The organism is Methylobacterium sp. Leaf93, assembly GCF_001422345.1.
Classification (GTDB): domain Bacteria; phylum Pseudomonadota; class Alphaproteobacteria; order Rhizobiales; family Beijerinckiaceae; genus Methylobacterium; species Methylobacterium bullatum.
Genome location: NZ_LMMS01000030.1, coordinates 1 through 110029, shown reverse-complemented (window position 1 = coordinate 110029; position 110029 = coordinate 1). Strand labels below are relative to the sequence as shown.

Sequence of the window (110029 nt, the reverse complement as noted above, 5' to 3'; positions counted from 1 at the left end):
GATGGGCGTGGTGTCGGCGGACGCCAGGTAAATTGCCTGCTGGGAGCCGTCCCGGAAGCTCTCCCAATCGCCAGGCCCGAGCGTCTTGCTGTGGGCGCTGTAGGCAACGGGCGGCTTGCCGTAGCCGATGAGCAGCGTGCCCGTCTGCCCGGTATGCGTGATCTCGCCGCCGTTGCGGAAGAGGTCGTTCGCCCACCAGAGCTTGGGCTCTGGACCAATGAGCGTGGGCTCTTGGTAGAACCGAAATCTCTTCTCCACGATTAGGTTCTCCACGTATTGGGCGAGCAGCAGGGGGGACAGCTTCTTGATGAGCTTGGCGCTGTCATCGAAGATGAAGAGGCGGTCTTCCGGCGCGATGGCGTCGGCCATCTCGGGCGCGCTGGTCAGGCTCTGGGTCGAGCGATCAATAGAGGTGATTTCAATGGCGCCATTGCCGGCACGCCCGCCGAACAGAGGGCTGAAGAAACACGTCCCGGCTGGCAGGGCGACCGAGCTCAGGGCAGCGACGAGAGACACCCGGTAAGTTGATTTGCGCAGGCCTTCCGCGACAAGAAGGTCCGGCCCGGAGTTAAAGGCAGCTGTTGTGATGAACGTCCCATCGGCGCGGTAGCAAGCCACTTCGTTAACGGCAGTATTGCTGCCAGTGGTGCTGTTGATCCGGCGAGCTTGGCGATAGGTGAGCTCGACAACCTCATCATCGTCTAGGTGGATCTTCGCGATGGTGGTGATGTAGCCTTCGCCCGTGATCCGGATCGCAGGCCCCTTGCCGGGGCCATCGGTCGTGACGCTGAAGGCACCCGTAACCGTGAGCGGCGGAGCCTCTTTTGCGCTCTTGCTGAGGTCAGCCGTCCAAGTCCTCATCGCTTCGCCGGGGCGCCCCCAATACCGCGTCGCGCGCACCGCTGTGCCGTCTGCCGCGAGGTCGGTGCCGGGCGAGATACCGGCCAGCCCTTCCAGAGTGGTCACGCGGCTGGCGATGCCCGTGATCTGGTTGGTGAAGCCCTCGGCTGTCGTGAGGCGGCCGGTGATGTTGGCAAGCAAAGCACCGACAGGGCTCGTCGAGCTCAGCAAGATCTCCTGCAGGCGCGCGAGGCCCATCCGCCCAGTCGTCGGCGGTCCATCTCCATTCAGCCGAAAATCGCCGATGAACTCATAGAGATCACCGACCGGCAGGTCCGTCGTCATCGGCATGCACAGGGTCTCCCGCGCGCCATCGCTCGCGGAAGCGAGGCGGCGTCAGGTGGTTCGGAGGGGTTGAGGTCGGGTCAGATGCGCGGGCGCGCTCAGGTCACCGGAGCGAGCGTGCATGCCCAGGCGAGCATGCCCTTGGTGGTGTCGCCGGTGTAGGAAAGGGCCTTGGTGTCGTCTGCGAAGTAGAGGCGGCTCTCGATAGCCATGGAGCCGGAAGTGCCCGTAGCGGCCGCCGTGGTGGCCGTGATCGCCACCAGGAAGTAGTCCGCCGAGACCTGGATGATGGTCGCCGCAAGGTTCGTGAACGTGCCGTTGGTGGTCGACACCGTTGCCGTCTTGGCGGTGAGATCGAACAGCACCCGGGCATAGTTCCCGGCGCCGGTGCCGGAGGTTACCAGAAGGTCGAGCCGGCCATTGGTGCGGCCGGCAGCCTTAAGACCGAAGATGCCGCGAACCCTGGCCCCGGACGTGAGCCCCGTCGCCTTGTAGCCGATGTAGTGAGCGCTGTTCGCTGTGGTCTCCGGAACGAAGGTCGCCTGAAGCCCGTCGGGTCCGGTGCCCTGCGCGACGGGATTACCCATCGCCACGCGCGCCCATGCGGTGTTCGTCAGGTCGTTCGGGTACTGGATGACGTTGCCGGCCTGATCGACCTTTAGGATACTCTTGGGGCCTGCCGCGGCGCTCGCAACGCCCGATCCGTTCAGCGCAGTCAGCCACCACTGCCAGAAACCGACATCGATGGTATCGGGCAGCGTGTCGGTCTGGTTCGGATCGACCGGCTTACTGACGCTGAGGGCGGCATCAGCGAACACCTTGCCGAAGCCGTTGGCGCGGGAAAGCTGGACGCTGCGGGCGTTGCCGCCGGACTGCTTGATCGCGTGGGTGACGGTCGTCCCGCTGAGCGTCGCGGAGGTGTAGGTCGGGGCGTTCGGTGCCGTGGGATCGGAGACGACGCGGATCGGCGAGCCGGTGGCCGCAACGAAATTGCTGATGTCCGCCCCGGAATCCGTCGAGAGCGCGCCCTGGACCTCGTAATCCGTGGCATCCGCCAGCGTGCCCGATGCGATCGACGTCCGGCTGGCCGTGTTGAGCGGGATCGCGGTCCATGCGGTCGAGCCGACCGGACGGTAGCGTCCGACCAGGGACAGGTCGGTCCGGGTCGGCGCCGAGCAGGTGAGCCGCAGGAAGGCGACGGATGTCCCGCCGTTGACCGTGGCGCGCTCGATCGCGACGACGAGGTTGGCCGGAGACGGCGCATCCGTGGCGCCGACGGTGTGAGTTGCCGCCGTCGTCAGATCGCCGGCCGTACCGCGCGTGGAGACACCGCGGGCCTGATACTCGATCACGTCGCCCTTCGCGTACCCGGCGAGAAGCACGCTGCCGGTGCCGGCCAGCGCCGAACTCGTGAGCCACGTCGTGGTGCCGACCTTGCGGCTGAGCACCTGGAAGGTGGCGAGCGGGGTCGTGCCGGACGGGTTCGGCCGCAGGTTGACCACGACCGGATAGGGGTTTTCGGTCGTCGCGAGGCTGGATGCGGACGTGCCGGAATCGACGCTGACGATGATCGGCGCGACGGGGATGCTGACGGGCTGGTCCACCACGGTGCCGGCGCGGCCGCTCCAGGCCGGAGGCACATCGTTGGCAACCAGCGTCTCGATCTCCGGTGCGTGCGGGATCAGGGTGAGCGCTGCAGTGAAGTCCTTCTGAGGCTGGATCCCCTTCACCGTGCATGCCTGAGAGATCCGGGTGGCCTTCCCGAACATGATGAGGTCGTCCATCGCCGGCAGTCGGCCGGGCCCGTCGAGGATGAGGACGTTCGAGGTTCCGGCCACCGTGCGGACGGGAAACACGTTCGAGGTGCCGTCGGAGTAGCGGACGCGCGCCGCATAAGCCTGCCCCGCCTCCATGGTCGGCATCTCATCCAGAATGAGGGCTGACAGGCTTTCCGGCTTCAGGATGATGCGGGCGGCGATCTGGTCGCGGTCGAGGACATCGTGCGAGAGCTCGACGCGGTCACCCCGGGTCGGCACCAGGCTCTCGAAGTCCTGGTTGACCGTGAAGGTGTCGAGCCGGAGCATGATCTCGTATTGGCGCTTCCGAGCCTCCTTCCAGACCTGGGCCGGGTTGGTGATGCCCGGCAGTTCGAGCTTCTCGATGACCTTCGGCTGGCCGACGAAGCCCGGCCACGGCACGATCCGATCGGCCTTGGTGAAGCTGTTGGTCTCGTCGAGGAAGCTGACGCGGAAGGCGTCGGGAAAGGTGAGGTATGACCGCTCACCCTTGAAGCCCCAGGAATTGCGCGGCGTGATGTGGGCCGCCACGGTGTCGAGGGCACGGTCGATGACGACGCCCCAGCGGTCGCCCTTGTCGTGCGGGCTGGCGCGACCGGCCGCGGCGATGTCGGACAGCACGTCGAGGACGGACGCCTGGTAATCGTGGATCCGGTTGTAGGTCAGGCCGTTCGCGACACAGAAGGCGTGCCAGTCGCCCAGCGCGTCCACCTCGTCGACCGTGAGCGGATAGGCGCCGGCCGGTCCCGTGAGGACGTGCCGGAACAGCGAGGCAGGGTTTTGCGTCTCGCGCTCGATCCAGGTCTTGGTCGCCGCATCCCAATCCGGGCAGATGCAGAAGGCATCGCAATTGTACTCGTCGAGCGTGCCGTTCAGCTGGCCCGTCGCGCGGATGCGGATGGCGGTCACCGCCAGCGGCTTGTCGAAGTTCAGCGGGTATTCGGGCCGGAACGAGCGCAGGGCCGACCATTGCGAGCGACCAGTCCGCTGGATCTCCTTGCGCGACAGATCCTGATCGGGGCGGTCGAAATCGCTGCTGGTGCGGGTGATCTCGACTTCGTAGAGACCGCGCTCGGTCACGTCGTACTGGAACGTGCGGGTGAACGCTTTGCCGGACAGCTTGGCGAAGACCGAAATCGGCTTTGAAGTCCATGCCTCGGTGCCGACTTTGCGGTAGCGCAGCGTGAAGGTAGCCTCGACGCCGACCTTTTTCCCGTCCTTGTCGACGCCGCCGAGCCCACCCGGAAAGCCGATGTCGACGGAGAACGAGGAGATGTCCGCCTTCGTGTACCGGGTTTGCGGGCCTGCCCCCGGGCCGCCGCTGAGAAGCTCGATCGACAGCGCGCGCTCGACAACCTGCTGCGGGGTCAGCGTCAGTGCCGCGTCGCCGACCCGGCCCTCCCGGTGCTCGGCCGTGACCTCCTGGTACTTCTCGATGGGCGTCTCACCGATGCGGTGGTTGCGCGTGGCGATCGGGCCGTAGCCGTGGATGAAGTTCGCGATGACGAAGCGGTCGTCGCCGACGGATTCCGTGTAGGGCAGCATGCCGTAGGGCGGCGTCGAACGATGGAAACCGAGGATGGCCGGCACCACGCCGTCGGGCTGCGCCTGGTTGCGCAGGCCCTGGATGCCGTAGACCGCCGCGTCCTTCTTGTCGCTGCGGACCGGGATCAGCGCGTTGATGAGCAGCGTGCCGGCGAGCAGCGTCGTCGCGGTGATGACGCCCGCCAGGGCCGTTCCGAGAGAGCCGGTCCCGATGCCGCCGAGGCCGCCAAACAGCAGCTCGCCCGCCAACATGGGGCCGTAGAATTGGCCGGCTGCCACAGCGGCGACGGTCAGCGCGATGAGGAGGACGTTCTTCAGGATATCGCCCTGCGGAACGACCCGGATCAGCACCTGCGTGCCCGGCTTCGGCTTCACCGCGTGCCAGAGCGCCTCAGCGATCGGCTGCCCGTTGAGGGTGACCCGAAAGTACGCGCCACCCAGCCTGCGCCCTGCCGGCATGGCCTCGGCGACCATCTGAGCGATGGTCTGGCCGGGCGCGACCGTGAACGCGACCCGGTCCCGGGTGGCGTCGAGCAGATGCGGCTGTGCGAGAACGCGGACCGGTGCGTCCATCAGGCGGCCATAACCGCATCAAGGATCCGCGCCTTGTGCGCGTAGACCCCAACCAGTCGCGAAGCCCACCGGCCGGCCGTGTAATCGACGAGGCAGCTATCCTGGCCCGTGTCGATGTGGAGCATGCGGCCGGCGCCAATCGCGATGCCGACATGGTGCGCGAGCCCGGCACGGCGGAAAACCAGGATGTCGAACTCGGCGGCATCTGCGGCACCGACCTCATGCCACGGTCCAGAGCTCGAAGTCGCCTCGGCGAAGATCCCTGCAATCTCGGCACGCTCCTCGAGCGACGGCACCGCGGCGGCATAGTCCGGCACGGGGATCCCGAGGCACTCGGCATAGACGAGGCGCGCAAGCCCCCAGCACGCGATACCGTCGCGCGTGAGACCGCCGACCTGCCAGGGCAGGCCGATATAGTCGGCAGACCAATGCATGGGGAGCCTACGGAAAGAGGCCAGGGAACCGGGCTGGCGAGAACCGGCCGGAGGGCCAGGGTTCGGAGGTGTAGGGCTCGCGCGAGATGTCGAGCGACACGGCGTCGGCGTCGTAGGACGCCTTCACGCCGCGCAGGTTGGTGTAGCGGGCCTCGACGACGTCCGGCGACAGGGCCATCACCACCGTTAGGTCGATGCGGGCCGGCGAGGAGATCGCGCGCAGCGGCGCGGCCATGTCCGGTGCCACGTTCTCGAACGCCAGCGTCGTCTTCGGCGGCGAGTCCTTCTCATCGTCGGGCATGATCGCGCCCATGATGACGAAGTCGTAGTCCTGCCCCTGGTGGCGGGTGCCATAGCGGAGCGGATCCATCGAGAACCGCATGGTCGGATCGCTCGACAGGTAGACCGGCGCCGGCAGGGTGGCATGCGTGATCTTGATCAGCATCACCGGCCCGTCGTCGGTCGCCGAGGCGTTCATCGCCTGCCGAGCGTTCAGCGAGATCAGGCGGCCCATGAGTACAGCACCGTCATGGGAACAGGGACCACGTAGGACATGCCGCGGGTGCGGGTGCCGGCGCTGGGAGCGGTGCCGCCGAACTGGACGAGCCACCACTTCGCGTTCAGCAGCGGCGCGCCGTAGGGCGTCAGGATCGGCTCGCCGGCGGTCGTCAGGATCGGGATGCCGCCGCGGGTCTGGTCGGGGAACCAGAACGGGCGGACACCGCCACCGGTATCGACCTCCCAGAAGCGTTCGAGGGTCGTGAACTGCTCGGCGTCGACCTTGATCGATTGCAGGATCGGCTTGCCGACGGCCGACGAGCCGCGGCGCAACTTCGGGACGCCCCGCTCGGGCGCGGTCTGCAACCGGCCTTCGCGGAATCCCTCGTTGAAGCCCTCGGCGAGGATGCGCTGAGGTAGGCTGGCGGGCCAGACGGGGATCATCGTGTGGCGACCCTCGGCTGATTCATGGCCTGCTGTCCCTGACGGGTGCTCGCGCCTTGGACGAAGGCTTCGCGGATGAGGATCTCCTCGCGCTTGCCGCCGCGGCCGTCGGGCACCTGGCGCTTCTCTACCCGGGCGTCCTCGAACTGATTGATGATCCGTAGGTCGACGGGCTGCGGACCGCTCGAGTTGGCCGGGCCATCGAACTTCGGCACGTAGCCGCCGGCGAATCGAGGAAGCCGGTTCTCGTTCATCGCCTTGATGACCGGACCGAAGCGCCGGGTGGCATCTGCGTTGACGATGGATTCTCCGTTCGAGATCATCGCTAGTATGCTGTCGGACGTGCCGGTGCCGGGCCCGTAGACCACCCCGGCCGGCGTCATGCCGGTGGCGTACTTCGGCAGGATGCTGCTGAGGAAGGTGCCGATCGAGCCGCCGTCCTTGCTCGATCCGGCGAACATCATCGAGACCGCGCTATCCAGCACCTTGTCCGATAAACGCGAGGCCAGACGGCCCAGCGCGTTCGACATGGCGGTGGTCAGCGACGCGCCCTGTGAGAGATCGTTCTTGAGATCCTTCAGGAACCCGCCCGTCGAGCTCTTGGTCTCCGACAGGCGCTGCAGGTCACGCAGCCGATCGCGATAGGTGTCGAACTCCTTGGTGCCCCCCTCCGCGTAGCCACGGGCGCCCATGTAGGCGGACTGCTCCTCGGAGGTCCGGCCAAGCGCGCTGTAGGCGTTCGCGGTATCTCGCTCGAACCGCGAAGACAGCGCGGTCGCCACGACTCTCTGTCGAGCCGTCGCCACCTCAATGAGCGCCGCCTTCTACGATTGTAGCTCGGTCGTCAGGTCCTTGGATTTGGACGCCAGCAACTCCTCGGCGGTCTTGAACCGGATGCCGATCTCTTCCCCGTTCTCACGAGCTGCGTTCAGCTGATCTTGGACTGCCCGGAGGTATTCCTGACGGGACGCGCTCTGGTCGTAGGCGGCCGTTTCGGCGCGGATGGCGACGACACGTTCATTCGAGGCTCGAGCCGGTGCACCATTCCCGGTCACGCGGGACTGGCCATAGTTCAGGATATCTTGGACCGTGGCGTTCCCGTTTTTGAACACGCGCTGGTTTGCGGCCGCAGCGGCTGGGTCAATGGAGGCTGCATTGGCCGAAGGGTCCGCGCGCAGCATGCGCTTCGCGCCCTCTGGGCCGAGGAAATAGCCGAGCTGCACGTTGCGCTGAGACGCATCGAGCCCCGACTTCATCAGCGAGTTGGTGATCTCCTGAAGGTAGATCGCCACGTACTTTTCATTGATGGCCTTGTCGGTCCGCAGCCGTGCGATCCGCTCGTCGGCTTCCTTTCGGTTCGCACTTGATGCGTCGATTTCGGCGGCGGCCTCGGAATCGTACTGCCGATACAGGTTGACGAAAGTGCTTTTAATGAACTGGCCGGCTCCGAGCGCCGACGAGTTGGGGTTCTTGGCGTTATTGTCGCCGCTGCTCTCCGCCATGATGGTGGTCGCGACAGCATCGTTCGGCACGGCCGTCGAGCGAAGGACCGCCTGCCGGTTTTGTGACGCGAGAGCAGCCAGGGCAGACGCGCGGGCCTCGTTCAGCGTCTCGACCGAAACCGTGCGCCGGCCGGCGTCGCCAGCCTTCCTCGCCTGCTCGACGAGCTGATCGTACTGGTGGTTTACCTGCGCGACCGCGAGCGAGTAGCCCTGCAGATCGGCCGTCGACTTGGCGAAGTCGGCCTGCTTCAGCGCCGATGCCGCCGCCTCGCCGCCTTTGCTCAGGTTCGCACGCAGTTCGACGACCTGCGCGTCGAGGGCCTTGTAGCTTTCTAGCGCTTCCTGAGCGCTGGCGTTGACCTTGGGGTCCGGGCTCAGCAGGACGGTGGACACACCCTTGCCGATCCGGTCCCGGACAGCCTCTAACGCCTCGATGCTGGCGAGCTCGGGGTTGACGAGCTTTGTCGCGCGGCTGGTCTGGTTCGCGATGTCGTCGGCCTGGGCCCGTGCTGGGGCGTTGCGGGCGGTCTCGGCCTGTGCCTGGAGATCGGAAACCACCTTGCGCTGCCGGGTTGCCTCGGCCTCGTAAAGGTAGGAGTTGGAGCGATTGCCGTACTTCGAGCGCGAGGCTTCGAGTTCAGCCAGGCGCGCCTGAGCGTCAGCGATCCGCTTCTCGAACGTATCGGTGCCTTCGCCGAACAGGGCCTTGCCGATGAAATTGATGTTGTCGGAGAAGCCCTGTTTCGTCCGCTCCCACTCGCGCGAGAGGCCGCCCATCTGGGTCGATGCCTTGTTCAGCGTCGCCGGCAGCGCGTCCAGGATGACCTTCACGGCACCGGTCTGGTCACCCGCCGCGGCGAGCTTCTTCGCCATGTCGCCCGCACCGCCCCCGAGCGGGCCGAGCTTCGCCTCCAGCGCATCGACACCGGTGGCGACATTGGCCAGTGCGCCGGCCAAATCGCGGGTCGCGTCGGGGATTTCCTGCTTCGTCGTGGCAGCGTAATCGCGCTGGATCTTGATGAGGTCGCCGAAGAACTGCGGTGCGATTCGGCCGGTCGAGGCGTAGACGCCCGCCATCTCACGTGCGGAAGCGACCGACACCTCACCCTGGCGCGCCGAAGCTTCGGCGGTCGCGTTCATCTGGGCCACGGTCGCGCCGCTGAGACGGCCGATGCCGTTCAGCGACATCTGCGCCTCGCGCTGGCCCGCCGAATAGGTGCTGTAGGCGTAGGCGAGCGTGCCACCGATCGTGCCGATGACGGCAGCCGTCGCGGTCAGCGGCGTGACCAGCTTTCCGACCGCCTCAGCCACGCCGGACAGGACGCCCGAGACGCCCCCCTGTCCCGGCCCGAAGGTCTGCATGACCTGTCCGCCCTGCTGGAGCAGGATCGTCAGCGGAGAGGCCCCACTGGCGGCAGAGGCGACCACGTCCGAGACTTGATAGGTCAGGTTCTGCAGCTGGTCCGGACGCAGCCCGCCGGTGCGCTGACGCTCGGTCGTCTTGGCGAACTCGTCGTAGGTCGTGCGAGCCTTCGCAACGGCAGCGGTATGCTCCGTGACCCTGATCGAGCCCTTTGCCAGCAGCTCGTCCGCGTTCGCAACGGCAGCGTTCATGCGCAGCTGCGCGGCGCCGAGCGGGTCGATGACCTCACGAAGGGCGCTGGCCCGCTTCTCCAGATCTTCCTGCGCACGAGCCGCCTCCTCGAAGACCTCCGCCGATGCGCGCGCGGACTTCACTGGAGCGGCGTTTACGCCATAGGCGGCCGAGACGTTGGCCTGGTTGGTAGCCGCCATCTGAGCTGCACGAGCATCACGAAGGGCGGCGGCGCGGCGCTCCTCTTCGTCGGCGGCGCGCGCGGCTTCCTCGAAGACCTCAGCCGACGCCCGGGCGGATTTCGATGGCGTGGACCCGATGCCGTAGATCGAAGAGAGGTTCGCCTGGGTCGTCGTCGCGAACTGCGCCGCCCGAGCCTCAGCGATGGCGGCGTTCCGACGCTCCGCTTCCTCAGCAGCCCGAAGCTGCTGCTCGAATACGCCCGCCGAACTACGCGCCGACACGCTGGGGGCCGTCTCAACGCCAAGCAGGGAGTTGATGCTGGTCTGCGCGCGGCCAGCGGCCTCGGCCTCTTTGGCGGCCTGCGCGAGACGCTGGAACCGCTGAACCTGCCGGTCGGATGCGGTCCCGGCCTTGTCCATGGACACGACCACGCCGTCGAACGCCTGCTTTCCAGCCGCTCCCGCATCGTCGAAGACGCGCTTGACCTCGGCTCCGCCCTCGACACCGAGGCGGATTGCGACAGATTGAGTCATCACGCCTCCCTTTTTGAGAGCCCAGAATGAAATTTACGCATTCGATCGTCGGCTTATTGCTGGTCGCAACTGCTTCCAGCGCCCATGCCGGCAGAAGGGGAATAACCGAAGCAGATCGCAAGATTGATCAGTTTTGCAAAATACAGTCAGCCGGTTCTTCGTCTAAATTTGATGAATGCAAGAAGGGTAGTGTAGTCGCTATGGTCGCGCTACAGATCATATCCGAGACGGCTGACGAGGCCGACAAAGAGAAAATAAACAGTTGTGTTGAAAGGCATTACTATAAACAGGGAATGGTCAATTGGGAGGACGCTTGGGAGTGCGCTAAGCGTCGCTAGTCCTCCCGCGCGGCTCTATCTCGATATGCGCCCATGATAATGACCTCGATGGAGGGGAGCGCTTCGGCCAGTAGGGCAGATTTCGCGCCCATCGCGTCGGCCATCATGAGCACCGAGGCGTAGTCGAGGCCGTAAGGGGCGGTCTTTCCGAACCGGACCTGAGCGCCGCAGGCTCTGATGACTGCCCAGGCGCTGACCCCGTCGGCCGTCTGGGGGGCATTCTCGTTGTAGGGGCACGCCTCGCACTGGACCTTACAGGCGGCGCAGTATTCCTGACCCTCGTCGGCAAAATGCCACTCGGCGAGGGCCTTCAGGCGTTTTTTTCCGCCCCTCGGTCCAGAGCGGGGCCGACATACAGGCGGTCGAGGGCGTCGTAAGCCCGCCATTCGTCGAGGAGCAGGTCGACGTTCTCGGGCGTGACCGGGGCGAGGTTTCCGTCGGCGTCTCCGACACCTTCCCACTCGACGATCCCGGCATGAGCCAGCGACCGGACGAGGGCGATACCGGCATGCGTCCCAACATTGGGGTTCCCGGCCTCGGCATCGGCTTCCGACGCCACCCGGTTCTGCGTGAACACCTTGCCCGCCTCGTCGCGGCCGATCAGCACCATGGCGACGCTGATCGGCTTCACGCGGACGCGCACGCCAGGGAGGAGATCGAGCCACGCGAGGTCGGTGGCGGCAGGTTTCAGCTTCAGCATGTGGGACTGACCGGAGGTGCGAGGGGAATCAGGCGAGGCAGCATCAGCCGGTGTACGCGGTGACGTTGTTGACCAGCGTCGCGGTGACGGATTTGCCGAGCGTCATGTCCTTGGCCGCCTGGAAGGCGAAGGTGGCCTGGACGCCACCGGGGCCGGTGACCGGGGTCTTGGCTCGCGGCAGGTAGACAGCATGGGCCTTGAAGATCAGCGAGCGGGATGCGTCCGTGACCCAGCCGAAGGTCAGTTCGATCGGCGTGCCGTTCGTTGCCTGGTCGAGGAGGGTCGTGTTCGCGAACCGGACGACGATCGAGCCGTCCATGCTGACCATGCCGGGGTCGGCATCCTCGATGCGGCCGTCGTTCCGGATGACCTCCACCTTGTCGAGGTTGTTCGAGTAGGTGAACTCGGCCGAGACCACGGACGCGAGCGCGGTCCCGCCGCGGGTGATGCTGCCCTGGAACGGGGAGAAGCGCTCGATTGAGGCTTCCAGCGGCGTGCCGGAGCCAGAGGCGCCCAGCTTGTTCTCACCCTGAGCCATGAGGCCGAGGGTCGCCGTGAGCAGGCCGGAGCGCTGCATCTGGACGCGCATGGTGTTGCCGCGAACACCGAAGTTCTGGCCATAGCTCGGGACTTCGGGGAGGCCGATCTCGACCGTCGCCGAGGGAAGATCGCGCTTGCCGGAGGAGAAGACGTGCGTGTTGACCGCGCCGGCCGCCGTCGTGACGGGCTCGCCCATGTAAAGGCGAAGCCAGTTGCCGAAATTGCGCAGGTCGATCGGTACGACCACGTCGCCGTCGTTGTTGATGACGTCGCGCGTCGGCGGCAGAGGCTCACGCCCATAGCCGAGCAACTCGGACGAGATGAGGCCCTGCTCCTCGCCCAGCGCCGACGAGACGAACGGCAGCTTGCGGTAGCCCGTGGTGGGCGGGGTTCCGTAGGTGGTCTCGAACGCAGCCGTCATGATGGCGTTCGCGCCGCGGGCTCTTGCCATGGTCGTCTCCTCGGGTCGGATCAGTTCAGGGGATCGGTGGTGCCGTAGACGGCGATGAGGCCGACGAGGGCGGACCGGGAGACGGGCGCACCGTCTGCGGTAAGGGGTTCAGTGACGGCCGCCTGGACCATCACGTAATCGCAGAGGCCGCCGAGCGTCCGGTCAGCGGCAACGGCGGCGCCGACCGCCTGCAGCATCTTGTCGAGGCGGACCTCGGCGGAGACGGTAGCGGTCTTGTTGGCCGCGAACTCCAGCGGGATCTCGTGCTCGTAGATCCAGGTGGTCGGGTTCAGCGTCACATCGGGCTCGCCCGGGTCGCCGTCGTCGACGTTGGCGTAGCCGCCGGCCGGAATCGTCTGCTGCTTGACCTCGTTGCGGTAGTGGGCCGCCTTCGGGAGAGCGGCCTTCACCAGCGCCGCAACGGCCTGGATCACCTGTTCGCGCTTGCTCGGCATGTGGCCCGCCTAGTTGCAGATGAGGCGGATGGTGACGGCGGTCGACGGCGCAGGCTCGAACGGACCGTCCGTCAGCAGCAGCGTGGGCTTGGATCGCTTCACCGCGACGGTGGCACCCGACAGGGTCTGAGCCGTCACGCCACCGACGATCATCTGATTGCCGGACCACGTGGGGATGATGTCGACGTCGGGCGCCGAACTGCATGCCGGCCACGTGAAGGTGGCGACGGGGGCCGTCAGGCTTGTGCTGGACGTAGCGGTGTAGCGCTCGACGCGCTTTGGGGCGCCGGCAGGGCCTACTGAGCCTTGCGGACCCGTCGCTCCCACCAATCCAGGCACGCCCGGCACGCCTTGAGGACCAGTCTGACCCTGAACCCCTGTGGGCCCTGCGATTCCTGGCGGGCCAGCCGGTCCCGGAACACCTGGATCTCCGCGAGGGCCTGTTTGTCCAACTCCGCCCGCCGCTCCGGCGTCACCTTTCGGACCAGCATCGCCCTTGTCTCCCTTGGTGCCGGGCTCGCCTTGAGGGCCGGTACGCTGGACGCCGTCGCCCATCATGGGGCTGGCGGAACGCAGATTGCTCTCGGCCGGAGAAATCGGGCCGATGGTGAGGCAGGCGAGGAGCCAGAGGACACGCATCTCACCGCTCCAAAGCATCGCGGAAGCAACGCCATGCCGATGCGGCCGCAGTGATGAGGGCCAAGAACCAGACGAAGGGCGAGGCGGGACGCCCATCCGCCCAGGCCGGTATCGTGACGAAGATCCAGAGCAGGATAACGACCCCGCCCATCAAGTTCAGGGCACGCATCAGCCACCTCGCCCATACTGGAGTTCAGGTGCGCACTCGCCGGTCGGCGCGGCGGTCGCGATCAGGGAGACGAACGTCGGCTGGCTCGTGCCCAGCGTCTCGGAGGAGCGAGCGAGGAACCGAGTACCGGTGCGGAGGGTCACGCTCTCCGACAGGCTCGAAACCTTCCGGATCCGGACATCGACGTTGCACGGGTTCACGAAGCGATAGGAGGTGGCGTCCGCCGGCTTCGTGATAGCGAACTGCTTCGCCGTGGTTGTGATGCCGTCGAAAATAATGGGATCGCCCGTCCCAGACCGGACGAACGGCGTAGAGAGGACCGTCATCGGGGATTCGGGTGAACCCGCGAGTTTCCCGTCCTTGTCGTAGACTGCCACGGGCTGAAGCGTGACGCTGACCGGGACGCCGGGCGCAATCGGCGGCGGAGCCTCCGCAGCCGCGCCGCCGAACAGGACGGCCAGGGCAAGGATCGACAGAGCGACACATCGCAACATCGCGGTCCCCTCCATGGATAAGCGGGCGTCAGGCCTGCCAGTTGGCGGCGATGGCGCTCGGGATCCGGTCGGCCCAGCGCTTGGCGGTGGCATCGATGTCGAAGCGTTTCCGGAGCTTCACCTGCTTGACCAGCACGAAGATCACGACGAACTGGCGCCCCTTGTCGGGCCCGGTCTCCCTGATGGGGCGGAAGGACTTGCGGCCCTGGTAGCGCCGCGCCTGGCGCCGGTAGAAGGCGTCGGCGACGAGCACGCCACCGGTGCGGGTCGGGATGAAGCGCAGCTTGACGCCCGTCTCCCGCTCCCATGATGCCGGGCTTAGGGTGTTGTCGGTCGAGCCCTTCGTGCGGCGCTTCGATATCTGCCGGACGCCGGCTTCGGGCGTCGGAATGGCGAGGTACTTCCGGCCGCTGGCGACGATGGTCACGCCGCGGTCGAAGGCGTCGATGAGCTTCGGTGCGTTCGTGCTGACGTAGGCGGCGGCGTCAACGCTCTCGCCAGCCTTCGGGAAGGTCTGACCGCGCCAGGTGTTTGCGAGGCGCTGGCCGAGGCCCGACGAGGTCACGTCGTCGCGCAGATCCTGCTTCAGGCCCTCAGTGACCTGCTTCATCGCCGTCGTGACCGACTTGGCGATCTGGACCTCCGCGCCGGACAGCGCCTGCCGGATGTCGGGGACGGTGGCCCGGTATCTCACGGCTCGTCCGGATCCTCGTCCGGGTCGTCGGGCTGAACGGCCGACACCTCGCAGGTGCGGACCAGCCGCCGGGTGTCGATCTTGCCCATGCCGATGACGAGCAGCGTCTCGGTGAGTTCTCCATCGTCGTCGAGGAGGTCGACCGCATCGCCCTTCGCCGGCACAGCGACCTCGGAGAGGCGGATGTCGATCAGCATGGCGTCGAGGTCGAACTGATTGCCGGCGAGACCGACGACGGCCTCGGGCGTCTTCCTGATCACGCGGACGGAGACCCCATCGGAGCCGCCGCCCGCGCGCCAGATCGCATCGATCGCAAGGTTCGGGTCGTCGAAGATGGCATCGACGCCCATTGCGAACGCATCCATCACGTCGCGCGCAGCGCCGTGATGATGTCGGCCTTGGTCCGGGCCGCCGAGATGTCGACGCCCTTCTCCTTGGCGAGAGCTTCGAGCTCGGCCTTCGACTTGCCGTCGAGGCCGTCCTCGTTGCCGTCCGGTTCGGGACCCTGCTCGCCGGAGATCGCGCCGCCGGTGTCGTCGTCGTTGACGACCTCGTGCGTGCCGGCCTGGAGCGCGGCCTGCGCCTCGTCCCAGCCCAGGGTGACGACGTCCTTCTTGCCCTTTTCGCGCAGTCGCATGACGCCCTCCGTCAGTTCGAGGTGGTGCCGCGCACGAGGAGCGCGGGGCGCTTCACGAGCGGGAGCGGGTTGGACTCGGTGTGGATGTCCATGCCCTTGCCGAACTTCTTCGGCTCGAGCGGGGCCACGAACACCTCGGAGTCGGCGCCGCCGGGCGCCTGGTTGACGCTTCCCCAGAAGTCCGGGGGAGCCCAGAAGTTGGTGAAGGTGTCGGTGGTGCCGAGCGGGACGAAGCGCACATCGCCGGCCGGGATGAAGCGCTGCGGCGCGCTGGTGGTGCCGTCCTCCTGCATGAAGGACGCGCTGCCGCGGTACTCCTCGAAGGTGATGCCGCCGAAGGTGAAGCCCTTGCGGACATCTTCGCGGAGGATCTGCGGCCCCGATTGGTAGTACTTGAACGCCTCCTTGACGGTGGCGTGCGTGGTGAACTTCCGGAACCACTCCGGGGAGCACAGCGCATGCACGCCCGTCATCGTCTCACCGAGGAGGTTGTCCTCCATGTAGGCGGTGACGTCCTGGCACTTGCCGAGCACGTCGGTGCTGGCGGTGCCGAGAGCGAAGTCGACGACCTGCTCCGTGACGCCGAAGGCGGTGAACAGGTTGAGGAGCACGCTTCCGTCGGAGTCGCGGATGATGCCCTTCACGGCACCCATGCGCAGGTTCTCAAGGGTAATGGCGTGCTTGCGCCGCATCGTGATTAGCTTCCGGTTGAGGAAGCCGAGCACGCTTTCGAGGCCGACGTTGCCGTCGTTCGTCAGCGCCAGCATGTTCTGCACGTCCGTGGCGAGGACGCTGTCCTCGTGCGGGATGTGGGGAACCACGAACGACACGGGCTTCTGCTTCCCGCGGGTACCGAGCGAGGCCGGACCGCCACGGGGGCGGGTCGGCAGCAGGTTGAGCACGCCGTTCTCGATGAGCACGATGACGGACGTGGTCGCGATCGGCTCGGCAGTGAAAATGCCGAGCTGATTGATGCGGCCGTAGGCGTTCGGCACCATGGAGATGCTGCCGGTCAGCGAGGCCGCCGAGAACGCATCTTGGTTGAAGATGTCGAGGATGGGCATCGGCTTACGCTCCTTCGCGCACGATGATGCCCGCCGCCTTCAGCTGGCCGTTGGCCGCTGCGCGCTTCGCCGCATCGTTGATGGTGGGGCCGTAGGTGAGTCCGTTGTGGCTCACGACGGCGTGCCGCGAGACGATCACGGCCTTCTGGTCGGCGCTGGTGGCGTCGACAGCGGTGAACAGCACCGCATTCGCGGTCTGCGAGCCGTCGGAGCCGGTGGCTGCGGCCGGGACGTACTTGCCGGTGGCGGTCACCAGGGCGAGCACGGTTCCGGTCTTCAGCTTGCCGGCGCCGGCGGCGATGATGGCGGTATCGCGGCTGCGGTAGCTGGCGTCTTCGACCTTGAGCCAGTCGGAGCCAACCTGAGCGGTTTCGAGCAGGGCCATGATCAGGCGTCCTTCTTCAGGCCAGCGCGCTTGAGCTCACGCTCCATGCTGTTGGCGGATGCGGTGGGGCCGGCCGGGATGGCGGCGGGAACGTGGGAGGAGATCGAGGTCCGCTCCTCGCCCGCGACGAGCTTGTCGAAGAGGGCCGCCCGGACTTGCTCGACCGACTTGCCGTCGGCGAGCATGGTGGCAGCGAGGTCCTCGGGGATGCTCGCGTCCTTGCGGCGAGCAAGCGCGACGAGCTTCTGGGCCTCGCCGGCGGCGCCGATCCGCTTCTTGGCGTCATCGAGGGAGACGCCTTCGGCGAGGAGGGTCGCGGCCATATTCGGCACGCCGCCTTCGACACAGAGCCGCGCGATCTGCGAGGCGTCGGTGCGGTCGATCGAGGTGGTCGAGGTGCGATCCTTCTCGGCCTCGGCCGTCGCGATCTTGGCGTCGAGACTGGTGACCTGCGACGCGGCAGCGTCGAAGTCGCGCTGCTCGTCGTCGGTCATCGAGCGGCCGCGGGCTGCGGTCGCAAGTTCGTTCATACGGTCGGATGCCTTCGTGCGGTCGCGACGAAGGCCAGCGAGATCGCCAGACATTCCATTCTCCAGGGTGGTGAGGAGAGCGCCGAAGCGCCCGTGTCCCGGCTCTCGCCGTGGATGATCCGCGGCTACCGCCGCGCGGCTCTCGCCTGGCGCTCGTTCGACGCCGTGCGGGCCAATTCGGAATAGGTGCGCTCGTAGCTCTGGACGCGGTCGGCCATGCCGGCGGCAACCGCCTGGGCGCCGACCTTCACGCCGCCGCCGCCGAAGGATTCCTTGACCTTCGAAGCCGAGATGCCGCGACCGCGAGCGACGTCGGCGATGAACTGCGCCTCGATGCTGTCGAGGAGCGAGCGGATCTCCGCGACACCGTCCTCGGCTTGCGGGTCCGGACGCTTGTTCGGAGCGTTCGACGAGACGATCTCGATGGCGATCGAACCGGACGCGTCCGGCTCGACCTGCTTGGAGATGCCCGCCACCACGCCGATCGAGCCGAGGATGCCGGTCTTCTCGGTGGTGACTTCGCCCGCCGACGAGGCGATCCAGTACGCAGCTGAAGCTGCCGAACCCGAGACGTGGGCGATGACGCGCTTGCGGCCCCGGGTCGAGTAGATCTGATCGGCGAGGCTGTTGATGCCGGTCGGCGAGCCACCGGGCGAATCCACCAGCAGCATGATCGCGCCGATATCGGGGTGGGACTGTGCCAACCGCAGGTCGTTGGCGAGCATCGCCGCCGACACGCCGCCGGACATCTCAGTCATGAGATTGGCGCGCGGGAAGATCGGGCCGGTGATCGGGATGACCGCGACGCCGTCGGCGGTCGCCATGGCGTAGCGGGCTCCGTCGAGGCGGCGGGGCTGTCCGCCGATCACGGCGGCGAGGTCCTGGCGGAACCAGGCATCGCCCTCGCCAGCCCGACGATCGGCGCGTTCGATCCGGTCGAGGGTGGCGAGGCTCGCCATGAAGTGGAGATAGTCGGGACGGATCGCCCAGGGCTCACCCGTCAGCGCATGCAGGGCGCGAGTCATTCCGGCTCCTGGGTCGGTGGCGGGTTGGGGGCGTCCGGACCGTCGTCGGTCGCTGTCGCAGATGCGGACTTCTGCCGGCCGTCGCTGGTGTAGGTCAGACCCAAGGCGTCGGCCCGCTCGTTGTCACCGGCCTGCTCGGCGTCGACCGTCTCCGAGTCGTAGCCGCCCTCGGCAACCTTGCGGGTGCGCGTCGAGAGACCGGCCTGGATCTCCATGGTCTTGCCCTGAACGTCCTGGACGGGGTGGATGTACGGCCAGGCCTGCGGGATCCAGTTGACAGCGTAGGCGTCCTGCCGGGTCATCCCTTCAGGCAGGCGGAGCGCACCGGAGAGCAGCGCGAGGTCGATCCACCGGATCCAGATCGGCCGGCACAGCTGGAACACGACGAGGTGGTGCTGCCACTGCTCGACGGCGCGGCGGAAGTCATTGAGCGCGGCGCGCAGGGTCCGGTCGTTGAGCTGACTGTAGTCGCCGCTCAGGATCTCGTAGAGGAGCCCGCAGGCCGCCGCGACGCTGCGCTTCGACTCGCGGACGAACATCTCGAAGTTGGGTCCGACGTCCTTTGGGTCGCTGAAGGTCATGTCCTCGCCGTCGGCCAGCACCTGAATCGTGCCGGGCTCGAAGTCGAGGGTGGCCACACCGTCATCGTCACCCGGGTCAGTGCCGAGCGGCCCCTCCGATCCGTCGGAGAGCACCCGCTTCACGAAGCCGACGAGGCGGGCAGCGTTCTTCTTCCGGATCAGTTCGGCGTCGAGGTAGCCGTCAAGGTCGTAGAGGGTGCGCAGAGCGCGGGCGAGCCACGGTTCACCGCGATCCTGCCCGGGCCGCATGGCGCGGTAGAGGTGACAGATGTCGACCGCCGGAACGAGCACGGGCTCACCGAAGCCGGCTGCGACAACCCCATCGCCGGGATGCTCACGATAGAGATGATACCCCGTACGCTTGCCGATGGCGTCGTACTGGATGCCCTGCCGAATGCGGGCCGCCGCATCGGTCTTCAAATGCGGGCAGTGGTCGCCTTCGAGAAGCTGCAGCTGCAGCGGAACGGTCAGGCCATCCTCGGGCCGGCGGGTGCGCAGGCGGGTGAACGTCTCGCCGCCCTCGACCATGCCCCGGACCGCGAGGGCCTGCAGGCCGTAGAAGTCGTGCGCGCCGATGCTGTCGGCCTCGTCGGTCCATGCCAGAAACAGCTTCTGGATCCGGGCGCGGAAGGCTGCGTCCTCGGCTTTCCGCTTCTTCGCGGCAGGCTTGGACAGCCCTTCGACGGACCGCGCAGCCATGGAACGCGGCACGATGCCGGTACCGATGATGTTGGTGACGAGCCGGTCGACGGCGGCGCCGGCGTAAGGGTTCTTCCGCGCCTGGTCGCGCGACTTCCTCCGCAGCTCGTCGAGCGCGTAGACAATCGCCGAGTTCGGACCGTAGCTGCCCACCCGCCACGAGCGCGACCGCCGGCCGGAGCCGTTGGCAACATCGTAGGGCTGGCTTTCGCGCGCGACGGCGACGTCTTCTCCCGAGAGGTCCATCACCACCCGCTGCGGCTCGTGGTGACAATCTGACGGGTACGGCGGCGACCGCCCGCAGCCGCTTCCTGCGCGGCCTTCTGGCGCTCCAAGTCGGAGAGGGCCTGTCGCATCTCATCATAGCCGCGATAGGTCGCGCTGCCGGTGTCGGCGCTCTCCACGCGCAGTACGCCGCTGGACATGGATCGCTTGAGGTTCGCGATGCGCTTGTCGAGGTCGTCGGCCATTCGCTACCTCGTCGTTCTGCTTCGGACCTTGCTGCGGCGGCCAGCGGCGCGCTGAAGGTTCCGGGCCGCCAGCGAGCCGGCGGCGACTGTCGGTTGTTCGATCTCGGTCGGGACGATGACCCCGCCCCGCTCGACGCCGAGCGAAGCCTCCAGATCCCGCCAATGCACCTCACGCCACCGATCCCAGCCGCGCATGGCGGCGAGTCCACGGGCGTAGTTGGCGCAGTCGAGCACCTCGTTGCGCCGACCGCCGATCGGCACCCATTCGCGCCGTGTCCGGCCCCGGGTGACATGCGTGACGAGCTCTTCGGCCGTCAGCTGCTTCACCTGATCCTCGGTCACATCCTCAGGCAGGTGGACGAAGCCGGCCGGGAAGGGCCGTCCGTCCGGCGGGCGCTGCAGAGACAGGCATCCCATCAGCTCTTGCTTGGCGAACGAGGCGCCGACCCGGATCGTCTTCAGGCCGCGGCGCAGCTTTTTCCCCGCTGGGGTCGCATCCTTCGCGCCGACGCCGAGGAAGGCCGCCGCGTAGCTGTCCTGACCGTCGACGGCATGGACCGGACGGCCTGCCTGACGCCGGACGAAAGCGTAAACCTCGGCAGTGAAGCCACTGGAATCCACACCCCAATCCCGAACCGTCATTTCCGCGCCGCCCTCGTGCGGCCACGTCTCCGAGAACAGAGATTCGAGCTCGCTCCAAACCTCGGCGCGGTTCGTGTCGCCCGGAAGCACCCGGTGCTCGATGAGCCAGCGCTCGCGGTTGCGCCCGAAGGCCCAGATGCTCGCCTCGAGGCGGTCTTTCTGGACGTCGACGCCGCCGAACAGGATCAGGCCGCCGAACGGCACCGTCCCGCTGCGGTATCGCCCCTTGCGGGTGTAGACATCTTGCCAGTCCGGCGCGTCGGCGCCTTCCTTCCACGTCCTGGCAAGCTGCGTGTTGAAGAAGGTCCGCAAGGCCTCCGGTCCCCGACGTAGCGCGCGGGCGAATTTCGCCACCGTCTCGCGAATGGTCTGCTTCGGGGCGTAGAGCTTCGACGCCTGGAACCCAGCATGGTCGTTCGGCACCGCCTCGGTGCCACAATGGATGCACAAGGCCCTTCGAACGCCGTAGGCCTCAGGCGCCCAGCGCTCCGGAGACTGGTTTTCGCCGCAGCAGGTGAACGACCGGGTCTGCCGCCACTCGATCTTACGGAGCGCCACGAGCCGCTGAGGCTCGGTCATCGGATGTTCGCAGGCCACGCATTCGTAGCGGGCTGTTTCCGCCCGGATCTTGCCGTCCTCGCCCTTGTCGAAGCGGACCTGCTCCCACTCCAAGGGGTGCCAGCCATGACAGCCAGGGCACTCGACGAACGCTTTGCGCTGATCGCTCTCCTCATAGGAGGATTCGATCGCGCTGCGGCCCGCCACCGTGGGCGAACAGGCCCGCACAGACAGGCTGTTGGCCTTGAACTCGGCCTGGCGCTCCTCGGCAAGGTCGATGGGCGAGCCCTCGCCGCCGGCGGAAAGTGGATACTTATCGATCTCGTCACAGGTGAGCAGCCGGATCGGCCGCATCGCGAGGTTGGTTGGGCTGTTCGAGCCGACGAGCGTAATGTGCCCGCCGGGGAACTGCTTGTGGGTCAGGGTCGCGCCGGCATCCCGTGACTTCGAATCCCCGAAGATCTCCCGCAGGACCGCAGTGTCGCGGATCATCGGCGCCAGCCGGTCCTTCGAGAAGGTCTCGGCCGCGTCGTCTTTCGGCTGGACCACCAGGATCGGGCACGGGTCGATGTGCATGAACCGGCCGAGGATATTCTCGATCACGGTCGTCTTGAGGAGCTGCGTACATGCCATCAGGGTGATGACGCTGACGCCCGGCTCGGTCGCTGCGAGCATCGGACCGCGGGCCACCTCGACCCGGGAGACGATGAAACGACCGCCGTTCGACGATTCCTTGCTCAGCCTGCGGTAGCGCTCGGCCCACTGGACCACGTCGAGGTTCGGGGTCGGAGTCGCCCCCTTCCGCCAGGCCTTCGCGAGGCTCTCGGTATCAAGCGAACTCGGCCGAGGGTTCTCCGAGCTCGGAGAGATGCTGTTTGACATGCGCGTTCAGGATCGTCGTCAGCGCACGGGGGTCGACCTTCAGCTCGTCTGCCATCACCACCGCGATCCGCGCCGGCCAGGACTGCCAAGCATCGCGGTAATCACGGGCGGTGTCGAAGAACAGCTTCTCGGCCGCCTCGCGATCGACGAGCTTCTTGTCGTTCTTCTCGACCTCCTGCTTGCGCTGGAGGCCCAGGAAATTCTCCTTGCGCCGGATCGCGTCCGGCAGCGTCAGGTTCGTCGGGTCGAGCAGCCCTATGTCCTCGGTCTCGTCGTCGCTGTCCGGAAGAGCCGCCGGCCTCGGCATCGCCTCGCCGAGCTTCTGCCAGGTGTCAGGCTTTGGCTTCGCTGGTGCCGTTGGCTCGCGCGCCGAAGTGTTACCGGTAACGGCTCGGATCGGGCGGTGGGTAACACCTCCTCGGTAGTTCGCAGGGCGCTGATCCAGGTTCCATTCCGACGCCTCGACGTCGATCAAACCCACATCAGAAACTACCAGTAAGCCTTTCTGTTTCCAGCCAGTTACGGCTTTTCGGGACACCCCGCGCCGACGAGCGAAGTCGGCTTGGTTTAGGAACTTTGGCCCGCTCGCGTCGCTCATCCCGGCTGTTACCTGTTACCGTGTTACCGGGTTTTCGGACCCTGGCGCTAGAAACATCTGGGGGCCCGACCACCCGTATAGACCTGACCCTCCCAGGGTCCCCCGGCCCTAGGACGGGCGTCCCACCAGGCGGTGAGGGGATGGACAGCTCGCATCACGGCGTCTGCCGCCTTAGAGGCTGGGATGGCCGTGCGGTTGTCTAGAGTTCTGATGCAGGGCTTGAGGGTATGAGAGGCGAGACATCGCACCGACCCCGCAGCATGAATTAGCAATTTGCTATTGCTCTATCGGTAGCAATCTGCTACATAATCAGCATGCGCCAGATCACCTACACCAAGGAAGCGACCAAGACGCTGGGCCGGATGCCGACCAACGTCTCAACGCTGATCCGCGCGAAGGTGAAGCAGTACGCTGAGGATCCCGAGTCGCTGGCAAACAACGTCAAGACGCTGCAGGGCTACGAGAACCGCCTCCGTCTTCGGGTTGGAGACTGGCGCGTCCTCTTCAACGAAACCGGCGAAGTCGTCGCCGTCCTGAAGGTTGCCCCACGAGGGGAAGCCTACGACTGAAACCACCCCGGCTTGTCCTTATAGGAATCGCCATGAACGCTCAGACCATCATCACCCCTGCGGGGGAACGTCTCGTCCTCATCCCCGAAGCCGAGTATGCCGCCCTTGTCGAAGCAGCCGAGGATGCCGCCGACAACGCTGCATTCGACCGTATCGAGAAGCGTCTCGCCTCCGGTGAGGAGGAGCTCATCCCCTCCGATATCGTAGACCGCCTTCTCGATGGCGAAAACCGTGTTCGCGTTTGGCGCGAGTATCGCGGTATGTCGGCCAAAGAGCTTGCCGCTAAGGCCGGTATCGCAAAGCCCTTCCTCTCTCAGATCGAGACGGGGAAGCGCGAAGGCACCGTAGATACCCTTCGGAAGATTGCCGATGCGCTATCGCTGACTATCGACGATCTGGTGGGATGATGGTTGCGGTGCCCGGATTCAAACCGAGCACCTCCAGGCGGTGAGCGTGAGGGCTTGTGAGGTAGGCGATGGCGAGGTGGTAGGGATAAGCTGCCTCTTACGAACCCGCTGAAACGAGCAACATGAACCGACCGTCGCAACTTACCTTCGGCCTGCTGCTCACCGGGCTGGCCGGCTACATCGACGCGATAGGGTTCATCCAGCTGACCGGGCTCTACACATCGTTCATGAGCGGCAACACCACCCAGATGGGGGTGTCCATCTCTCATGGTGCGGTGGACGGCATCGTAAGGCCGGCCGTCTTGATCGCCACGTTCCTCCTCGGGTCGACCATTGCCAGTGGCCTGTCGATCGTCACGCCCGCGCCCTGGAAGACGACGATCGTTTTGACCTACGAGGCCATCCTGGTCTTCGGAGCGTTCGCCCTTGGGCTGCAGCTGCCAGATCTAGGCCTGGTGTCGTTCTTCCTGGCTCTTGCCATGGGGGCGCAGAACGCGGTTCTCGGCTCGGTGCAAGGCTTTCGAGCAGGAACGACCTTCGTCACAGGAGCTCTGTTCAGCCTCGGTCAGAAGATCGCCGCCGCCTTCACCAAGACGGGGCCGCCCCTGGGCTGGGTCGGTGATGCCGCAGTCTGGTTGGCCCTACTGATCGGAGCCATTGGCGGAGCCGCTGTCTACGGCACCATCGGCATCTTCGCCCTTGTCTTCCCTGCTGCCCTAACAGCCTGCCTCGCGTGTATGGCCGCGCTATTCGCTAGGGCGCATCAGGTTAGGGCCTGAAGGAAGGCCGCATAGATGGCGAGCGGTGAGTCTCAATCATTCCGCCGTTCGCGCATCCGTTGTCTCGATGCGAGGCTTCATAGTCGGGAGGCGAGCGATGAAATCTGATCCTGAAACAATGAACGAGCAGTTCCGGGCGGACTGGTCACGGTTCCATCCAAACCAAGAGCCAACAGGATGGCTTCTGAGGGCCAGACCAATTCCCTGGGTCCGATTTCATGCTCTTCCTGAATCCAAGCGCTATGCCGAGGATGCAGCCGAACGCGCGACGATACTCGCCCGAGCATATATTCTTGCGGCCGAGGTGCTTGGCGAGGGCGCACCTTGTTGGATGATCGCGTCTTATTATTGGTTCGGAGAGAAAGCTGCTGAGGGCGGGCCTACCTTGGAGTGGGTGTATAACGATGATGATGAGGATCTCGGCATATTGCGTAGCGAGGTCAGCTTGATCGAATGGCGTTCAGGTGCACACGACACGTCACTTATGTCGATTGCCGACAGGCAAACAGCTCATGAGGTTTGGATGGCCAGAGCCACGGGGGAGATCTTTGCGCCATACGATGGCGGCTTTGACCTCTTCCCATCTGACTGGGCGCGCGTGGCCGTCCTGAAGACAAAATGGGCCAGCTGGCTTTCCTCATATCCTGGAGGTTTATGAGGTCGAACTACCGCCCATCTTTCTCTGGCTTCGCCACACAGCAGGTACCGGAACAGCCGTGCGGGTGTCTAGGGTTCCTAGGCTAGGCTTGAGAGTGGTGAGATGGGCCACCGCTCAATCCCCACCACCACACGAGCCGCCATCGCTGGATGACGAACCACTGTCAGAAGGCGAGTAGTCTGCAGAATGGGGGACATGACGGCCAGCGCCGGACACGCCGAGCGACCAAGGGTAGCTTTCACCGATGCCGGCCGAGTCATTGTTGAAGCGGGCGAGCCGGGCGCGATCCTCGGCTTCACGCTTGCGCTTCTGTTCGTCCTCGCCGGGCTGTCGAACAGCATCTACGCGCTTGAACATGCTTGCGTGCACGCCTGTCGAGATGGATGATCCGAACGGTATTGTTATCACTTCACACCTCAAGGCGGGCAAATGGTCCAGCTTATTGTTTATCCGTTAGAAGATTTTCCGCTCGATCACCCGGCGCTGCAGTCCATTCTATCTAGTATTGGTGATGCACCTCAAGTATTATTGGTTCTAAGAAAAGGAAATATGCCAGCTGGATCATGCTATACAAACGTGGATAAGAATGTAAAAAATAGTGGAGGCAGTATAATATTTGGTTGGATGATCGAATGGTTCCCTGGTGTATTCATAAACGCAATGCATCATGCTGTTTGGCAAAGACCAGATGGGAGTTTTATTGACGTTACCGCACCACAAAATCGCATTGACACCGAAGGAGCGGAAACAACTTTTGTTGTCGACAGTACAATATCAGTGAACTTAGACGCACCTCTACCTGTTACCGATAGACACGCGGTGCTAGTCAAGGACAAAGATTTACTTGAAGCCATCAAATACTATAGAATAAACAATAACGCGCGGAGAGAATTGCTGGAAACAGCAGCAAAGGATCCTCGTTACGTTTTAAGCCCAGCTGGGCTTTCTGGTCCGCCGCCGAACGAAACATATCCAAAAATAAATTCTACAATGAATGACTCTTTTTCCAAGATCCACTTTTATAGAAGAAGAGTTTTACGGAGATATAGCAAGTAAGCGACGGCCTCGCACGTCCGTTTTATGCCTTTAAGATTGAGGGCCACGCTCCTTTTGCAGGTAAGGGGTTGATGCGGGCGGGAACTGACAGCGGGGTACCGACGGCTGTGACGGCGCTTCTCACCGTGGAGGATTGCTCTGCCCGCGCCCCGAACCTATCGAGTTTAGCCCGCCAGACGATAAACTGGGCTAAACTCGCTCAATCTCTGATCTCCGGGGCGGCAACCCTGCGATCGCAGTGCATGCCCGAATGATGGTTGCGGCGGTCGGATTCGAACCGAGGACCTTCAGGTTATGAGCTTGGCGCGCTACCGGACTGCGCTAAGCTACGTCGAAACTGTTCGATGCTCTGACCCCATTAGGGTTCAAGCAGTACCCCAATGGGGTCAGGGCTGTGGAACCAGCCTCCAAAGTGGAGAAGCGGTCTGACCCGTCTCCGTCGCGGCTTAACGTCGATCCCTGGGCGGGAGAGTACAGCGGTGACCGTGCGTAATCCGATATATTACACGACCTGCACTTGCGCAATGTCCAGATCCACCGGCGATGCGCGGCCAAAGATCGAAACGCACACCTTTACGCGGTCGTGGGGCAGGATCTCCTCGACGATTGCCGGGAAGCTGGCGAACGGGCCATCAATGACGAGGATCTGCTGGCCGACCGCAATACCCATCGGCTCCACGATCTCACCCTTGGCGATCCTGTCTACGAACCGCTGAAGGCCTTCGGCATTGAGACGAGCAGGCTTCAGGACAGGCCCAGAGACGTTGCCTTCCAGCGACTTGTCCTCGACGGGGTAGCAAACGATCTCGGCAATGCCTGGCCGGTCCTTGGCGACGGCGAGATGCCCCGCGTCCTTCACCCCAATAAACACCGTGCGGATCAGCATCGGCGTGCGTCGGACGACACGACGGCCGCGGCGTACGACGACTTCCGAAGCGCGGGGCTGGTAAGTCACGACCTCGGCCGCCTGCAACGCCTCCAGGGCCCGCACGCCCATCCGAGGCGTGGTCTTGGCGATGTACCAGCACAGGGTCGGATCAATCGTTGGCGAGGCCACACCGCAGATGGGGTCGGCAGCGCTGCGGGCGCTGGCAGCCTTCGTCGCGGAGCCGAGACTAGCGCCCATACCCGACGATGCGCGGCGCTCTGCCCTTCGCTCGTCGCGACGCTGCCGGCGCTCTCGTTCACGCTGCCGCTTGCCCTTGGTGCGAGCCATGGAGTTCTCCCTTGGAATCGGATGGGGTGCGTTTGTGGCTCAGGCCACGAACTGGCGGAGCTCGTCGTCAAACATCAGCGACACGTCGCCGATCTTGCCGGTCTCGTGGAACTTGACCTTGCGGATACCGACATTGGCGATGCGGTCGTGCGGCGAGGCACGGTGGATCACCACACCGATCTCGGCCTTGTTCGCCCAGGTCGCACCATCGGCGATGTCGTAGAGGGACATCGGCTCGCCACTCCGGACCGATAGGCCGGCAGACTTCGTCGGGTGAGCCACCACGACTGTGCAAACGTCGTAGCTGTGCGCGAACCGCTTCAGCAGGCGGATGGCCCGGTTGGTGTAGTCGGCGACGTTCTCGCCGGGTCGGCGCTTGTGCTCGACCTCGTTCCAGGGATCGAGGAGGAGCATGGAGATGCCCTCGCGGACGACGGCGTCGGCGGCCCTATCGATCACCCACTGGACGTCAGCCTCGGTGTCCTCGTCGTCCGGAGCAAGGGCGATGAAAACAAAGTGCTCGTCGATGAACCGCCTGCATCCGTCGCATTCAGCCTTGGTCCAGAGGTTGCGCGGCTTCTGAAGCATGAAGCCGAGCAGCATGTTCTCCAGGATCGGGCGGACATGCATCTCGAAGGAGGCGATGGCGATCCGCCAGTTGTGCCCCGTCGCCATGTTCATCGCGATCTGGGTCATCAGGGCGGTCTTGCCGCCACCGGGCAGGCCGCTGACCACCACGAAGGCTCCGCGGTAGAGCCGCATGTGATGGTCCAGTTCGCGGAATCCTGTGGTCAGGGCAAGGAGGGGAGGACGCTCCGGAAAGTCGGAGAGCTTGTAGAGGCCTTTCACCGGGAAGGGCTTCGCCTGTTCGATGCAGGCCATGACGGCGTCGGTACCGAAGTGCTGGAGCACCTCGTTCAGATCCTTCACCGGCCGGAGCACGCCGTCTGCATCCGCCACACAAGGCTCTGCCGGATAGCTGACGAGGCAGCATCGGGACCGGCCAAGCCTGCGGGCGAGTTCCTGTCCGAGACGACGGCCCGGCTCATCGTTGTCGACGGCGAGGACGAACCGCTTCACCCGCTTCAGGCGGTCCCAGTTGTTGAAGACGTAGCGGTACTTATCGTCGTGCTCGGGCACCACGTCGTCGGCATTGTCCGGGACCTCGACAAGGTTGCCCTGCTCGTCCCGTGCCGGTGGGGCGCCGTCGGGCACTGAGACGGAGAAGGGATGGCCGGATTGGACGGCAGCGACCGTGTCCAACTCGCCCTCGGTTATGACCACCGGCGCCTGACCATTCTGAACGGCCGGGTCATCGAGAACGGCGAAGTTGAAGAACGTCTTGCGGGCACCGGCACGCTGCCAGAACCGTTTCTTGCCGGCCGTATCCCGCCCCCGGTACTTGGCGTTCACCTCCTCGCCGCCGTCGAGATACGGGAAGACCAGGATGTTGCCGGCGGCGTCAGGAACCGGATCGCCACCCTGAGCGCGCTTGGCGCTGTAGATCCCCAAACGTGAGGCGGTCTCGCTGTCGAGGGCCCGGCTTTCGAGCCAGGCGATTGCCGTTGGGTTGAGGGTCATCGCTGAAATACTTTCCGCCGCTCAGATCGCAGTTGAGGCATCGAAACCCGACGCCACCGGCGTCGATCGTGACGCCGAGGGATCGGCGTCGGCGGTTGGCTGCGTGCTTGGCGGTGACCGAGCATCGAGGGCAGATCGCGTAGTGCCGGCCGGGGGATGTCGACCGCAGGACGACCCCGAATTCGCGAAGGATCTCATCGATCGATCTCACGGCACGTAGCCGTAGGGCTTTGGCCGCGGTGCCTCGGCCTTCGCCTTGGCCTCAAGTCTGAACTGCTCTGCCGCGAGCCGCGCCTCCCGTTCTCGCTTGGCCAGGGCACCGGGCACGGCAAAGAACCAGTTGGCCTGCTCGCCAGCCCAACCGGTCAGCCCGGTGAGCTCGGACCGAAGGCTGATGTTGGGGAACGCCGCTTCCCATTTCAGGAAATCGGGCTGGGTCAGCCGGATGACGCCGCTCTCGAAAAAATACCGGCTCGTCTTGGCCGCCGATCGCGAAGCGGCGGCGGGAGTCCCAGTCTCAGGTTTTTCAGGATTAGGCTCGGGTGTTTCTTCTCCACCCTTCCCCTTCATCCTACATCCTTCATCCTCCATCTGAGAGCCGCATTCGGAACCTGTTCCGGGTGAGTTCGGAACTCGTTCGGAACCGGATGCGAACCGCTTCCGTCCTGTGGTGGCGTCAGGGCGGGATCCATCGCCATTGAAGCCGGCGTAGTTCCGAAGGGCGTCGGGCAGCGGATGAATGTCTTTCGGTGATTTGGGCCGCTGATGTTTCACGAAGTTGCGGACGACGCCGTAGGAGCGGCCGGCCTCGAAACGCTGGACGCATCCCGCATCGACCAGCTCCTGAAGCAATGGCTCGACGCTGATCGTTGCCGCGGGCATCAGGCGCATTTTGAGAGTGAGAGGCTTCCACTCGAAGACGCCCTGGTCATCAGCCTCGCACCAGAGGCCGATCCAAAGCACTTGCGCAGGCGCAGATAGGGAGACGAAAGCTTCGTCGGTGAAGAGCCCCGGATGGATTGAACGAATACGGCTCATGGCTGAATCCTCTTCTGGCCCTGGCGCCATTGCGTCAGTTCGTTGCGGAGTTCGGCAATCTCATCTTCGAGATCGAGGAAACGACGCTCATCCGCGTTCAGGAAGGAGCGCATGAAGGTTCGGTAGGCCTCACCGACGAGGCGATGGAGTTCGAAGTCCTCGCTGTCTCGGGATTGCCGGCGGAGGTCTTCGTAGGTGCGGAACAGAGCGGCTTGGCTCAGCTCCTTTGCTTCCAGCTTCTTTGTGAGGCTGTCGGGCAACTTGCTCATGCCGGCCCACCCCCACGCATTCGACCGCGGAGGCGGATGTTCTCGGCACTGAGCCGGGCGATCTCGTCTTCGAGGTCGAGATGCGTCTGCTCGTCGGCAGCCAGATGGGCCCGCATGAAGGCGGTGTAGGCGTCGACCGCCGCGCGATGGTCGGCGATGTCCTCGCTCTGATGAGCGCGTCGCTTGGCGTCCACCCAGCGATCGAAGAGGGCGCCCCGATACGCCTTCACGCGCTCGGGGATGGGGGGTGACGAGGCAGCAAGGGGCATCGGCCAAAGCTCCAAGGTTCGGGAGCGCCGTGTTCGGGCGTGAGGGATGAGGACGGCGAAGCGCTATGAGCGGGTCAGGCCGGCGGCGGCTGGGCGTGGGTCAGCGGGATCATCGCTCAGTGTCCCTGATCCAGGGGGCGATCATGATCGCGAGGCCCGAAGCCCAGCGCAGGATCATCCGAGCGATCCACGTCCGGGCCCGGAAGGCCCAGGGCCGCGTCGGCGGTGGCGAGGAGGGAAAGGACGGACCTGTGCTCATTGCGCGCCTGCTCCGTTGCACGAGCGTCTCGCGCTGCTTCTCTGAGGCGATCCATCTCTTCCGAGCGGATCGAGCGGGCTTCGTTGTGCCAGATGCCCCGCACCCGGCGGTCGTTCAGTCCCGTGGTGCGGGCCACACGGGAGAGCGCAGCCTTCACGTTCTCGCCGAGCCGCATGGGGCCGGCGATCAACTCCACCAGATACCGGGCCTCGGCCTGAGAGCTCATGGCGACAGCCTCGCGGGCCTTGGGTGATTTACCCGCATTCTCGGGTGACTTGCCCAACATCTCGGGTGGCTCCTCTGGTCTTGTGGTGTTCGACCACGACGGGAGACCAGAGGATGAGAAGCGACGTTGGGGGTCGGAACGAAGGACAGGCTGACGGACGCGGCGCCTTGGCGGGAGAGCGCGGACGGCAGGAACAGGGTGGGACGAGCGGAAACGATCACGACATGGCCTCCGCAGGTGCGCGGCGGTTCGTCAGCGGCTGCAGGTCAGCGGATCTGACCCTGCCGCCGGTGACCTCCTCGATACGGGCGGCAACCCGCACCGAGGGGCCACGGGTCCGGAAGCGCAGCTTCCTCACGCCGTACTCGGAGATGTCGCCGATCTTCTCGGCCATCTCCGAGTCGGACAGGTCCTCGGAGCGCATGAAGTCCTTGAGCAGCATCAGGCAGCGAGCCTCCCTGCAGGGGGAGGGGGCATTCGACACGGACGTCCAAGGGACGAGGAAGGAAGGCCGCGATGGGCACGCCGGAAGAAGACATGTTCGATATCCAACTGGAAAGTATCGAACGAGAGTTGGACGTCGATCTCGGTGGGGAGACGCTGGAGATCGAATTCGCGTTCAGCCGTACTGGCTGCCGGGGGCATGCGAGGGTCAGCATCGAGGCGGATTCGGTGACCACCACCGAGATCGTCCCGTTCGGTATGAGCGACCTGCATCTGGCCTTCGCTGCCCTGGCGGAACAGACGAAGGCGTGGCGGATCGAGATGACCTGAGCCGAACGAGAGGCGGTGCGGCGGTGTCGACGAACCTGATGTGATCACGCGATGCCCTCCGCGCTGCCTGTCGGAGGGGAAAGAAGCGAGATCAGATGGCGGCAGTCTTCACCGTCCAGCCGGAACCGGTAGCGCTCGATGCCATCGTCGCGAACGACGACATGCCTAGCGTTGTCGTCCTCGGCGAGCCCATGCACACTCAGGGTTGTCAGGACGGGGCGCCATGAGGCGAGCCCCGTATCGTCCCTGATCAAGGTGTGAGGCGGCGGTATGATTGGTGTGTCTGTGTCGGACATCCTGAAGGTCCTCGATCAGGTGCCGGGCTGGAAGGCCGTCATGGGCCTCCCGAAGCGGCTGCAGGAGTTGGAGGATCGCGTCGCGGCTTTGGAGGGAAAGCCGACAGCAAAAGCGGCCGAGGCCTGCCCGCTTTGCGAGTCGCCGATGAAGGTGACGCGCGTCGAAGAACATCCAGTCTTTGGAATTCTCGGAGCTAAGGAGCACACACTGACATGCACCGGGTGCACGCACACAGAGACACGGCGGGTAGATCCGTCAAAGCCACGGTGAATGGAGCTTTTGACACTCGAGCAGGTAGCATGCGGCCTGCTGCAGGGTTCGGTTCCCACCCCTTCCGTGAAGCCGCCGGAACCAAAGACGGGGTCGACCGCCGAAGGTTCCGAGCCATCGACGCTGAGACCGTCGCGGACGCCCTGGCGGTACTGATGGTGGACTTGGCCAGCGCTTTGCCCGGAGTGGATAGACGGGAGGTGCTGGAGCGGTTGGCGAACCGGCTCGATGACCGAGGACGAACACCGGACGGCACCGACGCGGCGCGCCTGCTCCACAGCGTCGGCGACACTCTGTTGCGGATGGGATGCTGAGGGAGGATGAGCTCTCGGAGACCAAGCATGCGCATGGACATTCAGCCGGCGCGACGCCCGAACCGAATCGAGGGAGCGATGTATGGACGAGGCGAGGTTTCGTGCCCTGGAGGCGCGCATCGCTACCTTGGAAAACGAACTGAAGCGCGCTCGGAACGAAATCCAGTGGGCGATCGGCCTGATGTGCGTCGTCCCGGTGGGGCTGCTCATCATTGTGAGGGCTTGGTCGTGAAGGGTTACTACCCGTGCGTTCACGTTGACCACGACCAAGTCGCCAATGACATACCGGCCGCAGCCCTGCTTGGGCAAGTGAGCGTATCGCTGATGCGAATGGGACCGTGAGGTCGGCATCATGCCTGAGCCTCTGCAGGCCCGGAGTCGTGCTGTCGACGCCTTCTGGGCCGCGCGCTGTTTTCGAGGTCGGCGTAGGTGATGTTCGCGAGCCGGAGCCGACCAGCCTCCTTCTCGATCTGTCGCCAATATGGCTGCGGTATCACATTGCGTGTTTTCCAGGCGCTTACTGTACCTGCCGGGCATCCGAGCAAGTTCGCCAGCGACGCATAACCGAAGGCGTCAATGATTTCGCGAGCAGACATCATAATCAATAATCTGCGATATGCAGAATTGTCCGTCAAGCGGCATTCTGCGACTTGCAGACCACAATCTGCTTTATGAAGCCATGGAAATTTTCGATCGCCTAAAAATGGCCCGCCAGAATGCCGGGCATGCCACTGCCAAGGACGCTGCGCAGCGCCTCGGCGTTCCATATGGGACATATAGCGGCCACGAAAGCGGGACGCGTGGTATCAAGAAGGAAGACATCGAACGCTATGCGAAGGCTTTCGACGTCTCATTGTCTTGGCTAGCCTTTGGTCTGGACCTGCAGACTGGAGATCTAGCAAGACCCGCACGGTTTGTTGGTACCGTAAAAGCTGATGGTGTATTTTACCCAGTATCCCCAGACATCAGGGGAGATGACTTAGAAAAATATCCACCGCTGCCATTAAGGCGTACGGTACAAGGTGTAGTATTAGTAGATGGACACGGATTAAAGGGTTTCGCAGAAGACAAGTCATTAATATACCTTGATCTTCTTGATAACGAAATGGCAGAAAATAAGATAGGCACCCCTTGTTTTATGACATATGTTACCGATCAAACAGATTATCCTGCCATGGGATATCCATATCCCGGCGCATCTTCCGGTAAGTATAATATTGAGCGACTATTGCTGCCAACGATGAGAGATATGATCATCCATACTGCTGTACCAGTTATGGCAATAGTTCCATATTATACAGCACTTAAGCTGAAGGAGTTTTACAAACCTAAGGATCAAACCTCGTTAAACTTGAAAAATAAATTCGATATCCCTCGGTTCTAACAGTCTGCAAAAAAGGGTTGGGTCTCTAAAAATCTGCAAAACGCAGTTGACCACCGTTCTGCCTTATGCAGAATATGTTTCATCGCCTTACGCGGTGGAGCCGAACCATGCTCGCGAACGCCTACCCCTTCATTCCTATCTGCGCCTTCGTGCTGCTCTGGGCGATCGGCAATGCCTTCACCCGCATGGAAGGCTGAACTATGGTCAAAGATGGAGCTTCAGACCTTCGGACGCTGCCACCAAGCAGGCACCCTGGCAGCAGCCTGCGCGTCACCAACGCGTGGGAACTGTACGCCTTCGTAGCGTCTCCAGTTTCGCCAAATCCTCTGCGAGGGCGTCACCACAATCATGGAAGCGGTAGGACGATCGAGAGCGGTCATCGCGGCGTTGTAAGCCAGTTTGTCGACGGCATGGAACGTCGGCGGCTCGTCGCCGAACAGGGCACGCATACGGCGCCCCGTATCTTTGGCGTTTTCGGCATCAAGGTCGGCAAGAAGCGCGAGAAAGCGGCGTCTCAAATCGGCATGCAGCGCTTCACGTCGGCCGAGCGCAAAGACAAGCTGAACCGCTCCCACAACGCTGGTTGCTGCAGCGATCCATCGCCCATCTACCCGTGCCCAGGGAGGCAGCAGGTCCGAGAGCGCAATGACGGTGCCCAGGCCGCTCACGAGGACAAAGAGATCCAAGGCTCGATTGATCGAGGCAAAGTGCCCCTCACGATCCTCGTGATAGCGAACGTTCTTGAGAAGACTGAAACGGCATCTCTGCTCGTCGGTCAGCGGCGGCGCGGGCTTTTCGGATTGTCCCAATCTGTCGGGCTCTTGTCCTGTTGGTTGCGTTTCCGTTCCTCCTCTATCCGCTGCCGTCGCTCCTGCTCCAGTTCCTCTCTGCGACGGCGCTCCTCCTCTCGAATTCTGCGCTCCGCCTCCTCCCTGTCCCGCTCCGCCATCAGCAGGAATGGGCTCGGAATCATCCGTCCGCTGGTCCATGGGGCCGGCCTCTCCATTCGTGGTCTCCAATCGGTCCAGTCGGTTGGTTGCTGCGAGGCCTGGGTTGGTTCACGGCCATCCCAGGCCACTCCATTAACAACTCAGAACCTTTCGACGCGCCAGCGTAAATCGAGGGTTGTCCTCGATGCGATCTGCAATGCCGCCTGTACGGGAGGTCGCAATGCATAAGCGCAATCCTCGCATTGATGATTTGGGCCAACCCGAATGGCGTGCGGCCCTGCTCGCTGAAGCGATCCGGCACACGGCCCACCTCGCCGGCCCGATCAGCCCCTTCGCCCTGTTCAAGCACCTTCAGGACTGGCTCGGCCTGTCCGAGGAAGAGTGCGGTGGCGAGATCAGCACCACCCTGTTCCTGATGGTCCGCAGCGGCCTCTACACGTCGAACACCCACGACGTGGAGACCGGCACCGTCACCCTGGCCGCGCACACGCTGCTCACGCCCTCGGTCGCTCTGACGCTGTGCATGCACAGCGAGCCCGAGACGATGCCCGACGAACTCGAATTCTAGAGGTCACGGACGCGCTCGAGGAGGCATCCGTTTCAAGCGGCCCACGCAGGTCTGAAAAGCCGGCGAGGGCCTTCACCCAACCCGCGGAGATGAAGTCATGGAACAGCGCCTTTGCGTTGATCGCACCCCTGTGTCTGAAGCCCAGACGTTTGCGGCGGACGCCCTCGACAAACGTGATCTCAATGCTGCCGCGACGAAGCTGCTGACGAAACCGGCCGCCACGTCCTCCATCGGCGAGGCAATCGAGACGCACCACATAACGGCCGTGGCGGCGAACGTCGCGATGGTGGACGCGAGATCGAGCGTGTCCCCTGCTGTCATGCTCGCGGCGTCCGAGGCATGGAACGCCTACGTCGCCATCTGGAAGGCCGACAAGGACTGGGCTGCCGGACAGATCACCGAAGAGGCATGGAAGATCGTCTACGAGCGCGCGCACGAGACTTTGGACCGGCTGTCTATGGTCGAGGCCAAGACGTGGCTCGATATGGCTTGCAAGTGCCTTGTCCTGGGCGCCGAAGAGGCATGGGAGTTAAACACGGCCGACGACCCGGCTGAGGATGGGCGCATCAAGCGCATCGGTCGTCAGTTCGAGGCGATGATCCTCACGGGCGGGCAGGCTGATCTCGCCGCACCTACGCTGGCAGTCGAAGCTACCAAGTCAGATCTGATTGAGAGCCATCGCACCGATCAGCGCGATCAAGCATTGCTGGCGCTCGGCCGGAAGCACGACGAGGCTCACGCCGCGTGGCGCGCCGCTGTCGAAGCGTATCGCGAGACTGATGAGCAGCACACCGCCTTCATTGAAGCGGCCAAGGCCCGTGGCGGCCCTACCATGGCTGACATCATCGAGGGCGAGAAGATCCCTGGATACAAGGAGGGGCGCAATGCAGACGAAGATGCCTTCGGGATCGTCGGCGACATCGGGCTCGAGATCCTGAAGCACCGGCCGACGTCGGTCGCCGGCCTTGCCGTCCTTGCCCGCGCGCTCGTTCCGCTTGTCTGGCCTACCGGCAGCTTTGAAGAGGATGCTGCGCTCGTGCCCGACGAAGACATGCACAGAGAGGCGGTGCGTCACATGGTCGAAGCTTGCTGCGCTGCTGCGGGCTTCGATTGGATGGGACAGCCTGTCTCTGGGTCTTTTCCCTCAGACGAGCTTCCGCAGGGTGACGCTGCCCTGCTCACTTTAGAAGCCGAATTCCATCGCGCCGATCAGGCTTTCGGAGAAGCTTATAAGAAGTGGAGTGCCGTGAGCGATGCGCTCGACCGCGTGCCGGCCCCCGATGCGCTCCAACACCGTCCGATAGACAACCAAATCGTCGGGATGCCCGAGACCGCAACATGGTCCCCGCGGCCGGGTCTGATCGTCGGCGCGCCGTATGGTGAGGAGGAGGTTGCCGTTCTGCGCAATCTTGTTGCCACTGTCGAGACCGGCGACGTGCACAGGCGGGACTGTGTGCCCGGTGGTCCTGGGACTGAGCCCGACGCGGCATCGCAAAAGCGCGTGGCGCAGATCGTGGCTGCCTGGGATCGCTTCCAGATAAAAAGGGCGACGGTTCCTGGATTCAAAGACTTGGCGAGGCTGGACGAGGCTCGACAGGATGCGGAGGACGCCCGCCTCGACGTACTCTCTCGTCTCCGGTCTGCGCCTGCTAAAACGCTGGCGGGGTTGCTGGTTAAGGCTCGGGTGGCAGAGCTTGTCGCCGGCGAGGACCTGGACACCATGGGGCGCCACGAACATCTCGACGATGACGCTTTAGCACTCCCTTTGAGCCTTACAGCGGATCTGTTGAAGCTCTCGGCCCTCCCACCTGTCGAAAATGCCGCCGTCGACCCCATCGAAACACCATCCCTCCCCGACGTGGCGGCAATCGCCCTGCCTGAGCTACGTGCCCTTCATGATGTCGCCGATCTGCTCCACGAACTCTGTCACGCCCTGAGGTGTCAGCCTCGGTGCTCGACCGAACAAGGCGGCAGCAAGCCGGCCGGCGATTTTGTGGAACGACTGCTGGCCCAATGCCAGGAAGTGATGGCCGCCTGCGTGGCAGAGGCCAACCAGCGCAAGCCCGCGACACCATCCGAAGTGGATGAGCGGCTGTGCATCCTCGCTCGAGCAGTAATTGAGAATGGTGATTCCGCTCAGACAGCGGCCTTGGCCCGCGACCTCCAAGCGTCGGTGGGCTGACCATGAACGAGGCTCGCACCTTCCACAGCACCGACATCCGCGGCGTGAACACCATCCTGCTCCGCGACGGCTGCGAGATCCGGCTCGAAGACATCCAGTCCTCCGAGCAGGGTAAGGCCATCCTCGACGAGATTGATGGCGCCATCCTCGCCATCGAAGACCAGATCCTCCTCGGATTCCAGAGCGACGATCCCTCGTGGAAGGTCCGGGCCGAGATCGCACTTAAAAGGAAGCGCCGGAGCCGGCCGGCGCTTCAGGCCCGCATCGGCGAGCTCCGGCGCGCCGAGAAGGCGTTGGCGATCAAGGACGCCCACTCCAACGCCACGTCGAAGGTCGATGCCAAGCGGCAGGCCTTCGTCCATGCGGCCTACGAACTCCTCGGCCACGAAACCTGCGTCGAGGTCTGGGCCCTGGCTCAAGAGAAGCAGCCTGCGCTGTTCACGGAAGGGGGATCGTCATGATCCCCCACTCCATCCAGCCGAAGCTGATCAAGCTACTTCCGCTCCTCGGCAGCGACAACGACGGGGAGGTGGTTTCGACGGTGTGGGCGATAGGGCGAACGCTCGCCTCGGCCGGCGCGGACTTTCACGACCTGACGGATTCGCTGGTCAAAGCGCGGGTGGTGATCCCCCCGCGTCCCGCCGGCGAGGCGTTCAACTACGCGGACGTCTATCGCCAGGCGGCTCGGGATGGAGGCGACGACTTTCACCCGGCCGGGCGCTCGCGGCGCTTCGGCCTCCCGCTCTGGCATCCCGACGAGACGCTCCCCTGGTGGGAGGTCGCGAGGGAATGCCTGCATCTCAACAGGATCCTGGCGAAGCGGGATGGTGAACGGTTTCTCCGGCCATTCGAGGTCGATCTGCTCGAGCGATTTCTCCATCAGGAGCTCTGGCCGACCAACGCGCAGGCATCATGGGTCGAGACCGTTGTCGCCCGCTGCCATCAGGCAAGGGACGCGGCCAAGCGGAAGAGGCCCGAGGCATGAGCACGCGCGACGCTGCCTATGCCGAAGGCTTCCGAAATGGCGTCCGTGCGATGATCGACATGGCGCTCATCGCGGCCGTCACCATCGAAGTGCGGGACGACGCGGGTGAGATCCGGCAACGGGCCGCTGTCGCCGCCCTCCAGGGGCTCGCCGAGGGTGCCAAATCCGCTCTCGTCGATCCGCCGAACCCGCTGATCCAAATCTTCAAGATCATCGCCGACGACCCGGCGTCGTCCGGCGTCCTCCCCTGTCCGACCTGTGCCGGTCGTCTGGTCTGGGTACGGGACAGCTTCAACGGCCACCTTCACGGTCAATGCGAAACCGCGGGGTGCTTCCGATGGATGCAGTAGCGGATCCGATCCTGGCTGTGATCGCCGATCACCGGGCGGCCGACGACGCACTGACACTCATCCTCGACACTCTCGACGAGGACGATGAGGAGGCGATGCGCGCCCACAACCGGGCGGCGGACCGGTGCCTCGACGCCCGCCAGGCCATGAACGCCATAGTCCCAGTGACGATGGGCGGCCTGCAGGCGCTGGTCGCGCATTACGTCCGATACCAAGAATACACTGATGGCTTCGAGCGTATCGGGGCTGCCCTGGAGGGCTGTGATTCCACCTTGCGACTTTCGATGCTTCGAGTCGAGATTACCAAGTCAGAACAGGATGTTGAGGTCGCAAATCGACCGACCGTCCCTGACGTGATTTTCGCCCACCGTGCGGCATGGGACGCCTTCCAGATCGCGCCCCATGAGGATGTCGACCTCGATGCTGCCTACGAAGCGCAGGGCGACATGCAGGACGCCTTCGACCAAGTTCTCATCACGCCGTGCACGAACCGCACCGAGGCCCTGGCCCTGCGCGCTCACCTTCAATGGTGGCTCGCGGAAGAGGCAGAACTCGCGGCCGATTACCAGCCGAAATACGCCATCGCTGAGGCCCGCGTGGCGGAGCTTGGCATGCTCCTCAATGGAGGCGTTCCATGATGGTGCCGACCCTCGACGACGTCCGCGCCGCGTGGATGCGACTGCCGGCTAGCCAGCGCGACGAGATCGGCCTGCTCGCGGTCGACCTCGCTTTTCAGGGATACCTCTACGGCGATCTGGTCCCCGAAAAGGATCAGGTCTTGCCGGACCAGGACGCCCGCGATGCGGCCGGCGACCGTGAGAACGATCGCCTCAACGAGATCCACCGCACCGTGACAGCCGCGCTGCCCGACCTGTTCGGGCCGGACGGAGATCACCCCCTGTGGGCCACCTATTCGCAGGGAGCGCCGAGCAATGGCTGAAGCACAGTACGCCCCCATGAGCCCGATCGCCTGCCTTTCATTCAGCGGCACCACCCTACGGGCGCCGCCGGCAAGCAAACTGGAGCAAGGACATGATCTAGACCATCCTCGTCTACGCTCTCACGGCTGTCATGGCCTTCACCTTCGGGCTGATGATCGTAGCCTGCTGCGCCGCCCGCCGACACATCGAGGGCGGCCACTGCAACGTGAACGAAGGATTGGCAAAATGACCACTGCCGGCATCACCTTCAGCCGCGAAGTGAGCGCCACTGACCGGAATGGCGTCACTTACACAACGGACGAGATGCGCGAGATTTTCCGCAAGCTCTATCCGATCAATCCGAAAGCAATCGCCCTTATGTTCCCCGATCTGACGGGGCATTTGGTTCGCAGGCGTGCTTTGGATTACGGCATCACCGCGCAGTCTTACTGGCACTGGACTGATGAAGAGGATGCCACCCTCCGCAAGCTATGGCCTGACAAGAAGGCGGCCGGCGCGGCTTTGGGCCGTTCCAACAAGGCCATGGTGAATAGAGCGAAGCGCCTGGGCATCGCGACTGCCATGGACCTGCCGTTCAGCCCCGCCGAACTCGCCATGGCAGCAAGGGGCCTTACACCGCCCGGCCGGTGCCGTCGCGCCGCCGACACGGCTCGCAAGCGCCGTGGCATCACGATGCGGGCGATCAAGTCTGTCGCTGCAATCTCGCCCGTCGCGCTGCTGGCCCGCATCGGTGATCTGGTCCACCGGGGGCATACGCCGACCCGGCGCGAAGAAATCATTTTCACCGTCAACGCAGAGTGCCTTGCCGGCAGATGCAGTGCGGAGGCCGCCGACCTGCAAAAGGCCGTGAAGAAGGCGACCACCGCCGTTTACAAACTCAACCCCGAGCGCGGCGCCCCCGTCAGCATGGACGCCCGTCTGTTCGATGATGGCAGCGCCACCGTAGGCGATCGCATCTCATCCGACACCTTCCACTTCTAGCACTGTTCGCGTCGATGGCAGGCTCACAATTCATGAACCTAATTGTCGGCGCGAGCATCCCTCTGGTCTCTACGGAGCCCGTCATGATCGAAGCGATGCAGCTGGCCAGCTGCGCCTATACGGGGAAGCCGGTGTGATGGGCCGAAGAGCCGCCGCAGTTACTCAGGCCGACATCGCTCGCGTCATCCGCGCAGTTCAAGCCGCCGGTCTACCGGTGACGCGCGTGGTGGTGAGATCGGATGGCGTAGTCGTCGAGACGATTCGCCCACCTGACCGTTTCGAGCCCGACGAGGCTCAATCTGAATTGGATAGGGAAGGGCCCGTCGTGGTCCTGTAACCGAGATCATGCCACGCCCGCGCCCGCCCCATCTTGTCCGAGAGACGACCCGCCACGATCGGGTCGTCTGGTACGTCCGCATAGGGCAGGGCAAGCGCACCCGCATGACGGAGCCCTATGGGACTGAAGCGTTCTGGCGCGACTATCGTGCCGCCCTGGAAGGCAGGCCTGTTGCCCCCAAGGGTCCCGCGTCCGGGACGCTGTCCTGGCTCATCGCCAAGCACCTGACGTCGGCAGAATGGTCTGAGCTGAAGCCAGCCACACGCAAACAGCGGCACGGCTTCTACCGGGCAATGGAGAAGACGGCCGGCAGCGAACCGCTGAAAGCGATTGATCGGCGCGCCGTGCTTGCTGGCAGGGACCGCCGGCGGGACCGCCCGTACGCGGCAAACAACTTCCTGAAGGCCCTGCGAGGCCTGTTTGGGTGGGCCGCTCTTGTCGGGTACGTCACCGTCGACCCCACGTTGGGGATCAAGCCGCTCGCGGGCAACAATGACGACGGCTTCCACGCGTGGTCTGAGGAGGAGCTTGAGCGGTTCGAGGCTCATTGGCCTATCGGCACGCGTCAGCGCCTAGCTTTCGATCTGCTTCTATACACCGGCCTGCGCCGCGGTGATGCCGTGCGCCTTGGGCGACCGCACGTCCGCGATGGCGAGTTCACGATGCGGACGGAGAAGACGGGCATGGTCGTGATCGCCCCCATCCTGCCGCCGCTCGCTGCCTCAATCGCCGCGACGCGCACCGGCGATCTGACGTTCCTTGCGACCGAACGCGGCATGCCGTTCGGAAAGGAGTCGTTCGGCAACTAGTTCGGGAAGGCATGCCGCGCTGCCAAGTGCCCAGGCTCTGCCCATGGTCTGCGCAAGGCCGGGGCGAGGCGGGCGGCCGAGGGCGGCGCCAGCGAGGCACAGCTCAATGCGTTGTTCGGATGGGCCGACGGCAGCCGGGAAAGTGCCACCTACACAAGGACCGCGAACCGCGCGAAGCTGGCCCGCGAAGCTCGCAGAAATCCCGCACCACCCGCCAAGGTGCGGGATGGGGGACGAAAAGCTAAATGATTGTAGTGGCTTAGAAATAGAGTGGTGGGCCCGGCAGGACTCGAACCTGCAACCAGACCGTTATGAGCGGTCGGCTCTAACCATTGAGCTACAGGCCCTGCGCCTCTTCCCGTAGAAGGAAAGAGGGGCCTTCGTCCAGCGGCTACGCGTTCGAACCTTACGCATTGTCGCCGATTTCCCCGATCCGGTCTTGTGCAGGCGAGGCGTCCGGAACCCGTTCCGGGCCGCCCGGCGTAGGACGGGCAAGACGCTCCCCCTCGCAAGACGCTCCCACTCGCAAGACGCTCCCACTCGATGGAGAGGCACAGCGGTGCCGGGTCAGACCGGGGGAGCCCGAAGGGCAAGGTCGTCTTCGCGTTAAGCTCATGTTAACCCTGTGCCGACGATCGTTTCGGCGTTGGACAAGGGGTCTGTCGACCCGATTGAGGAGCCGATGGGCCGCACGATCCTCGCTTGCCGGCTCGCCGCATCCTCTTTCGCCTGGGCTCTTGCGGGATCGCCGGTTCTGGCTCAGGAACCGCTCCTCCTGAGAATCAGGCCTCCGGACGCCGCTCCCGCCGAGATCGGCGCGGGCGGCGGAATGCCGTCGGCGGAGGAGGTGGCACGGGCCCGGGCCGCGCGCGAAGCGGTGTGGGAACGGGCGGATCGCCGCGCCCGCATCGCGATCGCCTCCGTCTGCAGCGGCTGTCTGCAGCCGGAGCGTCCGGCGGCGCGGCTCACTTCTCAACCGCGCCCGGAGGATGCCATCGTCCAGGCGCAGACGACACCGCCCGAGCCGCCCGCCGCCGGCGACACGGCCCCGGCCGATATCCTCGCCCAGAGCTCAACCAGCCAGACAGGTACTCCATGACCCAGTCGCACCCCACCAGCGGCGCCGAGCCGGATCCGGCCTGCCCGGTCTCCCTCGATCTCCTCGGGGCGGTCTATCGCGCCGAGCCCGAGGATCTGCCCGAGATCCTCGCCGAGATTCCTCCCACCACCCGAGCCAAGCTCGCGGTCTACCTCTACGGCAAGAGCCACATGCATCAGCTCGGCCTCTCGGTGGCCCGTGCCTGCGAGCGGGACGACCTCGTCCGGGTCGCAGGCGAGATCGGCTCGGTGGTCCACGGCCAGGCACAGATGAAATCCGCGCGGCCCGCCGCCCCGAATCCCGCCGCCCCTCCGCCGCCGCGTAAGATCAGCCTCGGCGGCGGTTCGGCTCCGAAGAAGATCAGCCTCGGCGGATCGTCGGCGAAGTCGCGCTCCTTCGACTGAGCGCCCGCGACCGAGCACCCGTTCGCGAGATCGTGAGGCGGCAGCGGCCTTTCGGCCGAGGTCGCCCTTACCGCGAGGAACGGCCGCATGGCATAAGCGCGGCCGGCGCGCCCGGCGGCGCAGAGAGGACTGACATGTTCGGTGCGTGGTGGAAGCTCGGCATGGATGCGACCCTGCTCGCGATGGAATCGCAGCAGGTGATCGGCCTTCGCCTCGCAAAGCTGTCCCTCGGCGGACCGGCCGCGCAGATCGAGGCGCAACGCATGGTGAGCGAGAAGATCATGGCGGCCGGCGAAGCGGCCTTGCTCATGGCGACCGGAGGCTCGACCCAGAGCATGGTCACGGGATACCGCCGGAAGGTCCGCGCCAATGCGAGGCGGCTCTCGCAGGACTGACACGGCCTCGCTGCAGCGCGGCATTAACCGGAGATTAACCAACCTCCGCTTCCATCGGGGCGACCACCCACGAGGAGAGCGCGGATGATCCCTTTCGAACAGCAGGTGCGCGAGCGCGCCTATTCCATCTGGGAAGGCGAGGGCCGGGTGTTCGGCCGCGCCGATGAGCATTGGCTGATGGCCGAGGCCGATCTGCGTGCAGTGAGCCTCACGGCGCCGGTCTACGTTCAGCCCGTGACCGCCGATCTCAGCCTGGCACCGAGCCCGGCCAAGACCCTGAAGCCCCGCGCCTCGCGCAGTGCAGGCACCGCCGCCAAGGCCGTTGCCGAAAAGGCCGTCGCCCGGCCGTCCGAGACCGCGCCGCGCCGGACCAGGACGGCCAGCGCCAAATCCGCATCGGCCAAGCCTGCCTCCACCAAGACTGCTTCCGCTAAGTCTGCTTCCACCAAGGCGCCTGCCGCTTCCAAAGCGACCAAGGCAGCGTCGAGCACCACCACCGCCGCCAAGCCGCTCAGGGTCGCCAAGCCGCGCGCTGCCGCCCCGATGGAATCCGCCGCGACCGTCCACTGACACCGAGCGGCACCGTTCAAGCCCGTCGCCCCTCGCAGGGCGTCGGGCTTCTTGTTGTGCCACGGGGTTCAGGGGCCGCGGCCGAACCGGTCCCCGAGAGCACCCGCCAGCGAGGACGCCAAGCGAGGCGGTGGTGGCGATCATGACCGATCACGTGGAGCGCGGAATCCGGGTCGGGGAGATGCCGAGAGGGGAGGGAGAGGCAGCCCGCGGGGAACGGCGCGACAACCTTTGCCGTTATACGGTCATCGCATCGACGCGAGCCGATTCCCGGCCCACCCTTTCGAGGCCCGCCATGAAGACCGCCCTCTCCGCCGTGTTCGCCGTGTCGATGATGGCCGCGCCCCTGGTCGCCGCCTCTTCGGCTGCCGAGGCTGGGGCCGGCCCCTATCGGGAGCGGCCGGTGCTGCGGGAGGTCGATTCCACCGGCGGCATCGGCGTGGGCGGTCGCGCGCCCTGGAACCAGGCCTGGGAATACGATTCGGGCAGCGACAACGACCGCCGGCCGGAACTGCCCTATTACCAGCAGGGGCGCGGACAGCAGACAGGGGGGCCGGCGCGCAACCTGCTCCCCGATGACGGGCTCCATATTGTCCCGCGCTGAGCGTCCTGTCTGGAACCGCTCTGCAAGCCACACATGACACAAATGCGTCAGAACCGGTCGTCGGCTATGAATAGTCGACGAAAGGGACTGGCGGAGGCGGACGTCTTCGCGTAGCCAACCGCCCGGGGAAAATGATCCCGAGCGACGGAACGCAGACCATGGCGCAGCAGGCCCAGTCGAGCTTCGATTCTCAGCGTCCTTACGAGCGGATGGCGCTCCAGGACCAGGTCGAGGCCGCAGTCGAGGACGGCACGACCCCAATCAGCCGGCTCCTCCGGCTGATGTTCGCGGTGGATGCGGACGCCACGGCCAACGAAAACCTGCGCCTGCGCCTGCGGGCGCGCATCGGCGCCCCGCGCAGCGTCTGATCCCCTGCCTAGCGCCGCCGACGAGCGGTGCGGGGCTGCGAGCGTGTCATGCAGGCCGAATAGATCTGGCGGCCGATGGCGTAGAGCCCGATCCCACCCAGGTCGGGCGTGACGAACACCTTCGCGCGCGCCTCGTTGCGACAGGCCGCGTCCTGAGGGCTCTTGATCGGGGCCTCGGCATGAGCCGTCATCTCGATTCCCAAGAATCCCACAAAGGCCAAGCCGGCGATCCAGCACCGTCGGCGCGCCACCGCATTCCTACCGCACGATCCGGCCGTTCCGCTCGTCATTTCCGCCCCCGTCGTTACGGCCAAGTTAGGGCGGATCGACGGAAAGCGCATCGGTATTATCCACCGAAGATCTGGTTTCGGCAGGAATCGACGCCTACGGCATGATCCAGAGGCAGGAGGCCTCCCAGGTCACCGCGAGGCATTCGAACGGGGCTCCGCCGATCATGGCGCGGTGCTCGGGAGCGCCGACGCGATCACGGGCGATTCGGCGGCATCCGGGATGACCGGAGAGATCGGCCGATGCCGCGGCAGGATCGGATGGCGTCCGTCCCATCAGGACACGCAGTTGAACCAACGTATCGCAGGCGACGACGTCGCGCGGCGCGGCATCGCCGGCCGAGGCCGCCTTCGTCGCAGCCATGACGAGCAGGATGACGAGTCCCCAGCGCTTCTGCGGCATCATGGCGTGACCTCCTCCGGCGTTGCTTCACCGGCGGGGATACAGGGCGCCTGGGGCATCGGCGGCCGCGGCGGATGAGCCGTCCGCCGCAGGCGGCCGCTTAGGATCGGCCGTCAGCGCTTGGCTTTGGCGGGAGGGGCCTTCTTAGCCGCGCGCGCGGGATCGACCGGGACGACCGTTCCCGCGATGGTCCAGGAACAGATGCTGGTCCCGGTGACGCCGACGCAATCGTACTCGTTGCCGTTGAGCGCCGCGTGGTCGGTGATGGCATTCACCGTATCGCGGCCGAGGAGGTTGCAGCTCAGGTGATCGGCCTTGGGATCGGCCAGGGTCGCCGCCGCTATCTTCGCGTCACCACCCGATTGCCGCAGGAGAAGGCGCAGGTTGGCGAGCGACGGACAGCCGATCGCGGGCGCCGAGGCCGATGCGGAAGCCGGGGGGGCGGGGGGCTTGGCCGGCTGCGCTTCGGCGCGCGGGCATCCTGCCGCGACGGCGAGGATCACGGCTGCCGGGAGGTGGCGACGATACCCGTTTCTCATGCCGCCCGCTTTGCTTTGGCATAGCGCTTCACGGCCCGCTCCCGCCGAAGCCGCGACAGGCGCTCGATCCAGAAGATGCCGTCGAGCTGGTCGATCTCGTGCTGGAGGCAGGCCGCCTCGAACCCCGCCGCCTCGATCTCGTGCCCGGTCCCGTCGAGGTCGTCGTAGCGCAGCCGCACCGTCACCGCCCGCTCCACGACGTCCGTGACGCCGGGCATGGAGACGCTGCCCTCTGTCTGGGGAGCGGTCTCGTCCGACGCGAAGGTGATCTGCGGATTGACGTAGATCGAAGCCGGCGTGCCCGGCTCCAGGCGCAGGACCACCACCCGGGCGAGCCAGCCCACATGCGGCCCGGCGAGACCGATGGCGGAGACGCGGGAGAGGGCTTCCACCAGCTCCGCAGCATCCCGCCGCAAGGCGTCGTCGAACACGGTGACCGGCTCGGCGGCCAAACGCAGCCTTGGATCGGGATAGAGGATCAGCGACTGGACCGGCACGGGGCAGGGCACCTCACGGAATGGGCTGGGGCGTGGATACGCGATCACTCGGGCGGTGTCCAAACGCGACGCAGGGTGGCGGAAGCGCCCACCTTCCGCTTCCGCGCTCCATGCCGTAAGGCCCGCGGGACACATCTCAGGACACCGATGCGCGCATGATCCGCCTCGAGAAAATCGGCAAGCAGAACGGACGGCAGATCGTCTTCATCGAGGCGTCCGCCGCGCTCCAGAAAGGCGAGAAGGTCGGCCTCGTGGGGCCGAACGGCGCCGGTAAGACCACCCTGTTCCGGATGATCACCGGCGAGGAGGAGCCCGACGAGGGCCAGGTCGCCACCGACCGGGGCATCACCATCGGCTATTTCAGCCAGGATGTCGGCGAGATGGCCGGCTGCTCCGTCGTCTCCGCCGTGATGGACGGGGCCGGCCCGGTGAGCGTGGTCGCCACAGAACTGAAGCAGATCGAGGCCGGCCTCGCCGATCCCGACCGGATGGACGAGATGGATGCCCTCGTCGAGCGCTACGGCGAGGTCCAGGCCCGGTTCGAGGAGCTCGACGGCTACGCCCTCGAAGGCCGGGCCTACGAGGTGCTGGCGGGCCTGAGCTTTTCTCAGGAGATGATGGACGGCGACGTCGGCAAGCTCTCGGGCGGCTGGAAGATGCGCGTGGCGCTGGCCCGCATCCTCCTGATGAACCCGGACGTGATGCTCCTCGACGAGCCCTCCAACCATCTCGACCTGGAAAGCCTGATCTGGCTGGAAGCCTTCCTCAAGAACTACGAGGGCGCCCTGTTGATGACCTCGCACGACCGCGAGTTCATGAACCGCATCGTCGGTAAGGTCATCGAGATCGACGGCGGCACCCTCACCACCTATTCGGGCGACTACGTCTTCTACGAGCAGCAGCGGGCGCTCAACGAGACGCACCAGCAGGCGCAGTTCGAGCGCCAGCAGGCGATGCTCGCCAAGGAGATCAAGTTCATCGAGCGGTTCAAGGCGCGGGCCTCCCACGCCGCCCAGGTGCAGAGCCGGGTGAAGAAGCTCGACAAGATCGAGCGGGTGGAGCCTCCCAAGCGCCGTCAATCGGTGGCGTTCGAGTTCCAGCCGGCGCCGCGCTCCGGCGACGACGTCGTCATCATCAAGAACGTGCACAAGCGCTACGGCAGCCGCACCATCTACGAGGGGCTCGACTTTTCCATCCGTCGCCGGGAGCGCTGGTGCGTGATGGGCATCAACGGCGCCGGCAAGTCGACCCTGCTCAAGCTCGTGACCGGCTCGACCCCGCCCGACGACGGCAGCATCGCGGTGGGGGGAAGCGTCAAGCTCGGCTACTTCGCCCAGCACGCCATGGACCTCCTCGACGGCGAGCTCACCGTGTTCCAGGACCTGGAGCGCTCGTTCCCGCAGGCGGGGCAGGGGAGCTTGCGGGCGCTGGCCGGCTGCTTCGGCTTTTCGGGCGACGACGTGGAGAAGCGCTGCCGCGTGCTCTCGGGCGGCGAGAAGGCCCGGCTGGTCATGGCCAAGATGCTGTTCGACCCGCCGAACTTCCTCGTCCTCGACGAGCCGACCAACCACCTCGACATGGGCACCAAGGAGATGCTCATCACCGCGCTCGCGAACTACGAGGGTACGATGCTGTTCGTGAGCCACGACCGGCACTTCCTCGCCGCCCTGTCGAACCGCGTCCTCGAACTCACCGCCGACGGCATCCATCAATATGGCGGCGGCTACACCGAATACGTCGCGCGCACCGGCCAGGAGGCACCGGGGCTGAGGAGCTGAGCGGCTGTTTCCCCCTCTCCCCGCGGGCGGGGCCGGGGGATGGACGGCAACGAAAGCGCCTCGAACCCGATCACCCCAGGAGACCGACCATGGATGCCAAACTCGCCGACATCGTCAGGGCGGCCGCGGCACAGGCCCGGCGCAAGGCCCGCGCCTTCGACGCATCGTCGTCGAAGGACGCACTGCCCTGGGCGGTGATCGAGGCCTTCGATGCCGACGTGCGCGGACATGTGGAACGCGACCGCCGCATCGAAGAGGAGCGTGACCGGGTCCTCATCGCCGCGGTCAATCTCGCCGAGACGCCGCCCGAGGACGGCGAAGAGACGGTCGGGGCCGCGCGGGATGCCCTCATCGATGCGATCGACTACCTCGAACAGGCCGTCCTGCGCTTCGGAAGCGTCAACCGCCAGGGAGCCCGCCTCGGCTACGGCGAGACGGGACAGAGGGTGAGCGACGGACGGTGAGGGTTTCGCCCTCCGGGGGTGAACCCGGACGGTCGACATGAGAACGGGCCAGGCTCCCGCGAGCCCGACCCGTTTGTAGGTCCGCGCGGTGGAGTCGGGTCAGGCAGCCCGCACCGTGGCGAGGAAGCGGTGCACTTCTCCGGTGAGATGTTCGGATTGCTGGTACAGTTCGCCAGCGGCGCCGAGTACCTGGCTCGCGGCGGCTCCGGTCTCTTCGGCAGCACTGGCCACGCCGGCGATGTTGCTCGTCACCTCGTTGGTGCCGGCCGAGGCCTGCGAGACGTTGCGCACGATCTCCTGCGTCGCCGCGCTCTGCTGCTCGACCGCCGCCGCGATGGCAGTCGCCACCGCATTGATGTCCCGAATGCGCGACGTGATCGAACCGATCGCCGTGACCGCCTGGCCAGTGGCACCCTGGATATGACCGATCTGCTGGGAGATCTCTTCCGTGGCGCGGGCCGTCTGGTTGGCCAGCTCTTTCACCTCGACGGCGACCACCGCGAAGCCCCGGCCCGCTTCGCCGGCGCGCGCGGCCTCGATGGTGGCGTTGAGGGCGAGCAGGTTGGTCTGGCTGGCGATGGTCGAGATCAGGCTCACCACGTCGCCGATCCGGCTCACGGCGCCGCTGAGTTCCTGCACGAGCACCGCCGTGGTGTCGGCCTCCGAGACGGCGGATTGCGCGAGAGTGGCGGAGCTCGAAACCTGCCGGCCGATCTCCTGCACCGATGTGCCGAGTTCCTCGGCGGCGGCGGCCACCGTGTTGACGTTGACGGCGGCTTCCTCGGCGGCGGCGGCCACGGTGGTGGATTGCGACGCGGTCTGCGTCGCCGTCGCCGTCATGGTCTGCGCCGTGGCCTGAAGTTCGGTGGCCGAGGAGGAGACCATGCCGATGATGCCGCCGACCGCCGTCTCGAAATCCTCGGCCATCTTGCGCATGCCTGCCCGGCGCTGCTCCTCGGCGGAAGCCCGAGCGAGGACAGTCTCCTCTTCGAGCTGACGGGTGCGGATCAGGTTGGTCCGGAACACTTCCACCGCCTGGGCCATCTCGCCGATCTCGTCGCGGCGGCCCATGGACGGCACGGCGGTCGTCTCGTCACCGCCGGCGATGTGACGCATGGCCTGGGTCATTCGCTCGATCGGGCGGGCCACGCCGAGGAACGAGAAGATCATGGCCGAGACCGCCATGACGATGCAGACGGTGAGCATGATGGTCGAGATCCGGATCGCTTCGGCCTGCTGGCTGCGCGCCGCCTCTCCGGCGGCGTTGGCGGCCGCCACATTGATCTCCACCAGACGGGTGGCCGCGTCGGCGACCGCCCGATAATTCGCGTGGTTGCCTTCGCGGAAGAAGCTCAGCGCCTGGTCCCTGTCGGTCTCGCGCATGGAGCGGAGCTTTCCCCAATCGACCTTCAGTATCTCCATCCTGGCGGTGAGATCGTCATAAGCAGCCTTTTCTATCGCTCCGGTGATAAGCGGCTTGTAGTCTTCGACGGACTTGTTGCGCTCCAGCATCATTTCGTTCGCAAGCTTGAGATCGGCCTGCTCGATGGTGCTGTTGGGAGCGGTCAGGTAGCGCAGCTGGGACGTGCGGACCCGGAGCACCAGACGATTGATCTTATCGGCCTGGGTCACCGACGGCACGGCATTGTCGACCAGAACGGCAATCTTCGTGCCGATGTCCTGAAGCTTGTATAGGGCCACCAAGCCCTGCGCGGCCGAAATCGAAACGACGATACTGAAGAGACCGATCAGTACGGCCTTGACCGACAAACGCATGACTTACACCCCCCTAACGATACAATGATAATAATCGAATATAGGCTTTTATTTAATATTCCATGACCACTTGTATGAGATATATTTCATCTAGCATGATTTATATTCACTTTATCTGAACGGTATTGTATCCAATTTATATAAATGAAAATTTTGATCGGCCTGCGATAACTTGAAAAACGACGAATCATGTCTTGCCATACCCAACTCACGGAAATGTTACCGCAAAACTTTTCTCAGTATTCTTGAGCATCACAACTTGCCATCAATACCGGCGCATCAGCGGTCGTGGAAGGCATGCCTGATCTCCCCCGACCACGAGCAGAAGAGTTTCGCGCGGAGGTTCGCGGCGTCATGGCTTCAGGCGAGCCGGGCGAGATCGTTCAGGCGAGCCAGCCCGTCAGGACGTAGCAGCATGCCGCGATGAGGGCCGCGGCGGGCAGGGTCAGGACCCAGGCGACGACGATGTTGCCGGCGATGCCCCAGCGCACGGCCGATGTCCGGCGGGCCGCGCCCACGCCAACGATGGCGCCGGTGATGGTGTGCGTGGTCGAGACCGGGACACCGAGCCAGGTCGCCAGGAACAGGGTGATGGCACCACCCGTCTCGGCGCAGAAGCCCTGCATCGGGTTCAGGCGGGTGATCTTCGAACCCATCGTATGGACGATGCGCCAGCCGCCGAAGAGGGTCCCGAGCGCCATCGCCGATTGGCAGGCCAGGACCACCCAAAGCGGAACGTGGAAGCTGCTCCCCAGATGCCCCTGCGAGTAGAGCAGCACCGCGATGATCCCCATGGTCTTCTGGGCGTCGTTGCCGCCATGGCCGAGGGAATAGAGCGAGGCCGAGACGAATTGCAGGAGGCGGAAGCTCCGGTCGACCCCGAAGGGCGTGGCGCGCCGGCAGGTCCAGGACACGATCAGCACGAGGAGGAGAGCGAGCAGGAATCCGACGAGCGGCGAGAGCACGATGGCCGCGATCGTCTTCGACAGGCCGGACCAGACCACGACGTCGAGCCCCGCCTTGGTGATACCCGCCCCGACGAGGCCGCCCACCAGGGCGTGCGAAGAACTCGACGGGATGCCGAGCACCCAGGTGGCGATGTTCCAGGCGATGGCGCCGACCAGCGCGCTCAGGATGACGCGCGGATCGACGATCCCCGCATCGACGATCCCGGTCCCAAGGGTCTGCGCCACATGGAGGCCGAAGAACAGAAACGCGATGAAGTTGAAGAACGCCGCCCAGAGCACCGCGTATTGCGGGCGCAGCACCCGCGTCGAGACGATGGTGGCGATGGAATTGGCCGCGTCGTGCAAGCCGTTGAGGAAGTCGAAGAACAGGGCGACGGCGATGAGGCCGGCCAGCGCCGGCAGCGCGAGGGAGGCGGCATCCATGCCCGTCACACGTTCTCGATCACGATGCCGCTGATCTCGTTGGCGACGTCCTCGAACCGGTCGACCACATCCTCCAGGTGCCCGTAGATCTCGGCGCCGATGATGTAGGCCATGGTGTCGCCGTCACCGCCATCCTTGCGATGGGCTCGGTAGAGGGCCTTGAGGCCACGCTCCTGCAACTCGTCCGAGCGGCCCTCGACGCGGGTGATGCGCTCCGTGAGGGTGTTGATGCGTCCCGCATGGGTGCCGACGGCGTTGAGCAGGGGAATCGTATCGGCCGTGAGACGCGCCGCCTCGAGCACGGTGTCGCCCATCTCGCGCATGAGAGGCTGGAAGGAGCGGACCTCGTAGAGGGCGATGGTCTTCACGGTCTTGTTCATCTGGTCGATGGCGTCGTCCATCGACTGGATCAGGTCCTTGATGTCGCCGCGGTCGAAGGGGGTGATGAAGCTGCGCCGGACCGCGAGCAAGACCTCGGCGGTGATCGCGTCCGCCTCGTGCTCACGGTCGACGATCACCTGGCAGTAGCGCGGCACGCCGTCACCGCCCTTCAGGACACCCTGGAGCGCCTCCGCTCCCGCGACGAGGGTCTGGGAATGGCGCTCGAACAGGTCGAAGAAGCGATCCTCCCGCGGCATCAAGGCCCGAAACCAGCCCATCATTCGGCGTGCCCCTTCCCGATGTGGCGGGCACTCTCCGTTCGGCACGGCAGGCTATGTCAGCCGTCGTGCCACCGTGGCCGTGAGAGTCCTGCCGGTCGGTAACGTCTTCGAGGCCACTCCGGTGCCGGTCATTCGCTCCGACGCCGTCAATATTCCCATTCGGCGCCCACCCCCACGGCGGTGCGGCCGTCACTGCCGGCCTCGCCCTGGATCTTGATGCGGCGGGTCACGTCGTAATCCACGGTGGCGGCGGTATCCTGCGGCTTGGCGCCCGCCTTCACGCCGACACTGAGACGGTCGCTGAGGTAGCGCGAGGCACCCAGGGCCGGGCCGCCGCTGGCGCCGGTGGAGACGTCGAGGCTGTCGAGGCCGAGCCCCTTGCGGGCCTGCTCGAACACGTCGGGGCCGCCGGCCCCGCCGGAGAGCTGCGACACCGCCTGGGCGAGCTGCAACGCCTGGAACGGCGACAGCCCCCCGGCCGCCTTCTTGAACAGCAGCCGCGACAGGACCTCGTCCTGCGGCAGGGACGGGTCGGAGGTCAGGACGAAGTCGGGCTGGTTTGCGGGGCCACTCACGGCGACGCGGGCGGTGACCTCGGCGGCCTTGGTCTCGGCCTGGAAGTCGAGATCGGGGATCGCGAGTTCACCGTTGAAGGCGAGGCGACCGCGGGTGAAGTCGAGGCGCTGGCCGATGATGCTGAGACGGCCGCGGCGCATGGCGAAATCGCCCACCGCCACCGGGTCGCGGGAGGTGCCAGTGAGGCGCAGGTCGCCGCCGAGTTCCGCATCGATGCCGCGCCCGCGCACGAAGATGCGGTTCGGCGCATGGACGGCCACGTCCAGCGTCGCATCGAAGGGAGGGGGCGTCCTCCTGCGTTTGCCCAGAGCCGCGACCTTCGCCTTGCGGTCGGCCTTCGCATCGACGCGCGCCCGCACGTCCGCGGGCGTGTTGACCCGGCGCACGCCGGGCAGGGGCTGCACCGTGGCGGGCAGGCGATCGGGGACGGTCACGTCGACGGAGACGAGGTCGACCCGCCCCGACACTTTCGGCGTCCGCGCCAAAGGACCGCTCAAGGCGAGGTTGAGGCTCGCGGTGGCGGTGACGATGGGGCTGGAGACGAGCTCGGCACGCTCGGCGGTGATCTTGAACGCGCCGGGGAACCCGCCATTCGGGTCCAGGGCCACGCGGCCGCTGGCCTGCAGGCCGCCGCCGTTCCGGGTCTGCGCGGTGAGGCGCTCCACCACGAGGGTATCGCCCCGCCCGGTGACGCGGCCCTCGATCTGCTTGAGGGCGATGCCCTGGAGCGGATCGGTGAAGCTGCCGCCGGAGAGGGTGGCGGCACCCTCGGCACGGGGCGCGTCGAGGGTGCCCGACACGCCCCCATCGAGGGCGATCCGGCCGGCGACCCGCTGGCCGCCGACGCTGAGCAGGCTGTTGGCCATGGCCGCGTCGAAGGTGCCGCGCAGTTTCAGGGCGATGGGTCCGCCCGCCGAGACGGGCAGGAAGCCGGCAAGCGTCAGCTCCGCCCCGCGACCGGCCGAGACCCGGCCCTCGATCCCGGCGCGACCGTCGCCGAGGGTGCCGCTCGCCTTGGCGTCGATGGGCGGCAAGCCGGCCTTGCGCGTCTCCGGTGTCACGACCTTCGCCACCGACAGGGCGTAGCGCCCTTCCGGCCGTGCGGACGTGCCGTGGATATCGGCGTCCCCGTCGAGGGTGCCGGAGAGGGCGAGGCTCGGCGAGGCGATGCGGGCAAGCGCCAGGGGCAGCGCCCGGATGCCGAGCTTCAGGTCGAGACTCGAACCGGCCCGTCCGGCGAGGCTGACCCGCCCGGTACCGGCGGCGATGACGAGACCGTCGATGAGGGCCGAGCCCTTGTCGAGGGTGATCGTGGCGGGACCGGCCAGGGCCAGGCGATCCTTGCCGCGTGACGCGGAGAAGCGCGACAGCTCGATCCGCGTGGCCTCGGCCGGAACCAGGCGGGCGGCCCCGTCGAGATCGAACCCACGCGCCTTGGCGGTGAGGGTGATGTCGCTGGCATTGGGCGACCCCACGGCCAGGAGGCGCACGGTGTCGATGGACTCGCCGGCGGCGATGACCCGGTCGGCATTGACCCGCCCGTCCACGGCGGGATGGGCGACGAGATCGCGGCCGGTGAGGTCGGCGTCGAGCTGCGCGAGGCCGATCTCGCCCGAGCGCAGGGAGGCGCCCTTGGCCTTCACCGACGCGTCCTGACGTCCTCCCTCGCGCGAGAGGGCGACGGTCGCGTCGAGGCTTCCGGCCAACGGCGTGAGGGCGAGCGGCGACAGGTCGTCGAGATTGGCGGCCGAAAGCGTGACGCTCCCCTGCGTCAGCAGGGTCGCCGCATCGACGGCCGCCTTGCCGGCGAGGGTGGCCGAGCCGAGATTCACCGCAAGCCGGTCGAGGGACCAATCCGCGCCCGTGCGGGCGAGATGCACATCCCCGCGCAGGGTCTTGCCGCCGATCTCGCCGCCCAGCGCCAGAGTCCCGTCGAGCGCCCCGGTGAGGTCCTTCAGCGCCGCGGCCACGCGCACGTCCCGGATCGGGCGGCCGAGCGCCCGTCCGTCCGCGGCGGTGAGGGTAGCGGTGAGGTCCGGCTTCTCCAGGGTTCCGGAGAGCCGCCCGTCGAGGAGGGCGCGGCCGGCAAGGCGCGGATCGACGGCCGAGAGGGTCTTCACGTCCACGAGGAGCTTGGCGTCGGCGAGGCGTGCGGTGGCCTTGCCCTCCAGCCGGGCCACCATCTCGGCGCCGTCGAGCTTCACGCCGTCGAAACTGTAGCCGTCGAAGACCTGCGAGAGCCTGCCCGAGAAATGCGGCTCGCGGCCGAGGAGCCGGTCGAGGGCCGGCAGGCCGAGAACGAGTCCCTTTGTCGTCGCATCCACATCGGCGGTCACCGCCTTGCGGGCGGGGTCGCCGCTCAAGTTCGCCTTTACGGCGACGCTGCCGGCAAGGGTCCGGTCGGCCACATCGGAGAAGGCCGAGAGGTCGGCGAGACCCGCCTTCAGCGTGCCGGTTAGCGTGTTCTGGCCGACACGGCCGGCATAGGAGAGCGTGGCGGTGGGCGCGTCGAGATCGAACGCCGCCACATCGACCACGCCATCGGGCTGCAGCGTGCCCCGGAAGGTGAAGGCCCCGCGCGATCCGACCGCCCGGCGCAGGGCCGGGTCGGCGAGCTTCAATCCTTCCACATTGGCATCCGCACGGAGCGCGAAGCGGGTGGCGTTAGGATCGCCGCCCGTGGGTTCCATGGCGAGGCTGGCGGCGATCCGCTCGAGGACGTTGCCGTCCGCGCGCAGTCCCGCCGCCTTGAGGTCGCCGTTCACCCGTGGCCGTGCGATCGGCCCCTTCACGGTCCCGTCGAAGACGAGGGTGTCGAGCTCGGCATTGGCCGCCTTGGTGACGCTGCCCTCGGTGGGGACGGCGCGGGCCGAGATGGTGAAGTCGGCGACCCGCTCCGGCGTGAGGCCGCCCGACGCGTCGAGGCGGGCGGTGCGGGAAGCGAGGGTGAGGCGGTCGATGCCGAACGCGCCGTTATCGGCAAAGCGCAGGGCGCCGTCGAGCTTGGTGGTGCCGGAGAAGATCGCCGCCGCCGGGCCGGGCAGGAGCCCCTCGATCCGCGAGGAGAGGTCGAGGGTGAGGGAGCGGTCGGCGCCGGCGCGGGCGATGCGGGCCGTGCCCTTGGCGCCGAGATCGGGGCCGGCATCGAAATCGAGCCGGGCGTTCCAGGCATCGAGGGTGCCACGTCCGTCGAGATCGAGGTTGATCGGAGGCTCGCCGGGGAGGTTCGCGAACTTGGACAGCAGGCCGCCGGCGGCCTCCACCAGGGTGGTCTTCACCTCGAGCTTCTCGCCCTTGGGCACGAAGAGCAGGCGAGCGACGAATTGCCCCGTGGCGTCGAGGCGGCGCACGGACAGGTCGAGGTCGAGCCCTTCGGACGGGGCGCCGAGCTTGGCCTTCCCCTCGGCGGACAGGCGCGCCGGCTGACCGGCGACGGTCTCGCCGAGGACGAGTTCGGCGAGCTTGAAGGCGGTGATCTCCACCTTCACGGGCAATTCGGGCAGCAGCGAGCCATCGGGTTCCGGCGTCGCCGAGACCGGGGCGGGGAGGGGACGGCGCAGCACTTCGAGGCGGCCGATCTCCAGGCTGTCCACCTGCAGCCGACCGGAGAGGAGGGCGAGGCGGCTCCACACCAGGCGCGCCTTGTCGAGCTTCAGCCAGGCGCCGTTGCGATCACTGATCACCACGTCGCGAATCGTGGCGTTGGAGGAGAGCGCCCCATCGACGGCACCGATGGACACCTGGGAGCCCGGCGTGGACAACGCCTTCGACAGGAGCCCGCCGAGCACGGTCTTCTCGCCGTCGTCGGCACGGGTGTGGGTGGCGGGAACGGCGATGCAGACGGTCAGGCCGATGACGGCCACGGTGCCGCGCATCACCCTCCCCCCTCCGCGGGGGAGGGAAGGACGGCTCGCACGGACGCCTCGGAAAAATTCCATCAGAACGACTGCCCCAGGCTGATGTACAGGGCCACGGGACGCTCGCGGTTCCCCTTGATGCGGTCGAGGGGGAACGCCACGTCGACGCGGATCGGGCCGATGCCGGTATAGTAGCGGAGGCCGAGGCCCGCCGCGTAGCGGATGCGCTCCTCGAAATCGGGCAGGCTGCCCTCGAAGGCGGTGCCGGCGTCGAAGAACGGCACGATCCCGATCGTGTCGGTGATCTTGACCCGCGCCTCCACCGAGGCTTCGAGCAGGCTGCGCCCGCCCACCGGCAGGTTGAACGGCCCGCGCGGGCCCAGCGTGCGGTAGGGGAAGCCGCGCACCGAGCCGCCGCCGCCGGCGAAGAAGCGGATATTGGCCGGGATGTCCTCGAGGCTCGCACCGGAGATCGAACCGAAGCCGATGCGGCCGGCGAGGATATAGCGAGCCTCGTCGTCGATGGCGTAGTAGGTCGAGCCCTGCGCCTTGGCGACGAAGATCGACGGATCCGAGCCGAGGAACCCGGCATAGGGCGTCACCGATGCGGTGGCCCGAAACCCCTGCGTCGGATCGAGCAGGTTGTCGGTGGAATCGTAGGCCACCGACAGCGGCACGCCGATCAGGCGGTAATCGACCTTGCCGAGCGCGTCCTGCGAGCGGCCGGCCTGACCGTCGACGCCGATCTGCGCGTAGAACGTGTCGGAGAACCGGTGCCGGATGCCGATCGTGCCGCCGGCCGCGTCCGAGACGTAGGATTGCTGGGCCTCGCGGCCCGCGAAGACATTGGCCACGAGATCGTTGCGCGTGCCCCACAGGGCCGGCTTGACGAAGGTCGCCGAGACCCGGCCGCCCAAGCCATTCGAATCGATCCCGGCGGCCTTGCGCTGCGCAGCGTAGAGGTCGTTGCCGAGATAGTAGATGTCGGCGTCGAGCCGCAGGGTCTCGCCGCCGCCGAACAGGTTGCGGTTGGCGTAATAGGCACGGATGCCCGGGCCATCGACCGTGGAGTAGCGGGCCGCGACCCCGATCAGGTTGCGGTCGCGCTCGGTCACGTCGACGAAGATCGGCAGGTTGCCCTGCGCGTCGAGCGCCTCGCCCTCGCGCACCCGGACCGAGCCCAGGGCCTCGACCTTGGCGACGGACCGGCGAATGTCGGCCACGGCCTTGGGCGAATAGGGATCGCCCGGCTCGCTGTAGATGAAGGAGCGCACCACCGCCGGGTCGATGCCGGCGGTGCCGCGCACGGCAACCTCGCCCAAACCCGCGATGGGGCCGGGATCGATGGTGAAGCGCACGTCCATGACATGGGCGGCGTCATCCACCACGGGATCGCGCGAGACCGCCTTGGCGAAGGGATGGCCCAGGGCGCGGAAGCGGTCGACGATCTTCGCCTCGCGGGCGAGGACGGTAGCGGAACGGGCGGGGACGTCGTCGCCCACCCGGACGAAACGCTCGGGCAGCACCTCGGACGGGAAATCGTTGCCGCGCGGATCGGAGGCCGCCACCGTGCGGAGCTTGTAGAGCGGACCGGCATCGACGACGATCTTCACGGGCACCAAAGCCCGGTTCCGGCCGCCCTCGGCGGCCCGCGCCGCAGCAGCGACCGAGGCCTCCCCCGTCAGTTCGACCCCGTCGATGCGGATGGCGACCTTGCCCTGGTAATAGCCGTATCCGGAAAGCACGTCGGACAGGCGGCGGAGGTCCGCTTCCGCCCGCCGCACGATGCCCTCGCCATCGGGCGGAGCGTCCTGGCGCAGACGATAGAGCGTGGAGGTGTCCTGCAGGGCCTGCAGAACGTCGTCATCCTCGAGTCCCTGGAACTTCACCGAATAGGGCAGCGTCTCGCCGCTCGGTGCCGGCGGCTCCTCCTCGGAGCCGAACATGCCGAACAGGTCGAAGGCGACGGCCGGGGAGGAGGCGAGGGCGGCCATCGACACGCCGCCGAGGACGGCCAAAGCCACGCCCGCGCAGCCGTGTCTCAAACCCCGGCCTTTGGAGTTCTGCATGCCCGACATCACGAAGCGGAACCCGCCCTCGTGATCCGCCACGGCGCGACCCCGACGGGTCGTCCGTCCACCTTCGATTCCGTCATCCCGCCCCCGCTTCGATGCCGGTCAACCTTCCGTGACGACCCCTCACCGGGTCGTTAAGGTCGTTCCTCGCCCCATGTCGCAGAGTGGCAAGCCTAGCCGTCGCCCCCGGCGAGGGCAACCACAGGCAGTGCCGCAGTCCAGACTGGACGGCTCCTCCATGGGAACCGCCTGTCATTCAGTCGGCTCGCTTTACCGATGGAAATCGCAGGCCATGTCGGGAACCCGGAACGGTCGGGAGCCTTGTCTGAGCATCGCAGGCACCCTAACTTTCACCTATCGGACCTTGTCTTCAACGATCCCCCGCCGGTTCATTCCGGGTCGCACGCCCAGCAGTCGCTGCAGAACTGCCGCGGGCCGTCGCTTCGATCCCATCGCATCTCCGAGACCCTGCGCCCTGTCGGCCGCGCGTTGCTTTACCGCGGCCCGAGAGGCCCCTCCCCATACGATTCGAGACGAGGGCGCGACCCCTGCAATCGCGTTTCTCCCGACGGCGAGAAGGACATATCCATGAGCACGGGCACCGTGAAATGGTTCAACGAGACCAAGGGCTACGGCTTCATTCAACCGGATGACGGCGGCAAGGACGTGTTCGTCCATATCTCGGCCGTGGAACGCGCCGGCATGCGCAACCTCATCGAGGGGCAGAAGCTGTCCTACGAGATCGAGAACGACCGCCGTACCGGCAAGCAATCCGCCGGCAACCTCCAGGCGGCCTGAGGCCTGGACGAACGAGGGTCCTCCCGGTGAGGCCTTTGTTCAACACATGCATAAGAAGCCGCCCTGCCATGGGCGGCTTCAGTTGATTCCGGCCGAATCGTGAGTCATTGGGCTATCCGATTCGATTCCGTCCCTCGATGATTCACAGCAAGGCTCAGCGCCGCGCGCTTCCGCTCGCGGAACGGGCCGAGACGCACCACCCGAGAAAGGTCAGATGAGCGCCTTCGACTACAGGAATTTCGACGACCGCCGTAAGAACTCCGCCAGCGCCAAGCAGATGCTGCTGGAAAAATTCAAGGCCCGTCCCCCGGCGGATGACCCGGAAATGATTGCCAAGGCCCAGGCCCGCGCCGCGATCGCCCGTGCCCGGGACGAAAGGGCTCGCGAACGCGAAGCCGCTCGCATCGCCGCCGAAAAGAAGGCTGCCGAGGAGAAGCGCGCTCGCGAAGAGGCGGAGCTCGCCGCCCAGATTGCCCGCGAAGAGGAAGAGACTCGTCTCGCCGCCGAGCGCAAGGCGATCGAACTCGCCGAGAAGAAGGCCCAGCGCGATGCGCGCTATGCCGCTCGCAAGGCCAAGGCCCGTCGCTGAAGGCCTGGATGGGCCATCCCTCGCAAGGGAGGCCTCGTCGTCTCGATGACCGCTAAGGGCTCGGATGGTTGTACCGGATCTCGTATCCGGTGCTTCTATCCGGGCCCTTTCGCGTCGTCGCCCAGGCTCACGCCGAAGTCGGGCGAGAGCGCCTGTGTCAGGCCTCGTTCTCGGCTTCGCCCTCGTCCTTCTCGGACGACGTCTCGACTTCGCCCTTGGGCTCCGTATCCGCCTCGGGGCGGGGGCCGGCCTTGAACGAACGACGCGGAGCGTTGCCGCGCTTCATCTGCGCGGGCTTCTCGATGGCGCCGAGACGCTCGGAGAGCTGCTTGGCCCGCTCGTTGAAATCGTTGGTGGTACGCGACTGAGACGCACCACTCTTGAACGCATTCGCCACTTGGGCCTCATGGAGTTGCCCAGGGCACGGGTTCGTGCGGGGTTGGCCGTGTTCTAGCATGGTTTGCCGCCGAGCGGGCAGTTAACTGTTCGACGCGGCGAGCGACGGTCAAGTGCCGGACCGTTCCGGTCTCCTGAGGGGACCGGAACCGGCTTCAGAACCGGGCGGTCAGGAACAGCCGGACGTTGCGGCCGGGCAGCAGGATTTCGTCCTTCTTGAACGAGGCCGAGTTGCGGATGTCGTCGTCCAGGAGGTTGCGCCCCTGGAGCCCCACCGTCACCTCGCTGGCACCGTAGATCACCGGATCGAGGGACTGCGTATACGCCAGCTCGGCGCGCAGATCGTTCCAGCCCCGCGTCAGTGTCTCGAACGGCGCGATCTCGGTATGGTCGAAGGCGTGGAGCAGGTTCACGCGGCCGAACCAGCCATTCGCCCTGAGGAAGGCACCGCCGCCAAGGCGATGGGGGGGAATGCGCGGAACGTAGGAACCGTCGTCGAACTGCGCCCGCACGAAATCGTATTGCGCCTCGATCCCGGCCCAGCCGTCGCCGACGGGAAGGATGTCGAGCTGCGCGCCGATCTCGGCGCCGTAGAAGGTCGTGTTGGCCTGCGAGTAGACGATCTGGCGCAACTCGTCGCCGCTGCCGCAGGACGCGAAATCATCGTCGCAGCGGTTGCCGGTATCCCGGCGGTAGATGAAGCCGGTATAGCGCGTCACGTATCCGGTGGCGTCGAGGCGCAGGGGACCTTCGGCCCGGCGCAGGCTGAGTTCCACCGTGCGGGCACGTTCCAGCTTCAGGGTCGGATCGCCGATTTCGAAGGTCGAGGAGGCGTGGTGCGGCCCCTGCGAGAACAGCTCGTAGCTGGTGGGCGCGCGCTCGACATAGGAACCGTTGACGCTCGCCACGAACCCGTAGGGCAGGTCCTGCAGCGCGCCGAAGCTCAGGCTCTTGGGGGCGAAGCGGCGGGTCAGCGCGTAGCTCGACGGATCGAGTCCGTTGGGCAGGTAGTCGGCGGGAAACAGCGTGGCGGTGCTGTTGAGCCGGTCGTTCCCGATCCGGCCCGCCGCCTGGAAGCGCAGGCCGCCTCCCACCGCCAGTTCCTCGAAAAGGTAGCCGGCCAGGGAGCGCGATTCCGTGGGCGGCAGGAAGCTCTCGAGCTGCGAATTGAGGACGCGCCGGCTGGTCTGCACGCCGACCGCGCCGGTCAGAGTGCCGAGCGCGGTGACGACGGGCACGTGCTGCGCCTCGAACCGGGCCTCGACCTCCCGGTTCTTGAAGATGGCCTGCACGCCCTCGGGGCCGGCCACCTCCGCATGGTCGTGGTCATGCTCATGGTCGTGGTCGGCATGCGCCAGACCGATCTCCTCGTGGCGGTAGACCGACCCGCCGGCCCAGAACCGGAGAACCTCGAACGGCCCCTGGAGCGGGCGGTACTCGCCACGGGCGAGCACGCGGTCCTGGTTCGGGTTGAGCCGCGAGCGGGTCTCCTCCGACTCACCACCGGGGATCTGGTACATCGCCTCGTAATGGCTGAAGGACACGCCGACGAAGCCACGGTCGCCGATGGCTGAGATCCCGATGGAGCCGCCCTGCGTCTCGGTGGCCGAGTTGCGCTGGATGCCACCGGGAATGGCGTAAGAATCGGTGGCCGTCTTGAAGCCGTCGGCATGGACCGCGATGCCGTTGGCCCCGGCATCGACGCTCGCCGCGCCGAGCCTTCCGTTATCGACGCTGGAATAGCCGGTGGTGACTTGGCCGGAGACGCCCCGGGCGGGGATGAAGGTGGGTACCTGGTTGTTCTCGGACGAGACCACGCCACCGATGGCGCCCGAGCCGTAGCGCAGGGTCGCGGGGCCCCGGATCACCTCGATCCGGTCGGCGGTGAGCGGGTTGACCGGTACCGCATGGTCCTCGCCGAGATCGGACACGCCGCCATTGACGATGCCGTTCTCCTGGATCCGCACCCGCGCATTGTCGAGGCCGCGAATGATCGGCCGCGAAGCCGCTCCGGGCGCATAGGTCGAGGACGAGATGCCGGGGCGGTCGGAGAGGGCGTCGCCGAGGGTGCGGGGCTGGTTGCGCTGAATCTCGGAGCGGGTGACCACCGTGACGGGCGAGAGGCTGTCGCCGACGACCGGCAGCACACCGGTGGGAAAGCCCCCGACGGCGGAAGGGCCGGGAGCGGGGAGGATCGGGCTCGCGGAGGTCACGCTCAGTTCCGAGAGCGTCGCCTCGGCCTGCTGGGCAGCTGCGGGGGCGATCATCGCGCCGGATGTGAGGCCCGCGCCGGACAGCATCGTCCCGGCCAGCCAGATCCTCGATCGTCTCATCCGCGTCACACCCCGAAATCAATATGTTATAATGTTTCATTAGTGAGTGCACTCGATGCGGCAAGGGGGGATATGGTCCGCATCGCCGTTGAAACCCGACTGTGGCCGATGCGCATCATCGCCGGAAATGGTCGGCGGCGCGCGATGGTTGTGGCTGCGACGAAGGCGGCGCTTGCGCCAAGCCTCACGCAGGCAAAGATCCCTGTCGTGATCTCCCTCTCCCTCCTTGGCGCGAGCTTTCGCGTGATCGGTCTCGTCCTGCTCGGACTGTTCCTTCTGCCGCTCGGCAGCCATGCCCTGTGGTGGATGGCGCGGGGCGGTGGCGCGGCGGCCGATTGGTCGAGCGCCGGGCTGTTGCGTCCACCCAAAGCGTCGGACCCGGCCCTCGTCCGGGTCTATGCGGCGCGGGTCGGGCGCTGGCGGGGGATCTTCGCCCATCACAGCTGGATCGTGGTGAAGCCGGAAGGCGCCGCCCGCTATACCCGCTACGACGTGGTCGGCTGGGGCATGCCGGTCCGCACGGACGGCTGGGCCGCGGACGGACGCTGGTTCGGCAACGATCCGCAGACCGTCCTCGCCCTCGATGGGGACGACGCGGCCCGCGCCATCCCGGCGATCCGCGCGGCGGTGGCCGATTATCCCTACCGGGCGCTGGGCACCTATCAGGCTTGGCCCGGGCCGAACTCGAATAGCTTCACCGCTCATGTGCTGGCCCGCCTGCCCGAGCCACGGGTGACCCTGCCGCCGACGGCCCTGGGCAAGGATTGGGCGCCGCCAGGGCGCATCGTCGAGCGGACTCCGAGCGGCACCGGCATCCGGCTGACCTTCAGCGGCTATGCCGGTATCACCGTCGGCTGGGTCGAGGGGGTCGAGATCAACCTGCTCGGCCTCGTCGCGGGGCTCGACCTGCGCCGCCCCGCGATCAAGCTTCCGGGCTGGGGCAGGATCGGAACGGCATGACGACACCCCTCCTCATCCGCCCGGCGGAACCCGGCGATGCCGATGCGATCTGGTCCATCCTCGAGCCGGTGATACGGGCGGGTGAGACCTATGCGCTGCCCCGCGACGGCTCGCGCGAGCCCATGCTGGCCTACTGGTTCGCCCCGGCAAACCAGGTTTTCGTCGCTCTCGACGGGGGCAAGGTGCTCGGCACCTACATGTTGAAGGCGAACCAGCAGGGTGGCGGAGCCCATGTGGCCAATGCCGGGTTCATGACCCATCCCGACGCGGTGGGTCGCGGGATCGCCCGCGCCATGGGACGGCACGCCCTCGACGGCGCCACCCGCCAGGGCTTCCTCGCCATGCAGTTCAATTTCGTCGTCGCCAGCAACACCCGCGCGGTGGCCCTGTGGGAGAGCCTCGGCTTCTCGCGGATCGCCCGTCTGCCCGATGCGTTCCGGCATCCGAGCCTCGGACTGGTCGATGCCCTGGTGATGCACAGGAAGCTTGGGGCCGACGCCGCATCGTGAAACGTCCGCGCGACCTTTGCGCTCGCGACGGAACCTCGGCACGCGGGAAACCTTATCGGGTGACTCCCTCAGCGAGCCCCATGCCCGATCCCTCCCCGCCGCCGAACGGCTCGCCCCTGCGCGTCACCGTCGATCTCAACCGATGCCAGGCCTACGCCCAGTGCTGCTACGCGGCGCCGGAGCATTTCGTGCTGCATGGGCGCGAGGCTTTGTTCTACGACCCCGCGCCCTCGGCGTCCGCCCGTCTCGCCATCGAGCGGGCCCGGGTTTCCTGCCCGGTCCAGGCGATCCGCGTCGAGGATCCGGAGCGGCAAGGCCGATGAAGAGTATCAATGCCGAAGGGCATGCGGTGGTGGTCGGCGCGTCTCTCGCGGGCCTGCGCGGCGCCGAGGCCCTGCGCCGCGCGGGCTTTGCCGGCCGCCTCACCCTCGTCGGCGACGAGCCGCACCGACCCTACGACCGGCCGCCGCTCTCGAAGGCCGCCCTCACCGGCGAGATCGCGCCCGAGGCGACCGCGCTGCCGAACCTCCATGCCCTGGATGCCGAATGGCGGCTCGGCGTCGCGGCGACCGCCCTCGACCGGACGGCCCGCGAGGTCCGCCTCGCCGATGGCGCCACCTTGTCCTACGACCGGCTCCTCATCGCCACCGGATCGCGCGCCCGACCCTGGTCGAATCCGACTGAGGCAGGCCTTGCCGGGGTCCATACCCTGCGCGGGCGCGACGATGCCGCCGCCCTCCGGCGCGCGCTCGCCGCCGGCCCCAAGCGCGTCCTCATCATCGGCGCGGGTTTCATCGGCTGCGAGGTCGCGGCCTCCTGCCGGGCCCTCGACCGCACCGTCACCCTGATCGATCCGGGACCGGCGCCCCTCGCCCGGATCCTCGGGCAGCCGGTGGGCGAGATCGTCGCCGCCCTTCACCGAACCCTCGGCACCGACCTGCGCAGCCGGACCAAGGTCGCACGGCTCGGAGGCGATGCGGCCGGCCGGGTGGTTCGGGCCGTCCTCGATGACGGCGATGTGGTGGAAACCAACCTCGTGGTGGTGGCCCTGGGCGCGGTGCGCAACACCGAATGGCTGAGCGGCTCCGGTCTCGATGCCGGCCCCGGCGGCGTCCTCTGCGACGAGGCCGGCCACGTCCTCGACACGGAGGGACGCCCCGACAGGTCCATCGCCGCAGCCGGCGACGTGGCGCGCTTTCCCCATCCGCTCTACGACGGACGTCCCGTCGCCCTCGAACATTGGGGACACGCCGTGGCGCAGGGCGAGTACGCCGGTCGCCTTCTCGCCGGAGCGGCCACGGGCGCGACCTATGCCGAGATGCCCGCCTTCTGGTCCTCCCAGGGCGGGATCACGATCAAGTCGGTCGGCCTCACCGAAGGGGCGGATTCCATGGTCTTCGCGCAGGGAAGCCCGAAGGAAGGACGCTTCGTCGTTGTCTACGGCGCCAAGGGCCGCTGCATCGCAGCCGTGTCGTTCGATTCCGCCCGGTGGCTTCCCGCCTATGCCGAGCAGATCGCCGCCCGCGCACCATTCCCTCCCATCTGCGGTGGAACCGACGAACACAGTCTGACGGTGCTGCAGCCGGGCTTTCCCGAGGAACGGACATCGTCATGAAGGCCGGACGCCTGTTCGAGGCGGTCAAGGACGAGGCCAACCGGGCCGATCCCTATCCGCTCTACGCCCGCCTGCGCGAGACGCCCGTCTCGCGCCAGGACGACGGCACCTATGTGGTCTCGACCCATGCGGCGATCACGAGCCTCCTGCACGATCCGCGGATCAGTTCGGAGACCCTGCCGCCGAGCGAGCGCCCGCGGACCGGCAACCCGCTCTCGGACTGGATCGTCAACCCGGTCAAGGACTACCTCACCAACACCCATCGCCCCTTCATCTTCCGCGATCCGCCGGACCATGACCGGCTGCGGATGGCCGTGATGGGGCAGTTCACCCATCAGCGGGTCCATGCCATGCGCGGGCGCTCGCATGACCTCGTGGCCGATCTCTTGGACAAGCAGAGCGATGCGACGAGCTTCGACCTCGTCTGCGACCTCGCCTATCCGCTTCCCGTCACCGTGATCTGCGAGATGCTCGGCGTGCCGCCGGAGGACGAGCCGCAATTCCACGGCTGGGCAACGCAGCTCGCCTCGGCCCTCGAACCGGACAATCTCGGAAACGAGGAGGCTCGCGCCAAGAACATCACCACCTTCGACGAGATCTCCACCTACATGCGCGCCCTCATCAAGGAGAAGCGCCGGCACCCGCAGGACGACATGCTGTCGGGCCTGAGTGCTGGTTCAGGGCCAGGCGGTGAACCGGGGATGGGCGAAGTCGACCTCATCGCCACCGCCATCCTGCTCCTCGTGGCCGGCCATGAGACCACCGTGAACCTCATCGCCAACAGCACGCTGGCTCTGGTGCGGCACCCCGACATCCTCGCGCGACTCGCCGGCGAGCCGGACCTCGCGCCGCGTCTCATCGAGGAGATGCTGCGCTACGACCCGCCGGTGCATTTCCGGACGCGGCGGGCGTTGAGCACCATCGACGTCGCTGGCACCACCATCCCGGAGGGGGCCGATATCGTGCTCCTCCTCGCCTCCGGCAATCGCGACCCGGCGGTGTTCCGCGATCCGGACCGGTTCGACCCGGACCGACCCGACATCCGCCATTTCGGCTTCGGCGGCGGGCTCCATTACTGCGCGGGCGCGCCGCTCGCCCGATTCGAGGCGGAGGCGGCCCTGGTGGCGCTGGCGCAACGCCTCGTCCGTCCGCGTCTCATCGACGATCCACCGCCCTATCGCTCGGGCGCGGCCCTGCGCGGCCCCATGCATCTTCGGCTCGCCATCGACGGAGTGGCACCCCGCCGCTGAGGGCACTCGGGCGCGATTGCGGCCTTGCCGCCACACCGTGACCGAAAAGCCGGGGCGACGCGCCTTTCCCTTGTCAGGCCCGCGGCATTGCCTTGCCGTCAGCGCAATTGGCGGTGACGCAACGGTTCATTGCCGAAGTCCCTGCCGGGAAGAGAGATCGATGCCGCGTCAGTTCCTGTCGACCGTTGCCCTCGTCGCCCTCGCCGCAGGCCTCGGGGCCTGCAGCTCGTCGCGCCTCGACGGGCCGAGCCGCGGCAGCCGCGCCGGCCTCGGTGCCCAGGCCGCCCTCGAGCCGGTCGCCCCGGCCATGCCCGCCGGCCCGGTCACCTCCGCCCCCCTCGCGCCTCCGCCCGGCGCCAGCGCCGCCCCTGTCGATGCTCCGCCCCCGGTGGGTGCGGACGTGGCTCTGGCGCCCGCCCCGGTCGTCGCCGAACCGGTCTACGTGCCGCCGCCGGCCCCGCCGATCGTGTCGAGCGGCCGCTCCTCGGTGGTGGGAAGCTGGAATGCCAAGGACGCCACCGGCGCGACCTGCAAGGTCTCCCTATCGAGCGCCCCCGCCCTCGACCTCTACAAGGCGAACGCCTCCGGCTGTGCCAACAAGGATCTGGCGAAGGTCACCGCCTGGGATTACCGCGACGGCGAGGTCTATCTCTACCAGCCCGGCGGGACCGTGACGGCCCGCCTGCGCCAGGGTGGGGGTGCGTTGGACGGAGCGCTCTCCAAGTCCGGCGCCTCGCTGGCCCTGGCGCGGTAAGGGCTTACGTCATTGCATGAGAAAGCCCGCATAAAGTCTTGCCAGGGCTGAGTTTCAGGGCGTAACCCGCAGCCCCAGCAGCCAGGTATTGGCGCTGAAGCTCGACCCGGCGGAGCTGCTGTCGATCTGCTGGTAGATGTAACTGCCGCGCATGGAGAGCCAGCGGTTGAAGCGGTAGTCGAGCCGGGCGGTGGCGGAGAAGCCGCGCTCGGTGATGTTGACCCGGTCGTAGTCGCTGGCGAGGTAGCCGCCGCCCAGGGTGATCGACAGGTTGCGCAGGAGGTCGTGCTGCACCTCCAGCGTCACCGCCTTGGTCAGCACGCCGCTCGATCCCGCAACGGCGGTCTCGATGATGCCGGTGGCCGCGTTGAGCCGCACGGTGGTGAGCGGGCTCGCCGTCCAGATCAGGGCCGCGTTGACGATCGGGGCGGTGAGGTCCTTCAGGCCTGGATCGACATAGGTCCGGTGCTGGAGGCCCGCCGAGACCTCGCCGCTGACGAAGCGGGTGAGAGCCACGCGGGCGCCGCCCGTGACCGTGATGCCGTCGGAATTCCGGCGTATCCCGTTGGAATCGGTGCGCAGGTCGTAGACGCGGGTATCGGCCAGGACATCGACGAAGGGCGAGATGACGGGCGAGATCTCGTAGGAGGCGCGCAGCCTCAACCCGTACTGGTTCAGGTTGCGGTCGCTCTGGTTCAGGATCGCACCGTTCGACAGCGTCGCGCTCTCGAACTCCGACCGGTCGATGAGGCCGCGCAGAGAGACCTGCAGCCGGTTGAACGTCTCGGTGACGCCGATCGTCGTGCCGTAGCTCGCCACGATCGGGCGGTTCGACAGCGTGGCGTTGATGTCCGGCGAGCCCGGCCGCTGTGTCTCGACGAGGAAGCGGGTCTCTACGTCGACGGTGGTGCTGCGGTTGGCGTCGAGGCGCAGGCGAACCGTGCCAGCGCCATTGGGCCGGCTGGCGGCCTGGTTGTCGGGAAAGTCGAGATAGCCGCCGCGGAGTTCGCCCGCGAGTTCATGCGAGGACCAGTCGCTGCGGAAGGCGAGCTCGCCCTCGGTGCGCAGGGCGAGCGACCCCTTGGCGCGGTTGGCGGTGATCTGGTCCGGATTGGTGTCGTAGCCGACGCTCTGCTGGAACACCGGCAGGAACGTGAAGGTCCCGAGCTTGATGCCGAGGGGGGCATAGGCCTCGTCCACCACCAGCGGCCTGCGCAGGGCGGCGCCGAGGAAGGCGCCCGGCGTGCCGATTCCGGCCAACGGCAACAGGGTCAGGGACGGCGCCGGGGGCGGAGCGGGCGAGGGGGTCGGCAGCGGCGCACCGACGACGGCATTGCGGATCACGGGTGTGAGGCGCAGGTCCGGCGGCGGCGTCTGCACGATGGAGCGGACCGGCCGCGTCGTCGCCACGCCGAAGCGGCGCGGCGGGATCGCGCGCAGGCGCAGGAGATCGGTGGGATTGCGGTTGTTGCCGGCGCTCGTGGCCGGACGCGCGACAGGCGCGAGGGAGCGCCGTCGGGCGGGGGTGCCGGCCGAACCGTCATCGGTCTGTGAGACAGCGCCCTCGCTCGGGGAGGCGGCGCCGGTGGACGCATCGCCGGAGGCACCGCTGCCGCGCAGGGTCGGGCCGCCCGTACTACCCGCACCCGTGGCCGAGGATGGATTCGTGCTGCCGAAGGTCGGTGTGGCGGGTCGCGGCGTCGGGCTCGACTGGGCCTCCGCCTGGCTTCCGGGCAGGGCGACGGCAGCCGTCAGGATCAGGCCGTGAAGCCCCCTCCTGCGCCATCCTGCGATCGGCCCTGCACGCATCACGGACGAGTGTCTCTCCGCGGGTCCCCGCCTCGAGCGGTGCGCGCGACAGGACCGCTGCCCGGGATGTTTCACGGACGTCCCTTCGCGCATCCCGGACCGGCGCGACGGACGCGGCGGCCGAAGATCGTCCCGGGGGATCGCGCCCCCTCGGGACGCGATTAGACCAATGCGGGACGGCTCCTCGCCGACCCCATCGTGGTAAAAGAACAGGGTTAGCGTTGTCTTAAGACCACGTCGTCAAGAGGGCGGAGGCAACGTCCGGCGACCGGCTACGCGGAGAGGCCGGCGCCAGGCGATTTCCGCCTCCCGCGATGGTGACGGCCGGCCTTCGCCCTGGCCGGAGCTGACGGGAACGGCAGCGTGGGATCAGGCTGCGGCTAAGCCGGAACCGCTCAACATACCCGATATGTCGGCGGGCACGCTGAATGGATTTCGCGCGGCCTCATGCACGGCTTCGTCAACGGTCTCATCGATGCTGAAGGCGTCGGCATGGATCAGGATCAGCGCCAACATCCCGTCCACCAATGCCGACCGGCACTCGGCGGCTAAGCGGGGATCCGAAGCGGCCAGTTCCTCGACCGCAAGTGCGATGGGATGATCGGATGGTGATGGAACGTCACGGCGGTTATGGAGCATCTCGATGAACGCCTTCAGCACTCGCTCGCCCGCCTCAAAATCGGACAGTGCATGTGCCTGCCCGAGCAACAGGTTGCGGAGGCGATCCGGTACGCGATCATCCTTCAGCGCACGCTCGGTCACATCGAAACACCGATTCAAATCGGCGTTCGCTCGCTCCAGGGCACGTGCCTTTCGATGCGTGTCGTGGGTCGCGCGGATCAACTCACGCGCAACGAGAAGGGTGAGCGCCAAGATCGCGACGATAACGAAGGGCGTTCCCTGCATGCCGGTCACCATATTCAGGATGTATGACACAATCTATGCGTTGACAAACAGGAGGAGGCGCTAGGGCGGCGGAGGGGGCTGGTCCGGCGAACCGGCCGACGATGGAGGAATCCGCTTCGTGCGCGGCTTCTGTGCCGCGATGGGCGCGCCGCGTGATTTCGCCGTCAGTTCGAGGCTGGATTTTCTGGCCTGAAGGTCGATACGCGCCGTGGCGAAATTGCGGATGAGCCACAGGATGCAGAAGAGGCATCCCGCGCCGATGGCCCAGGCTGGATCGACATGGGCGATCAAGGCTCCAAATGTCGCCAGGATGATCACGGAAAAAACGAGCCCATCCGGTCCGAATTTCCCGAGCCCCTTGATGGCCTGAGCAAGCGCTTTTTCCATGCACGCAGATCGCGATGTTTCGAACGACGCAACCTAAATCATTGGAGGGCTCGGGACGAGATGGATTCGTCCTGATCAAGTTACGTTGCCGTCCCGTGTCGAGAGCCGCCGGCCGATCACACGGGGGCGAGCAGCGGCCCGCTCAAGCGGTCCGACCAGGTCACCGACGATCCCGGTGCGGCGCGCTCCATGGCGTTCAATGCGTCGACGAGTTGGTCGGCCACGGCGAAGGCAAGCCCGACCTGCCTCAGTCCTTTCACCAATGCCGGCCGACCGGTCTTGGTGTCGAAGACCGTCCACCTGTCGAGGCTCCGGTCATCGGAACGAAGGTCGTAGGTGATGCGGCAATCGATGAACATCGGTGGTCCAATGGTGCTGGGCGAGATCGCGGCTTTGGATCACGGAACCCCTACCATCCCGCTCAATCCTGCCATCCCCCATATGGGGTATGGCAACTGTCCCGCCGGCGGATCGGCGCCTCGGGCAGAAGCGGGCCGCGTCAGCCGAGTCGATGATAGGCCTTGAACCAGCGCACGAAGGCCGGGATTCCGACTTCGATCGGCGTCGTCGGGGCATAGCCGAGGTCGCGGGCGATGGCGCTGAGATCCGCGTAGGTTTCCCTCACGTCGCCGGGCTGCATCGGCTCGGACCGGCGGATCGCGGGGCGCCCGCAGGCCTTCTCCAGCACGTCGATCATGCGCGGGAGCGGCACGGACGTGTTGTTGCCGATGTTGTAGAGCCGGTGCGGCGCATGGCTGCCCCCGGCCTTCTCCGCGCCGTCATCGGGGGGCGGATCGTCGAGGCAGGCGAGGATGCCGGCGACGATGTCGTCGATGTAAGTGAAATCCCGCCGCATTGCGCCGTCGTTGAACACGCGGATCGGCTCGCCCGCGAAGATCGCCTTGGCGAACAGCCACAGGGCCATGTCCGGCCGTCCCCATGGCCCGTACACGGTGAAGAAGCGCAGGCCGGTCTGGGGCAGGCGATAGAGATGGGCGTAGGTCTCGCTCATCAACTCGTCCGCCTTCTTGGTGGCGGCATAGAGCGAGACCGGATGGTCGACACGGTCCTCGACCCGGAAGGGAAGGGAGGTATTGCCACCATAGACCGAGGAGGACGAGGCATAGGCGAGGTGCGCCACGCCCCGGTGGCGCGCGAATTCCAGGATGTTGAGGTGACCGACCACGTTGGCCTGAACGTAGGCGCGCGGATTCTCGATGGAGTAGCGCACCCCGGCCTGCGCGCCGAGATGGACGATCCTGTCGATCCCATGCCCGTCCAGGCCCCTGTCGAGGGCGTCATGATCGGAGAAGTCGATGGGCAGGAAACGGAACGCGTCGCCCCGGCGCGTCGCGATATCGGCGATCCGGTCCCGCTTGAGCGCGACGGAATAGTAATCGTTGAGATTGTCGATGCCGATGACCGCCTCGCCGCGCGCGAGCAGGCGATCGGCCACGTGGTAGCCAATGAAGCCCGCGGCTCCGGTCACGAGAATCGCCATCTTCTGGTCGAGGCCTCACCGTCGCCCGGACCGCCGGCCGACGAGGCCGGCGGTCCGGGAAGGTTCGTTCAGAGTCGCTCGTAGAGTTCCTTGAGGCGCCCGCGATAGATCTCGGGGCTGTATTTCGCCGCCTGGACCTTGCCCATTTCGGAGAGGCGCCCGCGCAGGTCCGCATCCGAATCCACCGCGCGGATCGCGTCGGCGATGTCGCGTGCGTCGTAGGGGTTGATCAGCAGCGCGGCATCGCCGGCGACCTCAGGCGTCGAGCCCTCCTTGGAGGTGATGACCGGGGTGCCGAGCAGCATGGCCTCCAGCACCGGCAGGCCGAAGCCTTCGTAGAGGGAGGGGAACACCACGCCCTTGGCGCCGCGGATGAGGCTGACGAGGAGCGAGAACGGCGCGTAGTCGAACCGCCGGATGCGGTCGCGCTGGTAGGTCATGTTGTCGATCTGCTCGAGATACGAGTTCGTCGTCGGATTGATGAACTTGAACTCGATATCCGATTTCCAGGCCGCGCCGCCGACGATGACGAGGGGCGCCGAGACCTGGCTCGCGAGATAGGCCTCGACGAGGCGGCCGACATTCTTCTTGGGCTCGATGGCGCCGAAGAACAGGAAATAGCCCTTGTAGGGCAGGCCGAACGCCCCCTCGATCTCGCGGCGGACCACGTCCTCGGGCTTCTCGGCGAACTTCTTGGGGATTTCCACCGACTGGTAGGTGTTGGTGATCCGGTGCTCGGGGCAGCCGAGCAGGTTGATGATGTCCCGGCGCGAGGTCTCGGACACGGTGACGATGTGATCGGCATCCTTCACGATGCGCCGCATCAGGCGCAGGTAGCGCCGCTTGATGTCGCCGGTGGTGAAGGGCAGGCGCAGGGGCACGAGGTCGTGCAGGGTGTAGATGTTCTTGGCGCCCGGAATCCGGATCGGCAGAGGATAGGTCCAGTGCATGATGTCGGGCGTGCGAAGGCCGCTGACGCGCAGGGTGCGGTTATAGGTCTTGAAATAGGCGAGCGCGACGTCGAACAAGTTCACGCTATTCCAGATCTGGTCGAAATACGGCATCCGCGCTTCGAACGTCTTGCTGATGACGGTGCCGGTGATCGGCACCTTCACCGCACGCCGCCCGAGGGGCGAGGTGAGCTGGTCGCGAAGATAGCGCAGGATCACCAGCCATTGCGGCGGAACGCCCACCGCCGGATCGAAGAACGAGATCTCGCGCAGGAGCGGATCGATGCCCGGCGAAGCGCGGGTTCCGTAGAGGACGTCGGTCCGGTAGCCGAGCTCGTGCAGCTCGTAGCTCAGGTTGCGGGCGTAGGTGGCGACGCCGGTCCCCTTCTCCAAGCCGAGATTGTACCCATCCAACATCACACTTTTAGGCATTCCGGACTTCCTCGGATGGTTCTGCGATGGCTCGTTGGCGAAAAGGATGGAAAACTCGGACCACATGCCGTGTTCGCATCGATGGTCCGGTCCCGTGCCATGCGAACTCCGTTCCTCCTCTTCCGGCGGTGACGCCTCGGGGAGGACGGAGTTCGGCTCTCTTCTATCGCCGCGTGGCCACGACGATACGACGCGTCCCGTTGGGCCGGACGCCTAGAACTTCAGCGCTTTGAGCACCTTCGGCTCCACCGGCCAGGGGGTCGCCTCGAACTCGACCGCCTTCGGCAGCGGAAAGGCCTCGAACAACGCCTGGGGCGAGTAGGTCAGGGGCCGCCATGTGGCTTTGATCCAGTCGATGGCCTTGTCCCATTCGGGCTTGGCGCGCCGCTCCAGGCAGAACGCGTTGAGGCGGGTCACACCGGCGCCGAGATAGAAATCTCGCACCCGGTGATCGACCTTCTCCTCATCGTCGTCGAGCTTCAATTCACGGCCCTCGCCCTGGCCGTAGGTGGCGAACCAAGCGCTGGGAATACCGTAGCATTCCGCGATCACGAGGCCGTGGAGCGAGGTGGAGAGGATGTGCCGGCAGGACACGATTTCCTCGACCTTGGCGCGCAGGGACGGGGCGTCGCGTTCGGTGATCGTGTTGATGATCCGGATATCGCCCTTACGCTCGGGCGGGATGCCGTAGCGCGTCATCACGTCGAGGACGGTGGCGGCGGGATCCTGGGAGGCGAGCTCGGTCAGATGGACGATGACGCCGATCTCATGGGTCTTCGCCACATGGTCCATGGGCCAGAACTTGGGCAGCAGGTAGACAGGATCGCCGTAGATCTCCGGCACCGTGATGCCTTGCGCTCTTAGTACGGCGCCGGTCTTGGGGCCGCGCACGGCATGGACGTGGAACTCGGTTCCCGCCGGACGCTGATAGGGCGCCGGGTTCGGACTGCCCGGCCTGCGCTGGGCATCGAGTCCGGTGCCCCACATGTGGACCGTCCCGTTGCTGATAGCGTGACCGATGGTTCCGACCGCAACGAGACGCTCGGAATTGCTGTCGAAGGCCGCATGACGCACGACGCGCCCGGAGATGGCGGCGACCATGACGGCGCTGAGCGCATCACCGAAATTGGCGTAGGGAAATTTCTGCGAACTGGCCGCCCAGGCCAGGGGCACCGAACCGGGCGGCAGGGTCGATTTAATGCGCTTCAGGAGAGCGACGGAGCTCTTTTTTTTTTCTAGCTTCGCCGCAGCATCTTCGCCAGCCGGCTCGGAGACAGTCTTTTCGGCCACAGCTCTCGCAGCGGCCTTGGGAGCGCCTTTGGGAGATTCGTCAGGAAATCGGGCGGCGGCCACTTTGGCACCTCCCGGAAACTCCTTCCGGTCCAGCCGGTTCAACTCGCCGACATCGTGGCGGAGCTTCAGGTCGGTGAGAGCCTTGTGCTCCCAGATCGTCTCGCCGGGCGCGGCGGCGATCGGGCTAAGATCGACCGGGAAGGCGTTGATCAGGGCATCGCCATCGAAGGTCTTGGGCGACCAGCTCTTGTCGATGGCCTTCATGATCGCGGGCCAGTCGCTCGGCTTGGGCCGGGGCTGGTTGTAGACGTCGATCTTCGGCAGGCCGAGGCCAGTATAGAGATCGACGATGCGCAGGTCGACGTCGCCACCGGGGGTGAGCTCCACCGATTGCAGCCCGTCCTTGCTCAGGCTCGGCGCGAAATACAGGCAGGGAATGCCGTAGGATTCCGCGATCACCATGCCGTGCAGGCTGGTGGAGACGATGCGCTCGCAGGACAGGATCTCATCGATCTTCGACTGAAGCGCACCGACATGCAGTTCGGTGACGGTCGTGATGAGATGGATGTCGTCGGCGAGTTCGGCCGGAATCCGGAACCGCGCGATCTCCTTGCGCGGCACCGCCTCCATCTCTCGGTTGGCGAGTTCCGACAGGTGGAGAATGACGCCGAGCTTATAGCGCTTCTTGACCGTCGGCTTGTAGAATCGGGGCAGCAGCCAGACCGGGTCGCCGTACGGAACGGCATGCGAGAGGGTCTTAGCCGAGAGGAGCGATTCCGAGACCGGGCCGCGGGTGGCGGTCACGGTGAAATGCGATTCCGGGGACGGGACGAAGGGCTTCTTCTCATCTGCCGGAGCGGAAGGGTTGGCCCAGTTGGAGCAGCCCGTGCCCCAGAACCAGACCTCGCCGTTGGCGAAGCCGTGGCCGATCGTACCGACGCAGGACAGGCGAGGCGCGAACGACTTCATCGGCGCCCTGCGGATCGGCTTGCCCGAGAGCAGCGCGATCATCACCGGGCTCAGAGCGTCGCCGAAGTTGAGATAGTTCATGTCCAGGGTCGAACCGGCCCAGGCCAGCGGAATCTCGCCTTTCTCACGCACGTACCGGGTGATGGATGTCGCCATAGATCACGTCCTTGGTTCTTGGATTCTCTAAAACGAAAACAATGATCGTATCGTGATGGTGTGATTCAAATCCGTCAGCATCGTCAGGACGCTCTCGTGTTCGCCCCACCGCAACCAGGAATACAGGCTGCGCAAAAATGCCATCGTCGCTCAAGTGACTATGTTTTCGGCAGTTCGGCGAGTTCGCCGACCCTGTCCTGTCGGCGGACGCCGAGGTCATCCTGCATTTGAGTGCCTGAATGCCAAGTCCGCCAATTCTCCCAAGTCATTGGTGCGCCTGATTAAGGCTGATTCCGCGGGGTGTCCAGGCCGAGATGTCGCGGCATCAGCAAAACCGCAGGATGTCATCGGCCTCGCTCCGGCCCACGAACGGCGGGGAGGGACGAGTGCCATCACGGCGTGGTCTGTGGGACGCGCTGCCGCGCCGCGTCCGACTGCGGGACGACGCGGCGGGGCGCGGCGGGACGCTTGGCGACACGAGCGGCGTTGGCCTCGTCGTCCACGCGCTGCAGGGCCGCCAGGATCTGCCGGCCGGTATCCGTCCAGGTGGCGGGCCTATAATTCCTGTCGATCTCGCGCTCCTTCTCCCGAAGCAACGCGGGGTCGGTGGCGTAGGCCTTAATCTTGGCCACCCATTCGCTCGTCATATGGGGGAGAGCATAATCGACGAAATGCTGACCGACCTCGGGCAGGGAGGTGGTCTTCGAGACGATGCCGAACTTGCCGAAGCTCAGGGCCTCGGCCACCGGCAATCCCCACCCCTCGTAGCGGGAGGGAAACACGAACATCTGACAATTCTTGTAGAGCGTCCGCAGGGCCAGGTCGTCGACCTTGGCGAGAAAGTGAAGCTTCCGCGCCAGCGGAGTCCGCCTGACGATGGCGCGCAGCATCATGCGCTTCTTGCGCTTGCTGTGCCCGACGCAGACGAGGCTCGGGGCCGCCTCCTCGTTGCCCTTGAACGCCAGCGACCAGGCCTTGATGGCGACGCGGTGATTCTTGCGCGGGTGTACCGACGAGACGTAGAGGATGTAGGGCTCCTTGACCTTCAGCGGCTTCGGCGGGGTGTTGTCGCCGATCTGGGAAACGCCGAAATTGAGGGTCACGATCCGCCCGCAATCGAATCCCTGATAGGCGATGAGGGCCTCCGCGGTGGCGCGGGACGGCGTGAAGATCACATCCGCCGTCTCGAGCACGAGGTCGATCCAGCGCTTGAACGTGGCATGGGCCGACCGGAACGTGAGCTTGGGCCGCTCAATCGGCAGCATGTCGTGGACGAGGACCGCCTTGCGACAGGAGATGTCGGCGGATTTCAGCGCGCTGACGATGCCGGCATAGTTCGAGCGCGACCAGCTCGCCCCGAGCATCACCAGCCACGGAGCCGACCGGGGCATGGAACTGTCGGCGGCAGCCGCCGGCTGGTTCTTGAAGATGCGGACATAGCTCAGTTCCTCCACCGCCTTGGCGACGAGGGAGCGGCCCTGGACGGTGTTGGTTCGGCCATACGCTTCGATCAGTTCCAGCATCGGAGCACTGATGGGAGCGAGGCGCCGCTTGAACGGCGTGATACCGATGGGAGTGATGACGCAGTCGAGATCGTCTGCCTGTATAGCGCTAGTGATCTCGTAGACGACGCGCTGAATCCCCGTAATCGGCAGCCCTCTTTTGAAGAAAGACACCAGATCCGTGTAGTCCATCAGAATGTTCGAAACTGTCATGGAACCCGCGATGCGATTCCGACGACGGAGATACACCGTCGCATGACACATTCCCGCCTCTGACTACCACCGAAGTCAGCGATTTTTGCCATCGTAAGGAACGCCCCGCCCGCTTGAGAACATAGACGCTCAATGGGAGCACTGCACGTCCAAAATATGACGTGCTCCCCAGCACACAACGAGGCTACCGCATCGCACCGTCAGCGCATAGCTGGTCAGGCGGAATGACGCGCCGTCGATGGCGATAGCCAGAGAGGAGGGTTAGCGGGACGGCGATTGGTACGGAAGAGCGACCGCTCCTCCATCCAACACCTGGTCCTGTATCGCAGGCGCCGGGGAAGGTGATTGGCTCCCCGAGTAGGACTCGAACCTACGACAAAGCGATTAACAGTCGCTTGCTCTACCAACTGAGCTATCGGGGACCACGGCGGGGTCTCTACACACGGCTTTGGCGGGACGCAAGGCCTCTTCGCATATTTGTCGGCTTTGTTTACGGCCTCGCCTCCGTTTGGCCTCCTGTCGCGGAATCCCCGTTGCGGACCAGGCCCGGGCTCTGTAAGAGACCCGTCACCTCGGATCGCCCGCCCGATCCGGAGGCGCCATTCCTTCCTCGATGGGATGTGGCCGAGGCCTCGTGGCGGAGTGGTTACGCAGAGGACTGCAAATCCTTGCACCCCGGTTCGATTCCGGGCGAGGCCTCCAAATCTTTCTCGATCCCTGCCTTTGAGGAGCGCGCGCCCGGTCATGGCCGGTGCGCCTTATCCCGCCGGGTCGCTCCATCCGAACGAGCGCGTCACCGCCTTGCCCCAGGCGGCGTAGAGCCCATTGCGCCGGTCCTCGTCCATCCGCGGGTGCCAGCGATGGTCAACGCCCCAATTGGCGACGAGGTCGCCGGTGCCGGCCCAGTATCCCGTGGCGAGGCCGGCCGCGTAGGCGGCCCCCAGCGCCGTGGTCTCCGTCACCTTCGGGCGCAGCACCGGCACGGCGAGGAGGTCCGCCTGGAACTGCATCAGGAGGTCGTTGCCGACCATGCCGCCATCGGCCCGCAGTTCCGTAATCGCAATTCCCGAATCCGTCTCCATCGCCTCGATGACCTCTCGGGTCTGGTAGGCGGTGGCCTCCAGGGCGGCACGGGCGATATGACCCTTGTTGGCGTAGCGGGTGAGGCCGGCGATGATGCCGCGCGCGCTTTCCCGCCAATGCGGCGCGTAGAGCCCCGAGAAGGCCGGCACGAAATAGACGTCGCCATTGTCCTCCACGGTGCGGGCGAGGGGCTCAATCTCGGCGCTGTCCCGGATGAGGCCGAGATTGTCGCGCAGCCACTGGACCAGGGCGCCCGTGATGGCGATGGAGCCTTCCAGAGCATAGACCGGCGCCTCGTCGCCGAGCCGGTAAGCGAGGGTGGTGACGAGGCCGCAGGTGGAGGGCACCGGAGCCGTCCCGGTGTTCATCAGCACGAAGCAGCCGGTGCCGTAGGTGTTCTTGGCCTCGCCGGGCGAGAAGCAGGCCTGGCCGAACAAGGCCGCTTGCTGGTCCCCGAGGATGCCGGCAATGGGCACCCCGGGGAGGGCGCTCCGCGTCTCGCCATAGACCATGCTCGAGGAGACGATCCTCGGCAGCATCGCCCGCGGGATGCCGAAGGCCGAGATCATGCCGGTATCCCAGTCGAGGGTGTCGAGGGCCATCAACTGGGTGCGGCTGGCATTGGTCGCGTCGGTGACATGCAGCCCCCCCTGCGGGCCGCCGGTGAGGTTCCAGACGAGCCAGGTGTCGATGGTGCCGAACAGGACATCCCCGGCCTCGGCCGCCGCGCGGGCACCGGGCACCCGGTCGAGGAGCCAGGCGAGCTTGAGGCCGGAGAAATAGCTCGCCAAGGGTAGGCCGGTGAGCGCACGGAAACGGTCCTTGCCGCCGTCGCGGGCGAACTCGGCCACGAGCCCGTCCACCCGCGTGTCCTGCCAGACCAGGGCGTTGTGGAGCGGGCGCCCGCTGGCGCGATCCCAGATCAGCGTGGTCTCGCGCTGGTTGGTGATGCCGATGGAAACGAGATCGGACGGCTGCAGCCCCGCCGTCTCCAGGGCCTCGCGCATCACGGTCCGGGTGTTGCGCCAGATCTCGTTGGCGTCGTGCTCCACATGGCCGGGTCGGGGGTAGATCTGCTCGTGCTCGCGCTGAGCCACCGTGATGATCGCGCCGCCGCGATCGAAGACGATGAAGCGCGTGCTGGTCGTGCCCTGATCGATCGCCCCGACATAGCGCGACATGGCCGTCTCCCCCTAAGCAGGTTTCGCAGAAGTGGCCCCCGGTTCTGCGAGAAAAACCTGCGACACAGCAAAGAGCGAAGCGAATTCGCGTACCCGGTCAAGCCGCTTCGGCTTTGGCCTCCATATAGGCTTCGAGCCGCGCCCGTCCCTCGGGCGGCAGGTGCAGCCCGAGCTTCGAGCGGCGCCAGAGGATGTCCTGAGCGCTGCGCGCCCATTCCCGATCGATCAGATACGCCACCTCGGCCTCGGTGAGCCCTTCTCCGAAATCCGCCCCGAGATCGGCGAGGGTCCGAGCCGTGCCGAGCAGGCCGTCCGTGCGCGTGCCGTAGGCCCGGGCGAGACGCCGTGCCATCGCGGGTGGCAGGAAGGGCCTGCGCGCCATGAGGTCGGCGAGGAACCCCTCGAAATCGGCACCCGGCATGTCGCCGCCCGGCAGAACCGCATCGCCGGTCCAGGCGGGCTTCATCCCGGGGCGATAGGGGGCGAGCTTGGCCAACGCGTGTTCGGCGAGGCGCCGGTAGGTGGTGATCTTGCCGCCGAAGACCGAGAGCACGGGCAGGCGGCCATCCCGGTCGGAGACGTCGAGGACGTAGTCGCGGGTGACCGCGGAGGCCTTCGCGGCGGCATCGTCGAAGAGCGGGCGCAGGCCCGAGAAGCTCCAGACCACGTCGCCGGGATGGATCCGAGCCCGGAACGACCGGTTGATGCAGTCGCAGAGATAAAGGGTCTCGTCCTCGGAGATTTGGACCCGGCCCGGTTCCCCGGAATGGGGCACGTCGGTGGTGCCGATGAGGGTGAAAGCCCCCTCATAGGGGATCGCGAAGACGATGCGCCCGTCCGGCTGCTGCAGGATGTAGGCGTGATCGCCCTCGTAGAGCTTGCCGACGACGATGTGGCTGCCCTTCACCAGCCTGACCGCCGCCCGGCTGGCGAGGCCGAGCGTGTGCCCGAGGGTCTCGCTCACCCAGGGACCGGCCGCGTTGACGATCATCCCCGCATGCACGGCCTCGCTGCGGCCGGTCCCGACGTGGCGGATCGTGGCGACCCAGGTTGTCCCGTCGCGACGGGCCGCTTCGACGGTGGTGCGCGTCCGGATCTGGGCCCCGCGCTCGCGCGCATCCATGGCGTTGAGCACCACGAGGCGGCTGTCCTCGACCCAGCAATCCGAATAGGCGAAGCCCCGCGTCAGACGCGGCTGCAGCGGCAGGCCGAAATCCGAGCCTGGGAGAGTCACCGAGGCGGAGCCGGGAAGGGCGCGACGGCGGGCGAGATGGTCATAGAGGAACAGCCCGAGCCGCAGCATCCAGGCGGGGCGCAGGCCCTCGTCATGCGGCAGGACGAAGCGCAACGGCCAGATGATGTGAGGCGCCAGCCGCAGCAGGCGTCCGCGCTCGGCCAGAGCCTCCCGCACCAGCCGGAACTCGTAATGTTCGAGGTAGCGCAGGCCGCCATGGATGAGCTTGGTGGAGGAGGACGAGGTGAATTCGGCCAGATCCCCGCGCTCGCAGAGCATCACCCGAAGGCCGCGCCCCACCGCATCGCGCGCGATGCCCGCGCCGTTGATGCCGCCGCCGATGACGAGGAGATCGTAATCGTTCGCGTCCAAGCCGTGACCTCACTTTCCCCATCCTCGAAGCCCTCCCAAAAATGAGGGGGACAGGTCGAGCCGGCACGGCCGCCTCCGTCAGGAATGCCCGCGCCGGAGATCGCGGGATCGGGGATATCGGCGACCGGCCCGGATCGAGACGACACGAGAAGTTATCGGACCTCAAGACGTTTTCACTAATACCGGCCGACGATGAGAAGACCTCATCGCTGGCCGCCCGCGCGACTGCGCGGCGGCGGGCGTCCGCCGAACGTGCTGAGAACGACCATCGGTCGGGATCGGCGCCGCTCGGTATAGGGGCTAAAACGGCATATCCGTTTCGACAAGCCGGCCTTCCGGCACGATCCTCCCCATTCGACCAGCAGCCGACCGGCCGCCATGCGTCCGGACGTTAGGGAACCCGCTCGAGGCACGGAGCATGCGCGGGTCGACTGCCCCGCACGTCGATCAGGCCTTGATCTCGCACGCCTCCACGGGCCGCATCTCCACGGGGTACGGGCGACGCAGGCCCGGAAGTGCGGACCGCTTGCCGCTCCGACGTGACAGGCGCCCCGTGACTCCGGCCAAACGCAACTCCGGGATTCCTTCCCTTCGAGCGATCGCCCTGTTTGGCTTCATTCGGGTGGTTGACCGGACAGGAACAGTGCCTTATGCGAACAACCTCGTTCGGAAGCGCTCACGAAGCTTCCGGCCAAGCTCGGAGAACGGCGGCAAAAACGCCGTGTCTTTCACGGGTTCGTTGGGGGATAGTTTAACGGTAGAACAGTGGACTCTGACTCCTCTAGTCGAGGTTCGAATCCTCGTCCCCCAGCCACTGTCACACCTAAGTCAACAAGGCACCCAGCCAGGTGCCGAAGGAGCGGAGTGGCACCGATCGCGAATGTCGTCCTGCGTGGACGCACCTTTCATTTCCGCCGACGCATACCGACCGGCCTGCAGCCGAAATTGCGCCTCACCGAGATGGTACGCAGCCTCGGGACATCGGACGCGCGGACTGCCAAGCTAAGAGCCTGTCAGCTATACGTCGCGTCAGAGAATATCTTCTCGACCCTGAACGCGACGCCGATGCTGACCGACGCCCAACTCGCCCGCCTCGTACAGGATTTTTACGGGCTGATTCTCGATCAGGAGAACCAGGGGCGTCTGACGCGCGGCGCAATCCCGAACGACATCCGTGAGCGCCGTGTCGTTCAGTACGAGACAATGGCGGCGCGGAACCGGGAGGCGCTCGCGTGCAACCGAGTGGAGGAGGCGGGCTTCGTCACCGCCCAGATGCTCAACAAACAGGGCATTAAACCCTCCAACCTAAGCCCGGCGGAACTTTCCCAAGCGCGGCAGGCGATGCTGCGCGCAGGCATTGACGTGGCCGAAGCGCTCAAGGCCCGCCACGAGGGCGACTTCAACTTCGAGCCACGCGACAAACTTTTGAAAGCCCAGCTGGAGGCGACACCCCCCTCCACCGCATCTCGCCGAGCAAAGCGCATCGGCACCGACGCCTGCGTCTGAGCCCGAGCCCGAGCCCGAAGCGACGCATGAGGCACCCGACCCATTATCTGTAGTCGGCGCGGCCTTCCGTACCACACAGGTCGCCACAGGCGCCTGGGACCGACAGACAGCGGCCCAAGCGGGAGCAACGTTCCGGCTATTCATTGACCTATGCGCGGACCGCCCCCTTGCAGCGTACACCCGTAAGGATGCCGGCCGCTTCCGGGAACGGATAGAGCGGCTACCAAATGATTACGGGAAGCATCCGCGTTACCGCGACCTCACCGTCGACCAGATCCTGGCCGCATACGATGCGCTCCCCACCATCGGACGTCCCCCCGTCATCACTCAGAAGACGGTCAAGCGGCACTTCTCAGCGCTATCCTCGCTTTGGACGGCCGCCGTATCGAAGGATGACGCCCCAACAAACATCTTCTCAGGCTTCCGCTTTAGCAGCACGCGCAAGGCCAGCGACCAGCGCGATATGTGGGAGCAGGCCGAACTCGTCCAACTTTTTGCGAGCCCAGTTTGGACCGGTTGCCATTCCGAACGCCGTCGTGCGGTCCCAGGGCACATCATCCTGCGCGACGAAAAATTCTGGCTGCCTCTAATCGCCGTATTCTCCGGATTGCGACAGGAGGAAATCTGTCAGCTGCATGTCGACGATATCCGGCAGGACGGGGGTGTTTGGTTCATCGATGTGAACGATCGCCCACCACGCAAAGTGAAGAACGCAACTGCTGTACGACGCGTGCCCGTGCACTCCGAGTTGGTCCGGCTGGGCTTCCTCGCCCATGTCGACACCCAGCGCCGGTCCCGGCAACCGCGGATCTTTCCAGGCCTTGAACCGGGCGGAGCCGATGACCGCCTCGGCCATGCCTTCACCAAGTGGTTCACGCGCTACCGGCGGGAGGTAGGAATTTACCGACCAGGACTGGATTTCCACTCCTTCCGGCACACGGCAACAACCCTGATGCATCAAGCCGGCGTAGTCTCAGCGGTGATCGACCACGTTACGGGCCATGCTACAGCGGGCGAGACAGCTCTCTACACAAAGCGCTCGACCTTGATGCAGTTGCAGGCGGCCATCGAGACGATAGCCATTGGAGTGGATTTAACTGCCTTGCACGCAATGAAAACCGCCTGACCTCTGGAATACCCAGGCGTTCAGCGGCGGCGCCCGCCCTTCAGGGGCACAGGCGGGGCTTCTCCTTCAGCGGGCGCTACAAACAATTCCCCCAGGGGCACGGCAAGGGCGTCAGCGACCTTGTCCAAAAGGTCAACTGTCGGGTTCTCGGCCTGCCGCTCAAGCCCTCCGAGATACGCCCGGTCCACTCCAGCGTCCGCTGCCAGCCGCTCTTGGCTGATTCCTTGCGCCACACGTACTCGACGCACGTTCCACGCGACTAAGGCCCGACCCTTCATAGTTGGGAATGAGCGGGCAGGGCGGGCTATTTAACCACTGGCTATAGCCACAGGTTACCGCTAAGCTTGGCCTGCGGCGCGACGACCGCACGGGGTCTCGGCTCAGATGCAGGTTCGTATCCACCGCGGCACGCGTGAGATCGGCGGTACCTGCATAGAGCTGGTCCACGAAGGCGCCCGCATCCTCCTCGACCTTGGCCTCCCGCTCGACGGCGATCCGGGAGATGCGTCGTGTCATCCAGTCGTGGATGGCATGGCCGGCGGCGGTGATCTGAAGGCGCTTATCCTCTCACACGGACACCGTGACCATGTCGGGTTGGCCCATCTCGCCGGACCGGACCTCCCGGTTGTCATGGGCGCCGCGACACAGGCGATCTTGACGGCCGTCGCCCCGTTCGTCCCGGACGCCTACCTACCGCCATCGACGATCACGATCGAGAACGGCAAACCCCTCACCTTCGGCCCGTTCACGGTCACGCCGACCCTCGTCGATCACTCGGCCTACGACGCCTACGCCCTCCTCGTCGAAGCCGGCGGGCAACGCCTGTTCTACTCGGGCGACTTCCGGGGACATGGGCGCAAGGCCAGTCTGTTCGAGCGCTTCATCCGGCACCCGCCGAAGAACATCGATCTCCTGCTGCTGGAAGGGTCCAGCCTCGGCCGCCTCGATCCGGACCAGCGTTTCCCGACGGAGTCCGACGTCGAGGACCGCTTCGTCTCGCTGTTCCAGGATACCGCCGGCATAGCTCTCGTCGCGGCCTCTGCCCAGAACATCGACCGGATGGTCTCCCTCTACCGCGCCTGCAAGCGCAGCGGACGAACCCTCGTCATCGACCTCTACGCAGCCGAAGTCTTGCGAGCGACCGGCAACGCCAACATTCCTCAATCGGACTGGCCGTGCATGGCCGTATTCGTGCCGCACTACCAACGGGTCCGGATCAAGCAGACCGGGCGGTTCGACCTGCTCGAAGCCCACGCGGCCAACCGCATCTTTCCCGAACATCTGCGGGCGATGGCACCCCGTGCCGCCTTCCTGTTCCGGCCGGCCATGCTGCGAGACCTCGACCGGGCCGAGTGCCTGTCCGGCGCGACCGCGATCTGGTCTCAATGGGACGGCTACCTCGCCCAGGAACGGGGCTTGGCCCTGCAGGCGGATCTGACCGAGCGCGGCATTCCACTTACCCATGCCCACACGTCGGGCCACGCGAGCATCCCGGATCTGAAGCGGCTCGCGGAGGCTATCGCCCCGCGCCGGATCGTACCAATCCATACTTTTCACGCCGACGGCTTCCCCGAATTGTTCGGTCCGAGCGTTAGCATCAAACAGGACGGTCAGTGGTGGGAGATCGCAGCGTGAGTTCGTCGTCTTCGTCGTTCTACAGGGGCCTTAGCGAGACCTACCTCGCAGCACTGGAAGCTCTTACCAATCAGTCTGAGGGCAATTGGTGGCGAGACGTCCTGGCGAGACGCGACCTCGTCATCGCGATCCGCGCCGAGTACCTGAATGTCTACTACCGCGGCGCCTCCATCTTCCGCGTGGAGCGTGAGGGCAACAGACTCGTACCGACCACACACGCCAAGTACCTGACCCGCCGGAAGCAGGGATCGGTCACCCTGGCCGCGGACGGAACATTCAACATCGATCCCGACACCGCTCTCTGGCGCACCTACGAGGGTCCAGCAACGTTGCGGGAAATGATCAAGGCTGCGGACGCGCTCACCGGCCCTGAGAAGATCGGTCTGCACGGCCTTCTCCTCGCTAGCCCCCACGTCATCGACGTCGAGGTTGCGTTTAGCGCCATTGCCCCGCTGACGACGGAAGATTCGAAGGACGGCCTGGTCGCAGCCGCCCAGGAGGAAGCAGGCGAGTTAGCCCAAGCGCCATTACCGTCAGCAGCCGGGGGCGCGGACCGGATCGACGTAGCGACCTTGGAAGAACAGGACGGGGAAGTCCGCATCGTCTTCCACGAGGCCAAGCACTTTGCCAACCCGGAACTTCGTGCCAGCGCCGGGGAAACGCCGCGGGTGGCGGAGCAGATCGACCGGTATCGGCGGACCCTCGCACATCATGCCAATGCGATCAGCCAGAGTTATCGCGATGTCTGCCAGGCGCTTGCCCTTATCGACGCCATGCGCCGCCGGGTGCAAACCGGCACTCCGGCTTTGGCCCCACTTCATCCGCTCATCTCCCGTGTTGCAAACAGCGGCACCCCGCCCACGGTCGACCCCGAGCCGCGTCTCGTCATCTTCGGTTTCGACAAGGACCAACGCGACGGCACGATCTGGCAGAGCCACTTCAAGCGGCTAACGGATACGAGCGGACATGGATTCGGCCTGAAAGTCCACGCGGTCGGCAACACTCTTGGACGTCGATCTCCCGCCTTCACAGCTTGAGAAAAACGCGGTTTGACCGCGGACGTCTTCGACGGGTGGATGTTGGCGGCGCCCAACATCCATCTGTGCCCCTTTGCGGAAGCTGGGGAGGTCCGCTTCAGGAACCCTCACCTGTCCGAGACAGAGGTAGCGATAGTGTACTCGCCTCAGCGCGAGCAAAAAAGGACCAAGCGCGAAAATTATCGTCGATTGCTTTCTCGGGAGGCTCTCTGGACAACCGCGATGGCACGAGTAGGACGGGCGTTCGCGGTCTTGAGGCCAGCTCGCTTGTCCTCGACCACTGCTGTAAAGCCTGGAACAGGCTCACAGATCAGACCTGGAAGATCATATCCCTCGGGGGGCGAAAATGGGCGTATGGGTGCTGATCAATGCCGATTGGTATTATGCACCATTTGTGCCTACTGGCCGTCGACGGAGCTTATCGTAACCTCCGAGAGTGTTTCGTTTAATGGCGCTCTCTACGCCTGAGATCGGGAGCGCGTGAAGCGTCAATACCTATCGCGCGTAGCGAAATTGCACCGACGCGGTTAACCGTTCGTCCTTCTGCCTTTTCCTGCAGTCGTGTCATCACGTTCTCAAATGACAGAACTGCGCGATCCTCCGGTGCCCGCCACGAGCGATCACCATGGTGAGAAACCACTAGCACACCGTGTCTTCTGTTGACTGGTTTGAGATAGTTCTCAGCAAGTTGCCAATTCAGAGCGCTCTCTAGGTCACGAACTGACCAGCCCTGGCCGCCATGCTTGACTTCGACGGCGACTTCCGCGGCCGAGGCTGTTGAAGAAACTATAATGTCCGGTTTGTCCCCACCCGCAACCTGCGCTTCTCGGTGGGCGTGAAAGCGACCCACAGCACGAAGGTTCATCTGCTCCGCCAGCCATTGTTGCACCTCCTCCTCAACCTCAGCTCGCTGCAGAAGAGCGCGGGACGATGAGTCGGACCCAATTCCCGTCAAGTCGGCATTGATGTCTGACAGAACGCCCGTCACTACCTTAAGGAGAGCATCGCCCGTCTTGGCGGGGGCGACGCTGGTGCGCTCAAAATGAAAAACCTCAAGCGGGCTCCACGCAGGAAGCTCAGCGTCACGCTCCGCCATCCCATGCGCAAGTTCGTTAAACCGATGCCATCGGGCCTCAAAAAGTGGATCGGCAGCAAGCTCGCGCACCGCGCGGTAAGCATCCGCACCGGACCGATCTAGCAATGCGCCCAAGATCACATTGCGCGCCTCTTGCGCCGCGTCTCGTCGACCTGGCGTATAACTGCCCTCGTGCTCTATGTCGTCTTGGGGACGGATGTGCCGGTAAGCTAAGCGCACAAGGCCAGTCAACGCGCCAACATTTACAATTTTGAGCGCACGCGAGCAAAGTAAACGGTCTTCCCGGCCGAACATTGTGCCAAGGACATGCTCCACAATCGTAGAGCGACATGGTGCAATTTCGAAATCGTCTTCAGCGTACCCCGCTAGAACACGGCCCGATCCCGCCCCGCTGGGCGCTGTTAGGCGATCCAGCCATGTCGCTAACTCTTGCACGCCTCGGTCGGCATCGACCTGAAACAACATGGCAAAGTGACGGCTCAGCCATTCTTCGGTCCCACGTTTCGCCGCGGCGCGGAGTCGTCGTAGTGAAAGGCGCCTAAGAGCAGCGCGGCTGCTTTCGTCGAGACTGATACGTAGCAGTAGGCGAAGACCGCGGTCGAAGATATCAAGCTGGTCAGCGCACGGTCCACTCACAATTTCTACTATGATATCAGCGACAGCCGAAGGTATGGATGTATTTGATCGCGTGTAGTGCCCCATCGGACTTACATAGCCCGGCAGGCGGCCAGACCACTCGTCAACGAGCATCTCACGTAGCACCGGAAGCGCAATCGACGGGCGGCTCGCAATGATACCGTCGATCCATTCAGGATGGCCTCGCTCAGACAGACGAGCGTGAGCAACCGCGCGATGCGTATCCGGTTCGGTCAAACGCGCCGCCCACCCTTCATCCTCTGTCGCTTCGATGCCGATGCCTGACATTGACAGGATCGTTGGATACTTCTCTGTCACCGCGCCGCCGGAACCGCGATCAGGCCGCGCTGGTTCGGTGATGCGCCACAGCACCTTCATGCCGTCGCGGTAGGCTTCCGCGACTGCACGCCCGAAGCCCTCTTCCAACAACCTCCACTGGCGCGCAGCGTCTTCGTAGTCCGCATCGGTTCTTCGCCTCAGCCACCGCGTAAGAACCTCCAGCTTTTGCGAGCCATCTTTCCAATTGCTGAGCCTGGCCGGGTCACGCAATATCGTAGGGTCTGCGGAAACTTCCTCCCGAAATCGCACCCATGAAGCCTTATCCTTTTTTTCGCGGGCTTCATCGACTTTTTGCTCCCTCAGAACTCCTCGCTTCTCACGCTCAGCATCGCTCGGCTTTGCCGGCGGCGAGAGGTAACCTGTAAGGTCTTCGGCAAGACGCTCGCCACCACCGGCCATAAGCATACGAAGGTGCGGTTCGTGCGATCTCAGTGTCGGATCGCTTGCCGAAGTGTCTTTCTGAGCTTGATGCAACAATCTCACCACAGCGCTGAGTGCAATGCGTCGATCGTCCTCAAGATCACGACTACAAACATCTGCTTCCAGCCAGGATCGATCACTTTGCTCGAACTGCCAAAGCGGATTACCGGAAAAGTAAATGTGCCAAACTGCCGAAGGGCGATCGGCTGTTTGAGTTGCGTTTCGACGGGTTTCCTCAACGTCCGCCCAGAACAGAGATCGCTTCAAACCAGCATGGCTGTTGACTAACTCTTCGAGCGATAGACTTGGTTTGTCGTCGTTGAGAGCGCTATGGTCGCGTTCCGCACGCTCGACTGCCATGAGCAAAGGTAAAGGTGCTCTCTCTCCAAAGCGTCGGACGGAGTCTCGAGCTATTTGACCGAGATCGCGCGAAAGCTCGGCAAACCGGACGGAGACGCGGCGATAGTCAGATACGAAGGGCGGGGTGAGGCAGAGTTGGCCAAGCCCATCGCAAAACCTTAGCCTCGCTTCATCGTGCGGGCAGTTTCGCCAAAATTGCTTTAATGCCCAGCCTAATCTTCCGAGAGATTTTTTCCGATCCGGTGCGGCGGACTCGATCAGAAAGAGCAGGTCGTCGGTTGAAAGGTAACAAGGAAACAAGAATCTAGCGAAATCAATCGCCAATTGTGAACCCGCGGGAGCGGGTCTTGAACGGATCAAAGCTGCGACCGCCGTGAGCGCATCATGATCACCGCAGGCAGCGAGCGATTCCACCGCGTAGGTTCGCAGAATATCTGACACCGACACATCGAGAGCGGTTAAGCGCGCTAGATCCGCACAAGCCGTGACGGGTCCCTCTCGGATCAAACGAAGCAGATCGACCCTAAATCCCTCCCGCGCGTTGAGCCCCCACGCGAGTCGAATCGCGTTTGCAAGCAGCGGCGTGGAGAACATCCAAAGAGCACGATGATCGAGGCTATCGTCGGAAATCTCGCCGCTCGCATGCCGCTCAGCATAAGTTAGGAGCAGCTGCTCCTTTGAATCGAGGGGCAAAGATCGCGGGTCGCCCTCACGCAACAACACCAGCGGCTCACGCTGCAACAGCGTGTCGCGGACGTCGGGATATTCTCGCGCGAGCCATGCTGCAGTCGCTCGTAACGAAGGGACGACAGTAGGAACGCCGTAGAGATCGGCGAACAGCAGGTCATGCACGGCGCTGCGTGGGCAACCATGCTTGAGCAAGCGGTCAAGCCAGTTCGCAGCCAAGTACTCTTGTGTACCTCGGTGGTGGAAGCGAACCCGTCCATAGGTGGAGGGAGTGAATACACCACGCCGCGTCAACGAATTGCGTTGAGCTTCGGTCCATTCCGGCAGCACCTCAACAGGGTCCAGTGCGCCCGAAGCGAGCGTCGGATCAGCGTTATGGCCGGGGGCCCGCAACGTGAACGACTTTGCCAGGGTGAGGGCCCCCGCGACCCTTTCAGCGCCTTGCCGGGCTTGAGTACTGTCCAGATCGCGGTTGTCGGGCCGGAAAGCGCGCTCCGTTAGCTTTCGGGCGACGCCATGCTCTATCATCTCTGACAGAGTTCCGAACTGCCCATAGGACGTCCAATAGTCGGCGAGGTCCAGTAAATCGCCAGGCCTTTCGGCAAGCGTGTCGAGACCGTTTTCAGTGATAGCGTGGCCGAAAGACTCGGCATCCGAAACCCCCGACGCCGTCGCTAATTGTTGTCGCTGGTCCCAAGATAGAGGGACCAACTGCACAACGATCAGCTCGTCAAACGGGCGCGGTTCCGAGCGCTGTCTTGGACCGGGGTTATTGCGAGACCGCTCCTTGAAGATGGGATCGAGCAACGAAGCATCGGCCGCACTTTGGTCGGCAATGCGTTCGGGCCTCGCACGTACAGGAAGGATACGCGTAAAAGCCTCCCGGTCATCCGAACCCTTCCAATCGCTGACGCGGCAGGAGGCAAAAACCCGCGACCGCTCGAGCGCACCACCCAACTCACGTGCGAGGCGACGCAACGCTTTCTCGAAACTCTTATTGTTCAGGCGAGCTTCATCGACAGAATCGAGGAAGAACCGAGCCTCAGGCCCATTTCCGCCATCATCCAGCGCGCGCCATCGCTCGAAAGCCCGTGCAACCTCCGGACTTTCCAGCGCCTGCTCAAAGCCGTCATCGGCTAAATCTTCGACCCTCACGAAGAAAGCGTGGCCACCGGCAGCTGCTAAAGCCTGCGCGCTGTTACGGAATTCCTCCGTTTTGCCGCTTGATGCTTCGGCCAGAAGCACCACGCGCTGGTATTTCAACAGCTCATCCCAGTCGAGCCACCCAGCGATCTTGCGACCCCATGTCCGTCCGATGTCGAGGCTCGCTTCTTTATCCTTCTTTATCGGAACAAAACTGCGGTTTAAATCAACAAATCTCATTCTTGAAATGTATCCATTATAACGCGGGCTGGCCGCGTTGGGCTTAACCCGAGAAGTTGATGGCTCGACGTCTGGGCCTTCAAGCGCCTCCTGGCTCGACAGGAGCCAGAAGAATCTGGCGAGAGCTTCAAAGCCCGTGTCAACCGCGGCGTCGAACTCTACCGAGGAGACTTTCTCACAAGCCTCGGGAAGCCCTACGCGACGCCTACGATCGGGGATGCCGCAGCTTATGATGATTGCTCGTCGGTGCCCACTCGTTCCGGCGGTAGATCTCTGCCTGACTGAGCACCCGTTCTCACCTTCTTCAACGGGTCGACACCAGACCTCCTGACATCGAGGCTGTGTGTCCGGTTCTGGGCAGCCACCTGATGTCCGCATTTGGCGCAAACCAGAAGCTTACGGGCCTCCTCCAACGGCGTGTAGAGGCATACACCTGAAAGCTCAGTTTGGTATGCCGGCAACGGCATGAGGCAGTCTGCCACACCCAGAATCAACGTTGCCCTGTAAATTTCAGGCGGGCCAACGTGAATCCCCTCTGTCGGCTTTTCCGACAGCAGAGGACACACGCGATGCCTTCCACACTCGCCCGCGCAGCGGCTTCCCAACAGGTCAAGTCAGCTCGCTGCCGTCCGTTCATCATCGCCCTGGCAGCCGTCGGGTCTCTGCTCACATCAAACGCTTACGCAGATCTGAGACTGGAAGGTCGCTTCCAGGGGCGGGGCGATGGCCGCCTCGAACTCCAGGTGCTCGTCGTCGATAGAGATGATGAGAACAGCGCGTATCTGGTGATCGCGGATACGGCGATCCTGAACCAATGCACGGGTGAGGTCCGCGGCACCGCCAGGAAGCTGGACGCGAGCACCCTTCGTCTGCGGGTGAAGGCCGACGATCCCAACGAGTTCTGCGAGATTACGGTTCGCTACAACGGCGAACGCAGCCGCGTGCAAATCACCTCGGAAAACTGCGACCACTTTCACGGACCGTCCTGCGACTTCGGCGGCACCCTCAAGCGGCGCTGAACGGGTGACGGTGGGGCCAAGCCCCGTCGATACCATCGGACCAATTAGCCCCACAGCACGCCTCCCACTTCGCTAGGAACGGACCTTCCATGAAGCGTAAGATGATCGCGCTCGCCCTTGCCCTACTGTCAGGCGAGGCAGCGCTGGCCAACCCACCCGTCGACGAGGTAAACCCAGGGCATTGCCTCGAACTCAAGGTCAACGGGCAAGCTACCTCCTGTAACAACGACCTCCGCCTCGTGGACGATGGCGAAGGCGAGGTCACGTTCGTCACCGGCTACGGTGACGGCAAGACGGGCGCGAAGATGGTCGTCGCGTTCACGACGGCGCAGACGCCCGACATGGAGAACGCATACGGCTACGCCCTAAGCGTGAACTCACTGACCCTGATGTCGGTCAACGCACCGGACACGCAGAAGCATTGGCCCGCGACCGGGCTCTGCTTCATGGTCAAGCCGAACCCAGTGCGGGCGGGCACGACGGCGATCAAACAGGACATCGTCGTGATGTGTTCGGCGACCCTGACCGACACGGCCGCACGAGTACGACGGATCGACTGGAAGTTCATTCTTTGAAGGGGGCGATGACGCATGACGAACACCCTCGACCAGCCTACCGATGGGCCAACACCGTCGGTTGCGACTTCTCTTCCACCGAGCGTCGGCATCTTCTGGGGCCTACGCGAGGGCGATGGCTCCTGGGAACTGGTTCATGCCAGGCTCCCGCTGTCGGAGGCGGAGCCCTATGGCGACTGCCTGACCTACCCCGGCGCGCACTACGACATTTGGGAGGGCTGGCGCCGCCTACGTCCGGCCGGCCTCCGCAAACGGGGCCTGCCGACGATGATCGCGTCCTACGAATACGAACATTTTCCCCGTGGCCGCATCGTCTACGAGACGGTTCCGCGCCACTTCGTCCTGTATGCAGATCGTCGGCTACAGCGGCCCAGTATTATCGACAGGTTGCGATGGGTATTCGGCCTTACCGATGCTGCCGTAATCGTGCGCAGCGACTCACATTACCGAACAATTCCGTAGCCGTTGATCATGGTGGCCCAATGGGGCCTCACCACGTACGTTGGTGGGCAACAGATCCTTCTCCCTCTATCCGCAAGCATTTCGGGTCCTTTCTGAAAGAGGAGTGTCTCCCACTGGTCGGATTTTCACCTAACTCGCATCAGCCGGCCGCCGACGCTTGAGTGAATAGTTCTGTCACGGTCCCACACAGATGCGAATGATTCAGCCGGCCCGCTTGATCTTAAAGGAGTCGATGTACTCCTTCGGCTTGGCCGGATCGAAGGTCTTACCCATCACCGAGAAAGTCTTGGTGGTCGCCGTCGGCGGGGTGAGGCCGGCTTCCTTCATCAATCTCGCGGCATCGGTCGCACGGTAGACCTGCTGCGCCACCGCCTTGTAATCGACATCGCCCTTGATCTGACCCCAGCGCTTCATCTGCGTCATGGTCCAGACCGCAAAGCTCTCGTATGGGAAGGGATCGAAGGCGACGCGCTTGGGGTCCTTCTTCACGCCGCCGAGCCCATCCGCGTAGGTACCGGTGAGGACCTGCTCGATGACGGTCTGGGGCTGGTTCAGGTAGTTCGCCGGAGCGATGGCGGCGGCGATGTCCTTGCGGTTCTCGGGCTTGGAGGCATGCGCCGTCGCTTCCATGATGGCCCGCAGCAACGCCGCCGTCGTGTTCGGCATCTGCTGGATCGTATCCTGCGCGATCGAAAAGGCGCAGCAGGGATGCCCGTCCCAGATCTCCTTCGACAGGATATGGATGAAGCCGACGCCATCGTAGACCGCGCGCTGGACCACGTTGTCGGGTGCCAAGAACCCGTCGATATTGTCGGCCCGCAGGTTGGCGACCATGTCGGGCGGCGGCACCGAACGCAGCTGTACATCCGCGTCGGGATCGATGCCGTGCTCGGCCAGATAGTAGCGCAGCAGGTAATTTTGGTTCGAGTAGTCGAACGGAATCGCGAACTTCATGCCTTTCCAGTTCTTCGGGTCGCGGTTGTCCCTATGCTTCATCGCCAGGCAGATCGCCTGGCCGTTGACGTTCTCGATGGCCGGCACCGCGAAGGGCACCGCGGCCGAGCCGAGCCCCAGGCTGATCGCGATGGGCATCGGCGCCAACATGTGGGCGGCGTCGTATTCCTTGTTCAGGGTCTTGTCGCGGATCACAGCCCAGCCGGCGGTCTTGACCACATCGACGTTCAAGCCCTGCTTTTCGTAGAAGCCCATGGGTTTCGCCATGATGATCGGCGTGGCGCAGGTGATCGGGATGAAACCGACCTTGAGGTCGCTCTTCTCGGGCTTCGCCCCTTCCGCGAAGGCCTCGGCCACGAACCGCGTCGGCAGGAACTGGCTGATCGCCGCCGCGGCGGTCGCTGCGCCGACGCTTCGGAGGAAGGCGCGGCGCTCGGCTTCCCGCGGGAATACGGCACGCATCATCGACGTTTCGACGACCCGCTGGACAGCGGCGTCGCCCGTCGGGAGCGCCGCCTCGTGCTCGGCCTGGCTCACATGCACCCCGCAGCTGCAGCCACGGCGGCTCAGGCGGGGTCGTGAACCGGAATACTTATCGAACAGGGCCATCGCGGACTCCGGTGATGATCGTTTAGAAAAATGGCAGCAAGAACTGAGCCGGCAGGTCTGTTTCCGGAGAGCGGCTGAAGGCCAATACTCGTTCGGATCTCAGGCCGGATCGTCTTCATTCGCGGTGTCGGCCGGTGGCGAACACCCTCGTTGCGCTCGGATCTACCGCATCAGCATCACCAGCCCCGCGCCTCCGATGATGGCGGCCAGCACCGTGTCCAGCGCGCCCTTGCGGGCGATACAGACGGAACGAAGACGAAGGCCGATGAGGCCGCCTCCCGCTCCCCCGGCCACGAAAGCCAGGACGAGGGCCCAATCCACGAGGTGGGACAGCGCGTAGCTCAGCCCGGTCGTCACCCCGAAGGCCGTGATGACCACGAGGGAACAGCCGACGGCACTCACCAGCGGCATCCCGGTGGCGGCGACGAGTCCGGGGACGATGAGGAAGCCTCCGCCGATGCCGAAGAAGCCCGACAGCAGGCCCGTGGCGCTTCCGTAGCCGACGAGTTTGGGCACACTCTCCCGAGTGACCTCCATCGGCGCGGTGGCCGGTGCGAACCGTCGCTTGAACATCAGGCCCGCCGCCGCGAGCATCACCAGAGCGAACAGGAACTGCAGGCGGTGCCCGTCGAACTGCTTGCTCAGATCCGCGCCCAGCAACGCGGCGACGATGCCGGCCGCCCCGAACAATCCCGCCGCGCGCCACGGGACCCGGGCGACCCGAAGATGGCCGACGAGGTTGACAAGAGAACAGGCGGCGACGGCGAAAGCGCCCGTTCCCACCGCCACATGGGTGTTGCGCAACCCCACCACGTGGATGAGCATCGGGAGGGCGAGGATTGAGCCGCCGCCGCCGACCAGCCCGAGGAGGAGCCCGACCAGCGAACCGGAACTCGCGCCGAGAGCGTATTGCACAGGTTCGAGCGTCAACACCCGCTCCCCTCGATCGGCCGGATCGGGCGCTGCGGGAAGACCCGCGCCGGGGACGGTCCAAGCGCTTCGCCCATGCTCATGACCGGACCGTCGTCAGCGGAATCTTGAGGTAGCGCGTGCCGTTGGCCTCCGGTTGCGGCAGGCGTCCGCCGCGCATGTTCACCTGGATCGACGGCATGATCAGCCGTGGCGCCTTCAGGGTGCGGTCACGCGCGGTGCGCATCGCGACGAAATCGTCCTCCGCCATTCCGTCGCGGACGTGGACGTTCTCGGCCCGCTGAGTGGCCACCGTCGTCTCGTAGATGAACTCGTCCCGGCCGGGCGCCTTGTAGTCGTGGCACAGGAACAGGCGCGTAATGTCTGGAAGCGCCAGCAGCCTTCGGGTCGAGCGGAACAGCTGCCGGGCGTCGCCGCCGGGGAAATCCGCACGGGCCGTGCCGTAATCCGGCATGAACAGGGTGTCGCCGACGAAGGCCGCGTCCCCGATCACGTAGGCGAGGTCGGCGGATGTATGACCCGGTACGTGGAGCACAAGGGCCTCGATCCCGCCGACCGCGAAACGGTCGCCGTCATCGAACAGGCGGTCGAACTCCGCGCCGGCGCGGGCGAACTCGGTGCCGGCGTTGAAGAGCTTCCCGAACTCGTCCTGGACCTGGACGATGCCACGGCCGATCGCGAGCCGTCCGCCGAGCTGCTCCTGAAGGTACGGGGCGGCCGAGAGGTGGTCGGCATGGACGTGGGTCTCGAGGATCCACTCCACCGTCAGGCCCTGCGCGCGCACAGAGGCGACGACCCGGTTCGCCGCCTCGTAGGACAACGTCCCGGATGCCGGGTCGAAGTCGAGGACGCTGTCGATCACCGCCGCGGAACGACTTTGGGGATCGTGGACGACGAAGGTCGCGGTGTTCGTCGGCTCGTCGAAGAAGCCTTGCACGACAGGTCGGGGAACAGCGCCCGAGAGGGTCGCCGCCACCTGTTCGTGCGCCTGCGAGAGAACGGGATCGAGTGCGGGAACGGCGCTCGTCATCGGCGACTCCTCAGGCTGCGAGCCAGGCGGTGGTGCCGCCGTCGTGCCGCTGCTCCATCGCAAGGCGGCGTTCCGTGTCCTCGACGACGTGCCAGGGGGCGCCCGGAACCGGGATGCCGTGGAGCTCGACCGGCGCGGAGCGCGTCTTCAGGCGGATGACGGGTGCGGCGTGCGCGTAGCCCGGATGCGCCCGGCCGACGATGGCATGCGCGATCGCCTCGGCTTGCCGTGCGACCGGCTCGATGTAACGGCAGGGCTGGCCGTCGATGCTGATGCAGTCGCCGAGGGCGAAGATGTCGGGTCGGCTTGTCCGCAGCGTCGACCGTTCGACGACGATGCCACGTTCGAAGGCGAGGCCGGCTCCACGGACGAGCCGCGAGGGCGTGGCGAGGCCCGTCGCCGCGACCACGGTGGCGGCGTCCAGCACCCCGCCGTCCGAGAGGGCGAGCGTGACATGGCCGTCCGGCCTGCGGCTCAGGCCGGTCACCAGGGTGCCGGCACGGTAGCGTACGCCCAGGCGCTCCAGGCCCGCCAGGAGGCGAAGACCGGCCATCGCGGGCAGGAGTTCGGGCAGCGGAAGCGTCCCGGCGCCGATGAGCGTGACGCCATGACCGGCACGCGTGAGATCCTCGGCGAGTTCGCAGCCGACCATGCCGGCGCCGATCACCGCCACGGTGCGAGGACCGCGCCCGAGTTCGGCATGCAGGGCGGACCATGCCGCGAGGTCGTTGATACGCCAGCACAGCGTGGGGTCGAGGCATGCCGGCAATGCCGCACGGGCGCCGTGGGCGAGAACGAGCTGCGTGTAGGCCAGGGTGCCACGGGTCGTCCGCAGCCGATGCCGATCCGGCGAGAGGCCCACCGCTACCGTGTCGGGCATAAGATGCAGGCCGAGGCGGGCCGCCGCGGTCGCGCCGCTCTCCCGGCGCAGAGTGTCCGGTGACATGCCGCGTCCGAGCGCGACCGAGAGTTCCGGCTTGTGGTAGACGTCGCCGCTGCAGGCCGTCACCAGGGTGATCGGAACCTGCGCATCCTCGGCGCGGATCGCCGCGGCGACGCTCCAGCCCGCCACGCCGGCCCCGACGATCACCACGCCCGGCCGGCGCTGCCGGACGAGGGGAACGGGCGCGGGCGCGACGGATGCCCGCCGCTGATAGGGCTCGAAATCCGATTTCGTGACGCCGCAGATCGGGCAGGCCCAATCCTCCGCGATGTCCTCGAAGCGGGTGCCGGGAGCCAGCCCGCTATCGGGATCGCCTTCGCCCTCGTCGTAGATCAGGCCGCAGGCCCGGCAGAGGAACTGTCTCCAGGGCCCGAGCCCGTCGGTCGGCGCGAGCGCGGTCATGCCCGGCCTCCCTCGCGGGTATCGGACGGAAGGATCTCCCGCGACAGGCGGGCCATCTCCCAGCGCAGATGCTTGATGGCGGGCGTGACGATGGCGACGAAATGCGCTTCGCGGATACGCCGTTGGGGCGCGGCCGACATCAGGTAGCCGCGTGCGCCCTGGTGGAGCAGGGCGGATTGCGAGGCGCGAAGCGCGAGCTCGGAGGTCTGCGCGCGGGCGTCGAGCACGTCGATCAGGTAGTCGTTCGAGCCGTCATAGGGGGATTCGGCGAGCTCTAGAATTCGGGTGCGGAGTTCGGCGAGTTCGGCCGCAATCTGTCCGGGGCGGTCGTCGAGGAACTGGTTGACGTGCCCGAGGATCTCCTCGACCGCGATCATGGAATCGAGGCTTCCCTCCGCGACGCCGAGGCCCATGCCGCATTGAAGCAGGATGAAGGCGGCTCGGATGCGGCCGATGAAGGGGCGGGCGGGATCGGCGATCAGCTCGTCCTGGCCGACGAAGTACTCGTCCAGGCGCAAGCCCCAGGTGCTGGTGCCCTCCATGCCGGAGAATTGCGGACAGGGCCGCAGCTCGGCCCGGTCGCAGCGCAGCAGGAACATGATCTCGTGGCTGATCGTGTCGCCCGCGCCGACGACACCCGCGATGGCGCCGCAATACTGCCCCGGTCCGATGTGGCTGACCCATGGCAGCATACCGTTGACCCGGTAACCGCCCGGCACGCGCCGTGCGCGCAGCAGGATCGGTTCGATTCCGGCAAAGGCCTTCATTGGGTTGGAGAGGGCCGTGCCGCCGAAGGTGCGACCCGCGGCATGGTCGTCGAGAATGGCCCCCGTCAGGGCGGGATTGCCAGACTGTTCCAGGTAGAGGCCGCAGACGTTCTGGCACCACATCAGGAAGCCGGTGGCACCGCAGGCACGGCTCGCCGCCTGCATGGCGGCGATGGAGAGGCCGACGCGGGTGCCGTGCCGGTCGAGGTGGACGCCGAGAGCGCCTGCGCCACCGAGCCCGGCCATGATGTCGAGCGGGTAGGCCCCGTGGTCGATCTTGGCCGCTGCCGCGCTCAGGGGACCGTCTGCAATGGCCGTCGTTCCGGCGAGGACGGTCTCATCCGTCCATTCGGAAGCGGCGGGCGTGACGCGTGGCGCCACCGCAATGGGGTCATCGGCCAGCCGAAGAGCGGGGGCGCTCGACATCGTGCAATCTCCTCAGAAGGGATCGGACGGGGCGGGACCGACCGGTCCCGCCTCCGGCTTCAGTCGGCCAAGCCGATGTCGAAGGGGATCGGGTTGCGCATGGAGTTGGCGACCGGCGAATAGACATTCGCGTGGCGCACGATCTCGTCGAGCTCCTCGCGTGTCGCGTCGCCTTCGATGGTCACGGCGACGCGGATCGCCTGGAAGCCCATCTCCTCCGGCTTCTTCTCGGCACCGCCCGCACCCCAGGCGGCCGGGTTTCCGATGTCGCCCTCGATGTGGAGTTCGAGGCGCGACAGGCGCACCTGCTTCCACGTCGCCACGGCGGTGATGCCGACGGCAAGGCAGCCGCCCAGCGCCGAAAGCACGATCTCGCCGGGTGCCGGGGCGGTACCCTCACCGAACAGGTGCAACGGCTCGTCGACGACGACCGGCTGGTGATTGCCGACATAGCTGAGGGTTCGATACTGGCCGTCGACGACGGTGTGGACCTTGTTTGTCCCGCGTGAACCGGGATTGGCGCGGCCCTTCTCGGCGAACTTGGCGAGGCCGTCGCGATCGATCGGACGCAGGTAGGTCGTGAGGGTCGTCGGGGCGGCGCTGGCGCTCATGGTTAGCTCCTCTTGCTGCACGTGCCCCACTCGTTTTTGGGGCCGGCTCGAGGAGGGATGCGCAAGGCCGGTGCCAGGGCGGCCGTGCGCTCAATCTTTTTGAAAAGCCTTATGCAGCAGTAACTTAATGAGGGTCTCGGTTCGCTCGTCCAGATCTGCGCCCCGCCGAATGTCGACACTATGTCGACATTGTCGAACTTTGTCGGTCCGGCTCAGGGCGCGGGCTGAAGCTTCCTCCATCGGTAGGAGAACTGGCGCTCGGTGAGGCCGAGTCTCTGCGCGGCCCGGGTCTTGTTCCCCCCGGCCTGGGTGAGCGCGAGGCGCAATTGCTCGTGTCCGTGCGAGTCGGCCGACAGATAGGGGCGGATCGTCGCCATTGGGGCGGCCAGGAAATCCCTTTCCATGGAGCCGGGGAGGGCAATCGACGTCCGGGCGGCGTCTCCGAGCATCGGCCGCAGGTCGTCCACATCGAGCACGCCCTCACTCGACAGCAGCACCGTTCGCTCGATGAAATTCGCGAGCTGCCGGATATTGCCCGGCCATTGCTGGCGAGCGAGATAAGCGATCGCGGCCTGTGTCAGGTTGACGTTCCGCTGGTTCTCCTGGTTCGCCCGCGTCAGAAAATGCAGCACGAGATCGGGAATATCGCCCCGTCGCTCCGCGAGCGGCGGCAGCGTGATCGGGATGACGTTGAGGCGGTAGAACAGGTCTTCGCGGAAGCGGCCCTGCGCGACGTTTCCCGCGAGATCCCGGTTCGTCGCGGCCACAAGGCGCATGTCGACCCGGATCTCGCGCTTGCCCCCGAGGCGCACGACGGTGCCCTCCTGAAGGGTCCGCAACAGCTTGGTCTGGAGGAGGGCGGGCATCTCGCCGATCTCGTCGAGAAAGATGGTGCCATCGCTCGCCTGCTCGAACCAACCCGCGCGGGCCTCGACCGCGCCGGTGAACGCGCCGCGCTCGTGGCCGAACAGCTCGGATTCGAAGAGGGTTTCGGGAATGGCCGCGCAATTGACCTTGATGAAGGGCTTGCCCCGCCGCGGGCTGGCGAGATGGAGCGCTCGCGCGAACAGTTCCTTGCCGGTTCCCGAATCGCCGAGCAGCAGGACGCTCGCCGTCGCGCTCGCGACCTTCTCGACCTGAGCGAGGGCGCGCAGGAGCGCTGGCGACGTGCCGATGATGCCGTAGCGAGCCCGCTTGATGCGAAGCTCACGCGCCAGCATGTCGTTGTGTTCCTCGAGCGCGCGCGTCTTCTGCTCGACGCGCTCGTTTAGGGTCAGCAGCTGACCGATCAACGTAGCGATGATGCGCAGGATGGTGAGATCGTCGGAGAGCGCCCTCTCACGGTGGCGGATCCGGTGACAGGCGATGGCGCCCACCGTTCTTTGCTCCACCCGGATCGGAAGCGCCAGGAACGAGACGATCCCTTGCGGAAGCTTGGCGCGTTCGACGGCCCGCCTGAGGAAGGCCGGATCTTTATCGATGTCCTGGACGATGATGAGATGGCCGTCCTGGATGACGCGCCCGGTAATGCCGTCTCCAAGAGCGTAAACGCCACGCTCGACCTCCGCGCGCGTAAGGCCATAGGAATGCGCGATACGATAGCCATCCCCGTTCGGGTCCTTCAGGACGATCCGACCGCGGTTGAGCCCGACGATCTCGGATAGGAGATGCAGCATCTCTCGTGCGACGTGGTCGAGGCGGATACCTTTGCCGATCAGGTTCATGACTTCTTGAAGAAGGAACATTTCCTGTGTGCGCCAGTGCGCGCTCAATGCAATCTTGCTCCCACGTCTATTGGTCACCTAAATGCACCTCGCGCTTCCCACTCGAAGGTCGGCCAATTTGCAAGCTTCGTGCTAACAGATAAAGAGGACAGTCAGGAAAGAAGTGAGAGAAGGCCGCCCTGTCGGTCGCCGCAACTACAGGGGGATTGTGAGCTGTCATACCAGCGTTTTCTGCTTTCGTCTCATATCGACGACGGACTGGCAACAATTCATCTAGCCAAGCCTTATGTCGCTTACACTCAATTTTTTGCGAAGCGGACATTCCGAAGGTCAGTAAAAGGTTGACGGACGGCTCCTGCAGCTGGACAACATCCGCGATAAGCAATGCGGCCCCGTCTTCTCCTTCAGCGGACGATATAGCTTTGGCGCAATGTCCTGCGGAGGTAGACACAATCGCTGCAAAGCGAAGAACTATCCAATCTTAAGCTTTACGATTATACGAGCGTCGCCGAGCATGTTCGGCAGCGCCTCACCGTAAGCTTGCTACATACACCGACGCATCGGCCTACCCCTTACACTCAAGCTTTCGGGCCAGGTACTCTGTCCCGCCCAACTCTTCCCCTTACATCGTGCATCGGATCAAGCTGCGGTGAGGCGTCCCTTCGACTGGATGGCTCACAATGCTTCGACGCCGTATCGCCCCTGCTGACATTGAAGGTACGATCAAGATCGTTCGTACCCTCGGCGTGGCAAACGATACGATCTGGTCGGTTCTAAAGGGACCGAATCTCTTCGCGTTACGCCCGGATTCCTTCCGGCTTCCCCTCGTCGGTATCCGCCTCTCTGCCGTGCGGGGTGATCGAGGAGCACTCATGCTTCGCCGTGCTGACGGCGCAATCGAAGAACGATGCCCTCTATGGACGACCACCATATCGCGTCAGCGATTCTCGGCCACCACGGATGGAATGACCGACTCCGAACAGGAAGATGACGGGACCGGATTGGCTCTCTCGTTCGACTGGGCACCGATCCGCTCAAGATCAGGGCAGAACCAGACCGAACTGGTCTTGCGCATTCGGTATCGCCTGGAGCCGTTCTGGCTCGACGAGATGGCCCATGCGCTGCGTGATCTCGCGGACCACACGATGGACCGCCTCGTCGCCCGTACAAGGCCGAAGCAGGACGCGTAACCGGCGTCGCCACATCCGGCGCACCAGCGAGACGGACAACACACCGGCGCAACGCTGCAGAGGGAGCAGGCGCAACCGTGTGTTTTCGAATGTTCGAACCCGCTATAAAAGAATTAGGGCATTCGAATACCGGATGGGATAGCGAGTACGGCACGTAGCCGTCCGGTAGGCGCCGGCATGCACCCAACCACCTACGTCCCTACGTACGACCGCTGGCACTGCGTACGACCAGCCCCTACGCCACCTACGACCTGCCCGCTGCCCACGCAGCCACCACGTCGGCACGTCCCCCAGCCCACTCAGCCAACACCGATCCGGCACCCCGCTACCACCAATCCTTCGTCCGGCACGCCGCCATTGCCACTGCCGCCCATTCTCGTTCATGATCCGACCATCAACGGGAATCCTGACCTGACCGCACCACCGCGGCCGCATGTCAGGATTTCCTCATGGCCCACAACGCCCTCATCCCGCTGCCCCCCGCCAGCGACCACACCCCTTCGTCCACCCATCTCGACGCCTTCGACCCCACCGGGCTCGGACCGCTCACCATCCTGCCGATCATCCCCGAGGCGCAGCGCCGAAACCACCACGTCTTCATCCCCGCCGACCACCGCTTCAAGGCCGCCGCCCGCTTCCTTCAGGCCCTCTGGCGCGAGGACCACGACCTGCCCACCGGCCACCTCCCGGCCGGCACGACCGGCAAGCGCCGCCGCCTCGGCTCCCGCATCAGCACAACGGCCGGCGACCAGGGCGCCAACTTCCTTCATCCCGACATTGTGCCGACCGTCGCCCGCGCCCTGGCTTACCGGGAACTTGGCGCCGTCTATAACGTCGAACGCCTCAAGACCAACCTGCTCTCGTCCCAGCCCCTGACCTTCAACCTCTTCGCCCTGCTGCAACGCGACCCCGCCCTCGCCATCCGCTTCGTCGCGGACCTGTTCCCCGGCGTCATGACCGAGGTGACGGAGTTCATCTTCGAGCACAGCCCTGGCCGCGGCGACCCCCGCTTCACAGCAGACGGCACCGCGTTCGACCTCGCGATCCGCGGCCACTCGGCAACAGGCGACCGGGTCTTCATCGGCATCGAGGTCAAGTACAGCGAGAGCGGTTACGAACCCGCGCCACGGCTCAACGACCGGTACACGACCCTCGCCCCGACCACCGACCTCTTCATCGACCCCACCGCCCCGACCCTAACAACCAACCCCTGCCAGCAGCTCTTCCGGCAGCACTGCCTCGCGGCCACGATCCTGGACGAAGGTCTCGCGGACTACGCCGTCCTCGCGTTCATCGCCCCCCAGCACAACCATTTGGCCCACGCCGCAGCTACGACCTACGCCCGCCAACTCCAATCGGCTCAAGCAGGGCGCATCCCCTTCATCCCACTCACCCTCGAACGCGTGATTACAGCTATTGCCGCCGCCGGCCTGCCCGGACACGCCCGCAACCTCCACCGCCGCTACACCGACTTCTGGCTGGTCGACGGCGAGCTTCATCTCGACACCGTCCCCGAGACGCTGTTCACAGCCGCCGCCACGTCAGCCCGCCGCTCCCGCCGCCCGGCCACAGCCACCGCGGCCTGACATCTGACACCAGCAGCCACCGGCCGCCCCTTCATCCGATATCACCGCGAACCGACTCCGTCCCGGCCCCCAACGGCCAGGACGGGGACCGCATGCCACCAACCCAACCCACCCCCGAAGGTGCGAACCAACACCACCGCCAACATGATTACGGACGCCGACCGCAGCCAACTGCTCACGAACGGACACAAGTCGCAGCACGACCCCAACTTCGACCCGCCCCCGGTCATCAGGCTCTTCATGCCCGACGGCCCCGGCACCTGTCTCCTCAGCGAACTCGACCCAACCGAGCCCGACCGCGCCTTCGGCCTGTGCGACATCGGCCACGGCTGCCCGGAACTCGGCTACGTTCTCATTAGCGAACTGCACGCAATCCGCGGCCGCCTTCGTCTACCTATCGAGCGCGACGCCCACTTCACCCCAGACCGGCCACTGTCCCAATACGCGAGGGAAGCGCGGGCAGCTGGCCGCATCACGACCTAAACAACCGCCCTTCATCGAGACCGGCGGCCCACCACACCGACGCAGCAAACACGGCTACACAACGCCACCGGTCACCCGCCCCCTCGAGTGACCACATCTCACAATTCTCGCGAAATCAGCCCAGTCTAAGTGTTTGAAACTATGGAACCCGAACCGCGCCAGTTCTGCCCGGATCGCCCCTTCATCGCCACCGCCGACCTGTAGCTCAGCCCCACCACCTCAACAGGGCTATCCCCCCTAGCTAGCCGGCCGGTTCGTGCGGGTAGCGGTAGCGGTAGCGTCAAGCTGTCGTCCGCACGCGGAAGCCACACCACCTCAAATTCTGAAAACGCCGATGGACGCCGCGCCGGAAGCTTGGCAGCTAGTCCGTCATCCTCATGATGGTCGTTTAGCTCCGCAATGTCTTACGTCTCGTCCACCATCGGTCGCGTCCTCGATCAGATCAATCGAAGCTACTTCCTGCCCGCAATCCAGCGCCCCTACGTCTGGCAGCCCGAGCAGATCGTCGCCTTGTTCGATTCCCTTCTGAAGGGGTACCCAATCTCTTCCTTTCTATTTTGGGAGATCCGACCCGAGCGGCGCACCGACTGGGAGATCTACAAGTTCATCGAGAACTTCCGCCACGGCGACACACACAACGAGATGGCCGAGCCCGACGGACGCGACATCAACCTCGTCCTCGACGGTCAGCAGCGCCTGACATCGCTGCTCATTGGCCTGCGTGGTACGTACTCAGTGCGCGCGAAGTACGGTCGACGACACAACCCCGACTCTTGGAGCCGGCAGCGTCTCTACCTTGACCTTCTCAAGGACCCAGCCACCGATGACGCGGTATCCGACGACGAGGACCTCGGCATCACCTACGGACTGCGTTTTTTCGAGCAGGAGCCGAAGAGCGACGCCCAGCACCTCTGGCTGAAGGTCGGACGCATCCTCGACTGCATCAGCGACGACGCTTTCGATCGGCTTAAGGACGCGATGGTCGATGCCCTGCCTGACACGTCCACAAAGGCGCAGGGGAGAATTGTCGAAAAAACCCTCGACCGACTCTACCGTATGGTGTGGAAAGACGAGGTCATTGCCTACTACACCGAGAAAGATCAGTCCTACGACCGCGTACTCGATATCTTCATCCGCGCCAACGACGGCGGGACGAAGCTAAGCAAGTCCGACCTGTTGCTATCGATGATTACCGCGCAGTGGGAAGGTGTCAGCGCCCGTCAGGAGATCTACACATTCGTTGACCACCTGAACGATGGGCTCGACGCGAAGAACCGGCTCGACAAAGACTTCGTAATGAAGTCCTGCCTCGTGCTGTGCGACCTAGATCAGCGCTACAAGGTTGGCAACTTCACGACGCCCAACCTCGCGCGCATCGAGGCAAACTGGACGCGCATCAAAGCGAGTCTTGAAGCGACGCTGCGACTCGTGAACCGCTTCGGCATCGACGGGGAGACGCTGACCTCGCTCAATGCGCTCCTGCCGATCGCCTATTACCTCCATAGAATCGGCGGCGGCAATCTCGACGGCTCGACACCGTTTGAGGCCTCCAACGCACGACACGTCCACCAGTGGCTGCTCGGTAGCCTCCTAAATGGCGTGTTCGGCGGAAGCTCTGACCGGACGATCGGCGTGGCACGTGCAATTCTGCAGGAGGCGTTAAAGACGGGGCGGGACTTCCCCCACCGCGCTCTTGTTGAGGGCCTGGCCTCGCGCGGGCGAGCGATCGCTTTCGACGAGAACAACATCGAAGGTGTCCTCGACGTCGGCTACGGTAAGCGTACCTGCTTCCTGGCGCTCTCGCTCCTCTACGACACGCAGGCTTGGGGTTCGACGCCGCACCACATCGACCACATCATCCCGCGATCGCTTGCGGACCGAAAGGCGCTCGCTGCCCAGAACCTAGCGGAACCGCTCATTCAACGTATCCTCGACAGCGTGAACCGGCTGGGGAACCTGGAACTGTTGCTCGCGCGCGAGAACCTTGAGAAGAGCAACTTGCCGTTCGAACAATGGCTGCGCACTCGCGATGTCGCGTTCTTAGATCGGCATCTGATCCCAAAGGATCCAGCGCTCTGGCAGGTTAGCGCGCTGCCCGAGTTTGTCGCCGCACGCGAGGAATTGATCCGACAGCGTCTACGACAGCTCGACCTCGACCCGGCGGGCGCAGCGCCGCCGGTACCGGCGGCCCTGACGAGGAGTGCGGTGGGAAACTGATCGGCGGTGATGCCACCACCACTACCGGCATCACCGCCTTGTCCTGTGACACCGGGCAGCTTCAGGCGCCGCAGCCGTCGTCTGCCATACCCACAATTTCCCCCCGATCAGCAGCGCGCTTCGTGCGCGTCACACCAGACGGCGAGCGATTTGTGCCCCACCGCTTCGGCGACGGCTTCTTTCGCATGGCCGACCCCGCCCACGGCAGAGTCAAGCATCATGCCGCCAATCAGATCGCCGTGCGAGACGACGAGATCAGCGCGTATCTTCAGCGCGGGTTCCTCCTGCGCATGCGCGGGGAGCGGAAGGGGCAGGTCAATCTGATCGCGGCGGCCGAGATCGTGGGGGAGGACTAGGCTCCCCAAAATTCGCCTGGCTCAGCAATCCGTCGTAAACCATTGATAAATCATCACTTATTGATGCGCATTGCCATTTCTCCCCTGAGAATGTCCACTTCCTGTACTGAAGCGAAATGGCAGTTCTCTCAAAACGCGGACAATCGCAGTCCAACAACTTTTAGGGTCTGGACTCAATCAGCACCAGAAGGCGATGACAGCGGCGAGTGCGACGGCGGAGGCATAGTTGCGGGCCAGCTTGTCGTATCGGGTGGCGATACGACGGAAGTCTTTGAG

At 65.4% G+C, this 110029-nt stretch carries 112 protein-coding genes, 4 tRNA genes and 1 pseudogene (1 of these 117 cut by a window edge); 49 read left to right on the top strand and 68 right to left on the bottom strand.

Annotated elements, in window-relative coordinates; genetic code table 11:
• The 7 genes from ASF26_RS20435 to ASF26_RS20405 form a co-directional block, all read right to left on the bottom strand.
• Positions 1-1191: the 5' portion of a hypothetical protein gene (locus ASF26_RS20435; protein ID WP_056258547.1), read on the bottom strand. It extends 789 nt beyond the left edge of the window; only the first 1191 of its 1980 coding nucleotides appear in the window; its start codon is at positions 1189-1191; its stop codon lies off the left edge, out of view.
• 92 nt (positions 1192-1283) lie between these two features.
• On the bottom strand, positions 1284-5099 hold the full coding sequence (locus ASF26_RS20430; protein ID WP_056258544.1) for a hypothetical protein: 3816 nt from the start codon (positions 5097-5099) through the stop codon (positions 1284-1286).
• The gene (locus tag ASF26_RS20425) at positions 5099-5533 is read right to left on the bottom strand and encodes an NlpC/P60 family protein (protein ID WP_056258539.1); all 435 of its coding nucleotides are present in this window, start codon (positions 5531-5533) and stop codon (positions 5099-5101) included. The genes ASF26_RS20430 and ASF26_RS20425 overlap by 1 nt, the downstream gene beginning before the upstream one ends.
• A 7-nt stretch (positions 5534-5540) precedes the next feature.
• Entirely contained in the window at positions 5541-6047 is a 507-nt protein-coding gene (locus ASF26_RS20420) for a hypothetical protein (RefSeq protein ID WP_056258536.1), read from the bottom strand.
• Positions 6035-6475, bottom strand: a complete 441-nt coding sequence (locus tag ASF26_RS20415; protein WP_056258533.1) for a hypothetical protein — start codon at positions 6473-6475, stop codon at positions 6035-6037. Before ASF26_RS20415 ends, ASF26_RS20420 begins: the two co-directional genes overlap by 13 nt.
• Positions 6472-7257: a hypothetical protein gene (locus ASF26_RS20410; RefSeq protein ID WP_056258530.1), complete on the bottom strand. Its 786-nt coding sequence runs from the start codon at positions 7255-7257 to the stop codon at positions 6472-6474. Before ASF26_RS20410 ends, ASF26_RS20415 begins: the two co-directional genes overlap by 4 nt.
• 42 nt (positions 7258-7299) lie before the next feature.
• A complete protein-coding gene (locus ASF26_RS20405; RefSeq protein WP_056258528.1) occupies positions 7300-10287 on the bottom strand; it encodes a phage tail length tape measure family protein in 2988 nt (995 codons plus the stop codon).
• A 26-nt stretch (positions 10288-10313) separates the two neighbouring features.
• Between ASF26_RS20405 and ASF26_RS22885 the strand changes: the two genes are divergently transcribed.
• Positions 10314-10625, top strand: coding sequence for a hypothetical protein (locus ASF26_RS22885; RefSeq protein WP_156463075.1), 312 nt, complete (start codon positions 10314-10316; stop codon positions 10623-10625).
• Positions 10626-10935: 310 nt separating this feature from the next.
• Here ASF26_RS22885 and ASF26_RS20400 read toward each other — a convergent pair whose 3' ends face one another.
• The 18 genes from ASF26_RS20400 to ASF26_RS20325 all read right to left on the bottom strand — a co-directional run bounded on the left by ASF26_RS20400 (position 10936) and on the right by ASF26_RS20325 (position 22838).
• Complete coding sequence (locus tag ASF26_RS20400; protein WP_056258525.1) at positions 10936-11325, bottom strand: hypothetical protein; 390 nt, start codon at positions 11323-11325, stop codon at positions 10936-10938.
• 43 nt (positions 11326-11368) lie between these two features.
• Entirely contained in the window at positions 11369-12316 is a 948-nt protein-coding gene (locus ASF26_RS20395; RefSeq protein ID WP_056258523.1) for a phage tail tube protein, read from the bottom strand.
• 20 nt (positions 12317-12336) lie between these two features.
• Positions 12337-12771: a hypothetical protein gene (locus ASF26_RS20390; RefSeq protein ID WP_056258521.1), complete on the bottom strand. Its 435-nt coding sequence runs from the start codon at positions 12769-12771 to the stop codon at positions 12337-12339.
• 9 nt (positions 12772-12780) lie between these two features.
• Positions 12781-12924, bottom strand: a complete 144-nt coding sequence (locus tag ASF26_RS23580) for a hypothetical protein (protein ID WP_244476022.1) — start codon at positions 12922-12924, stop codon at positions 12781-12783.
• A gap of 143 nt (positions 12925-13067) precedes the next feature.
• A complete protein-coding gene (locus ASF26_RS23575; RefSeq protein WP_056258515.1) occupies positions 13068-13262 on the bottom strand; it encodes a hypothetical protein in 195 nt (64 codons plus the stop codon).
• A 149-nt stretch (positions 13263-13411) separates the two neighbouring features.
• Positions 13412-13579 carry a hypothetical protein gene (locus tag ASF26_RS22880; RefSeq protein WP_156463074.1) on the bottom strand — a complete coding sequence of 56 codons (168 nt, stop codon included), beginning with the start codon at positions 13577-13579 and terminating at the stop codon, positions 13412-13414.
• On the bottom strand, positions 13579-14073 hold the full coding sequence (locus tag ASF26_RS20380; protein WP_156463073.1) for a hypothetical protein: 495 nt from the start codon (positions 14071-14073) through the stop codon (positions 13579-13581). The genes ASF26_RS22880 and ASF26_RS20380 overlap by 1 nt, the downstream gene beginning before the upstream one ends.
• Before the next feature lie 28 nt (positions 14074-14101).
• Complete coding sequence (locus ASF26_RS20375) at positions 14102-14767, bottom strand: DUF6441 family protein (RefSeq protein ID WP_056258507.1); 666 nt, start codon at positions 14765-14767, stop codon at positions 14102-14104.
• Positions 14764-15132 (bottom strand): hypothetical protein, encoded by a 369-nt coding sequence (locus ASF26_RS20370; protein WP_056258505.1) that lies wholly within the window; start codon positions 15130-15132, stop codon positions 14764-14766. The genes ASF26_RS20375 and ASF26_RS20370 overlap by 4 nt, the downstream gene beginning before the upstream one ends.
• Complete coding sequence (locus ASF26_RS20365) at positions 15132-15404, bottom strand: hypothetical protein (RefSeq protein WP_056258503.1); 273 nt, start codon at positions 15402-15404, stop codon at positions 15132-15134. Before ASF26_RS20365 ends, ASF26_RS20370 begins: the two co-directional genes overlap by 1 nt.
• Positions 15405-15415: 11 nt before the next feature.
• Positions 15416-16468 carry a major capsid protein gene (locus ASF26_RS20360; protein ID WP_056258499.1) on the bottom strand — a complete coding sequence of 351 codons (1053 nt, stop codon included), beginning with the start codon at positions 16466-16468 and terminating at the stop codon, positions 15416-15418.
• A 4-nt stretch (positions 16469-16472) separates the two neighbouring features.
• Positions 16473-16853 carry a head decoration protein gene (locus tag ASF26_RS20355; RefSeq protein WP_056258496.1) on the bottom strand — a complete coding sequence of 127 codons (381 nt, stop codon included), beginning with the start codon at positions 16851-16853 and terminating at the stop codon, positions 16473-16475.
• A 2-nt stretch (positions 16854-16855) separates the two neighbouring features.
• On the bottom strand, positions 16856-17383 hold the full coding sequence (locus ASF26_RS20350; protein ID WP_244476019.1) for a hypothetical protein: 528 nt from the start codon (positions 17381-17383) through the stop codon (positions 16856-16858).
• A 125-nt stretch (positions 17384-17508) separates the two neighbouring features.
• Complete coding sequence (locus tag ASF26_RS20345; RefSeq protein ID WP_056258490.1) at positions 17509-18408, bottom strand: S49 family peptidase; 900 nt, start codon at positions 18406-18408, stop codon at positions 17509-17511.
• Positions 18405-19934 (bottom strand): phage portal protein, encoded by a 1530-nt coding sequence (locus ASF26_RS20340; RefSeq protein ID WP_056258487.1) that lies wholly within the window; start codon positions 19932-19934, stop codon positions 18405-18407. The genes ASF26_RS20345 and ASF26_RS20340 overlap by 4 nt, the downstream gene beginning before the upstream one ends.
• Positions 19934-20158, bottom strand: a complete 225-nt coding sequence (locus ASF26_RS20335) for a hypothetical protein (RefSeq protein WP_056258484.1) — start codon at positions 20156-20158, stop codon at positions 19934-19936. Before ASF26_RS20335 ends, ASF26_RS20340 begins: the two co-directional genes overlap by 1 nt.
• Before the next feature lie 3 nt (positions 20159-20161).
• The gene (locus ASF26_RS20330; RefSeq protein ID WP_056258479.1) at positions 20162-22240 is read right to left on the bottom strand and encodes a terminase gpA endonuclease subunit; all 2079 of its coding nucleotides are present in this window, start codon (positions 22238-22240) and stop codon (positions 20162-20164) included.
• Positions 22188-22838 (bottom strand): hypothetical protein, encoded by a 651-nt coding sequence (locus ASF26_RS20325; protein ID WP_056258476.1) that lies wholly within the window; start codon positions 22836-22838, stop codon positions 22188-22190. Before ASF26_RS20325 ends, ASF26_RS20330 begins: the two co-directional genes overlap by 53 nt.
• A 314-nt stretch (positions 22839-23152) precedes the next feature.
• Here ASF26_RS20325 and ASF26_RS20320 point away from each other — a divergent pair, with 314 nt between their 5' ends.
• The 6 genes from ASF26_RS20320 to ASF26_RS22870 all read left to right on the top strand — a co-directional run bounded on the left by ASF26_RS20320 (position 23153) and on the right by ASF26_RS22870 (position 26307).
• Positions 23153-23407, top strand: a complete 255-nt coding sequence (locus ASF26_RS20320; protein ID WP_056258473.1) for a type II toxin-antitoxin system RelE/ParE family toxin — start codon at positions 23153-23155, stop codon at positions 23405-23407.
• Between the two features lie 32 nt (positions 23408-23439).
• The gene (locus ASF26_RS20315) at positions 23440-23814 is read left to right on the top strand and encodes a helix-turn-helix transcriptional regulator (protein WP_056258471.1); all 375 of its coding nucleotides are present in this window, start codon (positions 23440-23442) and stop codon (positions 23812-23814) included.
• A 122-nt stretch (positions 23815-23936) separates the two neighbouring features.
• Positions 23937-24593: a YoaK family protein gene (locus tag ASF26_RS20310; protein WP_056258468.1), complete on the top strand. Its 657-nt coding sequence runs from the start codon at positions 23937-23939 to the stop codon at positions 24591-24593.
• A gap of 97 nt (positions 24594-24690) precedes the next feature.
• The gene (locus ASF26_RS22875) at positions 24691-25251 is read left to right on the top strand and encodes a hypothetical protein (protein WP_156463072.1); all 561 of its coding nucleotides are present in this window, start codon (positions 24691-24693) and stop codon (positions 25249-25251) included.
• Positions 25252-25446: 195 nt separating this feature from the next.
• On the top strand, positions 25447-25638 hold the full coding sequence (locus tag ASF26_RS20305) for a hypothetical protein (RefSeq protein ID WP_156463071.1): 192 nt from the start codon (positions 25447-25449) through the stop codon (positions 25636-25638).
• A 42-nt stretch (positions 25639-25680) separates the two neighbouring features.
• Entirely contained in the window at positions 25681-26307 is a 627-nt protein-coding gene (locus ASF26_RS22870) for a hypothetical protein (protein WP_156463070.1), read from the top strand.
• Positions 26308-26809: 502 nt separating this feature from the next.
• Here the strand turns inward: ASF26_RS22870 and ASF26_RS20300 are convergent.
• From ASF26_RS20300 to ASF26_RS20270, 7 genes are all read right to left on the bottom strand, one after another.
• Entirely contained in the window at positions 26810-27523 is a 714-nt protein-coding gene (locus ASF26_RS20300) for a transcription termination/antitermination NusG family protein (RefSeq protein ID WP_156463069.1), read from the bottom strand.
• A gap of 39 nt (positions 27524-27562) precedes the next feature.
• On the bottom strand, positions 27563-29104 hold the full coding sequence (locus ASF26_RS20295) for a DnaB-like helicase C-terminal domain-containing protein (protein ID WP_056258460.1): 1542 nt from the start codon (positions 29102-29104) through the stop codon (positions 27563-27565).
• Positions 29105-29311: 207 nt separating this feature from the next.
• Positions 29312-30142, bottom strand: coding sequence for a hypothetical protein (locus ASF26_RS20290; protein ID WP_156463068.1), 831 nt, complete (start codon positions 30140-30142; stop codon positions 29312-29314).
• The gene (locus ASF26_RS20285) at positions 30139-30411 is read right to left on the bottom strand and encodes a hypothetical protein (RefSeq protein WP_056258452.1); all 273 of its coding nucleotides are present in this window, start codon (positions 30409-30411) and stop codon (positions 30139-30141) included. Before ASF26_RS20285 ends, ASF26_RS20290 begins: the two co-directional genes overlap by 4 nt.
• Entirely contained in the window at positions 30408-30680 is a 273-nt protein-coding gene (locus tag ASF26_RS20280; protein ID WP_056258450.1) for a DUF837 domain-containing protein, read from the bottom strand. Before ASF26_RS20280 ends, ASF26_RS20285 begins: the two co-directional genes overlap by 4 nt.
• 116 nt (positions 30681-30796) lie before the next feature.
• Positions 30797-31225: a hypothetical protein gene (locus ASF26_RS20275; protein ID WP_056258447.1), complete on the bottom strand. Its 429-nt coding sequence runs from the start codon at positions 31223-31225 to the stop codon at positions 30797-30799.
• A gap of 157 nt (positions 31226-31382) precedes the next feature.
• Positions 31383-31607, bottom strand: coding sequence for a hypothetical protein (locus tag ASF26_RS20270; RefSeq protein WP_056258444.1), 225 nt, complete (start codon positions 31605-31607; stop codon positions 31383-31385).
• Between the two features lie 95 nt (positions 31608-31702).
• On the opposite strand from ASF26_RS20270, the gene ASF26_RS20265 reads away from it, so the two are divergent.
• Complete coding sequence (locus tag ASF26_RS20265) at positions 31703-31939, top strand: hypothetical protein (RefSeq protein WP_156463066.1); 237 nt, start codon at positions 31703-31705, stop codon at positions 31937-31939.
• Positions 31940-31983: 44 nt separating this feature from the next.
• Here the strand turns inward: ASF26_RS20265 and ASF26_RS22305 are convergent, their stop codons facing one another.
• Positions 31984-32235 carry a hypothetical protein gene (locus ASF26_RS22305; RefSeq protein ID WP_082477731.1) on the bottom strand — a complete coding sequence of 84 codons (252 nt, stop codon included), beginning with the start codon at positions 32233-32235 and terminating at the stop codon, positions 31984-31986.
• Between the two features lie 667 nt (positions 32236-32902).
• On the opposite strand from ASF26_RS22305, the gene ASF26_RS22865 reads away from it, so the two are divergent.
• Together ASF26_RS22865 and ASF26_RS22300 are read left to right on the top strand one after the other, a co-directional pair.
• Positions 32903-33052, top strand: coding sequence for a hypothetical protein (locus tag ASF26_RS22865; protein WP_156463065.1), 150 nt, complete (start codon positions 32903-32905; stop codon positions 33050-33052).
• 447 nt (positions 33053-33499) lie between these two features.
• The gene (locus ASF26_RS22300; protein WP_162240232.1) at positions 33500-34204 is read left to right on the top strand and encodes a helix-turn-helix transcriptional regulator; all 705 of its coding nucleotides are present in this window, start codon (positions 33500-33502) and stop codon (positions 34202-34204) included.
• Between the two features lie 218 nt (positions 34205-34422).
• On the opposite strand, the gene ASF26_RS20250 is transcribed toward ASF26_RS22300, so the two are convergent.
• Entirely contained in the window at positions 34423-35013 is a 591-nt protein-coding gene (locus ASF26_RS20250; RefSeq protein ID WP_156463064.1) for a hypothetical protein, read from the bottom strand.
• Positions 35014-35374: 361 nt separating this feature from the next.
• On the opposite strand from ASF26_RS20250, the gene ASF26_RS20240 reads away from it, so the two are divergent.
• From ASF26_RS20240 to ASF26_RS20200, 9 genes are all read left to right on the top strand, one after another.
• The gene (locus ASF26_RS20240; protein WP_056258430.1) at positions 35375-35722 is read left to right on the top strand and encodes a hypothetical protein; all 348 of its coding nucleotides are present in this window, start codon (positions 35375-35377) and stop codon (positions 35720-35722) included.
• Positions 35723-35819: 97 nt separating this feature from the next.
• Positions 35820-37904: a hypothetical protein gene (locus tag ASF26_RS20235; RefSeq protein WP_056258425.1), complete on the top strand. Its 2085-nt coding sequence runs from the start codon at positions 35820-35822 to the stop codon at positions 37902-37904.
• Positions 37905-37906: 2 nt separating this feature from the next.
• Positions 37907-38365 carry a hypothetical protein gene (locus tag ASF26_RS20230; RefSeq protein ID WP_056258421.1) on the top strand — a complete coding sequence of 153 codons (459 nt, stop codon included), beginning with the start codon at positions 37907-37909 and terminating at the stop codon, positions 38363-38365.
• Positions 38362-38889 (top strand): hypothetical protein, encoded by a 528-nt coding sequence (locus tag ASF26_RS20225; RefSeq protein ID WP_056258419.1) that lies wholly within the window; start codon positions 38362-38364, stop codon positions 38887-38889. The genes ASF26_RS20230 and ASF26_RS20225 overlap by 4 nt, the downstream gene beginning before the upstream one ends.
• Positions 38886-39239, top strand: a complete 354-nt coding sequence (locus ASF26_RS20220) for a hypothetical protein (RefSeq protein WP_056258417.1) — start codon at positions 38886-38888, stop codon at positions 39237-39239. The genes ASF26_RS20225 and ASF26_RS20220 overlap by 4 nt, the downstream gene beginning before the upstream one ends.
• Entirely contained in the window at positions 39227-39877 is a 651-nt protein-coding gene (locus ASF26_RS20215) for a hypothetical protein (protein ID WP_056258414.1), read from the top strand. Before ASF26_RS20220 ends, ASF26_RS20215 begins: the two co-directional genes overlap by 13 nt.
• A complete protein-coding gene (locus tag ASF26_RS20210; RefSeq protein ID WP_056258410.1) occupies positions 39874-40179 on the top strand; it encodes a hypothetical protein in 306 nt (101 codons plus the stop codon). The genes ASF26_RS20215 and ASF26_RS20210 overlap by 4 nt, the downstream gene beginning before the upstream one ends.
• A 226-nt stretch (positions 40180-40405) precedes the next feature.
• Positions 40406-41161, top strand: coding sequence for a hypothetical protein (locus ASF26_RS20205; RefSeq protein ID WP_056258408.1), 756 nt, complete (start codon positions 40406-40408; stop codon positions 41159-41161).
• A 441-nt stretch (positions 41162-41602) separates the two neighbouring features.
• Complete coding sequence (locus ASF26_RS20200; RefSeq protein ID WP_244476018.1) at positions 41603-42307, top strand: hypothetical protein; 705 nt, start codon at positions 41603-41605, stop codon at positions 42305-42307.
• A gap of 271 nt (positions 42308-42578) precedes the next feature.
• Here ASF26_RS20200 and ASF26_RS20195 read toward each other — a convergent pair.
• Positions 42579-42654 (bottom strand) — tRNA-Ile (locus ASF26_RS20195).
• A gap of 335 nt (positions 42655-42989) precedes the next feature.
• Between ASF26_RS20195 and ASF26_RS20190 the strand changes: the two genes are divergently transcribed.
• From ASF26_RS20190 to ASF26_RS20165, 6 genes are all read left to right on the top strand, one after another.
• Positions 42990-43406: a hypothetical protein gene (locus ASF26_RS20190; RefSeq protein WP_056258405.1), complete on the top strand. Its 417-nt coding sequence runs from the start codon at positions 42990-42992 to the stop codon at positions 43404-43406.
• Positions 43403-43810: a hypothetical protein gene (locus ASF26_RS20185; protein WP_018043878.1), complete on the top strand. Its 408-nt coding sequence runs from the start codon at positions 43403-43405 to the stop codon at positions 43808-43810. The genes ASF26_RS20190 and ASF26_RS20185 overlap by 4 nt, the downstream gene beginning before the upstream one ends.
• 134 nt (positions 43811-43944) lie before the next feature.
• Positions 43945-44205, top strand: a complete 261-nt coding sequence (locus tag ASF26_RS20180; RefSeq protein ID WP_018043877.1) for a hypothetical protein — start codon at positions 43945-43947, stop codon at positions 44203-44205.
• Between the two features lie 84 nt (positions 44206-44289).
• Positions 44290-44775, top strand: a complete 486-nt coding sequence (locus tag ASF26_RS20175; protein WP_056258402.1) for a DUF2934 domain-containing protein — start codon at positions 44290-44292, stop codon at positions 44773-44775.
• A gap of 295 nt (positions 44776-45070) precedes the next feature.
• Positions 45071-45379, top strand: a complete 309-nt coding sequence (locus ASF26_RS20170; RefSeq protein ID WP_056258858.1) for a hypothetical protein — start codon at positions 45071-45073, stop codon at positions 45377-45379.
• Between the two features lie 158 nt (positions 45380-45537).
• Positions 45538-45747 (top strand): hypothetical protein, encoded by a 210-nt coding sequence (locus ASF26_RS20165; RefSeq protein WP_051074402.1) that lies wholly within the window; start codon positions 45538-45540, stop codon positions 45745-45747.
• An 8-nt stretch (positions 45748-45755) separates the two neighbouring features.
• Here the strand turns inward: ASF26_RS20165 and ASF26_RS20160 are convergent, their stop codons facing one another.
• The 4 genes from ASF26_RS20160 to ASF26_RS20145 all read right to left on the bottom strand — a co-directional run bounded on the left by ASF26_RS20160 (position 45756) and on the right by ASF26_RS20145 (position 47473).
• Entirely contained in the window at positions 45756-45938 is a 183-nt protein-coding gene (locus tag ASF26_RS20160; RefSeq protein WP_156463063.1) for a hypothetical protein, read from the bottom strand.
• Between the two features lie 193 nt (positions 45939-46131).
• Positions 46132-46440: a hypothetical protein gene (locus tag ASF26_RS20155; RefSeq protein WP_056258400.1), complete on the bottom strand. Its 309-nt coding sequence runs from the start codon at positions 46438-46440 to the stop codon at positions 46132-46134.
• Between the two features lie 110 nt (positions 46441-46550).
• Entirely contained in the window at positions 46551-46976 is a 426-nt protein-coding gene (locus ASF26_RS20150; protein WP_244476017.1) for a hypothetical protein, read from the bottom strand.
• A complete protein-coding gene (locus ASF26_RS20145) occupies positions 46973-47473 on the bottom strand; it encodes a peptide deformylase (RefSeq protein ID WP_056258394.1) in 501 nt (166 codons plus the stop codon). Before ASF26_RS20145 ends, ASF26_RS20150 begins: the two co-directional genes overlap by 4 nt.
• A 155-nt stretch (positions 47474-47628) precedes the next feature.
• Between ASF26_RS20145 and ASF26_RS20140 the strand changes: the two genes are divergently transcribed.
• Both ASF26_RS20140 and ASF26_RS20135 read left to right on the top strand, forming a co-directional pair.
• A complete protein-coding gene (locus ASF26_RS20140) occupies positions 47629-49251 on the top strand; it encodes an ABC-F family ATP-binding cassette domain-containing protein (RefSeq protein WP_056258391.1) in 1623 nt (540 codons plus the stop codon).
• Between the two features lie 89 nt (positions 49252-49340).
• Entirely contained in the window at positions 49341-49715 is a 375-nt protein-coding gene (locus tag ASF26_RS20135) for a hypothetical protein (protein ID WP_056258387.1), read from the top strand.
• Positions 49716-49814: 99 nt separating this feature from the next.
• Here the strand turns inward: ASF26_RS20135 and ASF26_RS20130 are convergent, their stop codons facing one another.
• From ASF26_RS20130 to ASF26_RS20110, 5 genes are all read right to left on the bottom strand, one after another.
• Positions 49815-51491, bottom strand: a complete 1677-nt coding sequence (locus tag ASF26_RS20130; RefSeq protein ID WP_056258385.1) for a methyl-accepting chemotaxis protein — start codon at positions 51489-51491, stop codon at positions 49815-49817.
• Between the two features lie 383 nt (positions 51492-51874).
• Positions 51875-52882 (bottom strand): inorganic phosphate transporter, encoded by a 1008-nt coding sequence (locus tag ASF26_RS20125; RefSeq protein WP_056258379.1) that lies wholly within the window; start codon positions 52880-52882, stop codon positions 51875-51877.
• 5 nt (positions 52883-52887) lie between these two features.
• The gene (locus tag ASF26_RS20120; RefSeq protein WP_056258376.1) at positions 52888-53544 is read right to left on the bottom strand and encodes a DUF47 domain-containing protein; all 657 of its coding nucleotides are present in this window, start codon (positions 53542-53544) and stop codon (positions 52888-52890) included.
• 146 nt (positions 53545-53690) lie between these two features.
• Complete coding sequence (locus tag ASF26_RS20115) at positions 53691-57995, bottom strand: translocation/assembly module TamB domain-containing protein (protein ID WP_056258373.1); 4305 nt, start codon at positions 57993-57995, stop codon at positions 53691-53693.
• 62 nt (positions 57996-58057) lie between these two features.
• Entirely contained in the window at positions 58058-59971 is a 1914-nt protein-coding gene (locus ASF26_RS20110; protein ID WP_056258852.1) for an autotransporter assembly complex family protein, read from the bottom strand.
• 669 nt (positions 59972-60640) lie between these two features.
• On the opposite strand from ASF26_RS20110, the gene ASF26_RS20105 reads away from it, so the two are divergent.
• Together ASF26_RS20105 and ASF26_RS20100 are read left to right on the top strand one after the other, a co-directional pair.
• Complete coding sequence (locus ASF26_RS20105) at positions 60641-60850, top strand: cold-shock protein (RefSeq protein ID WP_018043862.1); 210 nt, start codon at positions 60641-60643, stop codon at positions 60848-60850.
• A 214-nt stretch (positions 60851-61064) separates the two neighbouring features.
• Positions 61065-61439 (top strand): DUF6481 family protein, encoded by a 375-nt coding sequence (locus ASF26_RS20100; protein ID WP_056258368.1) that lies wholly within the window; start codon positions 61065-61067, stop codon positions 61437-61439.
• Between the two features lie 157 nt (positions 61440-61596).
• Here ASF26_RS20100 and ASF26_RS20095 read toward each other — a convergent pair whose 3' ends face one another.
• Both ASF26_RS20095 and ASF26_RS20090 read right to left on the bottom strand, forming a co-directional pair.
• On the bottom strand, positions 61597-61836 hold the full coding sequence (locus ASF26_RS20095; RefSeq protein ID WP_056258363.1) for a hypothetical protein: 240 nt from the start codon (positions 61834-61836) through the stop codon (positions 61597-61599).
• 154 nt (positions 61837-61990) lie between these two features.
• Entirely contained in the window at positions 61991-64135 is a 2145-nt protein-coding gene (locus ASF26_RS20090) for a TonB-dependent receptor (protein WP_156463080.1), read from the bottom strand.
• A gap of 177 nt (positions 64136-64312) precedes the next feature.
• Between ASF26_RS20090 and ASF26_RS20085 the strand changes: the two genes are divergently transcribed.
• From ASF26_RS20085 to ASF26_RS20060, 6 genes are all read left to right on the top strand, one after another.
• On the top strand, positions 64313-65128 hold the full coding sequence (locus ASF26_RS20085; RefSeq protein ID WP_244476016.1) for a DUF3750 domain-containing protein: 816 nt from the start codon (positions 64313-64315) through the stop codon (positions 65126-65128).
• Positions 65125-65637 (top strand): GNAT family N-acetyltransferase, encoded by a 513-nt coding sequence (locus ASF26_RS20080; protein WP_056258356.1) that lies wholly within the window; start codon positions 65125-65127, stop codon positions 65635-65637. Before ASF26_RS20085 ends, ASF26_RS20080 begins: the two co-directional genes overlap by 4 nt.
• A gap of 80 nt (positions 65638-65717) precedes the next feature.
• The gene (locus tag ASF26_RS20075; protein ID WP_056258355.1) at positions 65718-65960 is read left to right on the top strand and encodes a ferredoxin; all 243 of its coding nucleotides are present in this window, start codon (positions 65718-65720) and stop codon (positions 65958-65960) included.
• Positions 65957-67252, top strand: coding sequence for an FAD-dependent oxidoreductase (locus ASF26_RS20070; protein ID WP_056258351.1), 1296 nt, complete (start codon positions 65957-65959; stop codon positions 67250-67252). Before ASF26_RS20075 ends, ASF26_RS20070 begins: the two co-directional genes overlap by 4 nt.
• The gene (locus tag ASF26_RS20065; protein WP_056258349.1) at positions 67249-68502 is read left to right on the top strand and encodes a cytochrome P450; all 1254 of its coding nucleotides are present in this window, start codon (positions 67249-67251) and stop codon (positions 68500-68502) included. The genes ASF26_RS20070 and ASF26_RS20065 overlap by 4 nt, the downstream gene beginning before the upstream one ends.
• A gap of 160 nt (positions 68503-68662) precedes the next feature.
• Positions 68663-69256: an AprI/Inh family metalloprotease inhibitor gene (locus ASF26_RS20060; RefSeq protein WP_018043853.1), complete on the top strand. Its 594-nt coding sequence runs from the start codon at positions 68663-68665 to the stop codon at positions 69254-69256.
• Between the two features lie 54 nt (positions 69257-69310).
• On the opposite strand, the gene ASF26_RS20055 is transcribed toward ASF26_RS20060, so the two are convergent.
• From ASF26_RS20055 to ASF26_RS20015, 10 genes are all read right to left on the bottom strand, one after another.
• Complete coding sequence (locus ASF26_RS20055) at positions 69311-71065, bottom strand: outer membrane beta-barrel protein (protein ID WP_056258346.1); 1755 nt, start codon at positions 71063-71065, stop codon at positions 69311-69313.
• A gap of 369 nt (positions 71066-71434) precedes the next feature.
• A complete protein-coding gene (locus tag ASF26_RS20050; protein ID WP_156463062.1) occupies positions 71435-71971 on the bottom strand; it encodes a hypothetical protein in 537 nt (178 codons plus the stop codon).
• 60 nt (positions 71972-72031) lie between these two features.
• A complete protein-coding gene (locus ASF26_RS20045) occupies positions 72032-72358 on the bottom strand; it encodes a hypothetical protein (protein ID WP_018043850.1) in 327 nt (108 codons plus the stop codon).
• A gap of 116 nt (positions 72359-72474) precedes the next feature.
• Complete coding sequence (locus tag ASF26_RS20040) at positions 72475-72717, bottom strand: hypothetical protein (RefSeq protein WP_056258341.1); 243 nt, start codon at positions 72715-72717, stop codon at positions 72475-72477.
• Between the two features lie 140 nt (positions 72718-72857).
• Entirely contained in the window at positions 72858-73859 is a 1002-nt protein-coding gene (locus tag ASF26_RS20035; RefSeq protein WP_056258336.1) for an NAD-dependent epimerase/dehydratase family protein, read from the bottom strand.
• A 68-nt stretch (positions 73860-73927) separates the two neighbouring features.
• Positions 73928-75241, bottom strand: a complete 1314-nt coding sequence (locus ASF26_RS20030; RefSeq protein ID WP_244476015.1) for a glycosyltransferase — start codon at positions 75239-75241, stop codon at positions 73928-73930.
• 213 nt (positions 75242-75454) lie between these two features.
• Positions 75455-77659 (bottom strand): polysaccharide pyruvyl transferase family protein, encoded by a 2205-nt coding sequence (locus tag ASF26_RS20025; RefSeq protein WP_056258329.1) that lies wholly within the window; start codon positions 77657-77659, stop codon positions 75455-75457.
• On the bottom strand, positions 77628-77813 hold the full coding sequence (locus ASF26_RS22860) for a hypothetical protein (protein ID WP_156463061.1): 186 nt from the start codon (positions 77811-77813) through the stop codon (positions 77628-77630). Before ASF26_RS22860 ends, ASF26_RS20025 begins: the two co-directional genes overlap by 32 nt.
• A 238-nt stretch (positions 77814-78051) precedes the next feature.
• On the bottom strand, positions 78052-79353 hold the full coding sequence (locus ASF26_RS20020) for a glycosyltransferase family 1 protein (protein WP_244476014.1): 1302 nt from the start codon (positions 79351-79353) through the stop codon (positions 78052-78054).
• 367 nt (positions 79354-79720) lie between these two features.
• A tRNA-Asn gene (locus ASF26_RS20015) sits at positions 79721-79796 on the bottom strand.
• A 206-nt stretch (positions 79797-80002) separates the two neighbouring features.
• Here ASF26_RS20015 and ASF26_RS20010 point away from each other — a divergent pair.
• Positions 80003-80076 (top strand) — tRNA-Cys (locus ASF26_RS20010).
• Positions 80077-80132: 56 nt separating this feature from the next.
• Here the strand turns inward: ASF26_RS20010 and glpK are convergent.
• Positions 80133-81638: a glycerol kinase GlpK gene (glpK, locus tag ASF26_RS20005; RefSeq protein WP_056258320.1), complete on the bottom strand. Its 1506-nt coding sequence runs from the start codon at positions 81636-81638 to the stop codon at positions 80133-80135.
• Positions 81639-81735: 97 nt separating this feature from the next.
• Positions 81736-83244 carry a glycerol-3-phosphate dehydrogenase gene (glpD, locus tag ASF26_RS20000; protein ID WP_056258316.1) on the bottom strand — a complete coding sequence of 503 codons (1509 nt, stop codon included), beginning with the start codon at positions 83242-83244 and terminating at the stop codon, positions 81736-81738.
• A 740-nt stretch (positions 83245-83984) separates the two neighbouring features.
• Here glpD and ASF26_RS19995 point away from each other — a divergent pair.
• The 3 genes from ASF26_RS19995 to ASF26_RS23565 all read left to right on the top strand — a co-directional run bounded on the left by ASF26_RS19995 (position 83985) and on the right by ASF26_RS23565 (position 85876).
• Positions 83985-84058, top strand: a tRNA-Gln gene (locus ASF26_RS19995).
• 50 nt (positions 84059-84108) lie between these two features.
• A complete protein-coding gene (locus ASF26_RS23570) occupies positions 84109-84750 on the top strand; it encodes a DUF6538 domain-containing protein (RefSeq protein ID WP_244476013.1) in 642 nt (213 codons plus the stop codon).
• A gap of 463 nt (positions 84751-85213) precedes the next feature.
• On the top strand, positions 85214-85876 hold the full coding sequence (locus ASF26_RS23565) for a site-specific integrase (protein ID WP_244476012.1): 663 nt from the start codon (positions 85214-85216) through the stop codon (positions 85874-85876).
• 20 nt (positions 85877-85896) lie between these two features.
• Here ASF26_RS23565 and ASF26_RS22290 read toward each other — a convergent pair whose 3' ends face one another.
• On the bottom strand, positions 85897-86154 hold the full coding sequence (locus ASF26_RS22290; RefSeq protein WP_082477721.1) for a helix-turn-helix transcriptional regulator: 258 nt from the start codon (positions 86152-86154) through the stop codon (positions 85897-85899).
• Positions 86155-86260: 106 nt separating this feature from the next.
• Between ASF26_RS22290 and ASF26_RS19985 the strand changes: the two genes are divergently transcribed.
• Positions 86261-87511, top strand: coding sequence for an MBL fold metallo-hydrolase (locus ASF26_RS19985; RefSeq protein ID WP_056258313.1), 1251 nt, complete (start codon positions 86261-86263; stop codon positions 87509-87511).
• On the top strand, positions 87508-88548 hold the full coding sequence (locus ASF26_RS19980; protein WP_082477720.1) for a hypothetical protein: 1041 nt from the start codon (positions 87508-87510) through the stop codon (positions 88546-88548). Before ASF26_RS19985 ends, ASF26_RS19980 begins: the two co-directional genes overlap by 4 nt.
• Positions 88549-88993: 445 nt before the next feature.
• Here ASF26_RS19980 and ASF26_RS22855 read toward each other — a convergent pair whose 3' ends face one another.
• Positions 88994-93469, bottom strand: a complete 4476-nt coding sequence (locus tag ASF26_RS22855; protein ID WP_156463059.1) for a hypothetical protein — start codon at positions 93467-93469, stop codon at positions 88994-88996.
• A 569-nt stretch (positions 93470-94038) separates the two neighbouring features.
• Here ASF26_RS22855 and ASF26_RS19970 point away from each other — a divergent pair.
• The 3 genes from ASF26_RS19970 (at position 94039) to ASF26_RS19960 (ending at position 95525) form a co-directional block, all read left to right on the top strand.
• A complete protein-coding gene (locus ASF26_RS19970) occupies positions 94039-94488 on the top strand; it encodes a hypothetical protein (RefSeq protein WP_056258303.1) in 450 nt (149 codons plus the stop codon).
• Between the two features lie 89 nt (positions 94489-94577).
• A complete protein-coding gene (locus ASF26_RS19965; RefSeq protein WP_056258300.1) occupies positions 94578-95063 on the top strand; it encodes a hypothetical protein in 486 nt (161 codons plus the stop codon).
• A gap of 15 nt (positions 95064-95078) precedes the next feature.
• Positions 95079-95525, top strand: a complete 447-nt coding sequence (locus tag ASF26_RS19960; protein ID WP_056258296.1) for a hypothetical protein — start codon at positions 95079-95081, stop codon at positions 95523-95525.
• 201 nt (positions 95526-95726) lie between these two features.
• Here the strand turns inward: ASF26_RS19960 and ASF26_RS19955 are convergent, their stop codons facing one another.
• The 7 genes from ASF26_RS19955 to ASF26_RS19925 all read right to left on the bottom strand — a co-directional run bounded on the left by ASF26_RS19955 (position 95727) and on the right by ASF26_RS19925 (position 103921).
• The gene (locus ASF26_RS19955) at positions 95727-97088 is read right to left on the bottom strand and encodes a CmpA/NrtA family ABC transporter substrate-binding protein (RefSeq protein WP_056258291.1); all 1362 of its coding nucleotides are present in this window, start codon (positions 97086-97088) and stop codon (positions 95727-95729) included.
• Between the two features lie 162 nt (positions 97089-97250).
• On the bottom strand, positions 97251-98018 hold the full coding sequence (locus tag ASF26_RS19950; RefSeq protein ID WP_056258284.1) for a sulfite exporter TauE/SafE family protein: 768 nt from the start codon (positions 98016-98018) through the stop codon (positions 97251-97253).
• 79 nt (positions 98019-98097) lie between these two features.
• Positions 98098-99048, bottom strand: a complete 951-nt coding sequence (locus ASF26_RS19945; RefSeq protein ID WP_156463058.1) for an MBL fold metallo-hydrolase — start codon at positions 99046-99048, stop codon at positions 98098-98100.
• 10 nt (positions 99049-99058) lie between these two features.
• Positions 99059-100393 (bottom strand): FAD-dependent oxidoreductase, encoded by a 1335-nt coding sequence (locus ASF26_RS19940; RefSeq protein WP_056258279.1) that lies wholly within the window; start codon positions 100391-100393, stop codon positions 99059-99061.
• Entirely contained in the window at positions 100390-101586 is a 1197-nt protein-coding gene (locus ASF26_RS19935) for an acyl-CoA dehydrogenase family protein (RefSeq protein ID WP_056258276.1), read from the bottom strand. The genes ASF26_RS19940 and ASF26_RS19935 overlap by 4 nt, the downstream gene beginning before the upstream one ends.
• Positions 101587-101645: 59 nt before the next feature.
• Positions 101646-102197 (bottom strand): OsmC family protein, encoded by a 552-nt coding sequence (locus tag ASF26_RS19930; protein ID WP_056258272.1) that lies wholly within the window; start codon positions 102195-102197, stop codon positions 101646-101648.
• Positions 102198-102409: 212 nt separating this feature from the next.
• Positions 102410-103921 (bottom strand): sigma 54-interacting transcriptional regulator, encoded by a 1512-nt coding sequence (locus ASF26_RS19925; RefSeq protein ID WP_244476011.1) that lies wholly within the window; start codon positions 103919-103921, stop codon positions 102410-102412.
• Between the two features lie 965 nt (positions 103922-104886).
• On the opposite strand from ASF26_RS19925, the gene ASF26_RS19920 reads away from it, so the two are divergent.
• The 5 genes from ASF26_RS19920 (at position 104887) to ASF26_RS19900 (ending at position 109753) form a co-directional block, all read left to right on the top strand.
• Positions 104887-105111: a hypothetical protein gene (locus tag ASF26_RS19920; RefSeq protein WP_056258265.1), complete on the top strand. Its 225-nt coding sequence runs from the start codon at positions 104887-104889 to the stop codon at positions 105109-105111.
• Positions 105112-105560: 449 nt separating this feature from the next.
• Positions 105561-106697 (top strand): hypothetical protein, encoded by a 1137-nt coding sequence (locus tag ASF26_RS19915; RefSeq protein ID WP_056258261.1) that lies wholly within the window; start codon positions 105561-105563, stop codon positions 106695-106697.
• A gap of 144 nt (positions 106698-106841) precedes the next feature.
• Entirely contained in the window at positions 106842-107180 is a 339-nt protein-coding gene (locus tag ASF26_RS19910; protein ID WP_056258258.1) for a DUF2958 domain-containing protein, read from the top strand.
• Between the two features lie 399 nt (positions 107181-107579).
• On the top strand, positions 107580-109397 hold the full coding sequence (locus tag ASF26_RS19905) for a DUF262 domain-containing protein (protein ID WP_082477718.1): 1818 nt from the start codon (positions 107580-107582) through the stop codon (positions 109395-109397).
• A gap of 185 nt (positions 109398-109582) precedes the next feature.
• Positions 109583-109753, top strand: a complete 171-nt coding sequence (locus ASF26_RS19900; RefSeq protein ID WP_244476010.1) for a hypothetical protein — start codon at positions 109583-109585, stop codon at positions 109751-109753.
• A 177-nt stretch (positions 109754-109930) separates the two neighbouring features.
• Here the strand turns inward: ASF26_RS19900 and ASF26_RS19895 are convergent.
• Positions 109931-110029 (bottom strand): annotated as a pseudogene (locus ASF26_RS19895) (IS5/IS1182 family transposase); the annotation flags it as partial.

What these genes read in the sequence shown, in the direction of transcription:
- ASF26_RS19905 (WP_082477718.1), top strand. Translation starts at nt 107,580, where the DNA reads ATGTCTTACGTCTCGTCCACCATCGGTCGCGTCCTCGATCAGATCAAT.
- ASF26_RS20105 (WP_018043862.1), top strand. Translation starts at nt 60,641, where the DNA reads ATGAGCACGGGCACCGTGAAATGGTTCAACGAGACCAAGGGCTACGGC.
- ASF26_RS20120 (WP_056258376.1), bottom strand. Translation starts at nt 53,544, where the DNA reads ATGATGGGCTGGTTTCGGGCCTTGATGCCGCGGGAGGATCGCTTCTTC.
- glpK (WP_056258320.1), bottom strand. Translation starts at nt 81,638, where the DNA reads ATGTCGCGCTATGTCGGGGCGATCGATCAGGGCACGACCAGCACGCGC.
- ASF26_RS22290 (WP_082477721.1), bottom strand. Translation starts at nt 86,154, where the DNA reads ATGAAGGGTCGGGCCTTAGTCGCGTGGAACGTGCGTCGAGTACGTGTG.
- ASF26_RS20405 (WP_056258528.1), bottom strand. Translation starts at nt 10,287, where the DNA reads ATGACTCAATCTGTCGCAATCCGCCTCGGTGTCGAGGGCGGAGCCGAG.
- ASF26_RS20180 (WP_018043877.1), top strand. Translation starts at nt 43,945, where the DNA reads ATGTTCGGTGCGTGGTGGAAGCTCGGCATGGATGCGACCCTGCTCGCG.
- ASF26_RS20035 (WP_056258336.1), bottom strand. Translation starts at nt 73,859, where the DNA reads ATGGCGATTCTCGTGACCGGAGCCGCGGGCTTCATTGGCTACCACGTG.
- ASF26_RS23580 (WP_244476022.1), bottom strand. Translation starts at nt 12,924, where the DNA reads ATGATCGTCGGTGGCGTGACGGCTCAGACCCTGTCGGGTGCCACCGTC.
- ASF26_RS20025 (WP_056258329.1), bottom strand. Translation starts at nt 77,659, where the DNA reads ATGGCGACATCCATCACCCGGTACGTGCGTGAGAAAGGCGAGATTCCG.
- ASF26_RS20210 (WP_056258410.1), top strand. Translation starts at nt 39,874, where the DNA reads ATGATGGTGCCGACCCTCGACGACGTCCGCGCCGCGTGGATGCGACTG.
- ASF26_RS20305 (WP_156463071.1), top strand. Translation starts at nt 25,447, where the DNA reads ATGACGGCCAGCGCCGGACACGCCGAGCGACCAAGGGTAGCTTTCACC.
- ASF26_RS20285 (WP_056258452.1), bottom strand. Translation starts at nt 30,411, where the DNA reads ATGAGCAAGTTGCCCGACAGCCTCACAAAGAAGCTGGAAGCAAAGGAG.
- ASF26_RS20425 (WP_056258539.1), bottom strand. Translation starts at nt 5,533, where the DNA reads ATGCATTGGTCTGCCGACTATATCGGCCTGCCCTGGCAGGTCGGCGGT.
- ASF26_RS20310 (WP_056258468.1), top strand. Translation starts at nt 23,937, where the DNA reads ATGAACCGACCGTCGCAACTTACCTTCGGCCTGCTGCTCACCGGGCTG.
- ASF26_RS20370 (WP_056258505.1), bottom strand. Translation starts at nt 15,132, where the DNA reads ATGGATGCGTTCGCAATGGGCGTCGATGCCATCTTCGACGACCCGAAC.
- ASF26_RS19925 (WP_244476011.1), bottom strand. Translation starts at nt 103,921, where the DNA reads ATGAACCTGATCGGCAAAGGTATCCGCCTCGACCACGTCGCACGAGAG.
- ASF26_RS20020 (WP_244476014.1), bottom strand. Translation starts at nt 79,353, where the DNA reads ATGGACTACACGGATCTGGTGTCTTTCTTCAAAAGAGGGCTGCCGATT.
- ASF26_RS20140 (WP_056258391.1), top strand. Translation starts at nt 47,629, where the DNA reads ATGATCCGCCTCGAGAAAATCGGCAAGCAGAACGGACGGCAGATCGTC.
- ASF26_RS20365 (WP_056258503.1), bottom strand. Translation starts at nt 15,404, where the DNA reads ATGCGACTGCGCGAAAAGGGCAAGAAGGACGTCGTCACCCTGGGCTGG.
- ASF26_RS20030 (WP_244476015.1), bottom strand. Translation starts at nt 75,241, where the DNA reads ATGCCTAAAAGTGTGATGTTGGATGGGTACAATCTCGGCTTGGAGAAG.
- ASF26_RS20415 (WP_056258533.1), bottom strand. Translation starts at nt 6,475, where the DNA reads ATGATCCCCGTCTGGCCCGCCAGCCTACCTCAGCGCATCCTCGCCGAG.
- ASF26_RS20075 (WP_056258355.1), top strand. Translation starts at nt 65,718, where the DNA reads ATGCCCGATCCCTCCCCGCCGCCGAACGGCTCGCCCCTGCGCGTCACC.
- ASF26_RS20175 (WP_056258402.1), top strand. Translation starts at nt 44,290, where the DNA reads ATGATCCCTTTCGAACAGCAGGTGCGCGAGCGCGCCTATTCCATCTGG.
- ASF26_RS20190 (WP_056258405.1), top strand. Translation starts at nt 42,990, where the DNA reads ATGGGCCGCACGATCCTCGCTTGCCGGCTCGCCGCATCCTCTTTCGCC.
- ASF26_RS22855 (WP_156463059.1), bottom strand. Translation starts at nt 93,469, where the DNA reads ATGAGATTTGTTGATTTAAACCGCAGTTTTGTTCCGATAAAGAAGGAT.
- ASF26_RS20170 (WP_056258858.1), top strand. Translation starts at nt 45,071, where the DNA reads ATGAAGACCGCCCTCTCCGCCGTGTTCGCCGTGTCGATGATGGCCGCG.
- ASF26_RS19955 (WP_056258291.1), bottom strand. Translation starts at nt 97,088, where the DNA reads ATGGCCCTGTTCGATAAGTATTCCGGTTCACGACCCCGCCTGAGCCGC.
- ASF26_RS20135 (WP_056258387.1), top strand. Translation starts at nt 49,341, where the DNA reads ATGGATGCCAAACTCGCCGACATCGTCAGGGCGGCCGCGGCACAGGCC.
- ASF26_RS19940 (WP_056258279.1), bottom strand. Translation starts at nt 100,393, where the DNA reads ATGACCGCGCTCGCGCCGACCGACGGGCTCGGGCCCTGGAGACAGTTC.
- ASF26_RS22870 (WP_156463070.1), top strand. Translation starts at nt 25,681, where the DNA reads ATGGTCCAGCTTATTGTTTATCCGTTAGAAGATTTTCCGCTCGATCAC.
- ASF26_RS22880 (WP_156463074.1), bottom strand. Translation starts at nt 13,579, where the DNA reads ATGCGTGCCCTGAACTTGATGGGCGGGGTCGTTATCCTGCTCTGGATC.
- ASF26_RS20400 (WP_056258525.1), bottom strand. Translation starts at nt 11,325, where the DNA reads ATGCTGAAGCTGAAACCTGCCGCCACCGACCTCGCGTGGCTCGATCTC.
- ASF26_RS20275 (WP_056258447.1), bottom strand. Translation starts at nt 31,225, where the DNA reads ATGTTGGGCAAGTCACCCGAGAATGCGGGTAAATCACCCAAGGCCCGC.
- ASF26_RS20340 (WP_056258487.1), bottom strand. Translation starts at nt 19,934, where the DNA reads ATGGACCTCTCGGGAGAAGACGTCGCCGTCGCGCGCGAAAGCCAGCCC.
- ASF26_RS20110 (WP_056258852.1), bottom strand. Translation starts at nt 59,971, where the DNA reads ATGGCCGCCCTCGCCTCCTCCCCGGCCGTCGCCTTCGACCTGTTCGGC.
- ASF26_RS22300 (WP_162240232.1), top strand. Translation starts at nt 33,500, where the DNA reads ATGGAAATTTTCGATCGCCTAAAAATGGCCCGCCAGAATGCCGGGCAT.
- ASF26_RS20360 (WP_056258499.1), bottom strand. Translation starts at nt 16,468, where the DNA reads ATGCCCATCCTCGACATCTTCAACCAAGATGCGTTCTCGGCGGCCTCG.
- ASF26_RS20150 (WP_244476017.1), bottom strand. Translation starts at nt 46,976, where the DNA reads ATGAGAAACGGGTATCGTCGCCACCTCCCGGCAGCCGTGATCCTCGCC.
- ASF26_RS20225 (WP_056258419.1), top strand. Translation starts at nt 38,362, where the DNA reads ATGATCCCCCACTCCATCCAGCCGAAGCTGATCAAGCTACTTCCGCTC.
- ASF26_RS20235 (WP_056258425.1), top strand. Translation starts at nt 35,820, where the DNA reads ATGGAACAGCGCCTTTGCGTTGATCGCACCCCTGTGTCTGAAGCCCAG.
- ASF26_RS19935 (WP_056258276.1), bottom strand. Translation starts at nt 101,586, where the DNA reads ATGTCGAGCGCCCCCGCTCTTCGGCTGGCCGATGACCCCATTGCGGTG.
- ASF26_RS20270 (WP_056258444.1), bottom strand. Translation starts at nt 31,607, where the DNA reads ATGCTGCTCAAGGACTTCATGCGCTCCGAGGACCTGTCCGACTCGGAG.
- ASF26_RS19945 (WP_156463058.1), bottom strand. Translation starts at nt 99,048, where the DNA reads ATGACGAGCGCCGTTCCCGCACTCGATCCCGTTCTCTCGCAGGCGCAC.
- ASF26_RS20300 (WP_156463069.1), bottom strand. Translation starts at nt 27,523, where the DNA reads ATGGCTCGCACCAAGGGCAAGCGGCAGCGTGAACGAGAGCGCCGGCAG.
- ASF26_RS22305 (WP_082477731.1), bottom strand. Translation starts at nt 32,235, where the DNA reads ATGTCCGACACAGACACACCAATCATACCGCCGCCTCACACCTTGATC.
- ASF26_RS20380 (WP_156463073.1), bottom strand. Translation starts at nt 14,073, where the DNA reads ATGTTGCGATGTGTCGCTCTGTCGATCCTTGCCCTGGCCGTCCTGTTC.
- ASF26_RS20100 (WP_056258368.1), top strand. Translation starts at nt 61,065, where the DNA reads ATGAGCGCCTTCGACTACAGGAATTTCGACGACCGCCGTAAGAACTCC.
- ASF26_RS19920 (WP_056258265.1), top strand. Translation starts at nt 104,887, where the DNA reads ATGACCGACTCCGAACAGGAAGATGACGGGACCGGATTGGCTCTCTCG.
- ASF26_RS20050 (WP_156463062.1), bottom strand. Translation starts at nt 71,971, where the DNA reads ATGCAGGGAACGCCCTTCGTTATCGTCGCGATCTTGGCGCTCACCCTT.
- ASF26_RS23575 (WP_056258515.1), bottom strand. Translation starts at nt 13,262, where the DNA reads ATGCTGGTCCGAAAGGTGACGCCGGAGCGGCGGGCGGAGTTGGACAAA.
- ASF26_RS20320 (WP_056258473.1), top strand. Translation starts at nt 23,153, where the DNA reads ATGCGCCAGATCACCTACACCAAGGAAGCGACCAAGACGCTGGGCCGG.
- ASF26_RS20040 (WP_056258341.1), bottom strand. Translation starts at nt 72,717, where the DNA reads ATGTTCATCGATTGCCGCATCACCTACGACCTTCGTTCCGATGACCGG.
- ASF26_RS20130 (WP_056258385.1), bottom strand. Translation starts at nt 51,491, where the DNA reads ATGCGTTTGTCGGTCAAGGCCGTACTGATCGGTCTCTTCAGTATCGTC.
- ASF26_RS20280 (WP_056258450.1), bottom strand. Translation starts at nt 30,680, where the DNA reads ATGCCCCTTGCTGCCTCGTCACCCCCCATCCCCGAGCGCGTGAAGGCG.
- ASF26_RS20155 (WP_056258400.1), bottom strand. Translation starts at nt 46,440, where the DNA reads ATGATGCCGCAGAAGCGCTGGGGACTCGTCATCCTGCTCGTCATGGCT.
- ASF26_RS20230 (WP_056258421.1), top strand. Translation starts at nt 37,907, where the DNA reads ATGAACGAGGCTCGCACCTTCCACAGCACCGACATCCGCGGCGTGAAC.
- ASF26_RS20420 (WP_056258536.1), bottom strand. Translation starts at nt 6,047, where the DNA reads ATGGGCCGCCTGATCTCGCTGAACGCTCGGCAGGCGATGAACGCCTCG.
- ASF26_RS20125 (WP_056258379.1), bottom strand. Translation starts at nt 52,882, where the DNA reads ATGGATGCCGCCTCCCTCGCGCTGCCGGCGCTGGCCGGCCTCATCGCC.
- ASF26_RS20295 (WP_056258460.1), bottom strand. Translation starts at nt 29,104, where the DNA reads ATGACCCTCAACCCAACGGCAATCGCCTGGCTCGAAAGCCGGGCCCTC.
- ASF26_RS20290 (WP_156463068.1), bottom strand. Translation starts at nt 30,142, where the DNA reads ATGAGCCGTATTCGTTCAATCCATCCGGGGCTCTTCACCGACGAAGCT.
- ASF26_RS20395 (WP_056258523.1), bottom strand. Translation starts at nt 12,316, where the DNA reads ATGGCAAGAGCCCGCGGCGCGAACGCCATCATGACGGCTGCGTTCGAG.
- ASF26_RS20055 (WP_056258346.1), bottom strand. Translation starts at nt 71,065, where the DNA reads ATGCGTGCAGGGCCGATCGCAGGATGGCGCAGGAGGGGGCTTCACGGC.
- ASF26_RS19930 (WP_056258272.1), bottom strand. Translation starts at nt 102,197, where the DNA reads ATGAGCGCCAGCGCCGCCCCGACGACCCTCACGACCTACCTGCGTCCG.
- ASF26_RS19910 (WP_056258258.1), top strand. Translation starts at nt 106,842, where the DNA reads ATGATTACGGACGCCGACCGCAGCCAACTGCTCACGAACGGACACAAG.
- ASF26_RS20215 (WP_056258414.1), top strand. Translation starts at nt 39,227, where the DNA reads ATGGATGCAGTAGCGGATCCGATCCTGGCTGTGATCGCCGATCACCGG.
- ASF26_RS20350 (WP_244476019.1), bottom strand. Translation starts at nt 17,383, where the DNA reads ATGAACGAACTTGCGACCGCAGCCCGCGGCCGCTCGATGACCGACGAC.
- ASF26_RS20185 (WP_018043878.1), top strand. Translation starts at nt 43,403, where the DNA reads ATGACCCAGTCGCACCCCACCAGCGGCGCCGAGCCGGATCCGGCCTGC.
- ASF26_RS20430 (WP_056258544.1), bottom strand. Translation starts at nt 5,099, where the DNA reads ATGGACGCACCGGTCCGCGTTCTCGCACAGCCGCATCTGCTCGACGCC.
- ASF26_RS19915 (WP_056258261.1), top strand. Translation starts at nt 105,561, where the DNA reads ATGGCCCACAACGCCCTCATCCCGCTGCCCCCCGCCAGCGACCACACC.
- ASF26_RS20335 (WP_056258484.1), bottom strand. Translation starts at nt 20,158, where the DNA reads ATGGCCGACGACCTCGACAAGCGCATCGCGAACCTCAAGCGATCCATG.
- ASF26_RS20315 (WP_056258471.1), top strand. Translation starts at nt 23,440, where the DNA reads ATGAACGCTCAGACCATCATCACCCCTGCGGGGGAACGTCTCGTCCTC.
- ASF26_RS19900 (WP_244476010.1), top strand. Translation starts at nt 109,583, where the DNA reads ATGGCCGACCCCGCCCACGGCAGAGTCAAGCATCATGCCGCCAATCAG.
- ASF26_RS19960 (WP_056258296.1), top strand. Translation starts at nt 95,079, where the DNA reads ATGACGAACACCCTCGACCAGCCTACCGATGGGCCAACACCGTCGGTT.
- ASF26_RS20390 (WP_056258521.1), bottom strand. Translation starts at nt 12,771, where the DNA reads ATGCCGAGCAAGCGCGAACAGGTGATCCAGGCCGTTGCGGCGCTGGTG.
- ASF26_RS20265 (WP_156463066.1), top strand. Translation starts at nt 31,703, where the DNA reads ATGTTCGATATCCAACTGGAAAGTATCGAACGAGAGTTGGACGTCGAT.
- ASF26_RS20085 (WP_244476016.1), top strand. Translation starts at nt 64,313, where the DNA reads ATGGTTGTGGCTGCGACGAAGGCGGCGCTTGCGCCAAGCCTCACGCAG.
- ASF26_RS20160 (WP_156463063.1), bottom strand. Translation starts at nt 45,938, where the DNA reads ATGACGGCTCATGCCGAGGCCCCGATCAAGAGCCCTCAGGACGCGGCC.
- ASF26_RS20045 (WP_018043850.1), bottom strand. Translation starts at nt 72,358, where the DNA reads ATGGAAAAAGCGCTTGCTCAGGCCATCAAGGGGCTCGGGAAATTCGGA.
- ASF26_RS20060 (WP_018043853.1), top strand. Translation starts at nt 68,663, where the DNA reads ATGCCGCGTCAGTTCCTGTCGACCGTTGCCCTCGTCGCCCTCGCCGCA.
- ASF26_RS22865 (WP_156463065.1), top strand. Translation starts at nt 32,903, where the DNA reads ATGGACGAGGCGAGGTTTCGTGCCCTGGAGGCGCGCATCGCTACCTTG.
- ASF26_RS20330 (WP_056258479.1), bottom strand. Translation starts at nt 22,240, where the DNA reads ATGTCAAACAGCATCTCTCCGAGCTCGGAGAACCCTCGGCCGAGTTCG.
- ASF26_RS20090 (WP_156463080.1), bottom strand. Translation starts at nt 64,135, where the DNA reads ATGCTGTCCGGCGCGGGCCTCACATCCGGCGCGATGATCGCCCCCGCA.
- ASF26_RS20345 (WP_056258490.1), bottom strand. Translation starts at nt 18,408, where the DNA reads ATGACTCGCGCCCTGCATGCGCTGACGGGTGAGCCCTGGGCGATCCGT.
- ASF26_RS20115 (WP_056258373.1), bottom strand. Translation starts at nt 57,995, where the DNA reads ATGCGCGGCACCGTGGCCGTCATCGGCCTGACCGTCTGCATCGCCGTT.
- ASF26_RS20080 (WP_056258356.1), top strand. Translation starts at nt 65,125, where the DNA reads ATGACGACACCCCTCCTCATCCGCCCGGCGGAACCCGGCGATGCCGAT.
- ASF26_RS22885 (WP_156463075.1), top strand. Translation starts at nt 10,314, where the DNA reads ATGAAATTTACGCATTCGATCGTCGGCTTATTGCTGGTCGCAACTGCT.
- ASF26_RS19970 (WP_056258303.1), top strand. Translation starts at nt 94,039, where the DNA reads ATGCCTTCCACACTCGCCCGCGCAGCGGCTTCCCAACAGGTCAAGTCA.
- ASF26_RS20220 (WP_056258417.1), top strand. Translation starts at nt 38,886, where the DNA reads ATGAGCACGCGCGACGCTGCCTATGCCGAAGGCTTCCGAAATGGCGTC.
- ASF26_RS20205 (WP_056258408.1), top strand. Translation starts at nt 40,406, where the DNA reads ATGACCACTGCCGGCATCACCTTCAGCCGCGAAGTGAGCGCCACTGAC.
- ASF26_RS23565 (WP_244476012.1), top strand. Translation starts at nt 85,214, where the DNA reads ATGTGGGAGCAGGCCGAACTCGTCCAACTTTTTGCGAGCCCAGTTTGG.
- ASF26_RS20325 (WP_056258476.1), bottom strand. Translation starts at nt 22,838, where the DNA reads ATGAGCGACGCGAGCGGGCCAAAGTTCCTAAACCAAGCCGACTTCGCT.
- ASF26_RS19985 (WP_056258313.1), top strand. Translation starts at nt 86,261, where the DNA reads ATGCAGGTTCGTATCCACCGCGGCACGCGTGAGATCGGCGGTACCTGC.
- ASF26_RS20200 (WP_244476018.1), top strand. Translation starts at nt 41,603, where the DNA reads ATGACGGAGCCCTATGGGACTGAAGCGTTCTGGCGCGACTATCGTGCC.
- ASF26_RS20240 (WP_056258430.1), top strand. Translation starts at nt 35,375, where the DNA reads ATGCATAAGCGCAATCCTCGCATTGATGATTTGGGCCAACCCGAATGG.
- ASF26_RS20355 (WP_056258496.1), bottom strand. Translation starts at nt 16,853, where the DNA reads ATGGCCCTGCTCGAAACCGCTCAGGTTGGCTCCGACTGGCTCAAGGTC.
- ASF26_RS20165 (WP_051074402.1), top strand. Translation starts at nt 45,538, where the DNA reads ATGGCGCAGCAGGCCCAGTCGAGCTTCGATTCTCAGCGTCCTTACGAG.
- ASF26_RS19965 (WP_056258300.1), top strand. Translation starts at nt 94,578, where the DNA reads ATGAAGCGTAAGATGATCGCGCTCGCCCTTGCCCTACTGTCAGGCGAG.
- ASF26_RS22875 (WP_156463072.1), top strand. Translation starts at nt 24,691, where the DNA reads ATGAAATCTGATCCTGAAACAATGAACGAGCAGTTCCGGGCGGACTGG.
- ASF26_RS20065 (WP_056258349.1), top strand. Translation starts at nt 67,249, where the DNA reads ATGAAGGCCGGACGCCTGTTCGAGGCGGTCAAGGACGAGGCCAACCGG.
- ASF26_RS20070 (WP_056258351.1), top strand. Translation starts at nt 65,957, where the DNA reads ATGAAGAGTATCAATGCCGAAGGGCATGCGGTGGTGGTCGGCGCGTCT.